Genomic DNA, 115,343 nt, shown 5'->3' on the forward strand with positions numbered 1-115,343 from the left:
AGTTACTACAATTGCTAATCCAGATAAAACAGGTATCAACACTACTGCTACAGTTGCCAAAATGGTAAAAGGAGCAGGAGCACAATGGGCTGGAAGTAAATTAAAAATGGCTTCTCCAGTTGATTTTTCTACTAAAAAAATAATCAAAGTGAAAGTTTGGTCACCAATTGCTGGTAAAAAACTATTATTAAAGTTTGAAGGAGCTGGAGCAGCATTCGAAAAAGAAGTAGCTACTACAGTTGCCAATACTTGGGAAGAATTAACTTTTGATTATACAGGGGTTGCAGGAGTAAACGACTTAAACGATAATATGGTTTTCATATTTGATTTAGGAACTGTAGGAGACGGAAGTGTCAATTCGACTTATTATTTTGACGAAATTACACAACCAGGAACTACGCCACCTGTGGTAACAGGACCAACGCTTCCATTAGATTTTGAATCAGGAACGTTTGCTTTTGTAGATTTTGACGGAGGTGCAGTTACTACAATTGCTAATCCAGATAAAACGGGTATCAATACTACTGCTACAGTTGCCAAAATGGTAAAAGGAACGGGTCAGCCATGGGGAGGAAGTAAACTTACGTTGGCTTCTCCAGTTGATTTTTCGACTAAAAAAATATTCAAAGTAAAAGTTTGGTCACCAGTTGCTGGTAAAAAACTATTATTAAAGTTTGAAAGCCCAGATGGTAATTTTGAAAAAGAGTCAGTTGGAGTATCAGTTGCCAATACTTGGGAAGAACTTACGTTTGATTTTACGAATGTGAGCACAACTAATACGGCTTCTGATATGGTTTTCATCTTTGATTTGGGAACTGTAGGAGATGGAAGCGCCAATTCAACGTATCTTTTTGACGAAATCACACAATCAGCTGGTTCGGGTTCGGTTACGGGGGCAACTCTTCCGTTGGATTTTGAAGCCGCTACTTATACTTTTGTAGATTTTGATGGTGGTGTAAGTGCTAAAATTGCTAATCCACAAATTAATGGTATCAATACGAGTGCCAATGTAGCCCAAATGGTAAAAGGGGCAGGAGCAATGTGGGCTGGCAGCAAAATTAAAATGGCTGCGCCAGTAGATTTTACAACAAACAAATTGTTTAAAGTAAAAGTTTGGTCGCCAGTTGCAGGCAAAAAGCTTCTATTAAAATTTGAAGGTACTGCTGGGAATTTTGAACAAGAATCTACAGGGGTTACTGCTGCAAATACTTGGGAAGAATTGACTTTTGATTTTACAAATGTTGCTACCAATAATGTTGCCGATTTTATGGTTTTTATATTTGATTTTGGAACAGTAGGAGACGGAAGTGCTAATTCTACCTATTTATTTGATGATGTCAAACAAGCGTCAATTCCTGTTGAGCCATCTACAAATTATTTGGTTTCTTTTGAAACAGGTAGTGTGATTGGTGCTTGGAATTCATTTGAAAATCCGGGTCAAACTGGATTTGAATTTGCAAATAATCCTTCAAAAACAGGAATTAATGCTTCAGACAAGGTGGGTAAATTTACGGCAGTGCCAACAGGACAACGTTGGGCTGGATGCGAAACTGCTGGAGGAAGTATAGGGACATGGGAACTAGATGCTACATCTACAACGGTAACCATGATGGTGTACAAGTCAGTTATTAGTCCAGTGGGGATTAAAATGGCAACAAAGTACAATGGTACAACTTTTGAAATCAAAAAGAATAATACGAAAATTAATGAATGGGAGTTAATGACTTTTGATATTTCTCCATTTATTAAAAGTGGTGATGCAACAATGATTAACAAATTTGTTGTTTTTCCAGATTTCAGATCAGATACAGATCCAGTTAGAAGCTCAGATGTAGTTTTGTATTTTGATGATATTAAATTTTCGGCCAAAAAACTATTTGAGCCTGACTATGTTGCTCCTCCAGTAGAAAATCCTACTGTTGCAGCTACAAAACCTCCTGTACGTAATGCTGCAGATGTTAAATCTATTTTTAGTGATGCTTATGCTGTTTACAAAGCAGGAAACTGGTGTCAATGTTGGGGACAATCTACTGTTGTTTCAGATGTTGTTATTGTTGCAGGTGATAATGCAAGATTATTAAAAGACTTTACTTATCAAGGAGTTACACTTCCTGATGGAGAGGTTTTTGATGTATTGGATATGAATAAGGTACATATTGATTTATGGTTTAATGATGCAAAATCAGTTAGTCTTGCTCTTGTACAACAAACCCCTGGCGGAAGTGTAGAGGCAGCACTCAAATTTACTCCTACAACAACAGGATGGAATAGTTTTGATGTTGATTTAAATTCTAGTACTTTACCGGGTGTTGATTTGTCTAAAGTGTTTCAAATGAAATTAACTTCTGAAAAGCAGGGATCAAATGTGTTTCTGGATAATTTTTACTTCTGGAAAGACGCCACTACGGTGTTAGCACAAATGGATTTGCCAGTTACTTTTGATGACGCTACTGTAGATTATTCATTATTAGGATTTGGTGGTGCCGAAGGTTCTACCATTGTAGCAGATCCGACATCGGCAACAAACAAAGTAGCTAAAGTGTTGAAACCTGCTGTATCTGAGACTTGGGCTGGAACAACTATTTCTGCAGCTGCAGGTTTAGGATTTAAAAATAAAATTCCTTTTTCAACAAGTGTGACGAAAATGAGTGTTCGTATTTGGTCTCCAGACGCAGGAACTATAGTTCGATTAAAAGTAGAAGATCATAATGATAAAAATCGTACAATAGAAACAGAAAGTACCGTTACTACTGCAAAAGGATGGGAAACAGTTGAGTTTGATTTTGCAAAACCAGTAACTGGGACAGCAGCTTTGAATTTAGGGTATACTTATGATAAAGCTACTATTTTCTGTGGTTTTGGTACTACAGGTACAGAAAAAATCTATTACTTTGATGATGTTAAAATGGTAGAAGTGGCTTTGGAGCCTGTATTAGGTTATGGTGTTGCTGCGCAGACCTACCCAGTAGGAAAACCAATTTATCCTTTGTCAATCAATAACAGTGGAGGTTTAGTGCCTGCAAATGGATATACAATAAGTCCAGCTTTACCAACAGGATTAAGTTTTGACACTACAACAGCTGTAATTAGTGGTACACCATCGGTATTGACTCTGGCAACAACGTATACCGTAACAGGTACAAATAGTTCAGGAAGCGGAAGTGCTACTATAAGTTTGAATGTTGTTCGTGATTTAAAATCAAATAACTTCACAATTGAAACAACGGGTGAAACATGTTTGGGTGAGAAAAATGGAGAAATAAATATTAAAGCTCTAGAATCTCATACTTATGTAGCAATTATTAATGATAAAAGCTATGAGTTTGCAACAAACAGTTTAAGAGTATTTAATTTAGCTCCAGGAGTTTATGCTATTTCTATTTCTGTTAAAGGAGAATCTTTTGTACAAAGCTTTACTGCTGTAGTGCCAAAAGGATCAACTATAACTGGGAAAATTAATAAATCATCTTTTAATAAACTGGCCGTCGTAATGACTGAAGGAACAGCTCCTTACAAAGTGTATTTAGATGGAGAAGAGCAATTTGAAACTCCTTTCTCTACTTTTATAGTAGATGTTAATAAGGAAAGTTTATTAGAAGTAAAAACGGCTAAACCATGCGAGGGTACTTATTCTAAAAATGTCGAGGGTTTACTAGATGCTTCTGCTGTATTTCCAAATCCAACTTCTGGAAGTTTTGAAATTGCAATTCCAACCAATAGAAAAGAGGTTGTTATAGATTTATACTCGTTGAGTTCTATGTTTATTTCAAGTAAATCTTATCCTTTAGAAAATGGAACTGTAAAATTAAGTCTTGAAGGTCAAACGGGTGGGATTTATATTGCAAAAGTATATTTAGACACTCCGTCCTATTTAAAAATCATAAAAAAATAAAGATGAAAAAGTTTATATATCTATCTATCATTAGTGCATTTCTAATCTCTTGCGGGAATGATGATGCGCCTGAAGAGACCCAAAATGTAGCGCCTACAACGCCAACATTAGTTGCTCCGGTAAACAATAAATTGTGTACCAATAATGCTGTTAGTTTTCAATGGGAAGTATCCGCAGATTCAAATGGTGATCCTATAATCTATCAAATACAAGTTGCGAAAGATAAAGATTTTACGCATATTGTAATGACAGCGGAAAGTTCTGCAACTTATCAAAATTTTACTTTAGAAAAAGCTACAGCATACTATTGGAGAGTAAAATCAACGGATAATGAAAAGCTATCAAGTACCTATTCAACTATTTACAGTTTTTATACATCGGGAGATGGTGTGGTAAATTATTTACCTTTCGCACCGGACCTTGTGTCTCCGGAATTAAATTCTGTTTTGAATGCAACTACTGCAAAACTCGAATGGACTGCAAAGGATGTTGACACAAAGGATGTACTAGTTTATGACGTGTATTTTGGAACAACAAATCCACCAACAGAGAAAATAGGGGTTGATCAAAGCACTTCAACTCTTGATGTCAACATTGTTTCCTCAAAGGAATATTTTTGGAAAGTTGTTGTTAAGGATGATAAAGGAGGAGAAACAATTGGTCAAACTTGGAGGTTTAGAACAAATTAAAGTTTTTTTTAAAAATTAATTCTTGTATTGTAAAAGCGTCTCGAAATTCGAGGCGCTTTTTTATTTTATAGTTGTTATATTAAATTTACCGCATTAAATGCAAAGATTATTATGTATTTCTTGGTTTTTTAGTCTATTTTTGTTTAGTGATTTGTATTTTTAATAATAGTTGAGTTAGTGCCAAATTGTTATTTAAACTTATTAAAATGAAATAATTTTCAATAAGTAGTCTTTAATCTAAATACCACATCTTCTTTGAAAACAAAATATACCCTACTGTTATTTTTTATATTCTCTGTAATTTTTTCGCAAGAGCTACCTCCAATTCTTAAATACGCTCCTAGCTTATATGGAGCGGGAAATCAAAACTGGATGATTTCCCAATCTCAAAATCAATTTATATATGCTGCAAATAATGTTGGATTATTAGAATTTAATGGTTCAAATTGGCAATTGTATCCTTCACCGAACGAAACTATTATTCGATCCGTAAAGGTTATTAATAATCGTATCTATACAGGTTGTTATATGGAGTTTGGTTTTTGGACACGACAAACGAATGGCAGATTACATTATACTTCTCTGAGTAAAGGATTGAAAAAACAAATGCTAAACGATGAGAATTTTTGGAATATTTTAAATTACGATCAATGGGTTATTTTTCAATCTTTGAATCGTATTTATATTTATGATTCTAAGACAGAAGCGTTCAAAATTATTGAAACAAAAAGTTTTATCACCAAATCATACGGTACAGATAATTCAATTTTTTTTCAAACTGTTGGCGAAGGATTGTTTGAATTAGAAAGAGGTAAAGCTCATTTAGTTTCAGATAATCCCATTTTAATAAAAAATAGAATTATAAATGTTTTTGAAATAAATGATGGATTGCTTGTTCAAACCCAATTGAATGGATTTTATAAAGTGGTGGGGAATTCAGTTTCAAAATTCACTACTGAAGCGGATTCTCAAATAGAAACCAGCAGTGTATATAGTAGTTTGATACTATCTGATGGCCGATATGCAATAGGAACTGTTTCTAATGGAGTTTTTATTTTGTCTAAAGAGGGAAAATTGCTATACCATATTTCTCAAAATAAAGGTTTAAGTAATAATACTGCTTTATCCTTATTTGAAGATGTGGATGAAAATCTTTGGGTAGGGCTGGACAATGGAATTAATTGCATTAATTTACATTCACCAATTAAAAGTTTAACGGACGATACAGGAGTATTAGGCACCGTTTATGCTTCAATATTATTTAACGGGAATCTTTATATAGGAACCAATCAAGGATTGTTTTATAAAAAATTCAATAGTAAAGAAGAATTTAAATTCATAAATGGAACCAAAGGTCAGGTTTGGTCTTTGTTTGAATATAAAGGTGCTCTTTTTTGCGGGCATGATTCTGGTACTTTTTTGATTGAAAATGTTACGGCCAAAAGTATTTTTTCTAGTTCCGGTACTTGGAAATTTGAGAAAGTACCTCATCATGATAACTTATTGTTACAAGGAAATTATTATGGGATATCAGTATTAGAAAAAGTTAATAATCAGTGGATTTTTAGAAATAAAATAAAAGGATTTGATTATTCTTCACGATTTTTTGAAATTACCAATACATTAGAAGTATATGTAAGTCATGAAAATCAAGGTATATTTAGATTTCAATTGAATAAAGAATTACAAGAAGCCAGTCCTTTTTTTTCATATAAATCTCCAAAAAAAGGCAAAAATTCAAGTTTGATTCAATTTAACAATGTTATTTATTATGCCTACAAAGAAGGTATTTATAAATTGAATCCCAAAACAAAACAATTCGAAAAGGACAATCTGCTGAGTTCTGTTTTTGAAAAAGATGAATACACGTCAGGCAAATTGATAGTCGATAACTCCAATAAGATTTGGCTTTTCTCTAAAAATTATATTCATTATTTTTCTTTAAGTAAATTAAGTAATCAGTTAAAAAAGAACGTTATACCAATTCCGGCTTCTTTGACTAACTCTATGTTGGGTTTTGAAAACATTTCACAAATTTCTAATTCAGTATATCTGATAGGAACAACAGATGGTTTTTATATGATTGATTTAAACGATTCGAGTTATAAAAGTTATACAGTTTCAATAAATTCTGTTTCAATTAATAAACAAAATGAGAGCCCTATTTATGGAAATTTAATAGACGAAGGGACATTTGAGCACAATTTTAATAATTTTACTTTTAACTATTCTATTCCGGAGTATAATAAGTATATCAATGCAGAATATCAATATTCTTTGGAGGGATTTCAAGAAGACTGGAGTGAGTGGAGTACTAAAACAGTAGTGAATTTTAAAAACTTATCGCCAGGTGATTATACTTTCAAAGTAAGAGCAAAATTTGCCAATTCTATTCTAAAAGAAGTTGGAGTTTATCATTTTACAATATTAAAACCTTGGTATAGTACTAATTTTGCTGTTTTTATTTACTTTATTTTGTTTTTGATTATGGCTCATTTTATAAATAAAGCGTATTTAAATTATTATAGAAAGCAAAGAGAAAAACTAATTGAAGAGAATAATCTATTATTAGAAATTCAAGAACTAGAAAACGAGCAAAAGTTAATGAAATTGAGAAACGAACAGCTTTCTCAAGATGTGGATTTAAAAAATAAAGAATTGGCTGTTTCAACTATGAGTCTGAATAGTAAGAATGAATTGTTGGCTTTCATTAAAGAAGATTTGAAAAAGTCGCCCGAAAATGGAAACATTAATCTAAAATCTGTAATAAGTACTATTAATAAAAATATTAGTGAAGAAGATTCATGGAGTGTCTTCAAAGAAGCTTTCGATAGTGCCGATAAGGACTTTTTGAAAAGAATAAAACTATTGCATCCTTCCTTAACTCCAAATGATTTGCGACTCTGTGCGTACTTGCGATTGAATCTTTCTTCAAAGGAAGTTGCTCCTTTATTTAACATATCCGTTCGTAGTGTAGAGATAAAAAGATATCGTTTGCGTAAAAAGATGGATTTATTACATGATCAAGGTCTCGTTGAGTATATCATGGAAGTATAGGTCGATGTTTCATTTATAAAATCACCTATACATTACCACAACATTAACGTGATAGTTGTGGTTTTTTTATGTACTGTTGTTGAAATAATATTTTTAATCTCTTATTATTTATGGGCTTTTTGTGATATATTGATAATTAAAACTGATTTTTTTTGTATTGTATGTTTTTTGTTGTGGTTGTTTTTAAGGAATCCTTAACGTTTCCTAATAAGTTTGTAACTCACTAACTAAAACATTTGAATTATGAAGTCAAATCATTTATTAATTATCTTTTTGCTTTTTTCAGCTTTTGGTTTTGCTCAAAAGAAGGATATCGCAGGAACAGTAAAAGAGCGAAGTACAGGTCTTCCTTTATATGGAGTAAATATTTCGGAAAAGAATTCTGGAAATACGGTTTCTACCGATTTCGACGGTAAATTTTTACTCAAAGGATTTACTCCTGGATCTACACTAGTTTTTTCTTATGTAGGTTACAAGACGCAAGAATATAAAACAACAGCAGACGTTTCTCGAGTGGATATCTTATTAGATGACGAAGCTAAGGCGTTGAATGAGGTCGTTGTTATTGGTTATGGTAATGTAAAGAAAAAACAAGTAACAGGAGCTGTAAGTGTGGTAAGTAGTAAAACTATAGAAACTCTTAGACCTGTTAAAATCGAACAAGCTCTTCAAGGAACCGTAGCAGGAGTAAATGTAACCACTGTTGGTGGAGCGCCAGGTGCAGACATTAGTGTTCGTATTCGTGGTATTTCTACAAACGGTGAGAACAGACCAATCGCAATCATTGATGGTTATCAAGGGGATATTAGTACTTTGAATCCTGGTGATATAGAATCATTGACGGTTTTGAAAGATGCTCAAGCCGCCATTTATGGAACTATTGGAGCAAATGGAATCATTCTGGTTACTACAAAAAGCGGTAAAAGAAATTCTAAAGCCAAAATTTCTTTTAATTCTTCAACTGGTATTCAAGAATCTAGTAGAATCCTGCCTACTTTAAGCGCTACTGAATATGCGTTACTATTAAACGAAAGCTATGCCAATGGCGGTAGATCATTGCCTTATCCTAATGTTTCAGGATTAGGAGAAGGAACCAACTGGCAAAAAGAAATTTTCAATCCTGCTCCAATCATCAATTATGATATGTCTATTTCAGGAGGTTCTGATAAAATTTCCTATGCTGTAAGTGCTTCTCACTTAAGTCAAGAAGGAATTATTGGTAGAGACAAATCTGGATTTGAAAGAAACACTGCCAGAATTTCATTGGGTGCAGATGTTACAGATAAATTGAAATTGAAAACCAATGCGATTTATACGATTCAATCTAGGAAAACAATAAATGATAATGGTTTGGGGTCTGTTTTATTCAATGCTCTGAATGTGCCTTCTACTCAAAGTCCTTATGATAATAATGGTGACTTTACTTTGGTACCAAGTACTGCAGGACTAGGAATCGAAATCATCAACCCATTAGCTCAAATTGAAAACACGTATAATGAATATGAACTAAAAAAACTGAACGGTAATATTGGTTTGGATTATAAGTTCTCAAACGCTTTTGTTTTGTCTGGTGCTTTGGGGTTTAATACTCAAAATGGACAAGGAAAGACTTTTGCAAAACAAATTTCTTACGGAGGAAAAGTTTTTGATGTAAACAGAAGTTCTGTTACTCAAAGTTCTCAATTCGATAATAATTATTCATTAGATATCTATGGTACATACTCAAAGAAATTTGGGGAACATAATGTAGTTGGTACTTTAGGGACAACAGTTTTTAAAGAATTTGGAAATGGTCTATATGCCACAGGATTTGATGTTCCTTACAACTCTTGGGATTTTGCAGATATTAGTTTGGCAAATGGTTTGCCTACAACTGCTCCAAATGCGTCTTATGTTTATGACGAAAGAAGATTATCGTATTTTGCAAGAGTACAATATGATTTCAAAGGAAAATACCTATTGTCTGCTATGTTAAGACGTGATTCTTCTACCAAATTTGGTCCGAATAATAGAGTTGGTTTCTTTCCATCAATGACTGCAGGTTGGATTGTTTCCGATGAGGCTTTCTTTGGGGGTAATGAAGGTATTGTTAACTTCTTAAAATTAAGAGGAAGTTATGGAGTACTTGGTAACGATCAAATTCCAAACAATGGATACGTTTCTCAATTAAATGGGGAAGCAACTTATGTTTTTAATAATACTATAACACCTGGTTTGGCCGCAGGTCAAATTCCAAATCCAAACTTAAAATGGGAAGAGGCTCAAAAATTTGATGTTGGTCTTGATTTAAAAATGTTTAATAACAAAATAAATATCGTAGCCGATTATTTTATAGATACTCGTGCGGATTTATTGATTCCAAATATACCAGTATCTGGAATTTTGGGTACCGCAGCTCCTGGCGCAAGTGCTCCTACGATAAATGCAGGAACTGTGAAAAATTCAGGTGTTGAATTTGCTATAGATTACAAAAACACTTTTTCTAATAAACTTACTTTGAGTTTAGGATACAATGTAACTTTCATTCAAAATGAAGTAACAGAAGTTAATAATGGAACTGGTTTTATTGAAGGGGGTTCATTTGGTGTAGGACAACCTGCTCCTTCACGAATGCAAGTTGGAAAACCAATAGGGTATTTCTTTGGATACAAAACCAATGGTATTTTTCAAAATCAAGCCGAAGTGGATGCTGCGCCTTCTCAAGTTGCATTGGGTGCCGAAGCACAAGCGGGAGATATTCGTTATGTAGATATTAACGGAGATGGAGTAATTAATACTTCGGATAGAACGGATATAGGTAGCCCAATAGCTGCTGCAACTATGGGTTTCAACCTACAATTGGATTATCATAATTTCGATTTTGTAGCGTACACATTTGCCTCTGTAGGAAATGATATGGTTCGTAATTATGAAAGAACCCTTACTGATGTAAATCGCTTAGATTATGTTTTAGATCGTTGGACTGGTGAAGGAACAAGTAATTCAGTACCACGAGTGACTACTAGTGCTACTTCTAATAATGTATTTTCTGACTATTTTGTAGAAGATGCTTCTTTTGTTCGTATTCAAAATATACAATTAGGTTATAGTATAGATCCAACTTATTTTTCCAAAGAGGGGATAAGTAAATTTAGAGTTTATATGGGAGTAAATAACCTATACACTTTTACAAAATACAAAGGATATGACCCAGGTGCATCAAATGGCGCTCCTATTGGTGGTGGAATCGATTACGGATTCTATCCAATTCCAAGAACGTATTTGTTAGGTTTAAACGTTAATTTTTAATTAGTAAAAAATGAAAAAGTATATATTTATTACAGTTACAAGTATAGCGCTTTTCTCTGCAATTTTCGTTTCATGTAGCGATAATTTCATAGAGCGTGATATTGAATATTCTATAGATTCTGAGAATTTCTTTAATTCTAAAAGCGATTATGATAAAGCATTAATTGCTGCTTATGACATGCTTCAATCCAGTTATATCAATGTTTTGATGGGGGAAATAGCTTCTGATAATACTTTAGCAGGTGGAGAAAGTCCAACAGATGTTATTGGTTTTCAACAAATTGATGACATGACGCATACTCCAGTAAATGACAATCTTAAAAATCTTTGGGATTGGATGTTTGCAGGAGTACAAAGAGCAAACTACATTTTGGAGTTTAAAGACAAAATTGATTTTGAAGGAAAAAATCAAATCATTGCCGAAACACGTTTTCTAAGAGCGTACTATCACTTTGAATTGATAAAATGGTTTGGTGGAATTCCAATGAATGGCGACAAAAGGTTCACTACTGGAGATGAAACTAAAGTGAAACGTTCTTCTGTTCAAGAAGTATATGCTTCAATCGAAGCCGATTTGATTTATGCTTCACAGAATTTATCACCTACGGCTTCCCAAACAGGGAGAGCTACCAAAGGAGCGGCACTAGCTTTACTTGGAAAAGCTTATTTGTACCAAAATAAATTTCCGGCAGCCGCTGCAGCTTTAGAACAAGTAATTGCTTCTTCAAAATATTCTTTGGTTTCAGACTATGCATCTATTTTTGAAATGGCTGGAGAAAATGGACCTGAATCTATTTTTGAAGTACAATATACCGATGTTGAAGGAGCCGGTTTTGGATGTTTGCAATGTAGCGAAGGAAATGTAGCCGTTGGATTTAGTGGAGTACGAAATTATACTGGTCCAAAATATACCTCTGGTTTTAGTTTTAATGTGCCAACCAAAGAGACTTACAATTCATTTGAAGTTGGTGATTCAAGATTGGATGCCTCTTTGTTAGATATTGCTACTTGGGCTGCCGATAATAATGCTACTTATGGAAAAGGAAATGAGGATACAGGTTATTTTAATCAAAAATACTTGCCAAGAGTAAGAAATGGTAATGCCGCTGGGGATTTGAATTTGACAAACCCTAATAACTACAGAGCGATTCGTTATGCTGATGTATTGTTAATGGCTGCTGAGGCTTTGAATAGAGGTGCTAAAGATGATACTAAAGCGCAAGGGTATTTGAACCAAGTGAGAGATCGTGCTTTTGGAGATACTAATCATAGAATATCTTCGGTTGGTGCTGCATTAACAGATGCAATTTGGAAAGAAAGAAGATCTGAATTTGTTGGAGAAGGGTTTCGTTTCTTCGATTTAGTTCGTACTGGTAAAGCGGCTGGGACAATCCCTGGATTTGTAGCTGGTAAACATGAATTATTCCCTATTCCTTTGCAGGAAATACAATTTTCTAACGGAAATTGGAGTCAAAACCCTGGATATTAAAAAACTATTATTATGAAAAAAATACATTTTATTATAAGTCTTTTTGTTCTGGCAATCGCAATGGGTTGTTCAGAAGATACAAGTACAGTTGATTTAGATGCTGTTAAAGCACCAACCAATATCTCTGCTTTGACAACTGTAACGCAGGATAATACAGGAAAAGTTACTTTCTTGCCAAAAGGCGAAGGAGTTTCTCAATATGAAATTTTCTTTGGAGATGGCACTACCGCAGCTGCTTATGTAAGCCCGGGAGAAACAGTTTCTCATGTTTACAAAGAAGGAGTGTACCAATCCAAAATTGTAGGGACTACATTAAACGGAAAACGTACAGAAGTGATCCAAGAAGTAGTAGTATCGTTCAAAGCCCCAGAAAATTTAGTGGTGGTTATTACAAACGACTTGTCCGTTTCTAAAAAAGTAACAGTTACTGCAAAAGCTGATTTTGCATTATTTTATGATGTTTATTTTGGAGAAGCTGGAAAACCAGATCCTATTTCTGCAAACAATGGTGCTTCTGTTTCTTATACGTATCAAGTTGCAGGTGTATATAAAATTCGTGTGGTTTCCAAAAGTGCGGCTATTAAAACAACCGAATATACAGAGGATTTTACAGTAACACTTGTAAATAAACCTTCTACTTCGGCTGCAACGCCACCAAACAGACAAGCTACAGACGTGATTTCTATTTATAGTTCAAAATATACAGATGTTGCTGGAACTAATTATTTCCCAGATTGGGGACAAGGTGGTCAAGGCAGTAGTTGGGCTGAATTTGAATTGAATGGGGATAAAATGCTTAATTATATCAAACTAAGTTACCAAGGAATTGCATTAGCTGATAATACCAGTATAGATGTTTCTGGAATGGAATTTCTTCACATGGATGTTTGGACTGCCGATTTGCAAAAAATTGAAACTTCTTTAATTAGCAAAACAAATGGGGAGAAACCAGTTGTAAAAGATTTGGTGGCTGGTCAATGGAATAGCATTGATATTCCAGTTTCAGCATTTACGAGTCAAGGATTAACAGTTGCAGATATCTTTCAATTAAAATTAGTTGGAACTCCTTGGGCTACAGGTTCTGTTTTTATTGACAATATTTATTTTTATAAAGCACCTTCTGCTGCTCAAACTATTCAATTACCTCTTGATTTTGAATCCAGTACATTGACATATGCTTGGATCGGTTTTGGAGCTGCTGATTTTGGTCCAATTCCAGTTTCGATGATCACAAATCCTGACAAATCAGGTGTTAATGTTTCGAATAAAGTAGTCAAAATCGATAAACCTTCAGGTGCGCAAGTATGGGCTGGTGCAAGTTTGAGTTTGGATTCTAAAGTAGATTTTGCAAAAGGAACGAAAATTAAAGTAACCGTTTGGTCTCCAAAAGTAGGTGCTAAGATTTTGTACAAAATGGAAGATTCAACTTCTCCAAAAGATGGAAATGGAAATCCAACCATTAATGTCGAAGTAGAGGCTACTACAACTGTTGCCAATGCTTGGGAAGTATTAACCTTCGATCTTACTAGTGCAGCATCTTTCAATTCTGCAAATTCGTATGACAAAGTGATTTTATTTCCAGATTTTGGAGTAGCTGGTGCTGGTTCTACTTATTATTTTGATGATATTAAACAATTCTAAAATTAAAGGAAAATGAAAAAAATAGTTTTAAATATAATAACCATTTTTAGTTTGCTACTAATGGTGAATTGTCAGGAAGATAATTATTCTTTCGGGGCATTAGATGCACCTTCTAATCTTAAGATAACTGCAGAAATAGTAGGTGTAACCGATCAAACTCCATTTGGAGACGGTTCAGGTAAGGTGAAGTTTACTACAACTGCAGATAATGCAGTTTCTTTCAAATATAGTTATGGAGATGGTGTTGTTGAGACTTCTCCAGGTGGAGTGGCAGAGCATGCTTTTACTTCAGTTGGGATAAATACCTATACAGTTACTATTATTGCTTCTGGAAAAGGTGGTGTTACTAGTAATACAACAGTTGATGTAAAAGTGATTAGTAATTTTAGTGACGAAAAATCAACTCAATTGCTTACAGGAGGAACTGCAACTGGAAAAAAATGGTTTTTGGCTGCAAATGAAGCTGGACATCTGGGTGTTGGGCAGAACGATGGTGATGCTACCAAAAATTATTATCCTAATTATTATCAAGCAGGTCCTTTTGAAAAATCAGCTACTTGTTTCTATGATGGCGATTATACTTTTGCTTTGGTAGGAGGTAAAATAGAGTATACACAGGATAACAAAGGAAATACCTTTTTTCACAATTCTTATAAAAGTGTTGCTGGCGGAACAAATGGTGGTGATGATGCCTGTTTACCTTATAGCACAGCGGGTAAAAAAACTGTGGCGTTAAGTCCTTCAACTTCTTTTGTTTCCAAAAACCCAGAAGCGGCTAAACAATCTGTTGGAACAGTAATGAATTTTTCTGATGGCGGTTTCATGGGCTATTATGCCGGCGCAACACAATATGAGATTATGTCGCTGACAGAGAACAGAATGGTAGTGCGTTTTGTACAAGCCAATAATGTTGGTTTGGCTTGGTACCAAACATTTACGACTACTCGTCCTGTGAATGTACCAACCGATACTACTGAATATACTACTTTGGATTGGGCAGATGAATTTAAAGTAAATGGTGCTCCAGATCCTACAAAATGGACTTATGATTTAGGGAATGGTAGTAATACACCAGCTGGTGCTGGATGGGGGAATGGTGAGAAACAAGACTATACTAATCTAGCCAAAAATGTATCTGTAGTGGATGGTGATTTCCTTAAAATAACAGCTATAAAAGAAGGTTCTGGTTATACTTCTGCTAGAATTAAAACTCAGGGACTTAAAGAGTTTACTTATGGAACTATCGAAATGAGAGTAAAAATGCCTGTTGGTTCCGGAACTTGGGCTGCTTTCTGGTCATTAGGAACTGCGCCTGTAACTTGGCCTGGAAATGGTGAAATTGATTTTATGGAATGGACCGGTAATCGTCCTTTTCAAACTCAAGGAGCTTTGCATTTTCCAGGAAATTCAGGAGGTAATGCAAAAGTAGGTGTTACTTCTCTTCAAGATCCTGCGGGTTTCCATACCTATAAAACGATTTGGTCTCCTAAGACAATTCGTTTCTTTATTGACGGAACGTTGTTCTATACGTTTAGTAATTCAGATACTTCATTGCCGTTTCATAAAGATTTCTATATGATCCTTAATCTGGCAATGGGTGGATCTCTAGGAGGTGAAATTGATCCTGCATTTACAAGCTCATCTATGCTTGTAGATTATATAAAAGTTTATAAATAACAAAATGGTTTAATACATCAATTACAAGTAGGTTGGCTTAGGCTAACTTACTTGTACATTGAATGTATAAAGTTAATCTCAATTTATAATCTAAAACAAGAAATTACCGTGCCTCAGTTCTGATTTTCAAGAAAGAATTAGGAGTGTATAAAACCATAAATTTCTAAACTAGTATTTTTTTCTAACAATCAATTAAACCAATTTTAATGTTTTTTAGATTCTGATTTTCATTTTTAAAAAACGTTCAAATTAATCTATAATTATGCGAAAAATTATTTTTTTACTTCTCTTTTGGAATTGTACATCCACTATTTATTCTCAAGCAGATAAGGTTACAATAGATCAAAGTAAATCTGGATTTAAACTCAAGATGAACGGACAAGATTTTATTGTCAATGGCATGAATTGGGATTATTTCCCCATTGGTAAAAATTACACTTATATCCTTTGGGAACAGCCAGAGGAAATGATCAAAAAAGCATTGGATAATGAAATGCCATTATTAAAAAATATGGGGGTAAATACCATTCGGGTTTATTCCGGTATTCCCAAAAAATGGATTGAATTTATTTATAATAAGTACGGAATTCACACCATGCTCAATCATCCATTTGGCCGATATGGTTTGTCAATAAATGGAGCTTGGGTTGCCAATACTGAATATTCAAACCCGAGTACTCACGAAGTACTTTTGAAAGAGGTTAAACAATTAGCCTCAGATTATAAAGATACCAAAGGCTTACTATTGTTCTTATTGGGTAATGAAAACAATTACGGTTTGTTTTGGGAAGGTGCCGAAACTGAGAATATTCCGGTGCAAGACCGAAAATCTACAGCTCGCGCTCAAGCGTTGTACCAATTGTTTAATGAAGCTGCCGTTGTTATGAAAACTATTGATAATTCGCATCCAATTGCAATTTGTAATGGTGATCTTCTTTTTCTGGATTTAATAGCAAAAGAATGTCCAGATGTAGATGTTTTTGGAATCAATGTGTATCGCGGAATTTCTTTTGGTGATGTATTTGAAAGGGTGAAAAAAGAATATGCAAAACCTATTTTGTTTACTGAATTTGGTTCGGATGCTTTTAATACTATAACCAATAAGGAGGATCAAAATGCACAAGCAACTATTCTAAAAGGGAACTGGCTAGAAATTTATGAAAATGCTGCGGGTATTGGGAAAACCGGAAATTGTATTGGTGGTTTTACCTTTCAATTTAGCGATGGTTGGTGGAAAAGCGGACAAACAATAAATCTTGACATCCATGATCCTAGTGCTTCATGGGGCAATGGAGGATACGTTTTTGATTTTGAAAAAGGTAAAAATAATATGAATGAAGAGTGGTTTGGGATTTGTGCCAAAGGACCAATAAGCCAAAATGGAGTGTATCAGTTGCAACCAAGAGTGGCTTATTATATGTTGAAAAAAGTGCATCAGCTTAATCCGTATACCAACAATAATTCATTAAAGAAGCTTCAAAATAGTTTTAAGAAAATTAAAATAATTGAAACTTCAAAAAAGGCAGAATAAAGTAATTATAAAACACGAAATAAAAATATATAAAAGCATAAAAACATGAAGATAGTCGAATTAGAAGGAGAGAAATATTATAAAATCGAAAACCACGATACAATAAGACCTTTTTTTATGAGCATCGTGAGTGATTCCAATCATTGGTTGTTTATTTCAAGTAATGGTGGACTTACAGCAGGTAGAAAAAACGCTGAATTTGCTCTTTTTCCCTATTATACAGATGATAAAATAACCGAATTTGCAGATATTACAGGAAGTAAAACTATTTTTCAGGTTCTTACCGAAGGTAAAGTTTGGATATGGGAACCCTTTACAGAACGCTTTAATGAAAACTACAATCTTACCAGAAATTTATACAAAAACTTCTATGGTAACAAAGTCATTTTCGAAGAGATTCATAACGATTTGCAACTGACTTTCAGATACCAATGGAATTCCAGTAACCTTTTTGGATTTGTTAAAAAATCGGAGATTATAAACAACTCTTCTATTGATTATACTATTCGAGTATTAGACGGTATTCAAAATATACTACCACATGGAGTTGGCAGCGATTTACAAAATAGTACCAGTAATCTAGTTGATGCCTATAAAAGAAGCGAATTGAATGCCGAAAGTGGTTTAGGGATTTTTGCTCTGAGCGCCATAATCGTTGATAGAGCAGAACCAAGTGAAGCACTAAAGGCTAATATTGTTTGGTCATTGGGAATGAATAATCCAACTCATTTATTGTCTTCAAAACAACTTCCTGCTTTTAGAAAATTGCAAAAAATCACAGGTGAAACGGATATAAAAGGGGAAAAAGGTGCTTATTTTATTTCAAATGAATTGCATTTGCCCCGAAACAGCTCTAAAGATTGGAAAATTATTGCCAATGTAAATCAAAACCAATCTCAAGTGATTCAGCTATGTGAGTCAATTCTACACGATAAAACACTGGAAAAACAACTTATTGATGATGTTGAATTAGGCAAACAAAACTTAATTGCATTGAATGCGGGGGCAGATGGTTTGCAATTTACGGCTGATAAATTAATCGATACGCGCCATTTTGCCAATACGCTTTTCAATATAATGCGTGGAGGTATTTTTGACGAAAATTATCAAATTGGTAAAAAAGATTTTACACAATATTTCGCCAAAGCAAATAGTGAAGTATTTGAAAAAAATCAAGCATTTTTCGGAAATTTAAAAGAGGAGTTCTCTTATATCGAGTTGCTTCAATTAATCCAAAAGGAAGCGGATAATGATTTAGTAAGATTGTGTACCGAATATTTACCTTTAAAGTTTAGCCGCAGACACGGAGATCCAAGCCGTCCTTGGAACAAATTTTCAATCAATACCCGTAGTGAAATTGACGATTCAAAAATTTTGGATTACGAAGGAAACTGGAGAGATATTTTTCAAAATTGGGAAGCCCTAGCCTATGCTTATCCCAATTTTATTGAAGGTATGATTTCTAAATTCTTGAATGCTTCAACATTTGATGGCTATAACCCATACCGAGTAACAAAAGGAGGTTTTGATTGGGAAGCAATAGAACATGATAATCCATGGTCGTATATTGGCTATTGGGGGGATCATCAAATTGTTTACTTATTGAAGTTTTTAGAATTTATAGAAAAGTACTATCCTGGGAAACTAAATTCTTATTTTGATAAAGATTGTTTTGTATATGCTGCTGTTCCTTACAGCATAAAAGCGTATCAAGATATCTCGAAAAACCCAAAAGATACCATAGAATACAATTATGCTTGGGAGAAGAAAATAAATGAACGGAGAGCAAAAATTGGTGCGGATGGTGCATTAATCGTTAATGCTAACAATGAAATTTATCATGTAAATTTTATCGAAAAAATTTTGGCAACTGTTTTGGCCAAAATGTCAAACTTTATTCCAGAAGGTGGAATTTGGATGAACACCCAAAGACCAGAATGGAATGATGCAAATAATGCTTTGGTAGGTAATGGAGTGTCTATGGTTACACTTTATTATTTGCGCAGGTTTTTAAAAACTTTTCAAAATATATTAGGAACTTCCGAGCTGCAAAATATTCAATTTTCTACTGAAATGGTTGTTTTTTACCACAGTATTAGAGAATGTTTGTTTGGCTATGAAAGCGTTCTTTTGGGGAAAATAAATGATCAGAAACGTAAAAACATACTCGATAAATTAGGTGAAGCTGCTTCAGAATACAGATTGAATATATATAAAAATGGATTTTCTGGTCAAAAAAGAAGTTTATCCATCGATGATTTAAAGCAATTTGCAAAAGTAAGTTTAGCGTACATAGATCATTCAATACAAGCCAATCAAAGACCAGATAGATTGTATCACGCTTATAATTTAATGTCTGTTGACAATGATGGAGTGGTTGTTTCAAATTTGAGTGAAATGCTTGAAGGTCAAGTAGCCGTTTTGAGTTCAGGATATTTGGATGCAAAAGCCTCATTAGAAATAATAGATGCGTTAAGAAATAGTGCTTTATATCGTCCAGATCAAAACAGCTATATCTTGTATCCAAACAAAGAGTTACCAAAATTCTTAGAAAAAAATAACATCCCTAAAGCAAGTGTTGAAAAATCAACTTTATTGACAAAATTAATTGCGACTTCTAATAATGCAATTATCGATAGAGATGTAAAAGGAGATTATCATTTTAATGGAAACTTCCATAACGCAAATGACTTAAAAGCGGCTTTGATTCAACTTGAAAATGAAGAAGAATATCAAGTTTTGGCCAAAAATGAAGCGAATGAAATTCTTCAAATTTTTGAAGATGTTTTCAATCACAAGGCTTTTACGGGTAGGTCTGGGACTTTCTTTGGTTACGAGGGTTTAGGTTCTATTTACTGGCACATGGTTTCTAAACTGCATTTGGCTGTACAAGAAGTTATAGAAAAAGCGCATGCTGATCAAGCTGATGATACTATAATTCAAGCATTGTCTAAACATTACACTGCAATTGGCGACGGTATTGGTGTACATAAATCTCCAGAAGTATATGGTGCTTTCCCAACGGATCCCTACTCACACACTCCTTCACATAGAGGCGCGCAACAACCCGGAATGACGGGACAAGTTAAAGAAGATGTTCTCACTCGAAAAGGCGAGTTGGGTGTTAAAATAAAAGGAGGTCAACTTTCATTTGAACCTACTTTACTCAATGAAAATCAATTTTTGCAACAAGAGGAAAGCGTGAGTTTTGTTGATTTTGGTAACAAACCTTTTTCAATAAATTTAGATAAAGGAAGTCTAGCATTTACGGTTTGTCAGGTGCCAATTGTTTATAAAAAAGGAAATACGAATCAAGTTGAAGTGAAATACAAAGATGGTAAAACCGAAACGGCTTCCACTTTGACTTTGAATCATGAAAACAGTCAAAAAATATTCAACCGCACAGGCGAAATCACTCAAGTAACAGTTTCTATTAATTGCTAGTAAGATGAAAAAAATCAAAGCCATATTGGTCCTTTTTTTATTGACTATTTTATTTAGCAATTGCAAGAGCATGAATGCTGTGCCTGCTGAAATGACAGCCGAGAAAATACTGGGAAATCCCAATTATCTGGCTATGTGCTACGGAGGCTATAGAGACAAAACCAGAGATATTGAGCCTACCGTTTCTCAAATAACAGATGATTTAAGAATCCTTTCGGCAATGAATATCAAAGTGCTTCGGACTTATAATGTGCATCATACTGAAATTTCGAACTTATTGAAAGCGATAAGGATCGTAAAGAAAGAGAATCCGAAATTTGAAATGTATGTAATGTTAGGAGCATGGATTGATTGCAAAAATTCTTGGACATCAAATCCGCTTATTCGAAATGAAGACAGTGAACGCAACCCAGTAGAAATTGCCGAAGCTGTAAAACTAGCAAATGAATATCCTGATATCGTTAAGATTATTTCTGTCGGAAATGAAGCAATGGTAAAATGGGCATGGGCTTATTATGTCGAACCTAGTATTATATTGAAATGGGTGAATTATTTGCAAGATTTGAAGAAACAGCAAAAATTAGGCAAAAATGTTTGGATAACAAGCTCCGATAATTTTGCTTCTTGGGGCGGCGGGAGCAATGAATACCATGTTGAAGATTTGAATCAACTCATAAAAGCAGTCGATTATATTTCAATGCATTCTTATCCTATGCATGACACGCATTACAACCCGCAATTTTGGGGGATTTTGGAAGATGAAACACAATTGTCTGAACGTGAAAAAATTAATGCAGCAATGATAAGAGCAAGAGATTATAGCATTGCTCAATATAAGGGAGTATTGAATTACATGAAATCATTAGGTGTAAATAAGCCTATTCACATTGGTGAAACAGGCTGGGCAACGGTATCTAATGAGTTTTATGGGGATTCAGGTTCAAAAGCAACAGACGAATACAAATCGGCGCTGTGTTATAAACTCATGCGAGAATGGACGAACAAAGAGAAAATGTCTCTTTTTTACTTCGAAGCTTTTGATGAGCAATGGAAAGATAAAAACACATTGGGTTCAGAAAATCATTTTGGATTAATCAATCTTGAGGGTCAGGCAAAATATGCGCTTTGGGAAATGGTTGACAAAGGCGTTTTTAATGGTTTAACCCGTGATGGAAAACCCATTACAAAAACATACAATGGAAAAGAAGAATCGTTGTGGTTGGATGTTAAAACTCCTTCTACAGTATTAAAAAAATAACTAATACTGATACATTTTACTTTAAAATAAATTTCATCGATTATTCTTAATGCTAAAAGCGAAACAAAATTCAGAATAGTGCTAAAATATATAGACCAGATTAAAAAGATAATTAATTGTAATCTTCAGTTTTTAAAAATTAAATAATAAATAAATAACCCAAAATTCTCTAAATATGGAAAGTATTAATTTAAATCCCAAAAAAATGGTTCCTATGGGGCAAAAAATTGCCTTTGGATTAGGCATGTTAGCGAATCAAATGTTTCCTGCAGCTCTAGGTATTTTTATGGTTGTATTAGTGCAGGATTTAGGTTTTCCGGCTTGGATGTGGGGCATTTTGTTTTTTCTGCCTCGAATATTTGATGCTTTTATTGATCCGATTATGGGATTTATATCAGACAATACTCGTTCTAAATGGGGGAGAAGACGTCATTATGTTTTTATTGGAGCCATTATTATGGGAGTTTCCTTTGTTGTAATGTGGCAACTGTATAGAGAAAATGGATTGGATTATAATTTTATATTCTTTCTTTTTTGGTCTTTTGTATTTTATTTAGGCTTGTCCATTTTTAGTGTTCCTTATGTAGCTATGGGGTATGAAATGAGTGATGATTTTCATGAGAGAACCAATATTATGGCAATTTCACAATGGATTGGGCAATGGGCGTGGGTAATTGCTCCTTGGTTTTGGGTGGTTATGTATGACCCTAGTTGGTTTCCAAATGCAGATACAGCTACTAGAACTTTGGCAGTTTGGGTAGGGGTTTCTTGTATGATATTGGCTATGATTCCTGCAATTTTTATTACCAGTAAATCAACAAAAGACGAAGATAGTTTTGCTCCATTAACGTTTAGTACAATAGGAGGTAGCTTAAAAGAAATTTTTAAAAGTTTCAAAGAGGCTTTTAGCAGTAAACCTTTTAGAAAGCTTTGTATTGCCACTTTCTTGATTTTTAACGCTTTTAATACCGTAGCAGCCTTTTCATTTTTCATCGTTGTTTATTATCTTTTTAATGGAAGTACTGAAGCTGCGGGTATTTGGCCAACACTTTTTGGCTGTGTAGGAGCTTTGTCAACTACATTTTTAGTAATACCGATAGTAGCTAGAATGTCTAAAAAAATGGGTAAGAAGAATGCTTTTTTAATCTGTCAGGGGATATCGGTTTTTGGTTATATATTGTTATGGTTTCTTTTCATTCCTGGAAAACCGTATATGTTTTTATTCGCTTTACCTTTCTTTTCTTTTGGTATCGGGAGCTTGTTTACACTGATGATGTCTATGACCGCAGATGTTTGCGATATGGACGAGTTGACTTCGGGAAAACGAAGAGAAGGAATCTTTGGAGCTATTTACTGGTGGATGGTAAAGTTTGGTTTTGCTATTGCGGGATTATTAACAGGAGTTATTATGTCTTTGGTTGGGTTCAATACAGATGCGGCAACTCAGTCTGAAGGTGCAATTACCGGTTTGAGGCTTTTTTATTCGGGTATCCCAATTTTAGGTACTTTGATTGCCATGTGGATAATGAGAAATTATGACTTAACCGAAGAAAAAGCTAAAGATATTAAAAGTGAATTAGCAACTAGAAAAAGAGAATTAATAGCCCCTTTAAATTTAAATATCGAAACAGAAATAAGCTTGCAAAATTAAATTAGAACCATTTCTTTTATTTAAAAAGCATCAATTCTAAAAAAAAGATATTGATGAAAACTGATATTAATTATGATACAAAATAAGACTTTATTACAACTATTATTTTCATTTTTTCTCATTACTCAATTTTGTTTTGCACAAGTTGATGTTGTATATAAAGATTTAGTGTGGTCAGATGAGTTTACTACTAATGGAGCTGTTAATTCCAATAATTGGTTTCATCAAACACAAATACCTGCGGGTGGAAGTTGGTATAATAATGAATTGCAACATTATACCAACAGCTCGACTAACTCTTTTTTGAATTCAGGTTTCTTGAATATTGTTTCTAAGAAAGAAAGTTTTACGGACCAAGGAGTAACAAAGCAATATACTTCGGCACGTTTGAATTCTAAGTTTGCATTTAAATATGGTCGTGTAGATGTAAGAGCAAAGTTACCAACCGAATCTGGTACTTGGCCTGCAATATGGATGTTGGGTAAAAATACTAATGAAGATGGAGGTTATTTTGATGCAACTTACGGAAATACGAATTGGCCCGCCTCTGGTGAAATTGATATTATGGAGCATGGGATTTTTCCATCTGAATCCATAAATTTTATTCAAAGTGCTTTGCATACTCCTTCTTCGAATGGAAATACTGTGAATAAAGGAGGTGTGATTGCGAGTGATTTAGCTAATAATTATCATATTTATTCAATGAATTGGTCTCCAAATCAAATTTCATTTCTGCTCGATAATGTGATTTATTATACTTATAATCCAACAGTTAAAGATGCAAACACTTGGCCATTTGATAAAGAGCAATATCTTTTATTGAATATTGCTATGGGTGGTTTTGCAGGAACAATTTCGTCTAATTTTGTTCAAAGTTCAATGGTCATTGATTACGTAAGAGTATATCAAAACACCACTGTGGATACTCAAGCTCCTGCAAATTTTACAGCTACTATTGGTAAAATCACAGGTTCAACTGTAGAATTATTACTTAATGCCACAGATGATTCAGGTAATGTGACCTATACTATTTCTTATGGAACTGGAACTACATCTACAAATAGTGCTACTGGTGTTCAAAAATCTTTGATTATATCCAATTTGTTTCCTATTACGGATTATACTTTTTCAGTTTCGGCAACTGATGCAACCGGAAATGCTTCCCCAAATAATCCTATTGTACTTACGGCAAAAACAACAGTAAATACAACTACAGAATGTTCTGGCACAGCAACTGAGGCTTCGCAAGGTTTGTTCACGGTTGGTTATAAATATGATTTTCAAACCTCAGGAACGGATGTTAAAATTACTTTCGAACTTTTGGATACCGATAAAAGCGGTGTTGTTGCCTATTTATGGAAACAAACTCCTTTTTCAGAATCACAAATGGCGAATGTTTCTGGAAACATATTTACTAAAACCATTACAGGACAAACCATAGGGTCAACAATAAATTATGCAGTTAAGTTTGCTTATGCTGGTGGATTGTCTGTGACGAAATACTTTTCTTATGTAGTTGGTAATAGTTGCACATTGGGAGTTGAAAATTCAAGTGAATTGAAACAGTTTTTTTACCCAAATCCTGTAGAAAACATATTGTATTTACAGTTATTAGACGACCAAAATAAAATTATTTTGACAGATATATTGGGAAAAAAAATAGTCGAAAAGCTAGTTCAGTCAACTCATAATTTGGACATGAGTGGTTTTAAACCAGGACTTTACTTTTTAAAAGTAAAAAACTCAAATGGGATCCAAAATATAAAAATTATAAAAAAATAAAATACAAGAATAAATTAATATTGAAAAAACGGTACTATTATGCAAACTAAAAAAAGTTCGGTTACTTTAATTGCTCTTGTTGTTGCAATGGGCGGTTTTTTAATGGGTTTTGATGCTTCTGTTATTTCGGGAGTAATTAAATTTATAGAACCCGAATTTCAGCTTTCAAAGATAGAATTGGGATGGGCTGTTGCTTCTTTGTCATTGTCAGCAACAGTGGCAATGATGTTTGCTGGGCCAATAAGTGACAAATATGGGCGAATTATTGTTCTAAAATATTCGGCACTATTATATGCGTTTTCGGCAGTATTGTCTGCTGTGGCACCTAGTTTTTTCATTCTTGTATTTGCTCGAATGTTGGCAGGTATTGGTGTCGGTATTTCTTTGATTATTGCCCCAATGTATATAGCCGAAATTGCTCCTGCAGATAAACGGGGTAAGATGGTTTCCTTCAATCAGCTGAATATTGTAATTGGACTTTCAGTTGCTTTTTTTACCAATTATCTTATTGTCCATTTAGCCAGTTCCAATTCTGGTTGGGTCGAAACTTTAAAAATAAGGGAATACAATTGGAGATGGATGTTGGGTATCGAATTTATACCAGCCATTTTGTATTACTTCTTATTGTTTTTTGTTCCTCAAAGTCCTAGATGGCTTATTATGAAAGGAAAGTTCAATGAAGCTTTGGATATAATGAAAACCGTGGATGACGATAAAGAAGCGGAGAAATTAGTGGGCGAAATTCAGGAAAGTATTTTATTGGATTCGGCGCCAAAAGAAAAAATATCCATCAAAGAGTTGTTTGCTCCTTCCATGAAATTGGTAATGACTATTGGGATTGGAATTGCCATTTTACAGCAAATAGTGGGGATAAATTGTGTGTTTTTCTATGCTCCCATGATCTTTGAACAATCTGGAATTGGCACGGATGCTTCCTTTATACAAGCAATTTTAGTTGGGCTTATAAATGTAGTGTTTACAATCATTGCAATGGCACTGATTGACAAATTAGGAAGAAAGCCATTATTGGCCATTGGTGTAAGTGGTATTGCGTTGAGTATGTTTGTTTTGTCTTATAGTTTCAATGTGGCAACTTATACACTAACAAATGATTCTATTGCCAAGTTACCTACCGAAATAAATAAAGATCAATTATTGTTTTTGAGCAACAAAACCTTTAATTCAGATACCGAATTTAAAAGCGCTGTAAGAACCACTATTGGAAATAATGTTGCCAATAAGTACGAATCAGAACTTATATCGGCTTCTATTAAAATGAATGCTACCTTAATATTGATTTGTATTTTAGGATTTGTGGCTTCATTTGCAATATCTCTTGGACCAGTAATGTGGGTACTGTTTTCGGAACTTTTCCCCAATAAAATTCGAGGAGTTGCTATTTCGTTTGTAGGGTTTATCAATTCAGCAGTCAGCTTTCTTGTTCAACTGGTTTTTCCATGGGAATTATCAAAATTGGGCACTACTTGGACTTTTTTGCTATTTGGACTTTTTGCTTTTTTAGGTTTATTCTTGATACTGAAATTATTACCTGAAACAAAAGGAAAATCTTTGGAAGAATTGGAAGCTATTTTAGTTAAATAATTGCTTAAAACGTTAAATTGATTTGTTATCGTTTTATATAATGGGAAGAATATTTGTTTTTATAAAAACAAAATAACTAACGGTAAAACCTAAGAGTTTTTTATGGCATATAAAAGTCTTTTTTTTTCTGTTTATTACTGTTAATGGTGCAAAAGATAGTGATATTTGAACGAAACTAAATGTAGAATCATTTTATAGATGTTTTTAATCAAATTTAAAAAAACAAAATAATATTATTGCTGTTTTTTCTTGCTCCTTTTAATAATTATTTGTTAAATTTGACAAATAATTAACTATAACAATCACACTAAGCCTATAGCAAAGAACTACTTTTTAGAAGATTTTCTCAAAACTAACTAATCTAAAAAGAAATTGCTATGGCAAATTTACAGATATCAGATGCTTTATTAGTAAAGGATTATATGGCCGGTAACGAAAGTGCATTGGCTGTACTAATCAAAAGACATGAGTCTAAGATTTATGGATTTATATATTCTAAAGTAGCCGATCGAGAGATTTCTAATGACATCTTTCAAGACACTTTCATTAAAGTTATTAAAACTTTAAAAACCAATTCCTACAATGAAGAAGGTAAATTCTTGCCTTGGATTATGAGAATTGCCCATAATTTGATTATTGATTACTTTAGAAGATCTAAAAAAATGCCTCTTTTTAGAGAAACGGAGGAATTTTCTATTTTTTCAGTCATGTCTGATAATACACTTACAATTGAAAACCAAATCATAGCAGATCAGGTTGAAGTAGATATTCGTAGACTGGTTGAAGAATTGCCCGTAGATCAAAAGGAAGTTTTAATCATGCGTATGTATCAAGATATGAGTTTTAAAGAAATTTCTGAAACCACAGGGGTAAGTATCAATACAGCATTGGGTAGAATGCGATATGCCATAATGAATTTGAGGAAAATTATTGATAAACATCAAATTGTTTTAACAAATTGATAATAAAAGGATAATTCTTCCGTTGTAATATAAAACAAACTTTATAGTACATATGGAAAAGAATTACTCTAAAAAATTGAAAATTACTAAAAAAATAAAACCAGATAAAGAAGTGGTATCTTTTTTATTAAACTACTCTAAAGCATTGAAAATAATGAAATTAGAGGACAATATTTTTGAAATTATAGTCAATTAATTTCCCTTCGATATTGTATAAAGGGAATTTCAAGTACTTTAAAATAGTATTTGGAAAACAAATTTCACTAAGTCTTTTTTAAGATTAGTGAAATTTGTTATTTATACCCAAATCATTTCTTTATAAATTCATTCAAAACCGATTTTCTTCCAATAGTTCTAGTGATGATATCTTTTTCTAAATCCCAGCCCCTTGCAGGGGAATATTCACGACCATACCAAATAATTTGTAAGTGTAAATCATTCCACAATTCTTCGGGGAAAATACGTTTGGCATCTTTTTCGGTTTGAACCACATTCTTGCCGTTTGTCAAGTTCCAGCGGTACATCAATCTATGAATATGAGTATCTACCGGAAACGCTGGAACTCCAAAAGCTTGTGACATCACTACACTGGCAGTTTTGTGTCCGACAGCTGGCAATTCTTCCAGGTATTCAAAGCTTTGAGGTACTTGTCCATTATGTTTTTCAATCAAAATTTGTGACAAGCCATGAATTCCTTTTGATTTCATGGGGGATAGTCCGCAAGGCCTTATAATCTCCTTAATTTCTTCCACCGATAATTTAACCATATCGTACGGATTATCCGCTTTAGCAAAAAGTAAAGGTGTAATTTGGTTCACCCGCACATCCGTACATTGAGCTGAAAGCAAAACTGCAATCAACAAAGTATAAGGATCTTTATGATCCAGAGGTATCGGAATAGTAGGGTATAACTCATTTAACGTATTTATAACAAATGTTACGCGTTCCTGTTTGGTCATTTTCATTAGATTTGAACTGTAAAGAAAAGGATTTTCATTTGCAATGACAAAATCAATATCAATTTCAAAAATTTAATTCAAAAATTATAAGAGCCTAATCCAGCTTTTCGTTGCAACGCCTCATTTATACGGCTTTTTTTCAAAGTTGCGGCAAGAGCTTCCTTTGGTCGCTTTGCCATAACAAGAAAAAATAACCCTATAAACTCCGGGGTTTTCACTGCAATCTGGGGCAGACGAAAAAATAATGACAATGATAATTGCAATTATAAATTTTTTAAATCCATATTTTATTCTCTATATTCGGACATCTAAATTCTAAAATCTAAAACATGACCACATTAAAAAAAGGAGATCAAGCACCACAATTTTCAGGAGTGGACCAAGATGGGAAATCACATCAACTAGCCGATTATACTGGTAAAAAATTAGTGGTTTTCTTTTATCCAAAAGCGTCTACACCAGGTTGCACAGCAGAGGCTTGTGATTTAAGAGATAATTTCGAGCGTTTTCAAGCCAATAATTATGCGCTTTTGGGTGTGAGCGCCGACAGTGCCAAGGCACAAGCCAAGTTCAAGGATAAATATCAGTTGCCTTTTCCATTATTAGCCGATGAGGATAAATCGGTAATAAACGCCTTTGGCGTTTGGGGTCCCAAAAAGTTTATGGGGAAAGAATACAACGGAATTCACAGAACCACATTTGTAATTGACGAAAATGGAATTATAGCTGATGTAATCTCTGAAGTAAAAACCAAAGAACACACTAATCAGATTTTGAAATAAATAGATTTTATACAGTCATTTGAAATAAAAATTCCAAGGAAAACAATTTGTCTTTCTTGGAATTTTTTATTAAATAATACTGTTTATGGATAAATATAATCTTAATTACTTGTTTCCAAAAGTGTATTAGACTGATATCCAAAAAGACGTTTTTCTTTAATGATTTCTGGTACTCCTGGGGGTAACATTTCTTCCCATCCCGGTTTTCCCGCACTAATCATTTTTAGTACTTCACGAGAGAAGACCTCTAATATCTCAGGGTTGTAGTCCTCAATGTCAACTACTTTTCCGTTAAATTTAAAGAATTTGTATAATTCTTTCATTCTCGGATGTACTTTTAAATTTTTAGAAGTGATGATTTCTCCATCTTCGCCTAGCATCGGATATAAGAAAACTTTCATGTCGCGATAGAATAATTTTCCGAAGGCTTCGAGTATTCCACCGCTCAAATGACGGTAATATTTCTCGTCAAATATGTCCACTAAGTTGTTTACACCCATGGCTAGCCCCATTCTGGCTTTGGTGTAATTAGAGAAATATTCTACCACTTTATAATATTCCTGGAAATTGGATATCATTACAGTCTGGCCTAATGAACATAGCAATTCGGCGCGATCCATGAAATCTCTTTCGTCAATTTCCCCATCAGATCGTAAATTTGACAATGTAATTTCAAAAATAACTAGAGTATTTTCTTTTTCTACTTTGTTTTCTTCCAAGAACATTTTTAAGGATTGTTTGTACATATCCATGTTTACCTTGGTAACTGGACGGAAACTTCCTCTAAAAGCAAGTATGTTTTTCTTGTATAAAATAGCGGCCGGCAGGATATTTTTGCCTTCTGGATTGAACATTACCGCATCGGTCATGCCATTTTTGACCAATTGTAAACTCATCAATCGGTTGTCTACGTCAGCAAAACGAGGGCCTGAGAAATTGATGGTATCAATTTCCAGTTGGTCTTTGTCTAAGTGGTCATATAAGTAGCGCAGTAATTTTTTGGGATCATTGTATTTATAGAAAGCACCATAAATCAAATTTACACCCAAAACTCCTAATGTTTCTTGTTGTAATCTGGAATCGGTTTCTTTGAAACGAATGTGGATAATAATTTCGTTGTAAGCTTCAGTCGGATCTAGTTGATAGCGAATTCCTACCCAGCCATGGCCCTTAAATTGTTTGGCAAAATCTATGGTAGCGACTGTATTAGCATAACTAAAAAACATTTTGTTCGGATGTTTTGTTCTGCTTAATCGTTCTTCAATCAATTCACCTTCAAAAGTAAGCATCTTTTTAAGGCGGCTTTCGGTTACATAACGGCCGTCTTCTTCAATTCCATAAACGGCATCACTAAAGTCTTTATCATAAGCTGACATTGCTTTTGCGATTGTCCCAGATGATCCACCAGATCTAAAAAAATGTCTCACTGTTTCTTGACCAGCGCCAATTTCAGCAAAAGTTCCGTATATGTTTTCATTCAAATTAATACGAAGTGCTTTGTCCTTTAAAGAAGGGATCTGCTCGATAACTTTGTCTCCTTTTAGTTTTATTTTGGCTTCCATTTTTTTTTGTTTAAATTCGGCGATTATGTTACAAAGTTAATTAATTAGGCTTCTAATGAAAGAGATTTAATCCTATTTTTGTAAAAAAAAGAAAGTCAATTGAAGGTATATTTTTTAGGCACAGGTACGTCTCAAGGGATTCCTATTATAGGGAGCGATCATGAAGTTTGTAAAAGCACTGATTTTAAGGATAAAAGGCTCCGAGTTTCGGCCTGGATCTCCTGGGAGGATCACTCGTACGTTATCGATTGCGGTCCCGATTTCAGGCAGCAAATGCTGGCTTCCAATTGCAGAAAAGTAGACGGCATCTTATTTACTCACGAACATGCCGATCATACAGCTGGTTTGGACGATATTCGTCCCTTTAATTTTAGACAAGGAGAAATCCCAATTTATGCTCATAAAAGAGTACTTGTCAATATTGAGAAGCGATTCGATTACATATTTAAAACAGTAGATAAATACCCAGGTGCACCTTCAGTAAAAACCATAGAAATTGAAAATAATGTGCCTTTTCCTATTGGTGATAAAATGGCTATTCCTATAAGTGTGCTGCATGGAGATCTTCAGGTTTTTGGGTTTAGAATCGATGATTTTGCTTATTTAACAGATGTAAAAACCATTGAAGAGGCTGAGATAGTTAAATTGAAAAAACTTAAGGTATTGGTAGTTAATGCTTTGCGGTTGCAGCCTCATAATACGCATTTTAATTTGCAGGAAGCACTCGATTTTATAGCTTTGCTAAAACCTGAAAAGGCATATCTTACCCATATCAGTCACATGCTGGGTTTTCACGAAGAAGTTCAAAAAAAACTGCCTTCAAATGTTTTCTTGGCTTATGATAATTTAGAAATTACAATTTAATTTTAATAATAAATGAAACAATCATTATTCCTTTACGCTTTAATTTTGTCATTAGTTTTTAATGTTTACACCTATATGTACTTGAGCAAAGAGGTGACTTTTGAACAAGATAAGTATAAAAAGACGACAACCAAATTAAAAGACAGTTTGCAATCGGTTACCAATAAATTGTCGGATACTAACTATTTTTCATTGGAAAAAAATGAAAATGCTCAAAATTATTTTGAGTCGGCTAAGTCGGATAAAATCAGAAATTATATTACTTTAATTCCGTACGTTACCGAACAATTATTGGATTTGAATGCCAATCCAAAAGGGAATCCATATACTGGACAAGAGCAATTGGGAGCTAATAAGTTTTCAATCAACAAAGTAAAAGTCCTGAATCACCGTTGGATTATTGCTGATTATAGTGATGGGGAATATTGGGGTGAAGTATTGCTGAAATATTTCATCAACGATGACGAAAGTGTTTCTTTTGAAGTAAATCAGTCTTTTTTATATCAGAAGTAGATTGTATTACCGCAGATTCTCAGATTTTTTAAAGGTGAATTTATTCCTAAATTAATTAAATCTGCGAATCTGCTGTGTTTTTTAGTTTGTTAGCAACCAATTCTTGAAATCATGAAAATTTTGTGGAGCTACTCCATGACCAACAGGATATTCTTTGTATGTGATTGCAACGCCTAATTTTTCTAAAATTGCCGGTGTTTTTCGGGCCCAGTCCACAGGAATCACTTGGTCTACCGTTCCGTGCGAAGCAAATATTTTGAGTTTACTTAGATTGTTTTTTAAGTAATCTTCAGCTGCTATTTCCAAATTGATATAGCCGCTCATCGCAACTACTTTATTTATTTTTTCGGGGTATGAAAGTGCCACTGCATAACTCAAAATAGAACCTTGACTGAAGCCAATCAGATTGACATCATTGGCATCAATAGGATAATTGGCAATCAATTCATCAATAAATTTGGCAATTACATCTCTTGAAATTCGTGCTTGATCGTTATCAGAAAATTTATTTTGATCGGCATCAAAATTGATGGCATACCAAGCATAACTTCCGTATTGAAGGTCATAAGGCGCACGAGCCGAAATGATATAATACTCATCTGGCAGTTCTGGTGCAAACGAAAATAAATCGGCTTCGTTGCTGCCGTAACCATGAAGTAAAAGCAATAGCGGATTTTTGTCGAGAATCACTTTTGGTTCTCGTATTTTATATTCTAAGGAGAGATTCATGGCGATATTTATGATTTTAGTTCCGAAAGTTTTCGGGATCAGATTCTATAATTTATTTTTAAGAGATGCTTTTAAGCCATTTTTGATAATATTCACCAAGTAATGGAACGGGTTTTGTTTCGCCTTTTATAGCGCTGAAAATTCCGTAAGACCATAAGACGGAAATGAAAATCCACATCGGCGCAGAAATCATTAAACTGTCGAAATTGCTAATAATTAATCCCAAAGAAATAAAAGTAAGTGTTAGTCCTAATCCTTGACGGATATGAAAGGAAGCAAATTCATTTTTGTCTTCACTATTCATGGACATTGCAATAAATACACCAATTCCTAAAATATAACTGGTAATAGCTGCTGTTTTTCCAGCTTCGATAGTATTGTTCATGTTGATTTGTTATCCTAAAATTAATTGGTCTTGGTTCAAAATTCCATATACTTTTCCTTTTTGAGTAGTGCCTAGAAAAGCTGAGTTTTTTGATTTTGAAAGTATATTTTGTTTAGTGAATACACTATTACCTTCGGGGTTGAATAAGGTGATATTGGCAATCTCACCTTCGTTAATGCTATTACTTGGAATACTGAAAATCGATTTTCCTAAAGTGAATTTCTCGATTATAGTTTCTAATGGAAGTATGGTCATCAAAGCTCCAAAAGCACTTTCGAGTCCGATAGTTCCATTTTTTGCCAAATCAAATTCCATTTTTTTATGCTCGATGTCAATCGGATTATGGTCGGATGTGATTAAATCGATGGTTCCGTCAAGAACTCCATTTATCAATGCTTGTCTGTCGCTTTCGGTTTTCAATGGTGGAGTCACTTTATATCGGGTATCAAAACCTTCCAGTTTTTCATCGGTTAAAACCAAATGATGAACGGTTACACTACAAGTAACGTTCAGCCCTTTTGCTTTAGCTTCTTTAATCAATTGAACTGATTTTGCAGAAGAAATGGTTGGAATGTGCATTTTACCACCAGTATATTCCAATAAAAACAAGTTTCTGGCAATTTGCAATTCTTCGGCCAAATCAGGAATTCCTTTTAGTCCTAATCTTGTGGAAACAATCCCCTCATTGACTACGCCATTTCCTTTTATCTTATCATCCTGTGCAAATGCAATAACCAATCCATCAAAATCTTGAACGTATTGTAATGCTATTTTTAGCAAATTAGCATTATCTAAACTTTTCGTATAATCGCCAAAGGCAATAGCGCCAGAATTTTTCATATCATACAATTCGGCCATGTCTTTGCCTTCACTTTCCTTTGTTAAAGCTCCAATTGGAAAGAGTTGCGTAGCAAAACCATTGCCTTTATTTTTTACAAAATTTACTTGAGCTTGATTGTCTATAACTGGATAAGAATTGGGTTGTAATGCAATGGCAGTAAAACCGCTTCTGGCTGCAACATCAAGTCCGTTTGCGATAGTTTCTCTGTCTTCAAATCCAGGCTCACCAAGGGATACGCTGCTGTCAAACCATCCTTGTGAAAGGTGAAGATTATCAAGCTTTAGTTCTTCGGCATTATCGGAATTTGGAAGTGTCGTTCCTATTTTTTTTATAAAACCATCTACAATTAAAAGATCTACAGTCTGATTGTGAAAGGGACTTTTCGAATCGATAATTTTGGCGCCTCGGATGATTATTTTCATGTGTATTTAGTAATTTTTAGAAACTGGATTGTTATTTCACAAATTTGATAATTGCCATTTCCAATGCTAGGAAGAGCAGTGCAAAGATAATAAACCATTTCCAAATTTGATTGTCGCTTCGGCTGGTTTGTAGCGTATCAAAAATGGTTGAAATGGAATCACTTGTTTTATAATCTGATAATGTGCTTTCGTTGACTTGATCCAGATTACTCTCGGTTCGGGCGTAATTAAAACTGATGTTTTCTATAGGTTTGTTGGAGTTGTATATCATGTAATTACCTGCTTTTTCCGGATAATCATTAAAAAATAATTGGACTTTATTATTCAGCAGTTGTTGTACTGGGATAAATTGCTCTTCGGTATTTTTTACTGTGAGAATTTCATCTTTAGACAATAAAGCGGAAACAAGATATGAAGTGTTATTGCCAATAGTGTTGGCATTAATACCGTTGTTTTGCTCGCTTAAAGCCATTTTATAAAAGACAGGAACAATTAATGGTGACTGTTGAAAATTGGAATTCAAAGTGTTTATTGGAGCCGAAAAGATATAAACCGATGAAACAGCATTTCTTAAAGCTATTAAAAAAGGTGATTGATCTTCAAAGGTTAAAACCGCAGGACTTGTGTTGGAAATGGTAAATTCTTTTTTGGTCTTAGGATATTGAAAATTATTGGTTTTGTTTTCAAAAACGCCAGCAAACAACGGGTGACTAAAGTTGATTTTGGTAATCAGTTTTTCATTTGATTCTAATGATTGAAATTGGGTAGATCCAAATTGATTCACTAATGTATTTAAGTTAGATATTGAAGCTGTTTCCGAGGGAATTACAATCAGATTTCCTCCTTTGTTGACAAAAGCTTTTAAAGTGGTTTGTAAGGCTTGCGGAATTTCGTCCAGTTCATTCAAAACAATGGCATCTTGTTTGTCAATGCTGTTATAATCTAAAGAATTTAGTGTAAAAGAACTGTAATTGAATTCATCGGAAGTATAAATTCGTGCCAGAAAATTATTTTTTTCGGGAGCACCAATACTGATTATGTTTGTTTTTTTGATATTTGAAATACTAAAAAACAATTTATTATCATAAGCTAAATCATTATCCTCAATAGAAACATAGCCATGAAAAGCTTGCTTGGGAATGGTAAAATTAATGGTTTGTTTTTTGTTCTTAAAATTAATGATGGTTTTGGCAATCAATTTGTTTTGATTATACAAAGCCACAGGAACCGGTTTGAAATCGGTACCATAATTCGTGGTGTTGATACTTAATTCGTAAAAATCATCGAGCGTTTGACGAATAAACACACTGTCAATAGCTACATTATTTTTTTGTTCTGCCTTTGGAATAATAAAATACGGAGTATCATCTTTGCCAATGTTTTTTAGTTGGTTTTGAGTTAATCCTACAGCATCAGTAATGATTACAATATCTTTTTTGAAAGCCGATTTATGGGCTTTAACTTTGGCTATAATATTGTCTAATTGAAAAGGAGTTGCACTGTATTTTAGGTTTTGCAATTCACTTCGAATGGTTTTGATATCCGTATTCCAATAATTATCTGTATTTGTTAATAAAGAAAAACGGGTATTTTCTGGAGTCTCTTCGAGCAGTTCTTGAACGGCACGCTTTAATAATTCTCCTTTTTTTCCTTTGGCTTGCATACTAAAGGAATTGTCCAAAATAATATACATTTCATTGTTGGCATTTTTAATGTCTTTAGATTCAAAAAAAGGCTGAGCAAAGGCAAGAATTATGCAGGTTAGCAAAAGCATTCTACAAGCTAAAAGTAGCCATTTTTTGATTTTGGAACTTTTTCTGGTTTGTATTGAAAGGGCTTTTAGGAAACGAACATTAGTGAAATATTCTTTTTTGAAACGCCTTAATTGAAATAAATGAACCAAAATTGGAACAATCAAAAGGAAGAGAAAGAATAGAATTTCGGGTTGTTTAAAGTGCATTCTGAGATTTTGTTTGCTTCACAGGATTTTATGACAATGGAGTTCGTTGAATTTTGTGAGTCAAAAATACAAATTTGTTGGCAGTTTCTTACGATGTTATGATTATTTTTCAAAACAGGAAACAAATAGGGTAATTCTGAAAGAAAATAAGTATTTTAGCTATTCTGAAAATTATAAAACATGAAAAAAGTTTATTTATTTCTTTTATTAATTGGGACAATAGCTTCAATACAAGCACAAAAAAATAAAGTCAATCTTATTGTAGGTACTTATACCAATTCTTGTAGTAGCAGAGGTATTTATGTTTATGAGTTTGATACTAATAACGCTCAAATAAGATTAAAAAAATCGTCTGATAGTATTGTTAATCCTAGTTATGTATCGCTTTCAAAGGATGAGAAATTTATTTATGCAGTAAATGAAAATGGAGGAGAAAGTACTGTAAGTTCATTTGCTTTCGACCGAGTAAACGGAAAACCTAGCCTTATTAATGCTGTTAGTTCCAAAGGAGCGGATCCTTGTTACCTTATTAATGACGATAACAATGTGATAGTTGCCAATTATTCTGGCGGAAATATTGCAGTTTTTGGTAAAAAAGCGGATGGCAGTATCACCGAGGCCAAGCAAGTAATTCAACATTATGGAAAAGGGATAAATGCGCAAAGACAAGAAAAACCGCATGTTCATATGGTTCATTTTTCACCAGATAAAAAATATGTTTTAAGCAATGATTTAGGAACCGATAAAATATATGTTTATGATTACAATCCGACAGCAGCTACTGAAGTTTTAAAGTTAAAAGATAGTGTGTCTGTAAAAGCGGGAAGTGGTCCAAGACATTTGACATTTAGCAAGAAAGGAAAATATGTTTATCTATTGCAAGAATTAGACGGTTCACTGACCACTTTTAGTTATGCAAACGGAAAGCTAACCCAAATGAATGAAACGACTATTTTGGCTAAAGATTATAAAGGAACTTTTAGCTCGGCTGATATTCATGTTTCCCCAAGTGGTAAATTTTTATATGCTTCGAATAGAGGGGAAGCCAATACGATTTCTGTTTTTAAAATTTTAGGAAAAGGAAAATTACAATTAAAAGGTCAAACAAGTACTTTGGGTAAAGGACCAAGAAATTTTGCTATAGATCCAACTGGAAAGTTTCTTTTGGTTGCACATCAGTATACGAATGATGTTGTCATTTTTAAGATTAATAAAAGAAAAGGAACCTTAAAAAACACTGGAAAAAAATTTGATTTATGTTCTCCAGTATGTTTGGTGTTTGCAAAGTAAAAAAGTGTTCAGTGCTAAGTTTAGTATTCAGTAAATACTTTTTCTCATAAGAATAGCCCATGGTTTTTGAACCATGGGCTATTTGTATAATTTACCAAAAACTAAAAACTATTTTTTGTCCTTGCGTTTTTTTGCTTGATTTTTAAGCATATTTCTATTTACTGAACCATGTGTTTTTTTCTTGGTTACACCAGGCCCACCCAAATTGATTTTTTTGTTCTTTTTACTTTTTTCGTGAAAAGCACCATCACCTTCCAGTTTTTGTTTTTTCATCAAAAACTTAATAGGTTGTCTGTCTTTTTCAGGTTCAATCAGTTTAGCCGAAACTTCCACTTCTTCTGGAAATGCTTCAATAGATAATTCCATATCCATTAAAATTTCAATCGCTATTTTTGATTCTTCTTCACGAGGAGTGATAAGACTTATAGCGGTACCTGTAGCATCCGCACGACCTGTTCTACCGATTCTGTGCATGTACAACTCCGGTAATTCGGGCATCTCGAAGTTGATTACGTGTGTAATATTCGAAATATCCAAACCTCTAGCCATAATATCAGTGGTAATCAATCCTCGCAGATTCCCTTCTTGAAAGGAAGCCATGGTACTCAAACGGTAATTCTGTGATTTATTAGAGTGGATAACACCAAACTGACCTTCAAAATCTTCCTCTATGCGTTCATGAACCATATCAGATATCTTTTTGTTATTCACAAAGACCAAAACACGACTCATGTCTTCATTGGTATTCAATAAATGTTTGAGAAGATTGATTTTGGTATTGAAATTAGCAACTTGATACGAGATTTGTGTAATGTTTTCTAGAGGAGTTCCGGATGCTGAAAGCGTAACTTCTTCCGGATAATCGAAATAGTCATTCAAAATGGCATCAACTTCATCGGTCATAGTTGCCGAGAATAATATGTTTTGACGTTTTTTTGGCATCATTGCCAAAATGGCTGTCAATTGGGTGCGGAAACCTAAATTTAACATTTCGTCAAATTCATCGATAACCAATTTTTGCATTTCCTCAAAACGGATTACATTGTCCAATGTTAAATCCATGATCCTTCCGGGTGTTCCCACAAGAATGTCACAACCTTGATAAACAGTGGTCTTTTGGGTGTTGATGTTCACACCACCAAAAATCCCAACAGTACGAACCGACATGTATTTAGTTAATTTCTCCACTTCCTCAACAACCTGAACTACAAGTTCTCTGGTTGGTACCAGGATTACTATTTTTGGAGTATGACCTGGGGTGAACTTATATAATTTTAATAAAGGCAATAAATAGGCAAATGTTTTACCGGTACCAGTTTGTGCAATTCCCATCATATCACGACCAGACATTATCACAGAAAAAGTTTTTTCCTGAATAGGAGTTGGGGACGTAAAACCTAAATCATCTATTGCTTTTTGGACAGATTTAGGGAGATTGAATTGTTCGAAAGTGCTCATTGTATGTAAATTTTGTGCAAAGATAGGTTTTTTGAAACTAAGGATAGAAACGTCATACTAACTTTGATTGTATTTGATAAGGAATTGATTTGTAATCTTCTTGGGTTTTAGAGCAATCGAATCTTTTGAAAAAGCACTAAAGAAAGTTAAATGTAAAAATTAACAAACCTCTATTAGCCATTTTTGGAATAGCATATAGAGGTTTTTTTTATGGTATTAAATGAATACTTGAATTTGCTTTTTTATTTTTGGAGATTTCTTTTAAGCGCTTATACTTACTGAAACCTCTTTCGGTTTTATGCTGTGATTCTTTTTAGCAAATAGACGTTTTATTCTAAGGAGCAATTCATTTGGATTAAAAGGTTTAGAAACAAAATCATCCGCACCAAGATTAAACGCTTCGATTACAGTTCCTTCTTCTTCTCCTAATGAGGAAACCACAATTACAGGGATGTTTTCAAAAGCTTCTTTTGAATATCCTATAATTTCCAATCCAGAGCGAAAAGGAAGCATAATGTCAGTAATAATTAAGTCGGGGATAAGTACAGGTATCTTTTCTATAGCACTCAACCCATCTTTACATGAAGTTACTTGATATCCCTCTTTTTTAAGAATGAATTCAAGAATTTTAATCATTAATACATCATCCTCGGCAATTAATATTTTTAAATCTGAATTGTTCATTTTTTTTATTTTAATGGTTAATCAATCTTTAGAAGATCAATTGTTTTTTAAAATTTGATGTAATACTTAAAAATCTGTTGTATTGCATTTGCATTCTAATATCAACAACTGTGCCAAATGTTTTAAAAATCTTTTTTTAGAAACCTTAAGTGCTTGTGTATGAATAAATTATATTATTAAAATAATGTTAAGTTGGTTGGTTTAAGGCTTTTTGAATAATTTTCTTAATCGGGAGCCGTGATTTGATAATAGCGATTATCTAATGATTTTTTTGCCGTTATTTAGTTTTAAAGTGTTTATACTTTGATAGTGTGAAATTGCTACTTAAATAAAATTAGAATTTTGTAATTTGTTTTTTATAAGTGTTGATTTTATCGATTAAATGACTAATAATATCGATAAAAGTAAGTTTTTTTATTTTTTTGTACAAATTTATGGATAATAATATTTTGAAATTTTAAAATATTATTTAGCTTGTAACTGAACTCAGGTTAAAATTTTTTGCAGCGAAAGAATATTTAACTATTGTAGACTATTGTTTTAATTTGTTGGAGAATAAAACAAGTAAAAAAATCAGAAGGTACGGGTAGAAGTTGCTACACATCTTATTTTTAATATGAAAGATATTATTTACAAAACTGATTGGTTGTTTTAATTCAGGCTTATTCTTTAGTTGTTATACAACTCAATTTCATCAATCATTACCATTGGTTTTTTGTTTTTTCGTTTTCTCCAATATGGTAATTCTTTTAGATTTTCGACTTCAATTTTTAGGGTATCGTATCGGTTGAAGTTGTTCGATTTGAATTCCCAAATTTGTATACTAACTTCTAAATTTTTGGATAGCTTCTCGCTTTCTAGTTGAGTGATAAGTTGCCATTTGTCTTTTTCAAAACCATAAACACTAATTTTTTTTGGCGTAAAAATCCAGTGTCTTTGATCGCTAAGAGTATTGATGTTTATCGTGTTAAAATCCAATTTTTGGACATTAAGTTCAATTTCTGGATTAGTTCCGTACCAGTCAATCCAATTGATAGCGGGGTTCTTATATCCTCGAACACAGTCAACTAATCCATAACTTCCTTTGCCTTTGAATTCATCTGCTGGAGGAGTCAAAAAGTGAATTTCGTATTTTTCTCCCAGATGGTTGCAAGTGTTTTTTTCTATAGCTAACCATTCTTCATAATATTGATCAGGAGAAAGCCCGCCTTCGCTAAGCTCGTAAATTCCAAACTCATTACAATTTTTTGAAAAATTCAATACACGTTCTCTTAATAGTTTTCCTTGGTCTTCTTTGTTTTTGCCTGCAAACATTCCATGTTTGTCTTTGCCGTAAAATTTAGCTTGTTCAAAGTACACATATTCCAAAGCCAGTCTCAGTTTTAAAACTCTTTTTGCTAGAGTAGGATTATCTTTAACGGCTATTTCTGACTGGCTTATGATTTGGTCGTATTGATTCATGGCCTCGGGAGTGAGAAAAGTATTTCTGCTTTGAATGGGGTCTGAATAAATGTCTAGATAGCGATCGGTTTTCTCTTGGTATTGCGTCAGCAAATCTCTGTATTTCTTAACAAAAGGAGCTGCGTTTCCATAAAATCCATTTAGGAAATCATTGGTTGCAGCTTCTACATCCGTTTGGGTATCCCAAATTATTTTGAACAAAAGATATTGTCTTAATTCGTATAAATCTCCTGGCACATCGGCGTATCCTTGCACAAACAATCCTTTTACTTGATTTTGCTCATAGAGTTTAAAGTTTTTGGAAAAAGTTTGAAAATTTGGAAAAGGGGAGAGGTAATTAGTGAATTCTACTGTGTAATCCCACAAATACAAATGGGGTGTGGTTGTACTCCAATTGTTGAGTATGTTTAGAAAGTCTTTGTTGCTTGAAGATTCTGCAATGGCTTTACCGCGATTCATTTGTATAGGACAAAATAAAGTGTAAATATTGGGTTCTATTTTTAGGTTTACTGGAGCGCGATACGTATGAAGGTAGGCTAATGTGGTGATTTTGGTTTTCGGAAATTGAAAGGCAATTTTATTAAAGAAATAATAAAATGAACCTTGTGGGCCACCGCATTTTTCATTTAAGGTTTTGCATTTGTCACATTCGCAATAAACTGCGTCATCATTTTGGCTAATGGAGAAAAAGCTGGTATTGGGATTTTGGGCAATGATTTCGCTCATTTTTTTGGTTATAATTTCGACCACAGTATCATTCGACATGCACAACAATGATTCACTGTTTCGTTGGCCTTCATAAAGCGCAAAAAACTTAGGATTGGTTTTAAAATAGGTTGAAGCGCTCAATAATTTATAAAAGGAATGCCCCCCAGACAGCTAAATCGTTGATGTGCCAATCGAGTTTGTGCCAATCTCTAAGCGCTTCATCATAACAATCTAGGTAAAACAAAACTCGGTATTCAAAAGATGGTCTATATGTTTTATTGAAGTTTTTAGGGAACGAGACTTGTTTCAGTTTGGGTATAGAATTGTCTTTGGACGTATATTTTCTAAAACCCCAAGTTTCCAATAATGTGTAGACAGCATATCGTAACGTTTTTTCGTTTGTACCTATTAATTCTATATTTTTTTCATCGCTTTTGATGATTAAGGTATTTTCTTGGATTGTATTTTTATCGGTGGCTATTTCGAGAATTATTTTTCTTTTTTCTTTTTTTTTGCATTGTCAGTTTGGACAAAAAAAGGATTCTCAAATGCTTGATCTAAATAGGTTTTTAAAAGTGTTGCGGGTTTTTTGGTTTCTTCACTTGTGGAAACTATATTCACTTGCTTGTCTTTTGTATTTGCTAAATTAAGAGAGTTTTGAGCCATAATTTTGCAGTTAAAAAGGAATAAAAAAAGTGTAATAGCCTGAGAAATGTGTTTGATTTACAATTTATGTATTATTTTGTTCATTGGGATTATTCTATTTTTTGCTTAATTCCAGAATTTGTAATATTTGTTTTTAACTAGTTTTGTTTGTTGGTAATCGCTTGCGTGAGGGGTTGCAGTGGAGCTCTTTTTTTGAGCCCGTTTTTTCTACGGGATCAAAAAAAAGCGGGAACGTAAAACCCGACCCGTAATTTTTATGGAGGGTCACGCCCAAAATTGTATTTTTAAAATTGATATTGAAACATCATTGCAATTTCGGTTTCAATTTGTTTCAAGCCGGGAGCATATTCTTGATTGTTCACCGATAATTGTAATCCTGTAATGTAATGTTCTCCAAAGAGCCTGTAGTAACCACCACCAATTCTAAAGGAATCGAGTGATAGACGTTCTTGTATTTGCCCCAGAGTTGTTCGTTCGTCCGGTGATGTTCCGTATCCTGCAATTAATGTTAGGTAGTCAAATCGGGTGTTGAAATAATAGCGACTGGTCAATGTAAAAGCGGGATAAATGGTGCTGTTGTCAAATTGCAAATAGGATCTTAGGTTGATCCAATAAGAGCCTAAATATTTTCCAACTCCAACGACCGCTGTCGTGAAATTAGTTTGATCGGAATCAATATAGCGAAGACCTAAGTCACCTTCCCATCCTTTATTGAAATTGTGAAAAAAGGAATATCCGAGTCTTAATTTTGGGAATACGGGATCGCTGCTATAGCCACCGCCTATGTAGGAGTAACTTTTTTTGTTTGTAAAAAGGTAGGTTTCGGCTTCGTATTGTATACCATTAACTATGCTTTGACCATCGGCATATCGATTGGAATAATTGACTCTGGCAATAGCTGAGCCCCAATCGCGTTGCCTAATGTATTGTAAACTTCCAAAATGCCAAGGACCATATCCCGATCTGTTAAAAGAAGTGTAGTTGTAATTTATACCAATCCGATCCGATTTTAGTCGGCTGTCAGCAATGAAATAATGCAGTTTAAAATCAGAATCCTTTGGGTACATTGCTTGCATTTCTTTTAGGTATGCTTCGCTCTTTTCTTTTTCTCCCTGCAGTTCGTAAATAGAGAGTTTTTTGTATCGAAAATCTTTATTTCCGGGATGGGCTTCAATGGCTTTGTTAACCATAATTAGGGCCTCGGAATATTTTTTTTCTTCAATATCCATATTGATAAGGTAACCAAAAGCGTCCTCACAAATGGGATTTTTGTTGATGACATAGTTGTAATAGTAACGTGCGCTGTCTTTTACATTGGTCAATTGATAAATTCGGCCTGTCAATAAATGAAAATCTAAATAATCGGGAGCTAATTTCATTCCCAATGTGGTTTTCTTCAAAGCTGCCTCGTAATTTTTGTCTTTATTCACTTCTCGAATAGCTACCGTCAAAAGACTATCAACGTCTATTTTTTGGGCAAAAACGACATTGTTCTGTGTTATTCCGAATAGCAGGAAAAGGATAAGGAATGTTTTTATGTAGCGTCTATTTTTCATAATTAATTGTAGCGTTTTGAGTTTGCGATAAGCATTCTTTAAATTAATGTTTTGCTTTTTTTGCAGTTGAAAATCCTTGCCGTTGCATATTTCCCCAAGATTGTTCTTTTTGTCTGAAGAAATAATAGTACCCTTTTAATGAGGCGTATACATTTACTGGGTGATAGAAAAAAGGTTCTATGATTGCCATTAATACCAATGTAATAATTTCCTTGGTATTGGCATAATTTTTATAAATAACATCGTCTAATAGAATTGAGATAAACGTAATGATGAGATAGAATAAATAGACTACCAAGGATAGATAGAGGAAATTAATGTAATTTATATTCAGAATAAAAATGCCGAGAATCAAAATAATTACACCAGTTAATTCTAGAATAGGAATCAGAAATTCAAAGAAAAAGAAATAAGGAAATATTAGAAATCCGGTTTTGCCATATTTTGGATTGAAAAAAATGTTTTTATGTAAGTACAAGGTTTGAACCAATCCTCTTGCCCAACGCACGCGTTGACGAATCAAAACTTCCCTTGTAGCAGGTACTTCTGTCCAACATAAAGATTCTGGAATGTATTGAATTGAAAAAGGCAATTTGTTACCATACATGTATTTTCTCATTCGAGTAACCAATTCCATATCTTCCCCAAGTGATTTATGCCAATAACCTCCAGCTGCAATAGCAATTTCTTTGTCAAACATGCCTAATCCTCCCGAAACCAATAACAAACCATTAATTTGACTCCAAGCCATTCTGCCAAAAAGGAATGCACGAACATATTCTAATTCTTGAAACCTGGGATACCAATCTTTAGGGAAGTGTATTTTGACCAAAAAACCATCTTTTACTTCGCAAGAATTGGATATTCGGATTCCTGCGCCAGTTGCAATGACTCTTTTTTTAGCTTCTATAAAGGGTTTGGCTAATTTTATAATGGTATCGTTTTTTAGAATACAATCCACATCAGTGCATAAAAACAAAGGGTATTTGGTAGAATTTATTCCCGCATTGGCCGCATCCGCTTTACTTTTTGCATTTTCTTTGTCAACTACCAGTAGTCTGGAATAGAGTGGATTGGTAGATTTGTAATGTCCTTTTACTCGACTTGTTTTTATCTTTTCTTGGTAATAAAAATCAACTTTCACTAAATCGAACTCATTAATTAGTTTCTGTAAAGTATCATCAGTACTTCCATCATTTACCAATACGACCTCATATTTTGGATAAGTCAATGAGAGTAGCGATTTTACATTATTTACAACAGTGGCACCTTCGTTGAATGCTGGTGCAACAACTGAAACACCCGGGATATAATTGGATTTGATGATGACATTATTTGGGATATAATGTTTGGTGTTCAGGTACTTTTTTATGGCGTAATAGGATAACAACGCCAATATAATATAACAAACGATATAGGTAAAGGAAAATAAACCTATAAAAGTTGCATAAATATTTAGGAGGCTATTCAACATTATAAATATGGAGTTGTAACATGTTTTACCATTTTCTGTATATCTTCATTATCTAAAAAATGATTTTCAAAATAATAAGGATTTATGTTATTAAGGCAATAAACAGCATCCAGTTTGATGTTTTCAGCTGTTTTATTTTCTAATAATTGTGCAATAAAGTTCTGTGAATCGGTCATTCCAATTCCAGAGAGTGTATTAAAAATTTCCAGTTTATTTTTTGTGTCTTCAGATATAAATTGTTCAATTAAAGTGGATTCGGCTTCATAAATAAACAAAAATTTTACTGCTGTAATCGCTTCGTAACGAACGGATTTGTCATTATGTTTTAATAGTTCGACAATGGTTTTGTTTTCATTGGTATAATTGTAAAACATCATTAATTTAATACCTAATTTGATGATAGAAATATTGTCAGAAACAATCCATTGATGTAAATTACTTGGCATTTTTGTTTTTTTCTGGTGCAGAATATCCATAATATTGATTTCTTCGGCAATCGTAATTTGGTGTGAAAAATCAATTAGGGATTCTAATTTGTTTGGTTTTAATGAAATTAATGATAAAAAAGCACTGGACTTTACGCTTCTGTTTTTATGATTTAATAATGGAGTAATGAAATGGACACCTTTTTTATATTCTAAAGATTCCAATTGGTACATTCCTATGCATTTTAAATAAAATCTACGACTTTTTAAAAGCTTTTTAGTGTATTCGAATAGATTAAATTGTTCATATATGAAATGAAACGTTTTAGTGACGTCACCTTTTAGATTCAATTTTAAGAAAATGATTTCATTAAGAATTAATTTTTTGCACCATTTCTTTTCAAATGGAATTAATTTTTTGAATTGTTCAATTTCTGTTTTAAAAAGAGTTTCATCAAAAGGGGAAAAAATCATGTTGGTAAGAAAACTGTCGATTTCATTTTTTGCAGCCTCAAATTTGGGATAAAATAGATCGTATCTAAATCTGTTGATTATTAAAATGGCAATTAATAAGATAAAGCCACAAATTAATACAGGCAATACGATTAGGACAAAATAATAAATTAATACATCCATTAATAAAGATAATAAAGGGAGTGTTTTGGATACTATGACAAAAGATAAGCCAATGGTGAGTTTTAATTTTTTTTAATAAAAAAACATAGATAAAGATAATGATTATTCTAGATTTATTTTAAAAAAAGAATGTGTTATGAATTGAAAGAGAGGTGATTCGGAATGTAAGGAATAAAAAGAAGAATTTTTTTATTTTTTAACACTAAAAAGATTTACTCAAAAAAGGGATAGGCGGCAGAATAGAAGAGTATTTTCTGCTGGTCGTTTTAGAATCCCTCAAAAACGCCCAAACCAAATAATGCAAAATCATATTTTACGGGATCAGTAGGGTCAAGCTTCCTTAAATTTAAATCCAATTCGGTTAACGCTTTTCCATCATTTTGTTTTCGTTGTAAAAGCCCTAATTTGCGTGCTACATTACCGGAATGCACATCTAGCGGGCAGGAGAGAAGAGCGGGAGAAATTGATTTCCAAATTCCTAAATCTACTCCTTTGTTATCTTGACGACACATCCACCTTAAATACATGTTAATTCTCTTGGCAGCAGATCCTTTCAAAGGATCGGAAATGTGTTTTTGAGTTCGATTCAGATGTTGAATTTCAAAGAAATGTTTTTTGAGCTGGTGGATGCTATTTTGTAAATCATCACCTTTTATGTTTTGACTAAAAACAGTTTCTAATCCGCCATGATTTTGGTAAATGTGTTGTAACCCCTTTATAAAACCTATAAAATCTTGACCATTGAAAGTGCGATGAACAAAATTTTCTAATCGATCCAAATCAGTTTCTTGATGGGACATTACAAAATCATAGGGTGCATTGCCCATCAAATCCATCATTTTGTGTGCATTCTTGATAATCATTTTACGATTGCCCCACGAAATAGTTGCACTCAGGAATCCAGCAATTTCAATATCCTCCTTTTGAGTGAATAAATGCGGAATTTGTACAGGATCACTCTCGATAAAATCAGTATTGTTGTATAGTGCTACTTTCTCGTCTAGAAATGATTTGAGTTCATAGTCTGTCATGATTTGAAAATTGATGAGATTGATTTAATCTAATTTTTAACTTCGTTTCGAGAACTGATTACTGAGTGCTAATCTGCCCATCTATCATTACTAATTTTCTGTCGGCCATATTGGCCAATTCTTCATTATGGGTTACAATCACAAAAGTTTGTCCAAATTCATCACGAAGCTGAAAAAATAGTTGATGTAAATTTTCGGCAGAGTGAGTGTCCAGATTACCGGAAGGTTCATCGGCAAAAATTACATCAGGCTTGTTGATTAGTGCCCGTGCGACTGCAACACGTTGTTGTTCTCCTCCTGATAGTTCGTTTGGTTTATGGTGCATTCTGTGAGATAATCCTAAATAATCCAAAAGTTTTATGGCTTCTTTTTCGGTTTCAGCTTTCGATTTATTGGCAATAAAAGCTGGAATACTCACATTTTCCAAAGCAGTAAACTCTGGTAATAATTGATGAAATTGGAATATAAATCCCAAATTCGAGTTTCTAAATTTAGATAATGATTTGTCATTCATTTTCAAAATATCTTCGTTGTTTATGAACAATGAAGTCTCATTTTTAGAATTTTGATTTTCATCATTTTTTTTCGTTGGGCTAGGTTTATCCAATGTTCCAAGAATTTGCAAAAGTGTCGTTTTTCCTGCGCCAGAAGCTCCAACAATTGAAACAATTTCGCCTTTTTTGATGTGTAGATCAACCCCTTTTAATACTTCAAGTTGATCGTAATATTTATGTATGTTTTTTGCGTGTATCATTTCAAACTGTTTGTACAAAGAAACAAAGTATTTGCTAATTAATCTTACCATAGAAAATTTTTATGGTTTGATAAATTATAAATTATTGTTAAGATGTTATTTTTGTTTAATAAAAATGTAAATTTGTTAAACAAAAAAACAACATCATGTCCATACTGTTAGAAAATGAAATTTACGATTTGATAGGTGATAATCACCAAATGACATCAGCTGAAACTCCGATGAGAGAAGATGCATTTGTTAAAACTGATTTGCAAAAAATGGAGTCTATTCAGAAACACTTTCATAGTATTATGGAAGAAATGGGCATGGATATGACAGACGATAGTTTAAAAGGGACTCCTCATAGAGTAGCAAAAATGTTCATCCAAGAAATTTTTTCTGGATTGGACCCTAAGAATAAACCTAAAATTTCCGTTTTTGATAACAGTTATAATTATGATAAAATGCTGGTTGAAGCCAATATCAGTTTTAATTCAACTTGTGAACATCATTTTTTGCCAATTATAGGTAAAGCACATATTGGATATGTTTCCAGTGGTAAAGTTATTGGATTGTCAAAATTGAACCGAATTGTGGATTATTATTCAAGACGGCCTCAAGTTCAGGAAAGATTGATTATGCAAATTTTTAATGAGCTCAAAGCAGTATTGGAAACAGATAATGTTATTGTAGTTATGGAAGCCAAACATTTGTGTGTTTCTAGTCGTGGAATCAAAGATGAATCTAGTTTTACTTCAACAATACAATATGGAGGTATTTTTGACGAAAAAGAAAATAGAAATGATTTTTTCAATATGATAAATTCTGAGAAATAAACGGTTAGATTTGTATGTTTATACGAATCTAATTTGCTGATATGGAAAATGAAATAGAATTTATTGAGAATAAAAACATTAAAAGCAAGAAATTAATTTTAGGGATTTTGTTTGATGCCATCGGTTTGTTATCTTTCACTGTGCCTTTGTTAGGAGATTTTTCAGATGTTGTCTGGGCGCCACTAGGTGGTTTTTTGATGACCAAAATGTACAAGGGAAGAGTAGGGAAGGTAGCTGGAATTTTGACTTTTGTTGAAGAAATATTGCCTTTTACGGATGTAGTGCCTTCATTTACGCTAACTTGGATTTATGTGTATTGGATAAAAAGAATTGACAATGACAATGTTAATATCGATGGCAAGAAAAAAATAGAAAATTGAGGCTAGAATATGGCCAAACTCATAATTCAAAAGCAAAATATTACTTCTGCTCTTTAAACAAAAATCCCAAACCCATAGCTTTTAGCATTTTTTTTTCGAATGCCCAAAAGAATTTAAATTGTCCGAATAGAAAACCAATAGTAACCAATAAAATTTGGTAAATAGGGAAAATTAATAATAATCTAACAGGCGTGTACCAATGCCCTAATTCGTCTTTGGCTATTCCCAACCAAACACAGATTGGTTTGGATAAATAGGCTGACCCAGAACCCGTAATAGCAAAAACAACAAAAACGATGACTAATTGCCAATTGGATGTTAATCCCCAACGTTGTTTTAATCCCATCGTTTTTTATTTATTCCTTTTTGCAAATATAGCTGGTTTTAATGTTTGAATTTAGTCTGATTCTTATTTATTTTATATAATTTCGATTGGCACTACTGCTACTCTTTTAATGCTTTTTGTTTTTTAAAATATCATCAATGAGCTCGTATAATCGTTCTCGATTTATTGGTTTTGTAATGTAATCAGTGAAACCAGCCTTAAAAATTCTTTCTTTGTCTTCATTAGATGAGAATGCTGTTTGAGCAATTATTGGAAGATTAGGTCTTATGGGAGCTATTTTTTCCAAAGCTTCAAATCCATCCATAATTGGCATTTTTATATCCATTAAAACCAGATCTATATTGGGATTTTCAAGGCAAATGTTTACTGCTTCTTGGCCATTAACGGCACGAATTATTTTGTAATTTTTAGATTTCATTATTTTTTGAAACAGCAAGAAGTTGATGTTGTCGTCCTCTGCAATCAGTAGTGTTCCTTCTTCATCCCCTTTGTCAATTGTTTTTTGATTAACAGGCTGAACAGTAATTTTTAGAGTTTTGATGTATTCTAGAGGAATTGTAAAGTAGAACTCGGATCCTTTTCCAAGTTGTGATTCTAATGAAATAGTTCCTCCCAACATTTCGACATAGGCTTTTGAAATTGCAAGGCCAAGGCCTAGTCCTCCTATTTTAATTGTATGATCACCACCCACTCTTCTAAAACGGTCAAAGATGTATTGCTGATTGTTTTTTTCAATCCCTAAACCAGTATCTTTTACTTTGAATCTGATGTGTTGATTTTGTTCATCTATTTCATATCCAAATGATACAGCCCCCTGTTCAGTGAATTTTAGTGCGTTGGTTACCAGATTGGTAATTATTTGTTTTAGTTTTACTTCGTCGGTTTTTATAGGATGTTGCGCAGGTTTCTGACTTTCAATAATTTTGAAATCAATCTTTTTAACTTTTTTAGTTGTGATTTGAATACTTTCGTATAAATCATGAATACAAGTTTCTATGTTTACAGCGCTGTAATTGGGTTTTGTTTGATGGGATTCAATTTTAGACATTTCGATAAGATCGTCGATGATTGCAATTAAGTTTTTACCACTTTTGTCAACCACTGATAAATATTCTATTTGTTCTTCTTTCCCAACTTCGGTATTCATCAATAATTCAGTAAAACCAACGATTGCATTCATTGGTGTTCTTATTTCATGTGATAAATTAGATAGAAAAGAGGATTTTAATTTGTCATTCTCTTCGGCTTTTAATTTTTCTTTTATGAGTTCGTTTTTCTGCTTTTCGTTTATTTCAAATAGTTCGGCGATATGACCAAACTCATTTGATGTTTTTTTTAAGTCTTTTATTGATTTTTTATTACCAGTTTGAAGAACAGTTGCTATTAAATTTAAAGGATAAAAAACCCATTTTTTGGTATAAAACAGTGTTAGTATTAGATTAACAGCAAATACAAATATTATCAGATAAAAAACAGTTATTATTTTTTCAAAGTAAATTGCAAAAGGTCTTTTGAATCCTAAGGTAGAAACTACATCATTATTATAGTTTTTTAAAATTATGATGGTCTGTAGCTCATTTTTACTTTTTGGTTGAAAAGTATTGGTTTTATTTATATCAATTTCGGAGTCGGTTAATTTTTCTAATTGCGATATAAATTTTTTATTTAATAATCGCGTAATAAAATAATAACCAGAAGTTTTTGATTTATTTTTTGATGGATCATTAGTGGGATGGACAGTTGAACCAAAAACTTCTAAAATCCCTTCTTTTACAGGCATGTAAAATCGAATTACTTTTGATTTTTCTAGCGCTGTAAGTGCTTCTTTGGGTATGAAATTATTGGATTTAAAACCATCTGTACTTGTACTGTATAGGATTTTTTTATCGGTTCCATAAACGGCAGAGTAATCGCCATTATGGATAAGTAGTTCACTTGCAATATTTTCATCATACCATTTCTTGTTTTTTGTAGAAAAAAAAGAGACAAAATCATCCCAAAAGGAATCAATATTTAAGGCGGTTATAATGGATTGCGAATTGTAATTGAATAGTTTCTTTACTTCTTTACTATATTGTTCATCCGATTGTCTATAAACATTGTTTTCAACTTGTTTGGTATAAAAGAAAAGCGAAATATAAAGTAAAATAAAAAATACACTTGAGGATAAGATCAAAAACAATATTTTGGGGTAGGTATTTGTTATGGGGCTTTTTTTCATCACTGATTTTTTTTCACTTGTTTTAATCTTACTTTTATATGTTTTGCAATGAATAAGGAGTATTTTTTATATGTCTTTTGCAATTATTATGCCACAATTTTTTATTGAGATAATTATAAAGAGTTTTAGAAAATGGATTTGGTGATGATTAATGATTTTTTTTTTATTTTTTACAAAGTCGTACAATTGACTTTTGTAAAATGTGTTTTATGGGGGTATAAAACACGAATGAAAACTTTTTTATTAGTTAAAAATGAAATTACTATGAAATGTAAAAATAGCAATAAACAGTTAATAATAATTGTTTTAACAGTTGTTTGTGTAAAAATGATATTTTATGAATTTTAAAATGAGTTTTATTTTTTAATCGTTTTAAATTTTCCTTATAGATTTTTTATAATTGGAATGGTTTTATTATTGAAAGGACCAAGATTTTATTTTAGAATGTTTATCAAAGTGGGCCTTTGGAGGTTCTATCTTGGTGGGACATTTCCATATAGTTTTTGATGGTATTTGTTTTGGAAGTAGATCATATAATTGTAAATAAGGTAGTTAACTTCATAACCATAATTAATAGTTGGATTGTAATCGATAGACATTTCGTATAAACTTGGCGGATAGATTTGCGGTTGATGGACGCGATTATTCCATTCCAAAACATAAAAATTATTTTTGGTTTCTAAATATGTTTGTGAATAATATCCTCTTGGAAACGCGGTTGATTGTAACCAAATGTCAAAACCAGGTTCAATTATAATGACTTCATATTCCAGTTCTTTATTGGCTATTTTTATGGTGTCATTGCCTTCTGTTTTTTGTTTTTCGGAACTTGAAACATTAGATTTAGAAGTATTACATCCTATTACTGTCGAAAGAATGATCAATATGCAAATTAAATTTCTCATAATAACAGATGTTTGGATTTATCATAAAGCAGAAAAATTATAAGTGTAAGGATATTTAATTTGGTTACAAAAAATCAACTATATTATATAGTAAAGTTAATATTTTTGTATTGATTAATAGTGTTTTTATGCTTAAAATTAGTGGGGATTTATGACTTACCGAATAGGATTTGGTGCCAGTTTTGCTTCTTGTGGCTATATGTTTTTAATGTATAATAAAAAAGACATTTTCGAGATCGTAAATGTCTTTTTAAAATGTTAATTGATAGTTTATTCTATTTTCCGAAAAGCTTTCCCAATAAGCTTCCAATTCCGCCACTACTTTTACTAACTGCTATAGCATCATTCATATCTAGTTTACCATCTGCATTTTGGTCTAAACCAAATTGTGTTCCATATTTTGAAATAGCATCCATGATTCCAGATGTTTGCGCTCCTCCACCAGAAATAGTGCCAATTAAATCAGTAATTTGAAAACTATCATTAGGGTCATTGACTTTGTTTACTAGTCCACCTAGAATATTAGGAATCAGACTTTCGGATACTCCAGCTGCTGCGCTACTATTTAAACCAAATTTTTCTCCCAAACTTCCTGTAAGTTGTCGTGTGATTTGTTGAACAGCAGGATTCGTTGGGTTTTGAGCATTATTACCTTGCAGTAATCCAGCAAGTTTTTCGATACCTCCTTCGGAAGCCATTTTTTGTAGGCTCGAAAAGATAGTACTTTCAGCTTCTTTCATTACTGTTTCATTATGTTCATTTGGTACTGCATTGTTGTTTACAATTGCTTCTTGTCCAAACTGTTGTACTAATTGGGTTAATTGCTCAAACATAGGTTTTTAATTAAAAGTGATTTCAAATTTAATTAAAAAAAAGTGGTAATTTACTAATTGAAGTTAATAAATTACCACTATGTTGCTTAAAGTCAGCTTGTTGTTTTAGTTGACTAATGATTTGTTTAATAAACTAATAATTTGATGTGCGAGTTCAGTACCAATTCTATCTTGTGCTTCTATGGTCGCAGCACCAATATGTGGTGTTAATGATATCTTAGGATTCATCAAAATAGTAATTTCTGGGTTTGGTTCGTTTTCATAAACATCCAATCCGGCAAATAATACTTTTCCATTATCCAGTGCTTTTACTAATGCTACTTCATCAATAGCACCACCTCTGGCACAGTTTACGATTCCTACGCCATCTTTCATCATTTCCAATTCTTTTTCACCAATAACGTATTCATCTTGTGCAGGTACGTGTAGTGTAATAAAATCGGATTCCTTAAATAATGATTCTAAGGATTGAGAATGAAGAGCTATAGTGATAATTTGCCCATCAAAAAATGGAATTTTTATGTCTTTTTTCGGAATATGGGTATCGCTATAAATGACTTTCATTCCTAGCCCGACAGCCATTTTTGCGGTAGCTTGACCAATGCGTCCCATACCGATGATTCCAAGTGTTTTTCCTCTTAGTTCAATGCCATTTGCATAAGCTTTTTTCAAACTATCAAAGTTGATATCCCCTTCAAGAGGCATATTTCTATTGGAATCATGCAAAAATCGCACTCCTGTAAATAAATGGGCAAAAACCAATTCAGCCACAGATTCAGATGAAGAAGCAGGAGTATTTATGATGTGAATTCCTTTGCTTTTGGCATATTCAACATCAATATTATCCATCCCAACACCACCACGACCAATAATTTTAAGACCCGGACAAGCGTCAATTATATCCTTGCGAACCTTTGTGGCACTGCGAACCAATATGACACTTATATTATTTTTGTTCACAAAATTAGCCACTTGTTCCTGAGCTACTTTTGTAGTGATAACTTCAAATCCAGCCTTTTCTAAAGCTAAAATGCCGCTTTTTGAAATTCCGTCGTTTGCTAATATTTTCATTTGTCTGTTTTCTATTTTCTGCTATTTCTTTTTCTTTTTTATCTGAAAACTGCAATCTGTTTACTAAATACTTTTTTCAAGCTCTTTCATCACATCAACAAGAACTTGTACACTTTCCAAAGGAAGCGCATTGTACATTGACGCTCTGTAACCTCCAACCGAACGATGTCCTGGCAATCCTGAAATTCCAGCTTCTTTCCACATTTCATCAAATTTAGCTGCATGTGATTCATCGTTTAATAAAAAAGTTGCATTCATATTAGAACGATCTTCAACAGCAGCTGTTCCTCTGAACAATGGGTTTCTGTCTATTTCTGTGTAAAGTAAAGCCGCTTTAGCATCATTTATTTTTTCGATAGCCTCAATTCCTCCAAGGTTTTTCAGCCATTGTAAAGTTAATAATGAGGCATAAACAGGGAAAACAGGTGGTGTATTGTACATACTGTCGGCCTTGATGTGTTTGGCATAATCCAACATACTAGGAATAGTGCGACCTGTTTTACCAAGAACTTCCTCTTTGATTACCACCAAAGTAGTTCCGGCAGGACCCATGTTTTTTTGTGCGCCAGCGTAAATAATATCGAATTTTGAAAAATCCAATTTTCTGGAAAAAATATCAGAACTCATATCACATACAACAGGTATGTTTGTTGATGGGAATTCTTTCATTTGAGTTCCGAAAATTGTGTTATTACTCGTACAGTGAAAATAATCTGCATCAGCAGGTATCGTGTATCCTTTTGGGATATGGTTGTAATTTTGTTCTTTTGAAGATGCTACGACTGTAGTGTCTCCAAAGATTTTTGCCTCTTTTATAGCAGCTGAAGCCCAAGTTCCAGTATCTAAATAAGCTGCTTTTCCGTTTTCTTTCATTAAGTTGTAAGGAACCATCAAGAATTCTAAACTGGCACCTCCACCAAGGAACAGGGCTTGATATCCTTTTCCTGTTAGGTCTAAAAGTTCTAAAACTAAGGCTCTTGCTTCCTCCATTACGGTAACAAAATCTTTGCTACGATGCGAAATTTCTAAAAGGGATAAACCAGAATCATTAAAATTTAAAATGGCTTGTGCTGATTTTTCGAAAACTTCTTGTGGTAAAATGCAAGGTCCTGCGCTGTAGTTGTGTTTTTTCATGGTGTAGTTACTATTTGTTTTTTATTTGTTCCAATCTATTCTTTGGATGAAATCGCTAATTTTCATACTATTCAGAGATTAGGAATTATGGTCATTTCAAGATGTAATTGGTGTTGAAAAATTTAAAGTGCAAATTTCGGGAATAGGGGATTAAAAATCGTTAAATTATTCGCAATAATATAAAAGCATTGGGTTATATTGTTGACAAAAACGATATAGTATCAATATTGTCTGCGTAATCCCATAAATTTGGTTTTTGTGTGGTTCCAAAGTCAATGCTGTTTTTTACAAGATTATTACTCACAATGCATTGAATTTGATGACTTTCGTTTTCTAAACGTTCTTGTAAGTCTTTCAAATCTTCATAATATTCGTAAAAAACACTCGTAATTGGAGAACCATAACTGGAATCTTCTTTTATAGTCAAAAATCCATTGTCCAATAGTTTGAAATTACTCATCAGGAACACGGCTTTGTTGTAGTCGTAATTATTAGCATATTTCTCATAATGAATCACATCTTGGTATTCGAAAATAGCTTCAAAAAACGGTTCAAAGGAATAATCTTTCGGGACAAAAAGTTTGGAAACATTGCGACATCCTAAACCAAAATATCTAAAGATATCTTCGCCTAATGCCGTCATTTGCGCTTTGGTTTCTTTACCATTCAATATTGCAATTGAGTTTCTGTTTTTTCTAATTATTGATGGCTTATCTTTGAAATAGTATTCAAAATAGCGAGCTGTATTGTTGCTTCCTGTTGCAATAACGGCATCAAAACCTTCTAGTTTTCCTTCTACGAATGTGATTTTATTTTTCAATTCAGGTTCCGAAGCAATTAGATAATTAGCCAAAAAAGGCAAAAGATGTTGGTCGTTCGAAGACGTTTTTACTAAAACATCATGTCCCGTTATTAAAACCGATAAAAAATCATGAAATCCAACCAATGGAATATTTCCCGCCAATATCAAGGCTACTTTTTTAGGTTTTACTGCGCTAAAGTCGTAGTTGGAAAGCCATTGTGATAATTTTTTTTCGGTCAAGGCATCTGCCCAAGATTGTATGGAGAAATAAACTTGTTCTGGGGTGTACCAGCCATTATGTGATTGGGAAAGCTGAATTAAATCTATAAATTTTTCAAAAAATAAATCATTGCCAAATACAGTTTCATCCTTTGAACAATTCCCTTCTTTGAATTGCGCAAGAAATTTACCTAATTTAACAAATGTGTTTTTTTTTGTATCTAATGTCATAATGTTTGTTTATGAAAAGTTTTGATTGTAATTTTGCACAAAAATAAGCTTTTTATAAGCTTTAGGCAAAAGTTGTGTTCAGTATTCGTATTTCGTTTTATAGAACTTATAACTTTTGAACTTTCAACCCTAAAATAAAACAGAAAATGGCAATTATAATAACCGATGAATGCATAAATTGTGGAGCCTGTGAACCAGAGTGCCCAAATACAGCAATATATGAAGGAGCAGATGATTGGAGATATAAAGATGGTACAAAACTGAAAGGAAAAGTAATTTTGCCAGATGGTACAGAAGTGGATTCTGATGAGGCACAAACACCAATTTCTGATGAAATTTATTATATAGTTCCTGGTAAATGTACTGAATGTAAAGGATTTCATGATGAACCACAATGTGCTGCAGTTTGCCCTGTAGATTGTTGTATTCCTGATGACAATCATGTAGAGTCTGAAGAGACTTTGTTAAACAGACAAGCTTTCTTGCACAACGAATAGTGTATTTATAGTTTAAAGACATGCAAAACCTGTATTTTTATACAGGTTTTTTTGTTTGTAATGTTTTTTTAAAGTTGGGTTTTGTTAATTTTTTTTTCTATTTTTAGAAGAATATTTCTGAGTTTTTTTTCTTTAGTATTTAATGAATATGAAAAAAATCCTTTTTTTGATTCTGTTTTTTTTAAGTTTTAATGTTTTTTCACAAAATAATGAAAGAACATTGATATTATTGGATAGTGATTCTAATGTGCCAATTGAAGATGCTGTTGTTTTAGTTTTAAAAACGAAGCAAGTCTTGATGACTAATAAAGAAGGAACGGTAGTCTTTGAGCTGAAAGGAGGGTCTAATGTAAAAGTGACACATTCATCATATTTGCCACTCAACATAAAATGGGCTTCTTTAAATCAGCCTGAAAATATTATCTATTTAAAAAGTAAACTAAATAGACTTGATGATATAGTCATAACAAAACAGCACCCTCAAGAAATCGTTAAAGAGTTAGTTGATAATTCAATTAAAAGACTGAGTGTACCTGCTAGATTGAAAGCTTATTCAAGAGAGTTTTTTAAATTAAATGGAGCTTATGCCTATTTTAATGATGGGCTTATAAACTTTCAATTATATAGAGATCAAAAAAAGGTGAAATCGATTTTGTTAGTAGAACAGAATCGATCTTTTGGTTTAATAGACGATGAAATTAGTTCTGATCTTTTGGGGTATAACTTGAATGTGATGATGGAGAAGTATTATGTTTTCTCGGCTTTGAGACCATTATTGGATGTGAAGTCAAAAAAGAAATATTCTTTTATTGTAAAGGTATCTCCTGTAAATGAAGAGTATAATGAAATATTAGCAATCCCCGTAGAAGGTTCAGATGAGTTATTAGATGATTTTAAAATTGTTTACGATGTTAAAAGGAAATTGATAATTGAGGTAAATGCTGAAGTATCTGGTATTTCATTAGCAAAAGTCGAAGAAGAAACCAAGAAAGGTTCAAAAAATTTAATTAGGTCTGTGTTTAAAACCAATTATAGAATTGACTTAAATAATTATTATCTAGTTAGTTCAAAGGAAGAGATTAATTATGAAATTAATGCAGGTAATGAAATTAAAAACATAGAAGTATTGAATAATCTAGTAACGACTAATTTTAATATTCAAAATTTTACTTATAAGGAAAGTGATGTTTTTAAAGATAAAACACTTTTCAATATAAAAAACTCTATATTGACTGATTATTGGAATGTTTCTGGTTTGACTCCTACCGCTAAAGAATTAGAGATAATAAATAAAATTATAAATTCTTTTTAGCCACAATCACGTAAGTGTCATAAGCATATGTTTTTCTGTCTATTGTTTTGATGATTTCAAAATTGTTTAAGTATAGAAAAAGCTCTATTTCGTTTAATGTAAAAACCCGTACGGTAGAAAAATCATCCAGTAGAATTTCTTTGTCATTATCTACAATCTTGTAATATTGTGCACTCCAATTCAATAGGAAATTTTCCAGGGGAGTGGTTTTCCAATGGCTTTCTCGAATGTAATTTATTCCTTCATATGTTGCTTCATGGAGTATGGATTGATTTTCTTTGATGAAGGGAATGAATCGATTAGCATCAATAAAATCAAAAATAAAAACGCCGTTTTGATTTAAATTTTTATACACGGACTCAAAGGTGTCAAGTATGTCTTCATTGTTGATTAGATAGCTCGTGGATCTGCCTGTTATAATAATAGCGTCTACAGGGTTTTCTAGTTCAAAATTACGCATGTCACCATGTATAAAAAGACTATTCTTGTTTCTTTCCTGGGCAATTGCAATCATACTTTGGCTATAATCAAGACCTTTATAATCTTGATTGTTTTCTTGAAAACGTTTGGCTAAATTACCAGTACCACTTCCTATTTCAAGTATGGATGTACAATTTTTTTCTTTAATTAATTCATTGTAGAACTCATATTCCTCATCATAATTGATAAAGGTTTGGTACATGGCATCAAAAATAGCTGCCATTTTACCAGTATATAAATTATTTGCCATGATAGTTATATATTGTTGAGTATAAATTTAAGGAATTAAACGAAATAAAAAAAAGAGCTACCCGAAGATAGCTCTTTTGTAATTTAGGAATTCAAATTAGAATTTATAGTTTAATGATAGATTCATCATTGTTCCCAATTGACTAAAATGAGATCCGTCATAAGTCATTTGAGAATAGCGGCCATTGAAGGTTAAATCATTGATTTGGTTTTTCAATGTTGCTGGGTCATTCATGATGGCTTCAGCTCCTGCAGACCCGTCTGATTTTAATTCCCATTCTGGTAATACATTAAATAAGTTGTTTACATTTAGAGCTAAGCTAATTTTATCAGTAGCTCTATAAGAAATTCCTAAATCAGTTACCATTTTCGTTAAGAACTCAACAGTAAGGTTTTTATCGTATAAATCGGCATTTTTGAATTTTGCAGGTCCAAAAACAGTATTGTTTAGTGAAAATGTGAATTTGTCTATTTCATAGTCAGCTCCAAGAATTACTTTGAACTCTGGGCGCGAAGTAAGTAGTAAAGCCTCCGAAGTTTTGCCAAATACTGATTGATCTACTGCTTCAACACTTGCAATATTTCTAACATCGCCATCTAAAGCATTTTCAATAGTATAGTTTCCTGAAAGATTTATAGCTAATTTCCCTGTTCCTAATCCTATATTTCTGTAGTTGGCCACAAGGTCTAAACCAGATGTTTTAGTGTCTATAGCATTTGTGAAAAAGGATTGAATGTTGCCAGGGCTAAAAGTAATTTTATCACCCAAGACGATACGATCCTTTACACTAATATAATAGTAATCTAAAGTAGCACTAAAGTTTTTAATTGGATTAATCCCTATACCAACTGTGTAATTGGTTGAACTTTCCGCTTTCAAACTTGGAACACCTCTTAATCTAGCTGCAGATGACACGTTGTTTATGATTCCTTCTAGCTGAATTCCGCCAGCAGCAAATGATGATTGTACTTTTTGAGTGTAAATTTGGTGTAATGTAGGAGCTCTAAACCCTGTAGAAACAGATCCTCTCAAAGTAATTTTGTCATCGATAAATTTATATCTTGAACTTAATTTCCATACTGTTTTATTTCCAAAATCACTATAATCTTCGTAACGAATTGTTCCTTCAAATAGTAAATCTTTTGTGGCATCCAAAGAAGCACTAAGATAATAACCAACATTGTAGCGATTAAATTTACCTGAGTTTTCTGGTCTGTTACCTTGATAAGAATCGGCTCCAAGTCCAATATAAGAGGCTTCGTCTCCTTCTCTAACTTCAAATGTTTCTGTTCTAAACTCAGAACCAAAAGCAAAACTGAAATTATCAGATAATCTTTTGTTGATGTCAATGTTACCTACATAATGTGTAAAACCTACGCCACCTGGATTAAAATCAATTGGGCCACTATAAACGTTCGGATCTGGTGCATAAATAAAATCCGGAGTTGTAGGGTCTCCATCTAAATCTTCTTGTGAGCGGTTATGGGAATTTGAAACGGTGTAATTTTGTTGGTTTCCGCCTGTTGTAAAACTGGCATCTGCATTCCAGCCGTCTTGTTCAAATTTATATCCAATAGTTGCGTTGTAATCATTTAACTCTCCTTCAAAACTTGGCACATATCCTTGATATGAAGCTGGTGTGCCATCACCAAATAAAGATGCCAAATATGGGAAGTCAGTAGTAGTTCTCCAATATGGAGTTCTATAATTGGCAAATGAATTAACTTTTTTGTAAACATAGGCTGCATTATAATAGAATTGTGTGTGATCATTGATGTCTTTACCACCATTGATAACGAATTTAGCGGCTGCTGTTTCTGGTGATCCGTTTATGTTTCCAGCATCAGGATGTTTTGATAAAAAGTTTTTAATATCTGGCAAAGTATTTATACCTGCAGTTGTACCTCCCCAGTAATTGAATTCTCCGTCAGCATCTACTGTACCTGGACGATTTGCCATTTCCGTTTTTGAGAAATCTAAAGTGTAATTTACAAATCCACTATCGCCAACAGTTGTTCCGTTGTTTATGGTTAATCCAAATGTTTCTCCATCACCTTCACTTGTAATACCAGTCCTAAGAGTTGCTGAGCCTGTGTTGCTATTCTTTTTCAAGATAATGTTCATTACACCTGCAATAGCATCAGATCCGTATTGAGCAGAAGCTCCATCTCTTAGAATCTCAACTCTTTCAATTGCGTCAGTAGGAATTGCAGAAATATCAGCTCCTGTTTCACCACGTCCTGGTGAAGTTTGTACATAAACAAGAGCGCTTAGGTTTTTACGTTTACCATTAATTAAGATTAATGTTCTACTTGGTCCCATGTTTCTAATCTCATAAGGATCCAGTAATGATGTAGCGTCATTTACGGGTGTGTTTACAGTGTTAAATGACGGAATTCTGTACTGTAATGCTTTGTCGAAAGTGGCTTGCCCAGTAGAGGTCAAGTCTTTGGCGCTTAAAACATCAATAGGTAATGCCGATGTAGTGTTGGTTCTGGTCGATGTTCTCGAACCAGTAACTACAACTTCGTCTAGTTTTTGTCCGCCAGTTTCTTCTTCTAAATCAACATTGATGATAGCAGTTGTAGCTGATCTTGTAGCCGTATTATATCCTATGTAGCTAAAAATTAATGTGGCTCCTTCATTTACGCTTAATTTGTAGCTACCTTCCGAATCAGTAGAAACTCCATTCTTTGTTCCTTTTTCCTGGACGTTAACTCCTGGCAGTGGTGTGCCTGTTTTGTCTTTCACGACTCCGGAAACTTCTCTTTGGGCCAGCATAAAGGTGGCATTTAGCAAAAAGAATAGTAATGTGATTTTTTTCATAATCAATTAAGTTTGGTTGGTTATTGGTTAATTATTTATGCTAATATAACAAAATATTAACATAAAAAATATATAATGTTATATTTTGTCTTAAAAGAGGTTTAAAATTATCAATACGGTAATTTCAGGTGTTTATACTTGTTGTAAAAAAAGCAATTGGTAATTATAGAGGTTTAATTTAGAGTTTTCTTTTTTTTGGATATATCTATTTCACGGAGGAGATTTTGAACAATCATCAATAATGTTTATTTAGCGATGATATCGCAAGCATAGATGTATTTTTAAGATTTATAAAAATACTTTCTATACTTAGTGTAAAGATCCGTAGTTATTTTAAAATGCTTCTTTTTATAATATGTAGGTGATAATTTTAGTGCCTCAAGGCTTTATATAAGCTAAAGAATGAAAAGGAAGGGCGAATATTTGTGGAGTAATGTCTTTATGCCTTATATTTGCAAACTTTAAAAAAGGAATTACTAAAAACAAGTAGTAGACAACTGTTATTTGTAAACAAACATAATATGAAAGCAGGAATTGTAGGGTTACCAAATGTTGGAAAATCAACATTATTCAATTGTTTATCGAATGCAAAAGCGCAAAGTGCCAACTTTCCATTTTGTACAATCGAGCCTAATATTGGAGTAGTGAATGTACCAGATCCAAGAATCGAAAAATTAGAATTGCTGGTAAAACCGGAGCGTGTTCAAATGGCCACTGTAGATATCGTGGATATTGCTGGATTGGTAAAAGGAGCCAGTAAAGGGGAAGGTTTAGGGAATCAATTTTTAGGAAACATTAGAGAGTGTAATGCTATTATTCACGTTTTGCGTTGTTTTGATAATGATAACATTGTTCACGTTGACGGAAATGTAAATCCTATTCGTGACAAAGAAACTATTGACATTGAGTTACAATTAAAAGACCTTGAAACCGTTGAAAAACGTTTAGAGAAGGTAAATCGCGCTGCCAAAACCGGAAATAAAGAAGCACAGACTGAAAAAGCACTTTTGGACAGAATCAGAGAAGCACTTTTGCAGGCAAAATCTGCAAGAACAGTAACTCCACAAAGTAACGATGAGGAAGTATTGATGGAAAGTTTTCAATTGATTACTGCAAAACCTGTATTGTACGTTTGTAATGTAGATGAGAATTCAGCTGTTACGGGAAATAAGTATGTGGATCAAGTTCGTGAATTGGTTAAAGATGAAGATGCTGAAGTTATTGTTCTTTCGGTAGGTGCCGAAGCGGATATCACGGAATTGGAGAGTTATGAAGAGCGTCAAGTTTTTCTTGAAGATATGGGATTGAGCGAGCCTGGAGCATCTGTTTTAATTCGTGCTGCTTACAAACTATTGAAACAACAAACTTATTTTACAGCCGGTGTTAAAGAAGTTCGTGCTTGGACCATCAACATTGGAGCAACGGCTCCACAAGCAGCAGGAGTGATTCATACCGATTTTGAGAAAGGTTTCATTCGTGCTGAGGTAATTGCTTATGAAGATTTCGTTCAATACGGGTCGGAAGCTAAATGTAAAGAAGCCGGAAAATTCAAAGTAGAAGGAAAAGAATATATCGTAAAAGACGGTGACGTAATGCACTTTAGATTTAATGTATAGTTTCGAGAAAATAGAGAAAAGAATAAAGAAAATAGATAGAAACCTGCAAGAGTCATTTTGCAGGTTTTTTTATAGATGATTTTTTATAGATTTATTTTGGGCTAATAATTAAATTAAAATTGAATTTTAATTTAAAAAAGTATTTTTAAAGTTATAAAAACTAAAAATAATTATATAAAACTTTGGAAAAAAGCATTGCATAACTTTGAATAAATTTTCAATAAACAGATTATGCTGAATAAGGACTTATTGTCTAAATCTTGGTTTTTGCTTAAAATCACAACTTTAGAATTTATCGATGATAATGCTATAAAACTAAGTGCGGCTTTGGCCTATTACACCATTTTTGCACTACCGCCACTTTTAATTATTATCATTACAATTTGCAGTTTTTTCTTTGGGGAGGAAGCAGTTACTGGGCAGCTATATGGTCAAATTAAAAGTTTGGTTGGGAATGATGCCGCTATTCAGATTCAAGGTGCTATAAAGAATGTTGAACTTTCTGGCAGTAATGTTTTTGTGACTATATTTGGTGTAACGATGTTGTTAATCGGAGCTTCTGGAGTTTTTGCAGAGATTCAAAGTTCAATCAATTATATTTGGGGTTTACGTGCCAAACCAAATAAAGGATTTAAAAAGTTTATTCAAAACCGATTGATGTCTTTTTCGATGATTGTTTCATTAGGATTTTTGATGATTGTTAGTTTATTGGTAAATGTCATATTGGATATAGTAAATTCTAGGTTGAAATTATATTTTCCAGAAAGTACGATTTACTTATTTTATTTTATAAATTCAGTAATTGTCTTTTCCATAATCACATTGCTTTTTGCCATTATTTTTCGAACATTGCCAGACGGAATTATAAAGTGGAGAGATGCTTGTTTTGGAGCTGGATGTACTGCAATATTATTTATGATAGGGAAATTTGCTATTGGATATTATCTGGGTAATTCTACCATTGGTTCCATATATGGCGCCACGGGATCAGTAATAATTATATTGGTTTGGGTATATTATTCGGCTATAATTCTTTACTTTGGAGCCGAATTTACCAAAGTGTATGCAAAGACATATGGCGGTAAAATTTTTCCAAATGAATATTCAGTTGAAGTTATAAAAGAAATTTTAGAAATAGATAAAACCTAAGAAATAATAATATGAAAATTATAGCCTTTGCCGGAAGTCCAAGTAAAAAATCAATTAATAAAAAATTAGTCACTTATGCTGCAGGTTTGTTTGAAAATGGCCAAGTAGAGGTTTTGGATCTAAATGATTATGAAATGCCGTTATTCAGTGTTGATAAGGAAGAGGTAATTGGCCAGCATCCTTTGGCGAAAGCCTTTTTAGAAAAAATCGCTACTGCCGATTTTTTGGTGGTTTCACTTGCAGAAAATAACGGAAATTACAGTGCGGCTTTTAAAAATACTTTGGATTGGTGTTCTAGAATAAACGGAAAAATATTTCAGGATAAACCAATGTTGTTGATGGCTACTTCACCCGGAGCCAGAGGTGGAGCCAGTGTTTTAGAAATCGCCAAAAGCAATTTTCCCCGTTTTACTGCCGATATTAAAGCCGTTTTCTCATTACCAAGTTTTAATGATAATTTTGATATTAAAGTGAATGTCATTTCAAATTCAGAATTAGACAAACAATTGCAAGAGATTATAAAGACCTTTTAATTGTTCATTAAATTTTACTAAATTGTACCATTATTTTATTAAAAGTAATTTTTTTTCGTAAACTTTTAATGAAATTTTACTGATTTTAATTTTCTTTTTTAAGTGTTATAAATTCGGTATGTAAGACAATAAAGTTATGATATGATAAATAAGATAAAAGCATCCTTAGAATTCTCCTTATTGGTATTTGTTATGTCCTTGTTTCTTGTAACATTAGGTGTTTATGGTGTTTTAGAAATTAAAAAACTAAACAATACTTCACATGAACTTTACGCCGATAGAATACTTCCAATGAATCAGTTGGGAGATATTCGTTTTTATTCAACAAGCATACTTTTAATAGCGCAACAAGCAAATACAAAACAAATTACCTTTAAAGAAGCAAGAAAAGAAATTAGAAAAGCTCAGGATAGTATTACTGTCAACTGGAAGTCGTATTCGCTTAGCTATCTTGTCCCAAAAGAGAAACAAATTGCCCAAAAAATGGCATTCTTGTTGGAAAAATCAACAACTAAGGTTGAAAAGCTAATAAATATTCTAGATAAAGAAGATGCTATTGCTTTAAATCGTATTGTTAATGACGAATTGTTTTTAACAATAAGTCCAGTCTTAACAGAGGTAAGTGCTTTACTTCGTTTACAAGTCCAAATTGGGAAAAAGATATATAAAGATGATTTGGTTGCTTATGATGCTTATATCAATAAATTTTTGATCATACTCATAATCGCTTTTGCTTTTCTAATTCCTTTTGCTTTTTATTTAATTAAAAAGTATCGCGCTATTATTAATGGTTTTAATTTAAATGAAGATAAATTAGTTGTAAGCGATTTGAATTATAGAAATCTAATTGAATATGCTGGTGAAGCAATTCTTGTATTGAATGAGGACACGAGAGTCAGCGATTTAAACGATCATGCCTGCAAATTATTTGGATATTCCAGGCAGGAACTTTTAAAAATGAAAATTTCGGATTTAATATTTCCCGATCAATTAGAAAAACAGAAGCTTGATATTGAAAAAATCAAGAAAGATAAATATGCAATACTTTATAGAAAAATTAAGAGAAAAGACGGAACAGCAATCGATACAGAAATTAGTAATCGATTGATAGAGGGAAAAGGTTTTTTTGCAATTATTCGAGATGTTACAGAACAAAATAAAATACAAAATCTAGTTAAAGAATCAGAAGATAAATACCGTTATTTATTTGATAAAAACCCAGCGACAATAATTATATGGGATTTGGAAACTTTCAAAGTATTGGAAGTCAATGAACTTGTGCTTACAAAATATGGATATACTATAGAAGAGTGGGGGGAAATGACAGTTTTTGATTATCGTCCAGAAGAGGAACATCAGATAATTAAGAATTTTAGAGATCGGATTTTAGATAAAGGTAGTCCTAGAACTGTTACTAACGGGTATAGGAATCATTTGAAAAAAAATGGAGAGAAAATTTTGGTTGAAATTACATCCCATGAAATAGTTTATAATAATCGTTCCGCTATTTTATCGCTTGCAAATGATGTAACAGATAAGATAAAAGCGAAAGAAGAATTAAAGAAACGAGAAGAAAAATACAGATACCTGTTTGATAATAATCCAGCTTACATAATAATATGGAATTTGGAAACCCTGAAAGTAGAGGAAGTAAATGAAGCTGTACTAGAAAAATACGGATACAGTAGAGAGGAATGGAAATCAATGACTGTTTTGGATTATCGTCCTCAAGAGGATTGTGAAAGAATAAGAAACTTTGCCGATACTATTTTGAATAATGATGAAGCTATAATAACAAGTAAAAATCATTGGATTCATTTTGCAAAAAACGGTGAGACGATGTTGATGGAAATTGCTTCTCACAAAATCGTTTATAATAATCAGCCAGCAGTTTTGTCACTGGGGCGTGATGTGACTGAACAGGTGAGATATAAAAACGAATTAGGGGAGCGTAATGCTCAGATGACTTTATTTATAGAACACAGTCCTGCGGCATTGGCTATGTTTGATCTTGAAATGAAATACATAGCCGCTAGCAATAGATGGATGGCCGATTATAATATTGAAAGTCTTCAGATAATTGGTAAATCACATTATGAAGTTTTTCCGGGTTTGTCTCAGGAATGGAAAGAAATTCATCAACGGTGTTTGAATGGAGCTATTGAAAGTAAAAATGAAGACTTTTTTGTAAGAGAAGATGGGAATATTGAATGGTTGAGATGGGATATTCATCCGTGGTACAAAGCAACAGGTGACATAGGCGGTATTATCATGTTTACCGAAGTAATAACAGAAAAAAAGAGAGCCGCAGAAATGTTTAAAAAACAGTTTGAGAATTCTCCTGATATTATTTTGTATGTCAATAAAAACTATAAAATAGAACTAATTAATAGAGGAACCCCAGGGGGTATGACTCCTGAACAACTCATTGGGGTAAATTGTATTTCGGTTTTACCGGAAGAGAGCCAACAATCTGCAAGAGAAGCTATAAAGAAATGCTTTGAAACAGGTGAGAATCTGGAACTTGAGTATGCATTAAGTCATGGTCGTTGGTTTCGATCAAGATTTGTGCCCATGCTCACGAATGATGAGGTTACGCATGTAATGATTTTTGGGACAGATTTAACCGAAAAAAAACAGGCTGAAGTTAAATTAAAACAAAGTGAAGAAAAGCATCGGGCTTTGACTGAGAATATAAGTGATGCCATTATTTTAGTTAATGAAAAATTTGAGATCGAATATCAAAGTCCTTCATCCGAAAATATTTCAGGCTATAGTTTTGAAGAAGTAAAACTAAAATCGGTATTCAGTTTTATGCATCCCGATGAATATGAAAAGCAACAAAAATTTTATAAAAAATCATTTCTTTCTCCAGGAGTTCCCATGCAAAATCAGTTTCGTATTATTCACAAAGAGGGACATATTATTTGGATTGAAGGTACTGTTTTGAACTTGCTGCAGAATGAAAATGTTGGAGCCTTTATTATCAATTATAGAAATATAACTAATCGTAAAAAGCTTGACGAACAATTGGCATTAACAGCTTCTATTGTCAATTCATCAGATGATGCGATTATTAGTAAAACTATTGATGGTATTATAACTTCATGGAATCTAGGAGCAGAAAAAGTTTTAGGGTATACACCAGAGGAAACTATTGGAAAGCATATTTCTTTGCTATTGCCCTTAGATCTGCGAGGGGAGGAACGAAAGATTTTGGGAGAAATTCGAAAAGGGAATTCAGTTGATCACTATGAAACCAAGAGATTAAAAAAAGACCAGCAAATTATTGATGTATCTCTTACGGTTTCGCCTATAAGAGATGTGTTGGGAAATATAATTGGAGCCTCAAAAATTATGCGAGATATTACAGAACGTAAAAACTTTGAGGATGATCTTATTCGTTATAATGATGAACTAAAAAAAGCTAATTCAGAATTAGATCGTTTTGTTTATAGTGCTTCCCATGATTTGCGTGCTCCACTCAAATCGATGTTAGGCCTTATTCATATTACAAAAGAAGGTATTGAACCGAATGATACCATAATGCATGATAGATTAGAAATGCTTAATGGTAGTGTGGAAAAATTAGATGGTTTTATCGAAGAGATACTTCATTATTCCAGAAATGCGAGAATGGAGGTAGCAAGAGAAGTAATTGATTTTGAAAAATTAACTCAAGCGATACAATTAAACCATAAATTTATGGAGGGTATAGAAAATGTAAATTTTGAAGTTGAAATACTATCAGAGGGAAAATTTGTATCAGATTTCAGAAGATTGAGTGTAATTATAGCTAATCTGTGTTCTAATGCCATTAAATATAAGGATTTGTCTAAACAAAATCAGTTTGTGAATTTTTCAATAAGTTATAATGAAAGCAGAGCGATTTTTATAATAAAAGATAACGGAATTGGTATAGTTGCCAAAGACAGAGAAAAAATATTTGAAATGTTCTATAGAGCGACCACGCATTCTTCAGGTTCAGGCCTCGGTTTGTATATTGTTAAGGAAACTCTCGAAAAACTTGGAGGAAAAATAACAGTCGAATCCGAATTAAGAGTAGGGACTAAGTTTATTGTAGAGGTTCCAAATCAAATTGACAAATTGAATTAGTTTTATGTAATCCATATTCATGATTGATAATTATGATACTTAGAGAAAAGAGATACATAGTTCAATAATGTCAAAAAAAATATAAATGGACATAAATTTTATTTCGAATAAATAATAAATAACACCCATGACTAAGAAACACGTATTATTGATTGATGATAACGATATAGACAATTACATAACGAATCATACTATAAATAAAAGTCAAATTGCAGAAAAAATCACCATTAAAAAAACTGCAGTTGAGGCATTAGAATACTTAGAAACTATTAAAGAGGATAAAGAAGAATTTCCGGAGTTAATTTTTCTGGATATCAGAATGCCTATGATGGATGGTTTTGAGTTTCTGGATGAATTAATTAAATTTCCTATAGTCGTAGATAAACATTGTGAAGTTTTAATGCTTTCTTCTTCCAGTGATCAAAATGATATTGACCGTGCATTTGAATATTCTATTGTTAAAAAATTCATGACTAAGCCTTTAAAAAAGGAAATGCTAGAAGATTTATAGTGTTATGAAATACAAAAGAGATGTCTTTTCGAATCGCTATCGTAAGAATCTATAATATAGAATTAGTTGAATGTTTTCATAGAAAAAAATGAAAGTTTGAATAGGTTTTCATTCGATGGAAAACTGTTTTGTGAAATGCAATTATTAATAACTTCTCTAATTTACATTTTTATTTTCTCTCGATTTCAACTACATTAGCACAAAATCCACAAAAGTAAAAATGTCAGATCAAAATCAATACACCGAAGATAATATCCGTTCTCTCGACTGGAAAGAACACATCCGTATGCGTCCCGGAATGTACATTGGGAAACTCGGTGATGGGTCTTCGCCAGATGATGGTATTTATATTTTATTAAAAGAGGTTCTCGATAATTGTATCGATGAATTTGTGATGGGGGCTGGTAAAACCATCGAAGTTACCATTAAAGATAAAACAGTTACTGTTCGTGATTATGGACGTGGAATTCCATTAGGAAAAGTAATTGATGTGGTGTCCAAAATGAATACTGGAGGTAAATACGATTCATTGGCTTTCAAGAAATCGGTTGGTTTGAATGGAGTCGGGACAAAAGCGGTAAATGCATTGTCTCATTTTTTTCGTGTAGAATCCGTTCGTGAGGACAAACAAAAAGCAGCTGAGTTTTCTGGAGGAAATTTAGTTTTGGAAGAAGATATTATTGAAACTACAAAACGAAAGGGGACTAAAGTCTCTTTTATTCCAGACGAAACAATCTTTAAAAATTATAAATTCAGATTTGAGTATGTAATTAAAATGCTTAAAAACTATTGTTATTTGAACAATGGATTGACGATAATTTTTAATGGAGAAAAATATTATTCCGAAAATGGATTAAAAGATTTACTGGAAGAAACCATACATGCTGATGATTTAGAGTATCCTATTATTCATCTCAAAGGAGATGACATTGAGATGGCTTTGACGCATAGCAAAACACAATACAGTGAAGAATACCACTCTTTTGTAAACGGGCAAAACACCACACAGGGAGGAACACATCTTGCTGCTTATCGTGAGGCGATTGTCAAAACGATAAGAGAGTTTTACAACAAAAGTTTTGAAGCTTCAGATGTACGAAAATCAGTTGTGAGTGCGATAAGCATCAAAGTAATGGAGCCTGTTTTCGAGTCGCAAACCAAAACTAAATTAGGTTCTACTGACATGGGTTCTGAACCCGGAATGCCTTCGGTTCGTACCTTTGTAAATGATTTTGTAAAAACAAAGCTAGACAATTATTTGCATAAAAATCCAGTAACTGCCGATGCTTTGTTGCGAAAAATTCTCCAAGCCGAACGCGAGCGTAAAGAATTATCAGGTATTCGAAAATTGGCTACAGATCGTGCCAAGAAAGCCAATCTGCACAATAAGAAATTAAGAGATTGCCGTGCGCATCTTCCTGATACCAAAAATCCTAAGAGCTTAGAAAGTACGTTGTTTATTACCGAGGGAGATTCGGCTTCTGGGTCGATTACTAAATCCCGTGATGTGAATACTCAGGCGGTTTTTAGTTTGCGTGGTAAGCCTTTGAATTCGTACGGAATGAGTAAAAAAATTGTGTATGAAAACGAAGAATTCAATTTATTGCAAGCGGCGCTGGACATTGAAGACGGATTAGAAAAATTGCGTTACAACAACATCGTAATTGCAACCGATGCCGATGTCGACGGAATGCACATTCGATTATTACTGATTACTTTTTTTCTGCAATTTTTCCCAGAATTAATCAAGGAAGGCCATTTGTATATTTTGCAAACACCGCTTTTTAGAGTTCGAAACAAGAAAGAAACCATTTACTGCTATTCTGAAGAAGAACGAAAAGACGCTATAGAAAAATTAAAACCAAAACCGGAAATCACCCGATTTAAGGGATTGGGAGAAATATCGCCAGACGAGTTCAAGAATTTCATCGGAGAAACGATTCGTCTAGATCCTATTATGATGGATAAAAACACTTCTATAGAACAATTATTGTCGTTTTATATGGGTAAAAATACCCCTGACCGACAAGATTTCATTATCAAGAATCTGAAGGTGGAGATTGATGTTTTGGAAGAAGTGAAATAAGTTTAAAAGGAAAAGTAGTTATTCCTATATTTTTATAATAAATAAATGAAAGACGAAGAAGACGATAACATAATTCCAGATAGCGAAGAAAATAATTCGGAAAATCATTCTAATGATGAAAATCAAGAAGATAATGATTCCGATGAAATTATCAATGTTGAAGCCAAGCATTTTGAAGGGCAGCATTTTTACGAGAATGATAATGAGGAAGGCGATACCATTACCAAAGTTACGGGAATGTACAAAGATTGGTTTTTGGATTATGCTTCTTATGTAATTCTGGAGAGAGCTGTTCCTGCTATTGAGGATGGTTTCAAACCCGTACAACGTAGAATCATGCACTCTTTGAAAGAGTTGGACGATGGTCGTTACAATAAGGTTGCCAATGTTGTTGGTCACACCATGCAGTATCACCCGCACGGTGATCAGAGTATTGGTGACGCAATGGTGCAAATTGGCCAGAAAGAATTATTAATTGATTGTCAAGGGAACTGGGGGAATATCTTAACAGGTGATGGAGCTGCGGCTTCTCGTTATATCGAAGCACGTTTGTCAAAATTCGCTTTGGAAGTTTTGTATTCTCCAAAAATTACCGATTGGGGCGTTTCCTATGATGGACGTCGTGCCGAGCCAAATAACCTGCCTGTAAAATTTCCGCTATTATTGGCATCAGGAGCCGAGGGGATTGCTGTGGGGCTTTCGACTAAAGTTTTGCCTCATAATTTTAATGAATTGATAGATTCGTCCATTAAAATTCTGAAAGGAAAGCCATTTACATTGTATCCCGATTTCTTGACGCAAGGAATCGCCGATGTGTCCAATTATAATGATGGAATGCGTGGTGGTCGTGTTCGTGTTCGTGCCAAAATTGGTCAGCTGGACAAAAATACCTTGGTGATTACCCAAATTCCGTTTTCGACCAATACGACAACATTGATTGACAGTATTTTGAAAGCCAATGATAAAGGTAAAATCAAAATCAAAAAAATAGAAGACAATACTGCTGCTGAAGTAGAGATATTAATACATCTTTTTCCTGGAGTTTCTCCAGATAAAACAATTGATGCCTTGTTTGCATTCACTGCTTGCGAAACTTCGGTGGCGCCTTTGGGTTGTGTGATTGAGGATAATAAACCCTTGTTTATCGGGGTTTCGGATATGTTGAAAATTTCGACTAACCGAACCGTTCAGCTTTTGAAAAGTGAACTCGAAATTCAATTGGGTGAACTCGAAGAGCAATGGCATTTCTTGTCTTTGGAGCGTATTTTCATCGAAAATAAAATCTACCGCGATATTGAGGATAAAACGACCCGGGAAGATGTAATTCAAGCAGTTGACGATGGGTTAAAACCGTTTACCAAGAATTTGAAGCGAGCGGTAACCGAAGAAGATATCTTGAGGTTATTGGATATCCGAATTATGCGTATTTCGAAATTCGATAGCAATAAAGCACAAGACAAAATCGAAGCTTTGGAAGGAAGCATCGAACAGGTAAAATACGATTTGGAACATATTATCGATTTTGCGATAGCTTATTTTACAAGATTAAAAGAGAAATACGGTAAAGGCAGAGAACGCCAAACCGAGTTGCGTATTTTTGATGATATCGAAGCTACAAAAGTAGTTTTAAGAAATACAAAATTGTACGTAAATAGGGAAGAAGGCTTCGTGGGAACTAGCTTGAAAAAAGACGAATATGTTACTGATTGTTCCGATATTGATGATGTGATTGTTTTTCTAAGAGACGGAAAAATGATGATTACCAAAGTCGATGCCAAAACATTCGTTGGTAAAGATATCATCCACGTTGCCATTTTTGACAAAAGTGATAAACGTACCATTTATAATATGATTTACCGTGACGGAAAATCAGGGCCATCTTATATAAAACGATTCAATGTTTCTGGAGTTACACGTGACAAACCGTATGATTTGACGAATGAAACTGCGGGTTCGCAAACTTTGTATTTTTCTTGTAATCCAAATGGAGAAGCGGAGGTAATTACGATTTTATTACGCCAAGTGGGAAGTATCAAAAAACTGAAATTCGATATTGATTTTGCTGCTTTAGCTATTAAGGGACGTGCTTCCAAAGGGAATTTAGTTTCTAAATATCCAATCAAAAAAATTGAATTGAAAGAGAAAGGTATTTCAACATTATTACCTAGAAAGGTTTGGTTTGATGATACGGTGCAACGATTGAATGTAGATGCTAGAGGAGAATTGTTGGGCGAATTTAGGCCAAGTGATAAAATTTTAGTGATTTCACAAGCTGGAAAAATAAAAGTCATTACACCCGAATTGACTACTCATTTTGATGAAGATATGATTGTTTTGGAGAAGTGGATTCCTAAAAAACCTATTTCGGCTATTTATTATGATGGTGAAAAAGAACGTTATTACATCAAACGATTTTTGGTAGAAACCGAAAATAAAGAGGAAAGTTTTATTACGGAACATCCAAACTCAAGATTAGAAATCGTAGCAACAGATTATCGTCCTGTAGCCGAATTAGTTTTTACTAAAGTAAAAGGAGTTCAAAAAGAGAATATGACTGTAGATATTGAGTCTTTTATTGCCGTTAAAGGATTTAAAGCGCTCGGTAATCAATTGACTACCGATAAACTGAAGCAGGTGAATCTATTGGAACCCTTACCGTACGAAATTCCGGAAGAAATTATTCCGGAAGAAATAGAAGTACAGGGTGAAACCAATGGCGATGATGCCGATATCCAATTAGATGATGACGGACAGGTTGTACTGTTTTAATTAAGCCAAAAAAAGCTCCTGTTTTAGGAGCTTTTTTGGCTTAATTAAGATTTAAAAAATAATTTTATTTTGCAAAAATCTCCTGTGTACAATTTAATATTTGAACAAATCTATTAAAGTAAATTCTTTTTTGCCTTTTAAATCTTTAAGTTTTTTTACAATTTTCAGGAAAGCAATTGCAGTGATATAAGCATCGCCCATTGCAGTGTGTCGGTCTTTTTTGGAGATATCGAATTTATCGGCAAGATCATCCAAGGCATAATGGTCTTTGCGTTCCAGTAAATTAGACATGATGAGTGTTTTTTTATAAAGATACGCAGTGTCCAATGTTTTATTTGTTAAAATGGGGAGACCATTTCGTTCAAGAGCACGGTTTATCATTGTTATATCAAATATAGTATGATGTGCAATGATGATAGCATCTCCCAAAAATGTCAAAAATTGTTGTAATGCTTCTAATTCTGAGGGCTTGTCCATAACCCAATCTTTCAAAATACCGTGAATTTGTGCACTGCTTTTATCGTAATGCTCTTGGTGAATATAAATCTCAAAACTATCAGGAATTGAAATTACACCGTTTTGTAATGTAACGACCCCAATGCAAAGTATTCGGTCATTTTCATGATCAAAGCCCGTAGTTTCTGTATCTAGAACTACAAAGCGAGTACTATCTACTCGATTAGAAAGTGTTTTGTCAATTGTTTTTTCTTTAATTTTTAAAAAATCAAAGAGACTTGCTTTGCTTTTTTTTAAAAAGTCTTTCATTACAATATATTTGAAGGATTAAAACGGATTGAAATGATTTCCTGTATCTCTTTAATGGTTTTAAAGGTACTCTTGAGCTTTATTTTTTCTAGCTTTGTTAGGTCTCCCAAGGCAATGTATTGACCGGAATCATTATGCAATAATCCTTGTTTAGTTCTAAATTTCAGTAAGGCTCTGTAGGAGTAGGAACACGCTAGGTACAATTCTTTATTCTGTGGTTCCAATTCTGCTAATTTTTCAAAACGTTCAGGAGTATTGCTAATAGATTTTACCGCATGGGATAGAATCAATACTCTTGCGGCATCACTCAAAGGCATTAGTGCTCTTCTTTTTATGTCAAAAAAATCTTTGTTGGCACCATCCTGTTCTAATAAAAACTCTCTAAAGAATCCAGTAGGAGAAGGGCTTTGCAAAGCACCACTCACTAAATGAAGATAAAATACTGGGTTTGCTTTTATATCTTCCAGAATGTAATCAGATAGTTTGTTTGCAAGTTCACTGTCACCATACGAAAGACTGTAATCAAAGAAAATGAAAGACAGCAGTACTTCGTCTTTTCCGGTATTGGTAATCCAATGATGTACTAGTTTTTTCCATTCATCAAGACTTAAACACCATTTAGGATTAGAAGCCATCATTTCGGCAGGGCAATAATCGTATCCAATTTCAAATAATCCTTTGTTGACATGCATGGCTAATTCTAAGAAATATTTTTTGGTTTTCTCTCTTAAATCCTCGGATACATCTTCATAAACTAAAGCATTATCTTGGTCGGTTTGCAATAACTGTTCACTACGTCCTTGACTTCCCATTGCCAGCCACGCAAATTTAGCTGGTGGTGGGGTGCTCATTTTTTTTAATGCTATTTCAATAACTTGTTGGATGCACACATCATTCAGTTCGGTGATAATTTTTGATGTCAGTGAAATTGGTATATTTTGATCCAAATACCCTTGCAATAATTGCATGATACTGGCGCGTATGGGTTTGATTTCCTTGTATTTTTTAGCTCTTTTTACTGCCTTTATTAATACAGCAGGATTATTTCCCAAAGAGACCATCACGTCGTGTTTGGAAAGGATACCTACCGCTTTTGTATTGGGAGTACCATCTTTAGTTAGACATATATGGCTGATGTTGCTTTTCATCATAGCCATCTGTGCTTGAGTGGTAGTCAGTTTTTTGGGATAGGTAATAACAGGGCTCGTCATGATTAGGGAAGCCGACGTAGTGATAGGATATTCACCCGTTACAATTTTGTTTCTTAAATCTTTATCGGTGATAATACCGATAGGCAGTTTATCTTCTACAACAAGTACAGCTCCGACATTTTTTTTGGTCATAATTTCGGCTATGGCTTTTGCAGTGGTTATAGACGAACAAGTGACTATTTTTTTGGAATATTTTACGGGCTGAATGTCTAATAATTTGTTGTCAGTATCCAGAATTTCTCCTGCCAAAGTTTCCCCATACAGCTTACCTCTATGACTTTTAGAATAAGGATTTCGGGTATTGGAAGCAAAACTTTGAATTAGGAAATTGCCAACATCTTTGTTCTCTAGTGCATAAGGCCTAAAAAGGGCAATCGGAATAGCATAAAGAATACTTTCTTCATACGTTCTGGCTTCCATCTTGTAGTTTTCATTGGCTATAAGTGGTCTCAAACCAAAAATATCTCCTTCATCACACATGTCTAAAACATCATTTTTGGGACCTTTTCTCAGTGCGACTGCTCCTTTATGAACAATATAAAAGCAATCGTGTGTATCTTCGTTCTCGGCAAAAATAACACTGTCTTTTTCCTTGTAAATAATGGATATCTGTTCCGATAAGATTTCGATATCTTTTTGGTTTAAAAAAGTAAAAGGAGGAAAGCCTTTTAAAAAATCGGCAACTCTATGTGAAATAGTATTTTTCATTTTATTTATATGATAATAAATCTATTGTAAAAAAAAATCCAGCTACTTTAGGTAACTGGATACTTTTTGAATCCTATTATGATTTTTTATTTTTGGTTGTTTTCATATTTAATATTTCGACAAATAAAGAGAAGGAAATAGCAAAGTACAAGTAGCCTTTTGGTACTGGAGTCACATGACTTCCAAAAATAAGGGCATTTGACAAATGAGCACTTTCAGTCAATAGCATAAATCCAATTAAAATCAAAAAGGATAATCCTAAAATTTGAATAGAAGGATGTTTGTTAACAAAATTTCCAACTGGAACTGCAAATTGCATCATTATTAAAACCGAAATTACTACGGCAGTAATCATAATAACTAAAGCTCCTTCAACGCCGTTAGTCATCCCTACAGCGGTCAATATACTGTCGAAAGAGAAAACCAAGTCAATCATTATAATTTGTAGAATAACGCTTTGAAAAGATTTTGCGGCAGCTTTACCCAATTCTTTTTCTTCATGACCTCTCTCGTCAACTTTTTCGCGAATTTCATTGGTGCTTTTGTAGATCAGGAATAAGCCTCCTAATAACAAAATGATACTTTGGCCCGTGATTCCTGCATGTAACCAACTCCAATCGATCGTAAACCATGGTTTTTTCATTTGGGTTAAGAAATTGATTCCAAACAAGAGCGCAATTCGCATAAACATAGCCAAAAACATCCCTACTTTAGTTGCTTTTTTGCGGTCTTCAATAGCTAATTTTCCAGTTGCAATAGAGATAAAAATGATGTTGTCAATACCTAAAACAATTTCAAGAAATGTTAATGTTAATAAGGCAATCCACGCATCCGGGTTTAAGAATACTTCCATTTTATAATATTAGGGTTTAAAAAAAACATAAGTTTTTGAAATCTGCTCCCGAAAGCCTTCGGGACTGAATTCTTTAATCTGCAATCTTGATAACCGTTCCTTTTTGTTTCGAATCGACACCAACCATTCCAAATTCAAAGGTATAGGAATTTTTTGTAGTTGTCAAAATTTTCATGCCTATTGCTTTCTCTTCGGCCTTGTTTTTCGGGTGTTTTTTCTGCAAAACATATTCGCAATCATTTACCCAACGAACGGTAGATGTGTCTGTTTTGCCTTCAAAAGTCTCTATTTCAATACTATCATTACGTTCAAAAACGGTTGTTTTTTTTACACCATTAATTTCATATTCAAATTTAAATTTTCCGGTTTTAAAGTCCCTGCAGTTGCGCTCAACATCAAAGCAGGAGATTAACAGCAATAAAGGGGAGAGTAATATTATCTTTTTCATTTGTAGTTTATTAGTAATGATTTTTTATTTGTGCCTAATCCAGCAGTCTGTTGCAACTCCTCGTCTCGTTGACAAAATTTTTAAGTGTTTGCGAGAGCTTCTTTTAGTCGCTTTGCAAACACAAAATATTTAAGTCAACGAGATTGCGGGGTTTTCACTTCCATCTGGGGCAATACGCATCATGTATTTTATTTTAATCGTCTAAATTCTTCTTCCGTAAAATTTTTGATTGTTTTCTCCTGTGCAAATTTATCTGCATTATAATTATTTGATTTATTTTTTGGAATAGATAAACTATTCCATTCACTATTTTTCAGTTGTTTGGCATAAAAAACAATTTGCCCAACATGATACGGATAATGTGCTAGTTGTCTATTTATGGCTTCAATAACCGTATGGCCTTCGTTCCGGATATAAATAATTTTCGAAAGTTGTTCAGGCTGTAAACTTTCTAAAGCACCCAGAAAACAATCCCAACCCGAATCCCATAAAGCCAAAACCTGTTCTTTGGTTTGCAAATCATTTTCAAATTCTGCATCTCGATTTCTCGATTCCTTTTCACCATCCGTGGTTAGGAAATCCGTCCAGCGCGACAGCATATTCCCTGAAAGATGTTTTACAATCACGGCAATATTATTGGTGTCTTCATTTACAGATACAAAAAGTTGTTCTGGCTCCAGTTGTTCCATGGCTTTTTCTCCCAACATTTTATAGTAGAGAAATTGCTTTTTTACACTTTCAAGATAGGATGAGGCTGCATTCATAATCACTCAATTTTTATATCATATTTATCCAAAAGCCCCACAATTCCCTGACTGGAAAATTTTGCTTTTTTCATTGGGTTAAATTCCGGGTCAATTTTAAAGTTGTAGGCCGTTGTAAAATCAACACCGGCCAAAATAGTATCGTTAAAAATAGCATTATCCAAATTACAGTTTCCAAAAACCGATTGGGTCAAATTGGTTCCGATAAAAGTAACTTCTTTCATCGAACAGGAATTGAATTTGGTCTTAGGCATTTTTTTATTCGCAAAAGAACTATAGTCCAAAATGCAATCTTGAAATTGAACATTGAATAAAAAATCCTGACATGATTGAAATTGAATCCCCATTAGTTTGCAGTTCTTGAAGCTAACGGTCTTTAGGCTAGAACCTCCCAATTGGGTCATCGATAAATTACATTCTATGAATTCACAATCCATAAAACTATTGTTCGAAAAATCACTATTCGAAAAATCACAGTTTTTAAAAACGCAATCCTCAAATTCACGATTGTTAATCTTCTTACCGATATAGGTTACTTTTTCAAATGTTTTTTGAATGTGTATTAGGTCTTCCATTAGTCGTTAAATATGCCTTTCATTATTATTTTTAAACCTACAAACATCAAATACATTGACGCGAGACAAGCAATGATTCCTACAGCTAAAACCAAATAGTGCCAATTGGTATGTTGATTCATAAATGCATTATAAATAACGGTCGGGCCAATAAACATAAGCGGTAAAGCTCCTGTTAAATATTTTATTCCTTTTGCTAATAATTCTTTGTTTGTCATTTTTTTAAAATTGAAATTGTAAGCCATAACCGCTTTGATTGACAATTATATTTAGTTCAAAATTTGAATCTTTTGTAGCCGACTTTTTTAAGCCTTCATTATAAAGAGCGAGAGCATCATTTCTTTTTTTTGTTCTCCCTGATAAGACGGGGATTGAAGCAGCTAGTGAAGCTAAGCCAACATAAGTTAGCGCTGTAGGATATTTTATATCAGCAATCGCTCCCGAAACTAGGTCAGCCAAGACTAAACCACCACCAAATCCTAGTAAAAAACCACCTACGGAAGCTTTGGTTTTTGAAGCTTTGAAAAGTGCTAAAGCTTTGGTATTAGATGCTAATAATGTTTTTACTTCTTTATTTGAAAGTTGTTTTCCTTCGGCAAAAAAGAGACCTTTTTTAGTTGTTATTTCTTGGGAAAAGACCATTGTAGAAAGGAGAACAGTAAATAGAGTAATTATTTTTTTCATTAAGTTTTTTATTTATTAATTATTGTTTCCAATTGTCAACGGCTTTTCTGACACTTCCATATTTTGCAAGTAATTTACCTCCTTCTTCATAGGTTACCGGAATTTCTCCCATAATCATTTTTATACCACGATCTACCAATTTGCTGTTGCTTAATTGCATATCGACCATTTTGTTTCCTTTTACTTTTCCAAGCTGAATCATAGTGGCCGTGGTAATCATATTCAGAACCAATTTTTGGGCAGTTCCGGCTTTCATTCTTGAGCTTCCGGTTACAAATTCAGGTCCCACAATAACTTCGATTGGAAATTTTGCCGTTTGCGAAAGCGGACTTCCTGCGTTGCAAGAAATGCTTCCTGTACTTATGTTTTTGGAATTGCATGCCTGTAGACCTCCAATAACATATGGAGTTGTCCCAGAAGCGGCGATTCCTATTACAACATCATTTTCATTTACGTTGAAAGCTTCTAAGTCAATCCAAGCTTGAGTCGCGTTGTCTTCGGCATTTTCTACTGCTTTGCGAATGGCGGTATCACCACCGGCAATAATACCAACAACCAAATCAAAAGGAACTCCAAAAGTTGGAGGACATTCTGAGGCATCCAAGATTCCCAAACGTCCGGAAGTTCCGGCTCCAATGTAGAACAATCGTCCACCCAATTTCATTTTGGCAACAATCTCGGTTACCAATGTTTCTATTTGGGGTAAAGCTTTTTCTACTGCGTGAGGTACAGTTTTGTCTTCGTTATTGATATTGGTAAGTAATTCTTGAACCGACATTTTCTCTAAATGTTCATATTTTGAAGATTGTTCGGTGGTCTTAGTGAAGTTCATTGTTTTGCTTTAAAATTGACAACTTTTATACTTGGTAAAGTTAGGGAATTTTAAAACTTACTATTCTCTGAAAAATGAAAAAATAGTAATAAAAATGTTTGTTTTGCTTAAGATAACATTTTAGTAAACCAGTAATACTGTATCTGGAATATTGTATTATGGTTAGTTATAATTGAAAAAAAAGGTTCAACTTTAATTAAAAAGTTAAACCCTCATTTTTATTTTTAAACGCTTTTTAGAAAAGTGTCTTCTTCTCCTTCTTTTGTTTCTTCCTCCTCATTTGATTCGATAAGGGTGTGATGTAATCGTTCTGCCATTTTTTCTATACTATTCGTAATCGAATCGCAAACCAATTCCATTCTGCGATGTTTTTCTTCTTTGACCGCCCTTAAAACATTTTCAACAAAAACTTTGTCATATTTCTCGGCAACAGAATCACGTGTATTGGTCATTCTGATCACTGAATCATTACTGAATATTGTAACTCTAAAATGTTGTTCTTCGTTACTTAAATAATACTTTCCACCTAGTTCATCACAATTGATATCGGTAGCGCTTATTTTTAATAACTCAGTAATTATACCAAAAATATGATTTTCAATTTTGGTATATTCTTTAGGCCTTCTTCTAAAAAAATTAAACATGTAAACAGATGTTTATTAAAGTCCTTAAGTAATTTTTTCTCATTGTTTCTTCTGTGAATTTATTAATAATTTGGCGTCAATCTCATAAAGACAGAAACTTCTCAAGAATGTATTTTTGGCAAATTAATGGTAATATTTTTAATAATGCAAATTATTTGAATTATATAGAAGTTAATTTAAGTGATAGAGTCTAAATGCTTGATTATTCATAAAATATATCCGTCAGAATAACATTGCTCTAAATGAAAGTTTAACCAATAAAAAAGAGATAGTTTAATCGCTTTTTTATAAACGTTGAGAAATGAAAAACAATTTAAATTTTTTTTTATAAGGAGATTGTGTTTTTTTCTATATTAAGTACGCCAGTAGAATACCAATTACAATCATGGATACTTTGGCAATGTTGAATTTGTGCCCTTCGCTACTCTCAAAAATGATAGTTGATGAAATATGAAACAAAATACCAATAACAACGGCAGTAATCTCTGAGTAATAGTCGTTTAATTGCGGAATGAAGTCGGATACAATAGTGCCTAGAGGTGTCATTATTGCAAAAGTGACCATGAATAAGAAAATTGCTTTTCGGTTAAGGCTAGAGCTAACAAAAAAGGAAGTCAATATGATGGCAATGGGCAAATGATGAATCGCTATTCCTAAGGCTAAATCTTGGTGATGGCTTACCGGAAATCCTTCCAGAAAGGCATGAATGCAAAGGCTGATAAAAAGTAACCATGGAATTTGATACATTTTGGCATGACCGTGTACGTGACCGTGCTCGGCTCCTTTGGAGAAAAATTCTAATATAATTTGGAACAGAATACCCAACATTATAAAAAGCCCGATGTTATGGTTTTTATTTTCATACACTTCTGGCAGTAGATGCATTACGGTAAGCGAAAGTAAGAACGAACCACTAAACGCCAGCAATAGTTTAAGGTTGGTTTTGCTTTTTGGCTTTAGAAATAAAGCAATGAAATAACCAAGAAGTACGGACAGTAATGGTAGTAGGTAATTCATTTTTTTTGTTTAATCGTTTGTTTAGAGGTTTAACTGTTTAATTGTTTTTTGTTTAATCGATTAAACGGTTAAACAATTTCACGATTAACCAATTACTTAAAAATCATAATTAATCTTTCGCTTTCTGTTTTGTGGAATTTTTTCAGTTTATAATCGCCAAAAATATCTAATAAAAAGATACCAGCTTCTTCCATCATTTCTTCAAAATCCTTGAGGGTAAGAGCTTTTACTTTTTCGGTAAAATGATAATTGTGCCCTTGGTCTTCGAAATCAATTTCTTTGAAAATGTGCCCATCTTTTAGGTAGCGTTTGATATGGAAATCGATTCCATCTACGTGTTTTACTTCTTCGGGAACCAAAGTATTGAGAACATTGGTCACATTCATAAAATCGATAACCGCAAAGCCATATTCGGTTAGACTTTCTTTGATGGCCTTCAGTGTGGTTAGATTGTCTTCGTCGTTTTCGAAATAACCAAAACTGGTGAACAGATTGAAGATTGCGTCAAATTTATCTTCGAAGGTTTCTCGCATATCGTGCACTTGAAAATGCAAGGTTTCATTACTGTTTTTTTGTGCTTCTAGAATACTGTTTTCGGATAAATCGGCGCCTATAACATTAAACCCTAATTGGTTTAAATAAATGGCATGGCGGCCTTTACCACAAGCTAAGTCAAGCACTTTTGCTTTCTCGGGAAGATTGAGGTAATGCGTCAGATTGTCCATAAACAGTTGGGCTTCTCTGTAGTTTCTTTCTTTGTAAAGTATGTGATAATAAGGACTGTCGAACCAAGAGGCAAACCAATTTTCTGGATTGGAATTGCTAATTTGTGATTTGTTATTTGTAGAATCGGACATTTATTCTTTTTCAATTAATTTAAGTCCCGCAAATTTAGTGTATTTTTGCAGAAAATATACTATTTCAAACCGTTTAGGATGTTTGGAATACGCAATTTTAATATTGGAATTTATAAAGACAGATGGAGAATTTTAAGATGATTGCCAAAACCTTTTTTGGTTTTGAAGAAATACTGGCGAAAGAGCTAACAATGCTGGGTGCACAGGATGTGGAACAAGGGGTGAGAATGGTGAGTTTTAAGGGTGATAAAGGTTTTATGTATAAAGCGAATTTGTCTTTGCGTACGGCTTTGAAGATTTTGAAGCCAATTTATTTTTTTAAAGCGAGAGACGAACAATCGTTATATAAAGGTATAAGAGGGACAAATTGGTCTAAATACATCAATGCAAATCAAACTTTTGTAATTGATGCAACGGTACATTCGGAGTATTTTAACCACTCGGAGTTTGTTTCTCAAAAATGTAAGGATGCGATTGTGGATCAGTTTCGTGAAAGAACGGGACAGCGTCCGAGTATTGATAAAGCTTTTCCTGATTTAAGAATAAATATTCATATTGATAAAGATCAGGTTTCGGTAGCATTAGACACTTCGGGTAATTCATTACACCAACGTGGGTATAGGACGGCTACGAATATAGCTCCAATTAATGAAGTTTTGGCGGCAGGTATTTTGTTGCTTTCGGGTTGGGACGGTCAGACTGATTTCTTGGATCCGATGTGTGGATCTGGAACATTTTTGGCAGAAGCCGCAATGATTGCATGTAATATTCCGGCGAATATCAACCGTAAAGAATTTGCTTTCGAAAAATGGAATGATTGGGACAATGATTTGTTTGATAGTATTCAAGAAAGTTTATTGAAGCGTGTTCGTGAATTTCATTATACTATAAAAGGCTATGATAAAGCACCATCTGCGGTTCAAAAAGCAAGAGATAATATTAAGAACGCCAATCTTGATGAATATATTAAGATAGAAGAACAGAACTTCTTTGATACAGAAAAAACGTCTGAAGGAAAATTGCATATTGTTTTCAATCCACCGTATGATGAGCGTTTGGACATTCACATGGAAGAATTCTACAAAAGTATTGGTGATACCTTGAAGAAGAATTATCCAGGTACGAATGCATGGTTTATTACAGCAAACCTGGAAGCATTGAAATATGTAGGATTAAAGCCTTCCAGAAAAATTAAACTTTTTAATGCAAGTCTTGAAGCCCGTTTGGTCAAATACGAGATGTATGAAGGAAGCAAGAGAACGAAGTTTCAAACTGTTCCGGATGGTGCGGAATAAATAAGTCTTACGAATATAATCCCGATAGCTTCTATTTTTTAGAGGTTATCGGGATTTTTGATTTCAAATTTGTTTTGCATAATATTTATATGTTTTTTTAATATAAACTGCTGCTACTCAACTATGCCTTTATCGTTCCATTTGGTTTTGCTAAAATCAAAATCTTTCGGGTATTTAGTAATGTTATTTATTTGGAAAACGTCCTTACTAACAACTCTTTGAAGAACAATATCGATTAAAGTGGTACTGTTGGGTTGAATTGTTTTTTCTAATAAATCTTCGGTGGCCTTAATTTCGCATGGTACAAATCGAACAAAACCTTCTTGTGGTCTAGGAATAATTTTTAATCCAATTTGAGTAATCCCCTCAGTTCTTTTTCTATATTCATTTTCAGGTGCACCAACTATTAAATCATAGTTAAAGTAATAGGTGATTATTTCCTTATTTATTGAGTTTTGTTGGCGATCGACTACAAATCCAGGAGGAAAATTGTTGGGGTTATTGTCTTCACCTGCGGTAAGTAGAATGTCAAAATCAGTAATGGGGTAACCCTCAGAATCGGTAATTCTAAAAATTACTTGCGAGAATCGGTCATGAATAAAATGAGTGTGGAAAAATAAAAATTCCGGTGCTGATTCTATCAATTCATTTTGTTGAACAATACTGGTTTCTGCTCTGAATTGTTTTTTTAGGTCATTATATTTATCTACAGAGTCAATGTTTATGCATTTGAAAATTGAAGTTACGGTTTCTTTACTTTTTTCATCTCTTGACTTTCGTACACTATTCATAATTCCCATTTCTGAACCGGAGTGTGATTTTCCAGTGATAATTCTTAAAGGCACTTCCGGAGATTCCTTATATTGAGCTACATCAAGTGTTGTTGAAATCTTAATTTCATTATTAGTGGTTTTTATTGTGTTTTGTTTTAAATGAATGTATCTCGAATTCAAATTAGCTGCCGCAGTTCTCACCACTCCATCAGATCCTAATTCGCCTGTATAAGAATTTAAGTGGTCGTATAGTTTTCTGTCAATAGATTGTCCTGTTAAAACAAATGGGTAAATGCCCTGTTTTCCAATTTGATATCCATCAGATAGGATCCATTTTTTGTTTAATTCCCAGCTAGATTTGCTTCCTAATTCAAGCCAGTTTAATACCCTTTGTCCTGGTTCAACTCCATCAAAAAATGATTTAATTCGGCTTAGTTTTGCTTTGCCAAGTTTTGCTAAAGCAGATCCGAAATTGGCGGGAGCAAGCATAATTAGATGACTAATTTTTGTTGGACTATTATCGTAAAAATAATTCCACCAATGACGTACAACGGGCCCGCCAGTAGAATGAGTTATGCATACAAAACTTTGGATTCCTAAAAGTTGCTCTTTAATTGCCGAATCGAGTGCTCTGGCAATGTCATCCAAGCCTACTTCATCGTGAAAGCTTATGTAGCGGCTTAAAAAAATATGCTGTATATCGATTTCTAAATTGTTTTTTGCAGCTTCTAATTGTAATCTTTGGGGTAATTCACCATATGTGTTAAGATTTGTAACACTCCAGCCATGAATAAATACTATAGTTTTTCCCATTTTTTTTAAGTTAAAAGATTTGCTTTTTTTTAGATATGTTGACCAACGACTTTTTATTTGATTCTTGGAAAATTAGTTGGTGTAATTATTAAACAGGTTAGTGTTTAGATAAAAGGATTTCGCCTATCGTGACAGACTCTTGGCACTTGTTTTAAATTTTTTTATAGATTTCCACTTATGAGTTTATGTCTTTCTAAACATATTTTATGAAAATACATTATTCTGGAGACAATTTTACACGGTATGACTTATAGCTGCATAATATTTTAAGGCATAGTCTTTTATTAAATCCCATTTATCAAGCCCATTAATTATTTTTCGTGCATTTTTCCAGTCTTCGATCGTTGGGTTAAAGAAACTGGATAGTTTTGCACCTGTAAACCATCCTTCGGTCATTCCGTAGAACATAATTTTGGTGGCATTGGATATTTCCATAACAGCAGCTGCATTGTGTAAAAAATCCTGATGGAGTTTTTGGCTTGCTTTTTCATAATTTTCGTACCATGTAAGTTGTACAAAGCCGCGACCATAAAAAATTTCGGTAGTGTCAGTATAAGGGATGTATTTTTTGTTTTTGTCTAAAGCCATTTTTAGGCGGCTTGCATAAGGTCTTCCTTTTCCTTTCCCCCATTCTTCTATGGGTTGCATGGTACGACCTGTTTCATGATGCCCTGTGCCTAGCATATAAGCTAGCCATCGGTCATCGTTGTGTGAATAGTTTTTATCCCATTCATCTAAAATAGCTGTCAATCCATTTACTTGTTTGGCACTAAAACTACCACCAAATAAGGTGATTCTTGACTGATCGAAGAAAAATTTCCGGTTTATCATGATTAAAGTTTTTAGGTATTTGTTGATTTTATTTTGATTTTAACTCAGATTTTCCAAGTCCATAGTTTATGCCAAATAGTGTGAATAGAGTGCTGTCAGAACCAAAATTGGTTCCGTAAGATCCTGTGAGATATAAATTTTCACTGATTTTATATTGCAAAGTTCCCACTCTTCTTTCGCTATTTAAATTGCTGTCATTAGAATAATCTCTTTTTAGATATTCAAATGAAAGGGATAATTCTTTTATGGAATATTCAATCTTGAAGCCAAAATCAAAGGCTTTTTGTCTGTAAAATTCATTAACCGTATTTTCGTTGGATATATTATCACTGATAAATCGGGAGCACATCATTAGGGTAAGGTTGTCGTTTAGTTCCTCATGATCAAAACTGAACGCATTCAGTGTTGCGTTTATCCAGACTCCGCTTCGGTTGAAATGTTTGTTTTCTGTTTTATTCTCGGGAAAGGCTTCCGAATATGCAAAGGCTGCGTCAACTTGGAATAAAGGAAGGTCATCTAGTTCTTTAAGATAGTTTTGGCTGAGTGTGTCTTTTTTTATGTTGTTTTCTAATAAATCAGGAGCTTGATTTTCTAAATCATCCAATTTTTTTTTGATCAATGTTTTTCGAGTAATCGCATTTATATATTTTTCATTGATGGCCCGTTTTAAGGAGTCATTGCTTTCGGCCATTAGCTCGCCATAAAGTTTTCTAATTCTATTGGAAGTAGCATTAAGTTCCTGTTCAAGGGAATCTGTATCTTTTTGGTTGGGACGTAACTTGATTACTCTTTCAGAAAAATTAACCAAGGCTGTTCTTAATTTTTGATTTTGTTTCTCATTTCGATATGTAAATACATTCGTTCTCATTCCGAAAGCAATATAGTTAGTGTTTTTTACTAAACTTCCTGAAGTGGAATCGCTATAAACCGATGCAATTGACATACTCATTTTATTGAATAACCCCGTATATGAGTTTGATCTGTTTTCTTCTTTAATGTTTAAATATTGGGATACGGTTGCATTTTTGTTTTTAAAGTACCAATAAGGAGAAACTTCCAAAGCAAAGTTTTTAGGAAGTGCTGTTCCGCTGCTGGTTAAACTCATGAGACTTGCAGCAAATGCTTTTGGGTTAGAAGGTTTGTCAATAGTATTGGGTGCAATATCTAGAATTTGAAAACCAGGAGCATTCAATGTTTTGAGATCCTTAATTTCAATGTCTTGTGCAATTAAAGGAAATGTATAAAAGAGTAATAGTATTGAAAGAATATTATTTTTCATCCGAAAACATGATTTGGTTATGTTTTTATTTGGTTTGAGTGATATCATTCGGTTATTCCAAAAGCAAGTCTATCCTTTTAATAACAACAATAGTTTCTCCGCTACTGCTTTTCTTTTTTTCGGAAGAAAGTAATTCTATAGGTTGTTTTTGATTGGCTTTTCCACCTTCTAAGTAATAATGAATCTCTAAGTTTTTGAAACAACTTTCCCAAGCTGATTTAGGGACCTTTGTTAATACAATATCCGTTTCAATTTTTATTGTGGTACCATCTAATTTAATGTCAGTTCCTAAACTGGTTTTACTGATTAAGCCTGCTCCATTAGTTGAAAATCCTTTGTTTATGATGCTACCGTCTTGAAATAATTTTACTTCCGTAGTGGCAATACCGTGTGTAGAAACAGTAACAGTAATAAAAATTTCATTTTCTTTTTTTTCAATAAAGTAAATTTCATTGTCCATAATTGTGTGTGTTAAAAATAATGAATACCATTTTTTTTCGATTTTGAATTAGATGGATTGAGTATTCTATTGTTTTCTTTCAAATTTGTAAACAATTTCTAGCTTAGAAAGTTAGTTTTTGTAATTGAAAAAAAGTATTAAGATTGTATTACTTTAAAAAATAAAAGAGCATCTGTTTTTATTGCTTTAATCTATAATTTAAATTGTATAATACTGTTAATTAGTATGTTGTGTTTTTTGTGTGTTAATTGTATATAAAATTAGTACATAAATCAATAGAAAAGCAAATAAAGTTAATTATTGTTAAATTGTAATAGTTTGACTAATATTTTAAAGACTTATTCAAGTGGTGAAATAAATATTTAGTTTTTTTGAGGATTATCTATATTTTCAATTAATTTTGGGGAAGATTATTAAATTGATTAAAAATGACAAAATTACAAGTTAGGGCATTTCTATACAATCTAGGTTGCTTTGCGATATTGTTTATCTCATTTCGTTATTTGGTAGAACAATATACCAATTTATCTGGATTTTGGATTCCGATGACAGCTTTCATAGCAGGAACTCTGTTATCTCCAAAATTTCAGGCTGCCAAGACCAAAGACGGTGAAAAACTATTCATGTCTTGGCTATTTATAAAAGGAATTAAGGAAATTGGATAGTGGACTAAAAGGAAAAAGGAGTAAAATTGAATCAAAAAGTTCAATTTTACTCCTTTTTTTATGATATTTAATTTTTGGTTTATTTCTTCTTAGGAGCTGTTTTTGTTGGCGCAACTTTCTTTTTGTAGATAGGAATGAAATAGGAAACGGTGTAGTTAAAGCCCGCTCCGAAATTCCCATCATATGTTCTGTTAAATCCTGGAATATATAAGTTTTCAAAGTTGCCAGGCTCCGAATTGGTTACTAGCATTTTCAGCTGTAAACTAAATCCAACATAGATATTATTAAACACTTTTACATTTATTCCAGCCGCAACTTCAGCCCAACTTGCAGTTAAACCATTGTATGTTTCTTCAGAAGGAATGCTTGGGGACTGCCCAAAGTAAGGATGCGGATTATAAATTTCGTAGCTGTTTAATTGTTCACTAAAGGTGCTAAAACCATACCGCATACCTACAGTAATCATGTTTTCCATGTCCAGCCAATTGGTGTAGCCATTATAGTCAAACCCCACTTTCAGATAGGAACCTTTACTGGTGGTGTTCAATTGTGGGTCGTCAATAGTTACATTTTCATTGCCTATCTCGCCATATAAATAGTATTTTTTGGTCAATCGATAGTCGCCTGTAAATGCTATTCCTTTATAATCAGAATCATAAAGTGATCTAGCAATTTTGTTTATGTCAACACCAACAATCAATCCGTATCGGTCAGTTTTGGGTTTCAGGGTGTCTGTTTGAACGGTTTTACTTTTTTTCTCTGTATTTTTCTTTGCCGTGGCTGTACTTTTAGTTTCCGTTATTTTAACGTCTTGCTGAGTACTTGTTGTAGTCTTCTCTTGCGCCTGTACAAATAACAGTGACAACAAAAAGCAAAAACTAAAAGAATATTTTAATGATTGTTTCATTTTCGTATGTTATGTTATTTTGTGCTACTATCGCATATTGAATCCACTTTCCGTCTGAAGTACTAGAGTCAGTAAGTGTAAAAGGATTGTTTAGGTCTAAATTGAATATGGTTTTAAATCCGCAAGCTCTGGAAACATAGGCATTTTCTCGGGTATATTTAAATTCTAAGTTGTCTTCATTTACAAGAAGTGGGTTTTTATTTCCATAATTGAGAATAAACTTATATTTCACTACATCCGCATCTGTTTTTAATGGAAGCAAAACGTTATTTTCATTTGTCACATATTTAGCCTCATCAATTCCGGTTGGGGTTAAAACAACACCGTCGGTCATTCCTTCACCAATAACTTTTAAATTGGTAACGTTTTTCTTTAATGAAGGATTCGAAATATCGAAAAATTGAATAAGCATTCTTGGTGTAGTGGGCGTATTTGGGTCGCAAATATCATCTGGTTCACAACTGGAAGAAGCGAAACCGAGAATCAATAAAAATGCAATTATTTTTTTCATTTAAATGGGGCTTATCGTCTTTCCAAAAGTACAACATTTTCAACGTGATGCGTTTGCGGAAACATATCCACAGGGCGCACTCTCGTAACTTTGTATTTTTCGTCCATTAATGCTAAATCACGAGCTTGTGTAGCCGAGTTACAACTTACATAAACCACTTTTGAAGGCTCTATTTTTAGAATTTGTTCGATAACGTCTTTGTGCATACCATCTCTTGGAGGATCGGTAATAATAACATCCGGTTTGCCGTGTTGTGCAATAAATTCTTCGTTAAAAACTACTTTCATATCCCCAACAAAAAACTCGCAATTTGTAATTTCATTGCGTTTTGCATTGGCTTTGGCATCAATAATTGCTTCGGGTACACTTTCTACACCAATAACTTTTTTGGCATTTTTAGATACAAATTGGGCAATTGTCCCCGTTCCAGTGTATAAATCATAAACGATTTCATTTCCTGTAAGTCCAGCAAAATCTCTGGTTATTTTGTATAATTCGTAGGCTTGATCGGAGTTGGTTTGGTAAAAAGATTTAGCGTTAATACTAAATTTTAAACCTTCCATTTCTTCCAATATATAATCTCTTCCTTTGTATAATTTGATATTGGTGTCATACAAAGTATCGTTTGCTTTATTGTTTACCACATATTGCAACGAAGTAATTTGAGGAAATTTCTCGTAAAGATGATCTAAAATCAATTCTCTGTTGGCTTTGTCGTTTTCAAAAAACTGAATCAAAACCATAATTTCTCCAGTTGAAGCTGTTCTCAACATCAAAGTTCTTAGTAGACCTTCGTGTGCTCTCGGGTTAAAGAAAGTCAAACCATGCTCATTCGCAAAGGCACGAACTTCATTTCGAATGGCATTTGATGGGTCTTCCTGCAAATGACATTTGTTGATGTCCAGGATTTTGTCCCACATTTTCGGGATATGAAAACCAAGCGCATTTCTATTGCCCAAATCTTCTTCGCTTCCAATTTCGGCTTCGGTCAACCAACGGCTGTTCGAAAACGAAAATTCCATTTTATTTCTGTAAAAAAACTGTTTTTCAGAGCCTAAAATCGGTTCGAATTCAGGAAGCTCTATTTTGCCAATGCGTTGCAAATGGTTTTTTACCTCATTTTGTTTGAAAACCAATTGTTGGCTGTAGTTCATGTTTTGCCATTTGCAGCCACCACAAACTCCAAAGTGTTCACAAATTGGATCCACACGATATTCTGATAATTCATGAAAATGGACCGCTTTACCTTCATAATACGCCTTGCGCTTCTTGAAAGTTTGTACGTCAACGACATCCCCAGGAACTACATTTGGGATAAAAACTACTTTTCCATCGGGAGCTTTTGCCACCGAAACGCCTTTTGCACCAGCATCAAGGACTTTTATTTGATGAAAGACAACTTTGTCTGTATTTTTCTTTGCCATAGCGCAAAAATAAGGCTTTGGATTTATTTTTGGATTTTAATTCTATTTTTTTTTAAAATAAAAAATCTCGAGAAGTTAATAGGTTGGAGTTTCCAGTTTTCGAGTGCAGTTTTTATTTATCTTATTTGAAAACGCAACTGAAAACTGATTACTCAAATTCATCTTTCCAGTCTTTGGTCGTGATGGTCGAAGCCTTATTTTCGGTATTCATAGTAACCCGAAGTTCCTTATTGGCTTTAGCATATTCGAAAAGAGCCTTGAATCGATACACATTTGTGTTGTCAGTTTTGTTCGGAATCATTTCTACGAATTCTAGATCCTTAAAAAGTCCATATTTTAGATTGTATTTCACACAGATTTTTTTGATGTTCTCAGGCGTAGATTTTGCAATGACTTTGTCCGTAGCTTCACTTTGCGTAAAAGGCTTGAATTTAGTGTCGTTACAGGTCATCAAAATCCTTTTTCCTAGCTCATAGGCTTTGTTTTTTTGGGCTTCATCGACTGTGCTCATTTCAGTCGCATCTACACTTTTACCCATTTTTTTTCCATTTACGTTTTTAGTTTTACAGCCAATAGACAATAACAGACAGCATATTATAATTACTTTTTTCATAATAATATAAGTTTCTAATAGAACGTAAGTTACCGAATTAAAGTATAGTTTTCTCATTATAAGAGCCTAATCCCGCTTTTCGCTTCAAATCCTCGTTCTGGAAGCAATAACACTAAGCCCGGAAAGGAGCTTCCGTTGGTCGCTCTTTCAAGGCAAGTGTTATAGTACTTCCAGAACTCCGGGTTTTTCACTATAATCGGGGGCAGGGGATGTATAGAGAGATTTGGGATTGAAAATTATCAAAAGGCTTAATCCCCAGAATAAATTAGGTTCTAACCAATCCTTAATTATCCAAATCAGAGTATACCAATGTTGGCTTTCCATTAACGCAATCTACTCTTGTTGGAGGTAATATTATATCGCAGGTAGAAATAACACCCCATTTTTTATTATAAGCATCTTCCGCTTTGGTGTAATTCTCTACTTTTTTAAGGAATTCAGTAACATTAATTTTTAAGGAGTAAGCGATATATCCAGATGAACCTCCACATGCTTTTGAACCAATGGTTGTAAAAGACCATTCTGCTGGGTTGGTACATGGGTTGGTATTGACCATTGAGGTTGAAATAATTTCATCATACATTTTGGTCATATTTTGTGTTTCCGTTTCTTTCGTAGAAGAATCATCAGTATTGCAACTGAATAGAAATAGATTAAAAGCAAGAAATAAAAATTTTATATTTTTCATAAGGGTTCTTTGATAACTAGATGTTTATTTAAACTAAAGGTTGCGTCAATTAAAAGAAAAACAGACTTTAAATTTGCTGTTTTTTTGATTTCCCATCACTCAATAACACTGATAATGACTTTAGACTTTTAGTTCGGTCAGCTATTAATTTTATAATACTAATAAATGGAATGAACAGAATCATTCCTGCTGCTCCCCAAAGAATTCCCCCAGCAATAATCATAACTAGTACAGCGAGTGTGTTTATCTTCAAGCGACTTCCTACGGCGTAAGGAAATATAATGTAAGCTTCCAGCACTTGTACTAAGGAGAAAACGGCAATTACTCCCAATGGATACCAAATAGAATTAAACGTAATCCAAGCAACTGTAATTGGCAATAGCGACGAAACCATAATACCGACATAAGGAATAAAAGTAAGTATGGAAGCGGTAAAACCAAAAAGGAATGGATAGGGAATACCAATAATGGCAAGCCCGACACTATTCAAAAGCCCAACTATTACATAAACGACAAGCATTCCTTTTATGAATTTGTAGTATTCGTGAATCGTTTCGACAATAATTTCGTGAATCACTTCTTTTTTGTCCAAAGGAAAAATATGGTACAATGCTTGAACCAATAATTGGCGATAAAATAATATCAATGCCGAAAAGATGGGGATTATTAAAAGATAGAATATTGATTCTGATAAGGAATAAACGGTATTTTTAACAAGTGAAAAAACTTGAGAACTCGAGTTGTTTATTGTGTTTTTAATATAGTTGAGTTGTTTTTCCTCGTTGATTCCAAATTGGTTCGTTAGAAAAACGCTCAACTGGTTTGTGGTTTCCTCTAGCTTTGTTTCCAAAGTTTGCCATTCATTTGAAAACTCCAGGATTTGAGAGAAAAGAAGGAATAGAATTGTTGCAAATAAAAGTCCAATAACGCTTAAGGAAAGTCCAATAGCTACATTAGAATTTATACCTTTTTGTTCCAACCATTTGCAGACAGGGTATAGTATAAAACTAATAAGCATAGAAAAACTTAGCGGAATAAATAAAGATTTTCCAAAGTATAAGAATACCATTGTAATAAACAAGTACTGAAAAATTTCAAGAGTGGTAAATTTTTTAGATAAATGGGATGAGATGGGTGTTTTGGAAGTTGGTACCATATCATTTTTGTTTTAACTGTTGAGTTAATTATTTGGTTCGATTCAATTTCTAATAAGATGGATAAGTGATTGACTTACAAGGTACAAAATATTACGGAAACAGTATTCTTTCTTCCTTGTATTATTAAATTTTAGTTAAATAAATCAGTTACTAAATTCTTTTTTTTGCTAAAAAGCTAAATTTGAGTAAACTAAAAACACGTTTATTATGAAAAGAAATGCAACCGCAGTTTGGAATGGCTCATTGAAAGAAGGAGCCGGTAAATTAACAACACAAAGTAAAACTTTAGACAATACCCAATATTCATTTAAATCCCGATTTGAGGAGGGAGTAGGAACTAATCCTGAAGAACTAGTAGCTGCTGCACACGCAGGCTGTTTTACCATGCAACTTAGTGCTTTTATAGGCGAAACGAGTGCCGTAATTGAAAGTATCGAAACGAAATGTGATATCAATTTAGTGGAAGGAACAATTGTTAGCTCCCACTTGACAGTTAATGCTAAAATAAGCGGGATTTCAAACGAAACGTTCCAAGAGTTAGTGACAAAAGCAGAGAAAAATTGTCCAATTTCAAAACTATTCACTGCCGAAATCACAACAGCAGCTACTTTGGTTTAAAATAATAATAAAAAAAGAAAAGGTTCCGTTTGTCAATAAACTGAACCTTTTGTTGTTTTTATATAATTCTTTATTTAGATTGAATGGCTATCCTTTCTTCTTAATCAATTCGTAGTTTACAATGGATAAAAAGTAAAAAAAGCTATCTGCAGTAATTTTTCCTAAAATAATTCCAACGAAATAATTTCCAGTTAGAATTGGCATCCAATACATGCAAAACGGGCGAATAAAAAAGAAATCCAAAGCAGCAGGATAACCAAATTCAAGAAATAAATTCCGAATTAAGTACAAGATTCCCTTTAGAGTCGTTTTTCCATGCTGAAGTTGATGTCTTTTGTAAGATCGGTATATCATAACACCATAAAAAGCAAAATATTCGGCAAACGTGATTAGATACGCTGTAACCAACCCACTAAAAATTCTGCTGAATTGAGATGCTATTAAAGCCGCGCTGGTGGCTGCCAACTCAGAATATTTGTAACGATCAAACCATTCTTTGAAATTTGCTTTATTGAACATTTAGTTGTGTTTTTAGGTATTATAAATCAATTCTAAAATGGGTTTGTATTTCTTTTTTGCCTTTGGCTGTTACAACCAGTGCTCTGGAACCTCTAATTTTTCGTACCCAATCCTCGTGAACCATTTTGTCTAATAGGGCTGTGGCAAGCGAACCTGCTATATGAGGTCTTCTTTCACTCCAGTCCAAACAAGGGCGAACGAATGAGCGTTTTTGTTGTTTTAAAACGCTGAGAGGGATTCCAAATGAAGCAAACCATTTTTCGCCTTCTGGACTGACTTCAAATCCTGTTGTGTTCTCAATAATTAATTGTTGTTGCAATAAGCTATCGGTAAGAGCCACGCCAACTTTACCTGCTATATGGTCGTAGCAAGTTCTGCAATATTTTATCGGAGATACTTTTTGGGATTCTATTTTTTTTGTATTGACAGTTGGAGGTACTAAACTAATCATTGCTTCAATGGCATATGCAATCTCTTTTCTGGCGAAACGGTAATATTTGTGCCTTCCCTGACTTTCTACAACCAATAAGTTTGCTTGCACTAATTTAGTCAAATGCATACTGATATTCTGGGGGGAAGTAGTAACCGTAATTGCCAACTCAGTTGCGGTAAAAGCTTTTCCTTCTAGCAAAGTCCACATTATGGTTGCTCTAGTTGGATCGCCAATGAGAGTAGCGATTTGTTTAAATTGATTTTCCATTAATTGGTGTCGACAGTTAAGTACAAAGTGAAGTGTTAGAGAAGCAAAGGTAGTTATCTTTGAAAAATAATTTAGAACACATGACAACAACTTTATTTTTGCAGTCAGAAATTCAAGATCCTTACAGTTTGTATCAAAAGATGCTTTATCAAAATCCCATTTATTGGGACGAAGAAAACGAACTATGGGCACTGTATTCCTATGATGGCTGTGTCACCATTCTCAATAGTTCGGTGGCATATATTCCAGAGATTAATCCAGATAATGAGCAGGGATTAAATAGCAGCGCATTACAAATAGCGCTTCAATTGGCTCGATTGAGTAATGGAATTCATCATGATATCGCTCGGGAAGTGGCTATGTTTTTATTTTCTAATATGAATGTTATGACCACAAACAAAATTCTAAAGGAGTTACTGAAAAAAGGAGAAAACGGCCCCGCACTGGATTGGGTAAATTCGGTTTGCAAACAATTGCCAGTAGTAGTGGTTTTGAAAAGTTTTGATTTTAATGATAAAGATTCACTTTTTATTACTGAGAATATTGAACAACTTACCAAGATAATGATTCCTAATAAAACGCAGGAGCAGATAGAATTTATCAATAGGATTGCAAAAAAGATTTATTCGTTAGTAGAGAAACAATTAATTAATTCAGGTTTAGGCAATTCCTTAGTAGATATCCTTTCAAAAAAACACCAAATTGGGGCGGAAAAAGTAATGTCCTTGCTTGTGAGTAATTTAATTGGATTATTAATTCAAAGTTATGATGCGGGTCGAGGGCTTTTGAGTAATGCTTTACTTCAAATACTAAATAAAGATCTTGCCCATTTGGAGTTATCTAACGAAAGCGATTGGATACAAAGGATAGTAATAGAAACATTGAGGTTTGATCCACCAATTCATACTACTAGAAGAGTTGCAGTAGAAGATATTGTTTTGAATAAGGTGGTGGTAAAAAAAGGAGACAAAATACTCTTGGTACTTGCTTCTGCGAATCGGGATGCAAATCAGTTTTTGAATCCCCAAGTTTTTGATACAAATCGAAATAATAATGGATCACATTTGACCTTCGGAATTGGAGGACATGAATGCTTAGCCAAACATTTTTCGGTGAGATTAGCCACAGATGTCTTGCAGTATTTATTTGAAAAGCATAAAAGCATTGCTCTTCTTGATGACAAGATCGAATATGAGTCCTTATCCAATGCCAGGCTTCCAAAGAATATTTTAATTTCCATTGAATAAAATAAAAAGAAACATCATGATTGCAGTAATTTTTGAAGTACTCCCAGGCGAAGGGAAAAAAGCGGAATATCTAGAAATCGCTGCCCAATTACGACTAGAACTAGATAAAATTGAAGGTTTTATTTCTATCGAAAGATTTCAAAGTTTGAATGATCCGGAAAAAGTATTGTCTTTGTCTTTTTGGAAAGATGAAGAAAGTATTCAACAATGGAGAAGTCTTGAAATGCACCGTTGGGCACAATCCAAAGGGAGGGATGGTATGTTTAAAGACTATCATCTTCGAATAGCGGATGTAAAACGAGATTATGGTATGTTTGATAGAGCAGCCGTTCCATCAGACAGTAAAAGATTTCACGCCAAAGAGGAGAAATGATATTGTTTTTAATCTTTTTTTGAAAAATACTTATTCTTGGCAACAGCCAATAAAGTGATGATAAGAATACTAAAATAAAGAGAAGTTAAGACACTTTTTAAAACCGTAAAGAAGCTTGTGATTTGAACTTGTATTACACTTATATTGGGATAATTTTTTAGCATTGTTATTATTCCAAAATTTTCAGCATAATCAAAAAGTCCAGAAAACAAAGGAAGCAAACACAAATAGAATAATTTCCCATCTAGTTTTCCTAATTTATTTAGGAAATATGCTAGAACCAAACAGGAACTAACTCCAAAAAGGAAAGGATATATCAAATCTGATGGAAGCTGATGATACAAGTAGGAATCTCTGCCGGCAGTTCCTAAAGAATTAAAAAGTGTGTTGACATATTGAGTATCATACCCCGTGGGCATCATATCCAGAATTTTCATTCCTCCAGAATAGTGCATTACTTCGGGAATGGTAACAATTAGCATAATGGCATATACTACGTTGCAAAGTATAAACAACGATAATACGGTTTTACCTTTTATACTCCTTTTGATAAATGCTCTCATAGTTCATTTTGATAAATTACCAAAGTTGATGTACTTGCGGTTTGATGTATTGCTCGTAAATGGCATTCATAGCGGTAATTTTCTCGGGAGTCAGTTTTGGTAAATCATACAATGAAAGATTGGATAAAACATGACTTTGATTTGATGCTCCAGGAATAATACAACTAATTTCGTTAAAACTTAGAATCCATTGCAACGCAATTGGAGCCAAGTTGGTAGCTTCAGGAAATAAAGCTTTTAATTCTGCTACGGCTTTTAAACCCAACTCATAATTAATTCCGGAGAAGGTTTCTCCTTTGTCAAAAGCAGCTCCATCTCGATTGAAATTTCGATGATCTTGTTCTCCAAAAGTAGTTTTGGAATCAAATAAACCAGTCAATAATCCGCTGGCCAGTGGTACTCGGGCAATAATTCCGATATCTTTTTTTTGAGCTTCTTTAAAAAATAATTCAGAAGGGCGCTGACGAAAAAGATTGAATATAATTTGAACCGTAGTTACATTTGAGTATTCAATTGCCTTCAAACCTTCTTCTACTTTTTCTACACTAACACCCAAATTCAAAATTTTTCCTTGATCTTTTAAACGGTCAAACATTTCAAAAATCTCGGGACGGTAAAATACTTGATTGGGAGGACAATGCAACTGAATAAGATCGATTGTTTCCAATCCTATTCTTTTCAAACTGTCTTCTACAAATTTCTGGAGAACTTTAGTTTGGTATCCTTCATTTACATGCGGATTGATGTGTCTGCCGCATTTTGTCGCTACATAAATGCGTTCGGAACGAGAACGAACCACTCTACCTACTGCAGTTTCGCTTAATCCATTTTCGTAAACATCGGCAGTGTCAATAAAACTCACACCGTTATCAATAGCAGTATTGATCAATTCGTCTGCGGTTTTGTCATTAAAGGGAGAGCCCCATTTACCGCCAACTTGCCATGTTCCAAGCGCTATTTCTGAAATATTGAAATTGGTTTTTCCTAGTTTACGATAGTTCATTTTTTCTTTTTTAAGTTTCTTTGTTTCTAAAACTCTAAGATGCTAAGTTTTTTAAAGTTTTCAGAATTTTAGCATCTTTATCAATCAAATAAATCTGAAGATAAATAACGGTCTCCGCGGTCACAGATAATGGCTACTACCACACCAGATTCCAATTGATTGGCGATTTTTACGGCTACTGCAACAGATCCTCCGCTGCTCATTCCTGCAAATACACCTTCTTCCTGCGCTAATCTTTTGGTCATTTCACGAGCTTCTTTTTCGCTGACATCAACAGTAAGATCTACTTTTGAGGCATCAAAAATTTTGGGCAAATATTCCTGTGGCCATTTTCGAATACCCGGAATTTGTGAGCCCTCACTCGGTTGTGCGCCAATGATTTGAATATTAGGATTCTTTTCTTTTAAGTACGTTGAGGTACCTATGATGGTTCCCGTTGTTCCCATTGCCGATACAAAATGGGTTACCGTTCCATCAGTATCATTCCATATTTCGGGGCCTGTGGTTTTGTAATGCGCTTTCCAGTTGTCATCATTGGCAAACTGATTGAGCATTACGTACCCGCCTTCGGCAACTTTTTTGTCGGCATAATCTCTGGAACCTATTATTCCCAAACTAGCAGGAGTTTGAATAACCGTTGCGCCATAGGCTTGCATGGTTTGTGTACGCTCAATAGTTGAATCTTCGGGTAATACCAATTCGATTTCTATATTGAATAATTGGGCTATCATGGCGAGAGCAATTCCAGTATTACCACTGGTTGCTTCTATTAATTTGTCTCCTTTTTTGATATCGCCTCTTTCAATAGCGGATGCAATCATATTGTAAGCGGCACGGTCTTTTACACTTCCTCCAGGATTGTCACCTTCGAGTTTTAATAAAAGTTTTACATTTTTATTTTTAATTAATCTGGTGGTTTCCACCAATGGCGTATTCCCGATTAATTCTACTAATTTATAGGTTTTCATTTTTCTTTTTCTCTTTTATTTTAACTTCTGTTGTGGTCGTATTCAATACTATTGAATCCGCTGGAATTGATTTTGTTACCCATGAATTCCCACCTACAACACTGTTTTTGCCAATAACTGTGGTTCCTCCCAAGATGGTTGCATTGGCATAAATACATACATTTTTTTCTACAGTAGGATGCCTTTTAGAGTTTTTCATTTCTTTGCTCACGCTCAATGCGCCCAAAGTTACTCCTTGGTAAACTTTTACATTTTTTTCAATAACAGCGGTTTCCCCAATTACAATTCCTGTAGCATGGTCAATAAAAAAGGGAGAAGCAATAGTAGCTCCTGCATGGATATCTGTTCCTGTAATGCGATGTGCATATTCGCTCATTAATCTTGAAAAAAGCATTAAATCCAACAAATATAATTCGTGACTCAATCTGTAAATGGCAATGGCGTAAAATCCTGGATAAGCAAGGTAAATTTCCTCCAAGCTATTGGATGCCGGGTCGTTTTCCAAGATATAGGAAGCATCTTTATTTAAGTTTTCGAGTACAGAGGGTAATTTGTGCAAAAAATTATCCCAGGCACTTTCACAGGAATCTTGTGCTTTTTTGCAGGCCAATGAAGCTATTTCTTTGAATTGTTTTTCTAATTGATCGATGCTTTCGTCTAGTGGTGCATTAGAATCAAATAAAGTGTAAAACAGTTTTTCGGTAAAGGCTTCCGTTTTGGTCTTTATGCTGTAATTTATAGAAAAATGGCTTTTTGAAGCACTAATATTTTGAACAATCAGATCTTTGGTCATGATTATGAAATTGAATGTTAATTTTGAAAGGATAAAAGTAAGGCGTTTTTCAGAAAAAATAACAATGATTAACTAAAGAATTAGGTTAATAACCCATTAAGTAAATAGGTTTAAAAGGATATAACAGAATCACTATTTTTTTTGAAATTATATCACATTAATTACAAATTACTAATGATTCTTTCAACGATTGGTTCCATAACTCGATAGCCTTCTTTGTTAGGATGTACTCCATCTTGGGAATAAATGGCTTTTAGACCTTTTCGTTCATCGACCATAACCGAAAAATAATCTACATAAGCAATGTCATTTGCTCTGGCATATTTTAGAATCAATTCATTCAATGCTTCGATTTTATCGGCGGGTTCCATTCCTCGTTTCCAAGGAAAATCATTAGCGGGGAGTATTGAACATAATATTACTACAATGTCATTTGCTTTGGCCAATTCACACATGGAAATAAGATTTCCTATGATTGTTTCGAGTGTTGTTGGGCCTGTATTTCCTGCAATATCATTGCCTCCAGCTAAAATTACGACAATTTTGGGTTTCAGTTCAATTACGTCCGGTCTGAAACGCAAGAGCATTTGTGAAGTCGTTTGGCCGTTAATGCCTCTATTGATATATGATTTGGCAATGAAAAATTCGGGGCTAATCTTTTTCCAGCCCTCGGTTATGGAATCTCCAAAAAAAATAATCCCTTGTTCCCCTAGAGGCGGAGCTGAAATCAATGTATTTTCATTTTTGTATTTGTTTAAATAAGCCCAATCGGGGAATTTTAATTTTTCTTCCATGAATAGTGGATTGTAATTGAAATGTCTAGCGTTTGTTAAAAAAATGCCAATACTGATTAGTCTTTTAAACGCTTATATTTTTCAGTTATTATTCGATCAATGCCCAGTTTCTCTACTTTTTCAACACCTTGTTGTGTAAGAGTGTCATTCTTTATGGAAACTTTAAATTCAAATTTGTTGTTTTCCCATTCCCTGATGGAGAAATATTCTAAATACTCGGTGTAAGTGTCGTTTACTAAAGTGTATTTTCCTGCTCCTGCCGAGAACTTCGGATTAGGTTCTTTTCCCATTGTTAAATCATGTTGAAAAAAAGCAAAATGATCCGGGTTAATAATTTTTATCATTTTTACTTTTGGGTCAAAAGTAGAAAAAGTGGAATCTTTTTGAGTGGTTGTTGCCGAAATGAGTTCCCAAGTTCCAATAATTGGTAAATCACTATGTTTGGTTTTATTTTGATTACTACTGCAGGAGTAACTGATTATTGAAAAAAATAATAAAGATAGTTTGATTTTCATTTTAGTGTTTTAGTTATTGAAAATAAAAACAACTAAAATACAATTAATTTTTGCATTTGGATTTATTTAGACTTGAAACAATGGTATAAAATATGTAAATTAGTAAGGTATTATTGATGATGAATTCCTTAAAGCGGGTTCCAGCCTTTTTTTAAATAATTGTAAAAAAGTAGAATGAATAATAAAAGTATATTGAGAAAGAAAATTGCTCATTTTTGGAAACTGCTAGGGCCAGGACTCGTAACAGGAGCGAGTGATGACGATCCTTCCGGAATTGCGACGTACTCACAAGCGGGAGCGGCTTATGGACTTACAACTTTATGGAGTTCGATTGTTGCTTTCCCGTTGATGGCAGCTATACAACAAATGTGTGCGAGAATTGGTTTGGTAACCAGTCAGGGTTTAACGGGGACTTTGAAAAAAAGTTATCCAAGACCCATTTTGTATTTGATGCTTTTGTTTAGTTTTCCGGCTATCATTATGAATATTGGTGCTGATATTGCTGGTATGGGGGCTGTAGGTAATTTGCTTTTTCCTTCTGTTGATGCGTCTTTTTTTAGTGTATTTTTTACGATTTTGCTTTTGGGCCTCATTATCTATCTGCCGTATCAAAAAATAGCATCAGTACTTAAATATTTATGTATTGTAATGTTGGTTTATTTTATAGTTCCCTTTTTATACAAACAAGATTTTGTAGCCATTATGAAAGCTACATTTATTCCAACGATTCAGTGGAATAAAGATTTTATTGCAATCCTTGTTGGTATTTTGGGGACTACTATTTCACCATATCTGTTTTTCTGGCAAGCTTCAGTTGAGGTTGAGGAAATGAAACATAAGAGAAAGCATTTAATGGTGAATAAAAAAATCATTCATGAAATGAAGCAAGATGTTGATTTTGGAATGACTTTCTCCGGATTGGTGATGTATTTTATCATTCTGACGACAGGTACGGTTTTGTTCAAAGGTGGAGTACATCAAATAGATACTGTAGAGCAAGCAGCTCAAGCTTTGAAACCTTTGGCAGGAAATATGGCTTATCTACTTTTTGCAGTAGGTGTAATAGGGACGGGACTTATTGCTATCCCAGTATTAAGTGGTTCATTATCTTATATTTTTAGTGAAACCTTTGGATGGGAAGAAGGATTAGATAAAAAATTTCATGAAGCTAAAGGATTCTATGTTATTATTGCTATATCCTTATTGCTTGGTTTATCGCTAAATTATGTTGGAATTTCACCTGTCAAAGCACTGATTTATACCGCAATATTATATGGGCTGACAGCTCCTGTTTTGATTGCGATCATTTTGCATGTTTCTAATAATAAAAAAATTATGGGAGAATTTGTAAACGGATGGTTAACCAATATTCTCGGATTTATAGCTTTGATTATAATGACTTTGGCTGCGGGTGTGTTGATTTATTTTCAATTTGTTGATTAAGCCAGAATTAAAAAAGTCATAAGATTGATTTTTATTAAGTCAATCTTGTGACTAGATTTCAGAATTAAAATTAATAATAGTAAGATGTTTTTTTTAATTAAATAAAAAATTAGAAACTAAATTCCGCTATTTCTTCTGGGTTTTCTATACAATTTTCTATATCGTTGATGAAAAGATCAATTTGTTTTTTGGTCACATTAGGCATGCAAATAATATGGGAGATTTCGCCCTCGGTTGCCAATTGCCATTTTGATTTTACTTCTTCAGCCGCTTTTGGAAAAACTACTGTAATGGAATTTGGATTTCTCCAAGCTGCAATTCCTATGTTTTTTAGTCTTTGTTCGCAATAATCAGCAACTTCTAAGCTATGCAGATACCGTTTATTTAGACCTTCAACTCCTAGTTTTTTTATGGCATACCATAAAAATAATGGACAATGACCGTTTCTTGAACCTGTAATTGTGGTGTCTAAAGAACCGATGTATGAGATTCCTTTTGAGATGCGATCTCTATTGGAACGCTTCGTGATAATGACTCCAGTAGGAATAGGAGAACCTATAAATTTGTGTCCACTGATCGAAATACTGTCCGCGCCATCTTTAAAATCAAAAGGGAGTCTTGGCTCCATAAAGGCTCCATAGCTTCCAGATAGCGCCGCATCACAATGGATGTAACTGTCTTGAATGGCCAGTCCTTTTAGAATATCCCTGATTTTTGATACATCATCTTTGGCTTCTTTCATAGTTGTTCCAAAAGTAGTAAGCACAATAGCAGGCTTATGACGATTCATTTTTAGGGTATTCTCAAAATCAACATAGTCGATTTCTCCATTTTCCTGAGAGCGAATAACAATGCTTGGAATGTTAAGTAAGTGAATGTTTTTTCGAACACTGTAATGCGTCGATTCCGAGTAATAGACCATTGCTTTTGGATATAATTCGCGGGCCAGATACAATCCATACAAATTACTTTCGGAGCCTCCATTGGTGACATAACCCCAATAATCTTTTGGATTGGCACGGAATAATTTAGCAAAAAATCCAACCACTTCTCTTTCCAATTCATGGGTTTGTACTTTGTAGGTGCAGTCCTCAAAAGGATCACCCAGATTATTGATAGGATATTTTAAAAAATGATTGATTTCTGAATAGTCAAAATCCTTGGATACAGGATAACCCAAGAAATTATCTCTGGCATTTTCTATGTATTGATTCAGTTCGAATAAACGTTGATTGTCTTGCTCGGATAATGATTCTGAAATAGGTAGCATAGTATTTAATTTTACTGTAAATGTAGTTTTAAAGATTTAAAAAACTTTATAGGGGTTAATATTCAAAATATAATTCTATATTTGATTGTAAATACAGTTTTTAAATATTGAATTTTATCTTAGTAGTTTTTGAAACCATATAATTATTCTGAAATGGATGCCATAGACAAAAAAATATTGATGCTTTTGCAACAAGATTCAAAACAAAACACAAAAGAAATCGCCGAAAAAGTGGGGTTGTCAGTTTCTCCAACTTTTGAGAGAATTAAAAAATTGGAACAAAAAGGTTATATAAAAAATTATGTGGCTTTATTGGATGCTTCCAAAATTGGGAAATCAATCAGTGTGTATTGTCAAGTGACTTTGGCCGTTCACTCACGGGAATTGATAGATTATTTTAAACAGCACATTCTTGTATTGCCCGAAATTACGGGCTGTTTCCATGTATCTGGGAATTATGATTTTTTGTTGAAAGTGGCTGTCAATGATATGAATGAATATCAAAAGTTTGTCATCGATAAATTATCGGTTATCAAAGGGATTTCAAATGTGCAAAGCTCTTTTGTGATGGAAGAAATTAAAAATGACTTTGCTTATAATTTATAAAATAAAAAAACCGACTTGCTTTCACAAATCGGTTGGATATTGAGGGGATTTATTTTTTATTCAAATAATCCCTCTATACTCAAATAGCGTTCTCCAGTATCGTAGCAAAAGGTTAGTACTTTGGAACCTGAAGGAATTTCTTTTAGTTTTTTGGCAACAGCGGCTAATGAAGCTCCAGATGAAATTCCAAGAAGAATACCTTCTTCTTTAGCAGCTCTTTGGGTATATTCATACGCTTCGTCTTTGCTCACTTGTATAGTTTCGTCAAGGATCTCCGTATGCAAATTGGTAGGAATAAATCCAGCACCAATACCTTGAATCGGGTGGGGTGAAGGTGCTCCGCCACTAATGACTGGTGAAGCTTCAGGTTCTACAGCAAAGACTTTTAGATTTGGAAAATGTTGTTTTAGTATTTCGGCACAACCTGTTATGTGTCCGCCAGTTCCAACACCTGTAATTAGATAATCTAATCCATTTGTAAAAGCTTTAATGATTTCCTGCGCAGTGGTGGTTTTGTGAATATCTATATTTGCGGGGTTGTCAAATTGTAGCGGAGACCAGGAATTCGCAATTTCAACAGTTAATTCTTGTGCTTTTTCTAAAGCGCCTTTCATTCCTTTTTCACGAGGAGTAAGAACAAATTCGGCTCCATAGATACTCATTAATCGGCGTCTTTCTACCGACATGGATTCGGGCATTACCAAAATTAATCGGTAACCTTTTACGGCAGCAACCATCGCTAATCCAATTCCGGTGTTTCCAGAGGTGGCTTCAATTATGGTACTGTCTTTTTGTAATAATCCTTTTTGCTCTGCATCTTCAATCATCGATAGAGCAATTCTGTCTTTGATGCTAGCTCCAGGATTTGTTTTTTCAAGTTTTATCCAAACATTAGCTTCTGAGCCAAATAATTTATTGATTTTTACGTGCGGCGTATTACCAATAGTCCCTAGTATGTTGTTGTGTAGCATTTTTCTTTTTTTATATATAAAAGTAAATATACTCCACATTTAGGTATTGGCAAAATAGAAGAGGGATTATTCTTTGTTTAAATTTCGCTCTCTTGGATAAAAAGAAAAACCCGATTTGAAATATTCAAATCGGGTTTTAAATTTATAAAATCTTATTTATTACAAATGAATTACTTCACCATATGCATCAGCAACTGCTTCCATAACTGCTTCACTCATAGTTGGGTGAGGATGGATTGATTTTAGGATTTCATGTCCTGTTGTTTCCAGTTTACGAGCTACAACTGCTTCAGCAATCATATCAGTAACTCCAGCTCCAATCATGTGACATCCTAACCATTCGCCATATTTGGCATCAAAAATTACTTTTACAAAACCGTCTGGAGTTCCGGCAGCTTTTGCTTTTCCTGAAGCTGAGAATGGGAATTTACCAATTTTTAATTCGTATCCTTTTTCTTTTGCTTGTTTTTCAGTCAATCCAACAGAAGCAATTTCTGGAGTGGCATACGTACAGCCAGGAACGTTTCCATAATCGATAGGATCGACGTGAAGCCCAGCAATTTTTTCTACACAGTTAATTCCTTCAGCAGAAGCTACGTGAGCTAATGCTTGCCCTGGAGTTACGTCACCAATTGCGTAATATCCTGGGATATTAGTTTGGTTATATTCGTTCACCAAGATTTTATCTCTATCAGTAGCAATACCCACTTCTTCTAATCCGATGTTTTCGATGTTGGTTTTGATTCCAACAGCTGATAATAAAATGTCAGCTTCAAGAACTTCTTCTCCTTTTGCTGTTTTAACAAACGCTTTTACTCCAGCACCAGTAGTGTCAATACGTTCAACAGAAGAGTTGGTCATGATTTTAATACCTGCTTTTTTCAAAGAACGCTCAAATTGTTTTGAGATATCTTCATCTTCTACAGGAACTACGTTTGGCATAAATTCTACGATTGTTACATCAGTCCCCATTGAGTTATAGAAATGAGCAAATTCTACTCCAATAGCCCCAGAACCTACAATAATCATTGATTTTGGTTGCGTTGGCAATGTCATTGCTTGACGGTATCCGATTACTTTTACTCCATCTTGCGGTAAGTTTGGTAACTCACGAGAACGGGCACCGGTAGCAATAATGATATGATCTGCGCTATATTCAGTAACTTTTCCGTCTTTATCGGTAACGTCTAGTTTTTTACCAGCTTTTAGCTTTCCAAAACCATCTATAACGTCAATTTTATTTTTTTTCATCAAGAATTGAACACCTTTGCTCATTCCTTCTGCAACCCCACGGCTACGTTGAACCACTGCCGGGAAGTCTTTATCAAATGATGAAACAGTCAATCCATAATCAGAAGCGTGCTTTAAATAATCAAAAACCTGAGCCGATTTTAATAATGCTTTAGTTGGGATGCAACCCCAGTTCAAACATACACCACCTAGGTTTTCTTTTTCCACTACGGCAACTTTAAATCCTAATTGAGAGGCTCTAATTGCTGTAACATATCCTCCAGGGCCACTTCCTAAAACTATAATATCGTATTTCATTTTGTATTTGTTTATTTGTTATTTGTACAAAATGCAGTCGGCAAGGCCTCGTGTCATTTCAAAGTTTTTTTATTTGTTTTTTAATGGTAAAATGCAGTTGCTTACGCTCGTGTCATTTTCTTCTTTTTATTTAAATTATTGTAAAATGAATTTGTAAAAACTCATTTTATTTTTTTAAGAATTTATTTTTATAGGTAAAAATAGAATTCGCAAAAGCTCATTTCATTTTAATGATTGTTGTAATAATTTGAGATTGCGAATTTAAGGATTTATTTGATTATTGAAAAATTTAGTAGGTACAAAGTTTTATTCTATTTTGTGATAGATCTGACTTTGATTTTTTATTTTAGGAGCAGTAGTAGGATTCGTTTTCAGGAAGTGTGGAAGATGCTATTGCTTACAATTTAAATTAATTGGATACTTGTGAAATTATACACATGCAACGTGATTTTTTATATAGAAAAAAACATAGGTTGCTTTTGGAGATAAAATCGATTGTTAATTGTTTAAAAAAAAACAATAATTAAATCCTTACATGTCCCCAATTTTCACCAGATGCAATACGTCTGATTTGCATTTCGCTTACACCAAATTGTTTGGCAATCATTTTCAGGCGTGTTTTTTGTTCTGGCCTTGCTAAAATTTTTTTAATTAACATGACCCTAATGGTTGTTAATTTTCTTCCGTCAGCTTTTAGATTGTGTTCGATTAGACTTTTTCTGGCCTGAATTACTTTTGGATTCTTATTCCTATGTTCAATCATTTCAGCTCTGGTAGCCCAACGTAAATTATTGACATCATCGTTATTTCGACTATAATCTAAGTGTATTACATAAATTTGTTCCTCAGACTGTTTCGGAATAAAATATTGCGCTACTAGTTTATAAAGAAATAAACATTTGCTAACACTTTTACCGTCTTTTTTGATTCGGAATGAAAAAGTTGGATAACCATCACTTAAAGATCCTTTTAAAAGTCGACAATCTTTTATGTTTTCTGAAAAACTAATTAATCGCCCTTTGTTTGAAATGGCATATCGAAGTTTTAAAGAGTAATCGAGTTCTAATTCTTTAAATTGTTCGTTTGGATAAATTCTAATTTGTGGCATTTGAATTTGAATTTAGATATTCAAAGATATTCAAATTAATACATTTAGTATATTAAACGACTGTTTTTTAGGTGTTATTTTGGGTTTTTACTAATGTAATAGCAGTTATTGTGATAATTTTCTTTAATTTAAAATCAGTTTGCAACTGAAAATTGGGAGTCATACAGGTTTTTATAATACCCTTTTTCTTGGTTTATCAATTCTTGGTGCGTTCCTTGTTCTACAATTAAGCCTTTGTCCATAACCACAATTTTATCAGCATTGACGATGGTGGCCAATCGATGTGCAATAACAATCGATGTTCTTCCTTTGGTAATGGTTTCTGTAGCTCGCTGAATGAGTTCTTCGGAATACGTGTCGATTGAAGATGTTGCTTCGTCCAGGATAAGAATACTGGGATTACTCACATACGCACGTAAAAAGGCAATAAGTTGGCGCTGTCCGGACGATAACATTACACCACGTTCTTTTACATCAAAATCATAATTGTCTGGCAAGCTCATAATAAATTCATGAACGCCTATTTTTTTGGCAGCATTCAATACATGATCTCTAGTGATTTCAGGATTGTTGAGTGTTATATTATTATAGATGGTATCGGCAAAAAGAAATACATCCTGCAAAACCACCGCAATTTGCTTGCGCAATGAACTCAAAGTGTAATTCTCAATATTGTGATTGTCTATAAATATTGAACCGCTATTGATTTCATAAAACCGATTCAGTAAATTGATAATGGTCGATTTTCCTGCTCCGGTAGAACCTACAATGGCAATAGTCTGACTCGCTTTTACTTCAAGATTGATTCCTTTGATGACCTCTTCGTTTGGTATATATCCAAAATGGACTTTTTCAAAACGAATATCTCCGTCAAAAAGTGGAGCTTCAATAGTTCCTGTATCTTGTATTTGGTCTTGAGTATCCAAAATGTCAAAAACACGGTTGGCGGCAATCATTCCCAATTGCATTTCGTTGAATTTATCCGCAATTTGACGCAACGGATTAAACAACATTCCGATGAACATCGTATATGAAAATAAATCCCCAAACGTAGTCGAACTATCTCCTCTCAAGATATTAAATCCTCCGTATAAAACAATAAAACCAAGTGTCAACGATGAAATAATATCGGCAATAGGAAAGAAAATCGAGTTGTATAAAATGGTTTTTATCCAGGCTCTGTTGTGTTTATCGTTGATTACTCTAAATTTTTCGGCTTCAATATCTTCGCGATGAAACAACTGAACTATTTTCATCCCAGTAACTCTTTCTTGGACAAAAGAGTTCATATTGGCAATTTGAGTACGAACTTCTTCAAAGGCAACTTGCATCTTTTTTTGAAAAATACGGGTGATAAAAACCAAAATTGGCATTGCGACAATCACAATCCATGTCAGTTTCCAGTTCATATAAAACATAAAAATAAGTACCACCAGCATTTTCATCAAGTCACTTATAATCATAAATAATCCTTGGCTGAAAATACGGGCAATAGCCTCAATATCCGATACAGATCGGGTTACAAGTTGACCTACAGGAACCAAATCAAAATATTTCATTCTAAAACTCAAAATGTGTTTGAATAGTTTTACCCGAATGTCTTTTACAATATCCTGCCCAAGCCAGTTTGCCCAATACACAAAGAAAAATTGGGAAAAAACCTCCAGTAAAAGAATAATTCCCATCAAAGTGATATACATCAATAGACCATTTTGATCTTTGGGCTGGATATAACTATCGACCGTTTGTTTTAATAAATAGGGGCGAAGTGCTGCAAAAACCGATAGTGAAATGGCGAAAATAATCACACCGTTAAAACGCCATTGGTAGGGTTTGGTGTATTTTAATATTCTCTTGAATAATCGGGTGTCAAATGCTTTTGCTTTCATTTATTTTCTGGAGCTTTTTCCTGCTATCCGCTGCAATCTTTTCTATTTTTAAAGAAAAAATAGAAAAGGATTTCCGCTTCTATCAGGGCTATTTCGTAATGTAATCGTATTCAATTTTGGTTAAATATAACCCATGTGCCGGAACCGAAAATCCAGCGTTATCTCTGTTTTTACTTTCTATAATCGATTCAAAATCATCCAAAGTGATTTTATGCAACCCAATATTAATTAAAGTTCCCACAATTGAGCGAACCATATTTCTCAAAAAACGATTGGCCGAAATGGTAAAAATTAATTTTCCGTTTTCTTGTTTAGCTCCGCTCTGTTCGGCTCCGCCTCGAGTCCAATACGCTTCAAATATACTGCAATCAAATGTGTTTACATCAGTGTTTACCTTTGAAAAACATTGAAAATCGGTATGATTCAGTAATGATTTTGCGGCCTCATTCATTAAATCCACATCGAGTTTTTGATGGAAATACCAGCTTTGCTCTTGAAGAAAAGGATCTTTGAAGGTGTTGATGTGGTATTCGTAGGTTCTTTTTGTAGCATCAAAACGAGTGTGTGCTTCGTCAGCAACGGGAAAAATATCATAAATAACAATGTCTTTTGGTAAAAAAGAATTAAGCTTGTGTATTAGATTCGGTATGTCAAAGGGGGTTTCCAAATCAAAATGGGCATACATTTCTTTGGCATGAACCCCAGTATCGGTTCTTCCTGCCCCCATAAGATTAATGGGTGTATTGAGAATAACCGAAAAGGCTTTGTTCATCGTTTCTTGTACAGAAGCTGCATTGGGTTGGTATTGCCAACCGTGATAGTGTGTTCCGTTGTATGCTAATTTTATAAAATATCTCAATTTTAGTGCGCAGTATTCAGTGTTTAGCATTCAGCCAATGATGCTGAAAGGATGTACACTGAAAGAGTTAATAGTGGCAAATTTACAAAGAATGTATCTTGTTTGGTTGTTTTTTATTTAAAAGAGAATGTCTATTTTTGCCCAAATGCCATAGCCCTGATAGAAGCGTTATCCTTTTTGTTTTTCCTTTAAAAATAAAAAGATACCAGCGAATAGCAGGATTAGCTCCTTAAAACATGAAAAAAATCCTTTTGCTTTCCGATACACACAGTCATATTGATGACACTATCTTAAAATATGTTAATCAAGCTGATGAAGTGTGGCATGCGGGCGATATTGGGGATTTAATCGTTACTGATACGATTAAAAAGCTGAAACCTTTGCGCGCTGTTTATGGAAATATTGATGATACCCAAGCGCGTTTGGAATTCCCTTTACACAATCGATTTTTCTGTGAAGGCGTTGATGTTTGGATCACGCATATTGGTGGTTATCCTGGGAAATACAATCCGGCTTTGAAGACTGAAATGGCTTCAAATCCGCCAAAGTTGTTT

General features: G+C 33.5%; 98 protein-coding genes (1 of these 98 only partly in view). 38 read left to right on the plus strand and 60 right to left on the minus strand.

The window, feature by feature from the left end:
- The 15 genes from KZH69_RS06105 to KZH69_RS06175 all read left to right on the plus strand — a co-directional run.
- The coding region (locus tag KZH69_RS06105; RefSeq protein WP_219316561.1) for a putative Ig domain-containing protein at window positions 1–3,892 on the plus strand (3,892 nt) is incomplete at its 5' end.
- A gap of 2 nt (window positions 3,893–3,894) precedes the next feature.
- On the plus strand, window positions 3,895–4,581 hold the full coding sequence (locus KZH69_RS06110) for a glycoside hydrolase family 78 protein (RefSeq protein ID WP_219316562.1): 687 nt from the start codon (window positions 3,895–3,897) through the stop codon (window positions 4,579–4,581).
- A gap of 255 nt (window positions 4,582–4,836) precedes the next feature.
- The gene (locus KZH69_RS06115; protein ID WP_255557653.1) at window positions 4,837–7,638 is read left to right on the plus strand and encodes a triple tyrosine motif-containing protein; all 2,802 of its coding nucleotides are present in this window, start codon (window positions 4,837–4,839) and stop codon (window positions 7,636–7,638) included.
- Window positions 7,639–7,881: 243 nt separating this feature from the next.
- Window positions 7,882–10,926: a SusC/RagA family TonB-linked outer membrane protein gene (locus KZH69_RS06120; protein ID WP_219316563.1), complete on the plus strand. Its 3,045-nt coding sequence runs from the start codon at window positions 7,882–7,884 to the stop codon at window positions 10,924–10,926.
- 10 nt (window positions 10,927–10,936) lie between these two features.
- Window positions 10,937–12,415, plus strand: a complete 1,479-nt coding sequence (locus KZH69_RS06125) for a RagB/SusD family nutrient uptake outer membrane protein (RefSeq protein ID WP_219316564.1) — start codon at window positions 10,937–10,939, stop codon at window positions 12,413–12,415.
- Window positions 12,416–12,427: 12 nt separating this feature from the next.
- Window positions 12,428–14,056: a hypothetical protein gene (locus KZH69_RS06130; RefSeq protein WP_219316565.1), complete on the plus strand. Its 1,629-nt coding sequence runs from the start codon at window positions 12,428–12,430 to the stop codon at window positions 14,054–14,056.
- Window positions 14,057–14,068: 12 nt separating this feature from the next.
- A complete protein-coding gene (locus tag KZH69_RS06135; RefSeq protein WP_219316566.1) occupies window positions 14,069–15,733 on the plus strand; it encodes a family 16 glycosylhydrolase in 1,665 nt (554 codons plus the stop codon).
- A gap of 262 nt (window positions 15,734–15,995) precedes the next feature.
- Window positions 15,996–17,264, plus strand: coding sequence for a glycoside hydrolase family 2 TIM barrel-domain containing protein (locus KZH69_RS06140; protein WP_219316567.1), 1,269 nt, complete (start codon window positions 15,996–15,998; stop codon window positions 17,262–17,264).
- A gap of 45 nt (window positions 17,265–17,309) precedes the next feature.
- Window positions 17,310–20,708, plus strand: a complete 3,399-nt coding sequence (locus tag KZH69_RS06145) for a 1,3-beta-D-glucan phosphorylase, GH149 family (protein ID WP_219316568.1) — start codon at window positions 17,310–17,312, stop codon at window positions 20,706–20,708.
- 4 nt (window positions 20,709–20,712) lie between these two features.
- Window positions 20,713–21,966 (plus strand): glycoside hydrolase family 17 protein, encoded by a 1,254-nt coding sequence (locus KZH69_RS06150; RefSeq protein ID WP_219316569.1) that lies wholly within the window; start codon window positions 20,713–20,715, stop codon window positions 21,964–21,966.
- A gap of 175 nt (window positions 21,967–22,141) precedes the next feature.
- A complete protein-coding gene (locus tag KZH69_RS06155; RefSeq protein ID WP_255557654.1) occupies window positions 22,142–23,617 on the plus strand; it encodes an MFS transporter in 1,476 nt (491 codons plus the stop codon).
- A gap of 72 nt (window positions 23,618–23,689) precedes the next feature.
- A complete protein-coding gene (locus KZH69_RS06160) occupies window positions 23,690–25,399 on the plus strand; it encodes a family 16 glycosylhydrolase (RefSeq protein ID WP_219316570.1) in 1,710 nt (569 codons plus the stop codon).
- Window positions 25,400–25,438: 39 nt separating this feature from the next.
- Window positions 25,439–27,001 (plus strand): sugar porter family MFS transporter, encoded by a 1,563-nt coding sequence (locus tag KZH69_RS06165; RefSeq protein ID WP_219316571.1) that lies wholly within the window; start codon window positions 25,439–25,441, stop codon window positions 26,999–27,001.
- 377 nt (window positions 27,002–27,378) lie between these two features.
- Window positions 27,379–27,963, plus strand: coding sequence for an RNA polymerase sigma factor (locus KZH69_RS06170; RefSeq protein WP_219316572.1), 585 nt, complete (start codon window positions 27,379–27,381; stop codon window positions 27,961–27,963).
- 52 nt (window positions 27,964–28,015) lie between these two features.
- Window positions 28,016–28,159, plus strand: a complete 144-nt coding sequence (locus KZH69_RS06175; RefSeq protein ID WP_219316573.1) for a hypothetical protein — start codon at window positions 28,016–28,018, stop codon at window positions 28,157–28,159.
- A gap of 112 nt (window positions 28,160–28,271) precedes the next feature.
- Here the strand turns inward: KZH69_RS06175 and KZH69_RS06180 are convergent, their stop codons facing one another.
- Window positions 28,272–28,922: an endonuclease III domain-containing protein gene (locus KZH69_RS06180; protein WP_219316574.1), complete on the minus strand. Its 651-nt coding sequence runs from the start codon at window positions 28,920–28,922 to the stop codon at window positions 28,272–28,274.
- Between the two features lie 329 nt (window positions 28,923–29,251).
- Between KZH69_RS06180 and bcp the strand changes: the two genes are divergently transcribed.
- A complete protein-coding gene (gene bcp / locus KZH69_RS06185; RefSeq protein ID WP_219316575.1) occupies window positions 29,252–29,704 on the plus strand; it encodes a thioredoxin-dependent thiol peroxidase in 453 nt (150 codons plus the stop codon).
- A 101-nt stretch (window positions 29,705–29,805) separates the two neighbouring features.
- Here bcp and KZH69_RS06190 read toward each other — a convergent pair whose 3' ends face one another.
- Complete coding sequence (locus KZH69_RS06190; protein ID WP_219316576.1) at window positions 29,806–31,266, minus strand: TonB-dependent receptor; 1,461 nt, start codon at window positions 31,264–31,266, stop codon at window positions 29,806–29,808.
- A 99-nt stretch (window positions 31,267–31,365) separates the two neighbouring features.
- Between KZH69_RS06190 and KZH69_RS06195 the strand changes: the two genes are divergently transcribed.
- Complete coding sequence (locus tag KZH69_RS06195) at window positions 31,366–32,130, plus strand: MBL fold metallo-hydrolase (RefSeq protein ID WP_219316577.1); 765 nt, start codon at window positions 31,366–31,368, stop codon at window positions 32,128–32,130.
- A 12-nt stretch (window positions 32,131–32,142) separates the two neighbouring features.
- The gene (locus KZH69_RS06200; protein WP_219316578.1) at window positions 32,143–32,643 is read left to right on the plus strand and encodes a hypothetical protein; all 501 of its coding nucleotides are present in this window, start codon (window positions 32,143–32,145) and stop codon (window positions 32,641–32,643) included.
- Between the two features lie 81 nt (window positions 32,644–32,724).
- On the opposite strand, the gene KZH69_RS06205 is transcribed toward KZH69_RS06200, so the two are convergent.
- The 4 genes from KZH69_RS06205 to KZH69_RS06220 are packed head-to-tail and all read right to left on the minus strand — an operon-like array spanning window position 32,725 to window position 36,980.
- Window positions 32,725–33,372, minus strand: coding sequence for an alpha/beta hydrolase (locus tag KZH69_RS06205; RefSeq protein ID WP_219316579.1), 648 nt, complete (start codon window positions 33,370–33,372; stop codon window positions 32,725–32,727).
- A 58-nt stretch (window positions 33,373–33,430) separates the two neighbouring features.
- A complete protein-coding gene (locus tag KZH69_RS06210) occupies window positions 33,431–33,757 on the minus strand; it encodes a hypothetical protein (RefSeq protein ID WP_219316580.1) in 327 nt (108 codons plus the stop codon).
- Window positions 33,758–33,766: 9 nt separating this feature from the next.
- A complete protein-coding gene (locus KZH69_RS06215; protein WP_219316581.1) occupies window positions 33,767–35,020 on the minus strand; it encodes a dihydroorotase in 1,254 nt (417 codons plus the stop codon).
- Window positions 35,021–35,051: 31 nt separating this feature from the next.
- The gene (locus tag KZH69_RS06220) at window positions 35,052–36,980 is read right to left on the minus strand and encodes a vWA domain-containing protein (protein ID WP_219316582.1); all 1,929 of its coding nucleotides are present in this window, start codon (window positions 36,978–36,980) and stop codon (window positions 35,052–35,054) included.
- 180 nt (window positions 36,981–37,160) lie between these two features.
- On the opposite strand from KZH69_RS06220, the gene KZH69_RS06225 reads away from it, so the two are divergent.
- Window positions 37,161–38,270, plus strand: a complete 1,110-nt coding sequence (locus tag KZH69_RS06225) for a lactonase family protein (RefSeq protein ID WP_219316583.1) — start codon at window positions 37,161–37,163, stop codon at window positions 38,268–38,270.
- Between the two features lie 108 nt (window positions 38,271–38,378).
- Here the strand turns inward: KZH69_RS06225 and KZH69_RS06230 are convergent, their stop codons facing one another.
- From KZH69_RS06230 to KZH69_RS06270, 9 genes are all read right to left on the minus strand, one after another.
- Window positions 38,379–39,728 (minus strand): DEAD/DEAH box helicase, encoded by a 1,350-nt coding sequence (locus KZH69_RS06230; protein WP_219316584.1) that lies wholly within the window; start codon window positions 39,726–39,728, stop codon window positions 38,379–38,381.
- Between the two features lie 261 nt (window positions 39,729–39,989).
- Complete coding sequence (locus KZH69_RS06235) at window positions 39,990–40,412, minus strand: response regulator transcription factor (protein WP_219316585.1); 423 nt, start codon at window positions 40,410–40,412, stop codon at window positions 39,990–39,992.
- Window positions 40,413–41,081: 669 nt separating this feature from the next.
- Entirely contained in the window at window positions 41,082–42,752 is a 1,671-nt protein-coding gene (locus tag KZH69_RS06240) for a glycoside hydrolase family 20 protein (RefSeq protein WP_255557660.1), read from the minus strand.
- 318 nt (window positions 42,753–43,070) lie between these two features.
- The gene (locus KZH69_RS06245) at window positions 43,071–43,247 is read right to left on the minus strand and encodes a hypothetical protein (protein ID WP_219316587.1); all 177 of its coding nucleotides are present in this window, start codon (window positions 43,245–43,247) and stop codon (window positions 43,071–43,073) included.
- 284 nt (window positions 43,248–43,531) lie between these two features.
- Window positions 43,532–44,803 carry a YaiO family outer membrane beta-barrel protein gene (locus KZH69_RS06250; RefSeq protein ID WP_219316588.1) on the minus strand — a complete coding sequence of 424 codons (1,272 nt, stop codon included), beginning with the start codon at window positions 44,801–44,803 and terminating at the stop codon, window positions 43,532–43,534.
- A 43-nt stretch (window positions 44,804–44,846) separates the two neighbouring features.
- Window positions 44,847–46,277, minus strand: a complete 1,431-nt coding sequence (locus KZH69_RS06255; protein ID WP_219316589.1) for a glycosyltransferase family 2 protein — start codon at window positions 46,275–46,277, stop codon at window positions 44,847–44,849.
- Entirely contained in the window at window positions 46,277–47,338 is a 1,062-nt protein-coding gene (locus tag KZH69_RS06260) for a HEAT repeat domain-containing protein (RefSeq protein ID WP_219316590.1), read from the minus strand. The genes KZH69_RS06255 and KZH69_RS06260 overlap by 1 nt, the downstream gene beginning before the upstream one ends.
- 266 nt (window positions 47,339–47,604) lie before the next feature.
- Entirely contained in the window at window positions 47,605–48,369 is a 765-nt protein-coding gene (locus tag KZH69_RS06265; protein ID WP_219316591.1) for a TIGR02757 family protein, read from the minus strand.
- A 58-nt stretch (window positions 48,370–48,427) separates the two neighbouring features.
- The gene (locus KZH69_RS06270) at window positions 48,428–49,123 is read right to left on the minus strand and encodes an ABC transporter ATP-binding protein (RefSeq protein WP_219316676.1); all 696 of its coding nucleotides are present in this window, start codon (window positions 49,121–49,123) and stop codon (window positions 48,428–48,430) included.
- Window positions 49,124–49,269: 146 nt separating this feature from the next.
- Between KZH69_RS06270 and folE the strand changes: the two genes are divergently transcribed.
- Window positions 49,270–49,941, plus strand: coding sequence for a GTP cyclohydrolase I FolE (gene folE, locus KZH69_RS06275; protein ID WP_219316592.1), 672 nt, complete (start codon window positions 49,270–49,272; stop codon window positions 49,939–49,941).
- A 41-nt stretch (window positions 49,942–49,982) separates the two neighbouring features.
- Window positions 49,983–50,321 (plus strand): hypothetical protein, encoded by a 339-nt coding sequence (locus KZH69_RS06280; protein WP_219316593.1) that lies wholly within the window; start codon window positions 49,983–49,985, stop codon window positions 50,319–50,321.
- Window positions 50,322–50,361: 40 nt separating this feature from the next.
- Here KZH69_RS06280 and KZH69_RS06285 read toward each other — a convergent pair whose 3' ends face one another.
- From KZH69_RS06285 to KZH69_RS06315, 7 genes are all read right to left on the minus strand, one after another.
- On the minus strand, window positions 50,362–50,667 hold the full coding sequence (locus tag KZH69_RS06285; RefSeq protein ID WP_219316594.1) for a DUF6787 family protein: 306 nt from the start codon (window positions 50,665–50,667) through the stop codon (window positions 50,362–50,364).
- A gap of 106 nt (window positions 50,668–50,773) precedes the next feature.
- On the minus strand, window positions 50,774–52,888 hold the full coding sequence (locus KZH69_RS06290; protein WP_219316595.1) for an ATP-binding protein: 2,115 nt from the start codon (window positions 52,886–52,888) through the stop codon (window positions 50,774–50,776).
- A gap of 473 nt (window positions 52,889–53,361) precedes the next feature.
- Window positions 53,362–53,793 (minus strand): DUF6146 family protein, encoded by a 432-nt coding sequence (locus KZH69_RS06295; RefSeq protein WP_219316596.1) that lies wholly within the window; start codon window positions 53,791–53,793, stop codon window positions 53,362–53,364.
- Window positions 53,794–54,068: 275 nt separating this feature from the next.
- Entirely contained in the window at window positions 54,069–54,626 is a 558-nt protein-coding gene (locus KZH69_RS06300; protein ID WP_219316597.1) for a DUF937 domain-containing protein, read from the minus strand.
- A 105-nt stretch (window positions 54,627–54,731) separates the two neighbouring features.
- Window positions 54,732–55,697, minus strand: coding sequence for a D-2-hydroxyacid dehydrogenase (locus tag KZH69_RS06305; RefSeq protein WP_219316598.1), 966 nt, complete (start codon window positions 55,695–55,697; stop codon window positions 54,732–54,734).
- Between the two features lie 63 nt (window positions 55,698–55,760).
- Window positions 55,761–56,831 carry a 3-phosphoserine/phosphohydroxythreonine transaminase gene (serC, locus tag KZH69_RS06310; protein WP_219316599.1) on the minus strand — a complete coding sequence of 357 codons (1,071 nt, stop codon included), beginning with the start codon at window positions 56,829–56,831 and terminating at the stop codon, window positions 55,761–55,763.
- A gap of 193 nt (window positions 56,832–57,024) precedes the next feature.
- Window positions 57,025–58,083, minus strand: a complete 1,059-nt coding sequence (locus KZH69_RS06315) for an acyl-CoA reductase (protein WP_219316600.1) — start codon at window positions 58,081–58,083, stop codon at window positions 57,025–57,027.
- Between the two features lie 146 nt (window positions 58,084–58,229).
- Between KZH69_RS06315 and KZH69_RS06320 the strand changes: the two genes are divergently transcribed.
- Together KZH69_RS06320 and KZH69_RS06325 are read left to right on the plus strand one after the other, a co-directional pair.
- Window positions 58,230–58,580 carry a 4Fe-4S dicluster domain-containing protein gene (locus tag KZH69_RS06320; protein ID WP_173503964.1) on the plus strand — a complete coding sequence of 117 codons (351 nt, stop codon included), beginning with the start codon at window positions 58,230–58,232 and terminating at the stop codon, window positions 58,578–58,580.
- Window positions 58,581–58,728: 148 nt separating this feature from the next.
- Window positions 58,729–59,892 carry a hypothetical protein gene (locus KZH69_RS06325; RefSeq protein ID WP_219316601.1) on the plus strand — a complete coding sequence of 388 codons (1,164 nt, stop codon included), beginning with the start codon at window positions 58,729–58,731 and terminating at the stop codon, window positions 59,890–59,892.
- Here the strand turns inward: KZH69_RS06325 and KZH69_RS06330 are convergent.
- A complete protein-coding gene (locus tag KZH69_RS06330) occupies window positions 59,876–60,622 on the minus strand; it encodes a class I SAM-dependent DNA methyltransferase (RefSeq protein ID WP_219316602.1) in 747 nt (248 codons plus the stop codon). The two genes, KZH69_RS06325 and KZH69_RS06330, sit on opposite strands and share 17 nt — an antisense overlap.
- A 96-nt stretch (window positions 60,623–60,718) precedes the next feature.
- Complete coding sequence (locus KZH69_RS06335; RefSeq protein WP_219316603.1) at window positions 60,719–63,448, minus strand: TonB-dependent receptor; 2,730 nt, start codon at window positions 63,446–63,448, stop codon at window positions 60,719–60,721.
- 521 nt (window positions 63,449–63,969) lie between these two features.
- On the opposite strand from KZH69_RS06335, the gene ychF reads away from it, so the two are divergent.
- The 7 genes from ychF to KZH69_RS06370 all read left to right on the plus strand — a co-directional run bounded on the left by ychF (window position 63,970) and on the right by KZH69_RS06370 (window position 76,228).
- Entirely contained in the window at window positions 63,970–65,064 is a 1,095-nt protein-coding gene (gene ychF / locus KZH69_RS06340) for a redox-regulated ATPase YchF (RefSeq protein WP_219316604.1), read from the plus strand.
- A 231-nt stretch (window positions 65,065–65,295) separates the two neighbouring features.
- A complete protein-coding gene (locus tag KZH69_RS06345) occupies window positions 65,296–66,213 on the plus strand; it encodes a YihY/virulence factor BrkB family protein (protein ID WP_219316605.1) in 918 nt (305 codons plus the stop codon).
- An 11-nt stretch (window positions 66,214–66,224) separates the two neighbouring features.
- A complete protein-coding gene (locus KZH69_RS06350) occupies window positions 66,225–66,746 on the plus strand; it encodes an NADPH-dependent FMN reductase (protein WP_219316606.1) in 522 nt (173 codons plus the stop codon).
- Between the two features lie 141 nt (window positions 66,747–66,887).
- Window positions 66,888–70,862 (plus strand): PAS domain S-box protein, encoded by a 3,975-nt coding sequence (locus KZH69_RS06355; RefSeq protein ID WP_219316607.1) that lies wholly within the window; start codon window positions 66,888–66,890, stop codon window positions 70,860–70,862.
- 127 nt (window positions 70,863–70,989) lie between these two features.
- On the plus strand, window positions 70,990–71,373 hold the full coding sequence (locus KZH69_RS06360; RefSeq protein ID WP_219316608.1) for a response regulator: 384 nt from the start codon (window positions 70,990–70,992) through the stop codon (window positions 71,371–71,373).
- A 220-nt stretch (window positions 71,374–71,593) separates the two neighbouring features.
- Window positions 71,594–73,459 (plus strand): DNA topoisomerase IV subunit B, encoded by a 1,866-nt coding sequence (locus KZH69_RS06365; protein ID WP_219316609.1) that lies wholly within the window; start codon window positions 71,594–71,596, stop codon window positions 73,457–73,459.
- 45 nt (window positions 73,460–73,504) lie between these two features.
- A complete protein-coding gene (locus KZH69_RS06370; RefSeq protein WP_219316610.1) occupies window positions 73,505–76,228 on the plus strand; it encodes a DNA gyrase/topoisomerase IV subunit A in 2,724 nt (907 codons plus the stop codon).
- Window positions 76,229–76,321: 93 nt separating this feature from the next.
- On the opposite strand, the gene KZH69_RS06375 is transcribed toward KZH69_RS06370, so the two are convergent.
- From KZH69_RS06375 to KZH69_RS06430, 12 genes are all read right to left on the minus strand, one after another.
- Window positions 76,322–76,993 (minus strand): 3'-5' exonuclease, encoded by a 672-nt coding sequence (locus KZH69_RS06375; protein ID WP_219316611.1) that lies wholly within the window; start codon window positions 76,991–76,993, stop codon window positions 76,322–76,324.
- Complete coding sequence (locus tag KZH69_RS06380; RefSeq protein ID WP_219316612.1) at window positions 76,993–78,912, minus strand: DUF294 nucleotidyltransferase-like domain-containing protein; 1,920 nt, start codon at window positions 78,910–78,912, stop codon at window positions 76,993–76,995. Before KZH69_RS06380 ends, KZH69_RS06375 begins: the two co-directional genes overlap by 1 nt.
- A gap of 76 nt (window positions 78,913–78,988) precedes the next feature.
- A complete protein-coding gene (locus tag KZH69_RS06385) occupies window positions 78,989–79,765 on the minus strand; it encodes a TerC family protein (protein ID WP_219316613.1) in 777 nt (258 codons plus the stop codon).
- A gap of 73 nt (window positions 79,766–79,838) precedes the next feature.
- Complete coding sequence (locus KZH69_RS06390; protein WP_219316614.1) at window positions 79,839–80,213, minus strand: DNA topoisomerase IV; 375 nt, start codon at window positions 80,211–80,213, stop codon at window positions 79,839–79,841.
- A 188-nt stretch (window positions 80,214–80,401) separates the two neighbouring features.
- A complete protein-coding gene (locus tag KZH69_RS06395; RefSeq protein WP_219316615.1) occupies window positions 80,402–80,977 on the minus strand; it encodes a DUF1572 family protein in 576 nt (191 codons plus the stop codon).
- A 2-nt stretch (window positions 80,978–80,979) separates the two neighbouring features.
- Entirely contained in the window at window positions 80,980–81,552 is a 573-nt protein-coding gene (locus KZH69_RS06400) for a pentapeptide repeat-containing protein (RefSeq protein WP_219316616.1), read from the minus strand.
- Window positions 81,552–81,770 (minus strand): DUF6095 family protein, encoded by a 219-nt coding sequence (locus KZH69_RS06405; RefSeq protein ID WP_219316617.1) that lies wholly within the window; start codon window positions 81,768–81,770, stop codon window positions 81,552–81,554. Before KZH69_RS06405 ends, KZH69_RS06400 begins: the two co-directional genes overlap by 1 nt.
- A 4-nt stretch (window positions 81,771–81,774) precedes the next feature.
- Window positions 81,775–82,236: a hypothetical protein gene (locus KZH69_RS06410; RefSeq protein ID WP_219316618.1), complete on the minus strand. Its 462-nt coding sequence runs from the start codon at window positions 82,234–82,236 to the stop codon at window positions 81,775–81,777.
- Window positions 82,237–82,255: 19 nt separating this feature from the next.
- A complete protein-coding gene (gene murQ / locus KZH69_RS06415; protein ID WP_219316619.1) occupies window positions 82,256–83,068 on the minus strand; it encodes an N-acetylmuramic acid 6-phosphate etherase in 813 nt (270 codons plus the stop codon).
- A 224-nt stretch (window positions 83,069–83,292) separates the two neighbouring features.
- Window positions 83,293–83,712, minus strand: coding sequence for a hypothetical protein (locus KZH69_RS06420; protein ID WP_219316620.1), 420 nt, complete (start codon window positions 83,710–83,712; stop codon window positions 83,293–83,295).
- 348 nt (window positions 83,713–84,060) lie between these two features.
- Entirely contained in the window at window positions 84,061–84,729 is a 669-nt protein-coding gene (locus tag KZH69_RS06425; RefSeq protein ID WP_219316621.1) for a ZIP family metal transporter, read from the minus strand.
- Between the two features lie 92 nt (window positions 84,730–84,821).
- Window positions 84,822–85,586, minus strand: a complete 765-nt coding sequence (locus KZH69_RS06430) for a class I SAM-dependent methyltransferase (RefSeq protein ID WP_219316622.1) — start codon at window positions 85,584–85,586, stop codon at window positions 84,822–84,824.
- A gap of 122 nt (window positions 85,587–85,708) precedes the next feature.
- Here KZH69_RS06430 and KZH69_RS06435 point away from each other — a divergent pair, with 122 nt between their 5' ends.
- Window positions 85,709–86,881, plus strand: a complete 1,173-nt coding sequence (locus tag KZH69_RS06435; protein WP_219316623.1) for a THUMP domain-containing class I SAM-dependent RNA methyltransferase — start codon at window positions 85,709–85,711, stop codon at window positions 86,879–86,881.
- 113 nt (window positions 86,882–86,994) lie between these two features.
- Here KZH69_RS06435 and KZH69_RS06440 read toward each other — a convergent pair whose 3' ends face one another.
- The 4 genes from KZH69_RS06440 to KZH69_RS06455 form a co-directional block, all read right to left on the minus strand.
- Window positions 86,995–88,467, minus strand: coding sequence for an esterase/lipase family protein (locus tag KZH69_RS06440; protein ID WP_219316624.1), 1,473 nt, complete (start codon window positions 88,465–88,467; stop codon window positions 86,995–86,997).
- 234 nt (window positions 88,468–88,701) lie between these two features.
- On the minus strand, window positions 88,702–89,298 hold the full coding sequence (locus KZH69_RS06445; RefSeq protein WP_219316625.1) for a lysozyme family protein: 597 nt from the start codon (window positions 89,296–89,298) through the stop codon (window positions 88,702–88,704).
- Window positions 89,299–89,326: 28 nt separating this feature from the next.
- Window positions 89,327–90,577 (minus strand): hypothetical protein, encoded by a 1,251-nt coding sequence (locus KZH69_RS06450; RefSeq protein ID WP_219316626.1) that lies wholly within the window; start codon window positions 90,575–90,577, stop codon window positions 89,327–89,329.
- A gap of 52 nt (window positions 90,578–90,629) precedes the next feature.
- Window positions 90,630–91,037 carry a hypothetical protein gene (locus KZH69_RS06455; protein ID WP_219316627.1) on the minus strand — a complete coding sequence of 136 codons (408 nt, stop codon included), beginning with the start codon at window positions 91,035–91,037 and terminating at the stop codon, window positions 90,630–90,632.
- 428 nt (window positions 91,038–91,465) lie between these two features.
- Between KZH69_RS06455 and KZH69_RS06460 the strand changes: the two genes are divergently transcribed.
- Window positions 91,466–91,702: a hypothetical protein gene (locus KZH69_RS06460; protein WP_219316628.1), complete on the plus strand. Its 237-nt coding sequence runs from the start codon at window positions 91,466–91,468 to the stop codon at window positions 91,700–91,702.
- A 79-nt stretch (window positions 91,703–91,781) separates the two neighbouring features.
- On the opposite strand, the gene KZH69_RS06465 is transcribed toward KZH69_RS06460, so the two are convergent.
- The 6 genes from KZH69_RS06465 to KZH69_RS06490 all read right to left on the minus strand — a co-directional run bounded on the left by KZH69_RS06465 (window position 91,782) and on the right by KZH69_RS06490 (window position 97,001).
- Window positions 91,782–92,609, minus strand: coding sequence for a DUF6048 family protein (locus KZH69_RS06465; protein ID WP_219316629.1), 828 nt, complete (start codon window positions 92,607–92,609; stop codon window positions 91,782–91,784).
- On the minus strand, window positions 92,581–93,120 hold the full coding sequence (locus KZH69_RS06470; protein WP_219316630.1) for a DUF6452 family protein: 540 nt from the start codon (window positions 93,118–93,120) through the stop codon (window positions 92,581–92,583). Before KZH69_RS06470 ends, KZH69_RS06465 begins: the two co-directional genes overlap by 29 nt.
- Before the next feature lie 11 nt (window positions 93,121–93,131).
- Window positions 93,132–94,544: a 23S rRNA (uracil(1939)-C(5))-methyltransferase RlmD gene (rlmD, locus tag KZH69_RS06475; RefSeq protein ID WP_219316631.1), complete on the minus strand. Its 1,413-nt coding sequence runs from the start codon at window positions 94,542–94,544 to the stop codon at window positions 93,132–93,134.
- Window positions 94,545–94,692: 148 nt separating this feature from the next.
- On the minus strand, window positions 94,693–95,157 hold the full coding sequence (locus tag KZH69_RS06480) for a hypothetical protein (RefSeq protein WP_219316632.1): 465 nt from the start codon (window positions 95,155–95,157) through the stop codon (window positions 94,693–94,695).
- A gap of 283 nt (window positions 95,158–95,440) precedes the next feature.
- Window positions 95,441–95,845: a hypothetical protein gene (locus KZH69_RS06485; protein WP_219316633.1), complete on the minus strand. Its 405-nt coding sequence runs from the start codon at window positions 95,843–95,845 to the stop codon at window positions 95,441–95,443.
- 67 nt (window positions 95,846–95,912) lie between these two features.
- Window positions 95,913–97,001, minus strand: a complete 1,089-nt coding sequence (locus tag KZH69_RS06490; protein ID WP_219316634.1) for an AI-2E family transporter — start codon at window positions 96,999–97,001, stop codon at window positions 95,913–95,915.
- A gap of 208 nt (window positions 97,002–97,209) precedes the next feature.
- On the opposite strand from KZH69_RS06490, the gene KZH69_RS06495 reads away from it, so the two are divergent.
- Window positions 97,210–97,620, plus strand: coding sequence for an OsmC family peroxiredoxin (locus tag KZH69_RS06495; protein WP_219316635.1), 411 nt, complete (start codon window positions 97,210–97,212; stop codon window positions 97,618–97,620).
- Window positions 97,621–97,707: 87 nt separating this feature from the next.
- Here the strand turns inward: KZH69_RS06495 and KZH69_RS06500 are convergent, their stop codons facing one another.
- Both KZH69_RS06500 and KZH69_RS06505 read right to left on the minus strand, forming a co-directional pair.
- The gene (locus KZH69_RS06500; protein ID WP_219316636.1) at window positions 97,708–98,139 is read right to left on the minus strand and encodes a hypothetical protein; all 432 of its coding nucleotides are present in this window, start codon (window positions 98,137–98,139) and stop codon (window positions 97,708–97,710) included.
- 19 nt (window positions 98,140–98,158) lie between these two features.
- Window positions 98,159–98,839, minus strand: a complete 681-nt coding sequence (locus KZH69_RS06505; protein ID WP_219316637.1) for an ArsR/SmtB family transcription factor — start codon at window positions 98,837–98,839, stop codon at window positions 98,159–98,161.
- A gap of 80 nt (window positions 98,840–98,919) precedes the next feature.
- Between KZH69_RS06505 and KZH69_RS06510 the strand changes: the two genes are divergently transcribed.
- Entirely contained in the window at window positions 98,920–100,086 is a 1,167-nt protein-coding gene (locus tag KZH69_RS06510; protein ID WP_219316638.1) for a cytochrome P450, read from the plus strand.
- A 16-nt stretch (window positions 100,087–100,102) separates the two neighbouring features.
- Complete coding sequence (locus tag KZH69_RS06515; RefSeq protein WP_219316640.1) at window positions 100,103–100,459, plus strand: antibiotic biosynthesis monooxygenase family protein; 357 nt, start codon at window positions 100,103–100,105, stop codon at window positions 100,457–100,459.
- A gap of 8 nt (window positions 100,460–100,467) precedes the next feature.
- On the opposite strand, the gene KZH69_RS06520 is transcribed toward KZH69_RS06515, so the two are convergent.
- The 6 genes from KZH69_RS06520 to KZH69_RS06545 form a co-directional block, all read right to left on the minus strand.
- Window positions 100,468–101,022 carry a hypothetical protein gene (locus KZH69_RS06520; RefSeq protein WP_219316641.1) on the minus strand — a complete coding sequence of 185 codons (555 nt, stop codon included), beginning with the start codon at window positions 101,020–101,022 and terminating at the stop codon, window positions 100,468–100,470.
- Between the two features lie 16 nt (window positions 101,023–101,038).
- On the minus strand, window positions 101,039–102,025 hold the full coding sequence (locus KZH69_RS06525; protein WP_219316642.1) for an aldo/keto reductase: 987 nt from the start codon (window positions 102,023–102,025) through the stop codon (window positions 101,039–101,041).
- 80 nt (window positions 102,026–102,105) lie between these two features.
- A complete protein-coding gene (gene cysM, locus KZH69_RS06530) occupies window positions 102,106–102,993 on the minus strand; it encodes a cysteine synthase CysM (RefSeq protein WP_219316643.1) in 888 nt (295 codons plus the stop codon).
- A complete protein-coding gene (gene epsC, locus KZH69_RS06535; RefSeq protein ID WP_219316644.1) occupies window positions 102,980–103,786 on the minus strand; it encodes a serine O-acetyltransferase EpsC in 807 nt (268 codons plus the stop codon). The genes cysM and epsC overlap by 14 nt, the downstream gene beginning before the upstream one ends.
- A 161-nt stretch (window positions 103,787–103,947) precedes the next feature.
- Window positions 103,948–104,580, minus strand: a complete 633-nt coding sequence (locus KZH69_RS06540) for an SGNH/GDSL hydrolase family protein (protein ID WP_219316645.1) — start codon at window positions 104,578–104,580, stop codon at window positions 103,948–103,950.
- 56 nt (window positions 104,581–104,636) lie between these two features.
- Window positions 104,637–105,095, minus strand: a complete 459-nt coding sequence (locus KZH69_RS06545) for a hypothetical protein (RefSeq protein WP_219316646.1) — start codon at window positions 105,093–105,095, stop codon at window positions 104,637–104,639.
- Between the two features lie 174 nt (window positions 105,096–105,269).
- Here KZH69_RS06545 and KZH69_RS06550 point away from each other — a divergent pair, with 174 nt between their 5' ends.
- Entirely contained in the window at window positions 105,270–106,538 is a 1,269-nt protein-coding gene (locus tag KZH69_RS06550) for an NRAMP family divalent metal transporter (protein ID WP_219316647.1), read from the plus strand.
- A gap of 109 nt (window positions 106,539–106,647) precedes the next feature.
- On the opposite strand, the gene KZH69_RS06555 is transcribed toward KZH69_RS06550, so the two are convergent.
- Window positions 106,648–107,808: a histidine decarboxylase gene (locus KZH69_RS06555; protein WP_219316649.1), complete on the minus strand. Its 1,161-nt coding sequence runs from the start codon at window positions 107,806–107,808 to the stop codon at window positions 106,648–106,650.
- Window positions 107,809–107,961: 153 nt separating this feature from the next.
- On the opposite strand from KZH69_RS06555, the gene KZH69_RS06560 reads away from it, so the two are divergent.
- Window positions 107,962–108,414, plus strand: coding sequence for an Lrp/AsnC family transcriptional regulator (locus tag KZH69_RS06560; protein ID WP_219316677.1), 453 nt, complete (start codon window positions 107,962–107,964; stop codon window positions 108,412–108,414).
- A gap of 56 nt (window positions 108,415–108,470) precedes the next feature.
- On the opposite strand, the gene cysK is transcribed toward KZH69_RS06560, so the two are convergent.
- From cysK to truA, 5 genes are all read right to left on the minus strand, one after another.
- Window positions 108,471–109,385, minus strand: coding sequence for a cysteine synthase A (gene cysK / locus KZH69_RS06565; protein ID WP_219316650.1), 915 nt, complete (start codon window positions 109,383–109,385; stop codon window positions 108,471–108,473).
- A gap of 159 nt (window positions 109,386–109,544) precedes the next feature.
- Window positions 109,545–110,933: a dihydrolipoyl dehydrogenase gene (gene lpdA / locus KZH69_RS06570; protein WP_219316651.1), complete on the minus strand. Its 1,389-nt coding sequence runs from the start codon at window positions 110,931–110,933 to the stop codon at window positions 109,545–109,547.
- A gap of 523 nt (window positions 110,934–111,456) precedes the next feature.
- A complete protein-coding gene (locus KZH69_RS06575; RefSeq protein ID WP_219316653.1) occupies window positions 111,457–112,041 on the minus strand; it encodes an NUMOD4 domain-containing protein in 585 nt (194 codons plus the stop codon).
- Between the two features lie 134 nt (window positions 112,042–112,175).
- Window positions 112,176–113,930 carry an ABC transporter ATP-binding protein gene (locus tag KZH69_RS06580; RefSeq protein WP_219316654.1) on the minus strand — a complete coding sequence of 585 codons (1,755 nt, stop codon included), beginning with the start codon at window positions 113,928–113,930 and terminating at the stop codon, window positions 112,176–112,178.
- Between the two features lie 88 nt (window positions 113,931–114,018).
- A complete protein-coding gene (gene truA / locus KZH69_RS06585) occupies window positions 114,019–114,789 on the minus strand; it encodes a tRNA pseudouridine(38-40) synthase TruA (protein WP_219316656.1) in 771 nt (256 codons plus the stop codon).
- A gap of 236 nt (window positions 114,790–115,025) precedes the next feature.
- On the opposite strand from truA, the gene KZH69_RS06590 reads away from it, so the two are divergent.
- Window positions 115,026–115,343, plus strand: the 5' portion of a protein-coding gene (locus KZH69_RS06590; RefSeq protein WP_219316657.1) for a metallophosphoesterase family protein. The gene runs 180 nt beyond the window's last position; only the first 318 of its 498 coding nucleotides appear in the window; it begins with the start codon at window positions 115,026–115,028; its stop codon lies beyond the right edge, outside the window.

Origin of the sequence: Flavobacterium taihuense, from assembly GCF_019351435.1 — a bacterium.
In the GTDB taxonomy this organism is placed as follows: domain Bacteria; phylum Bacteroidota; class Bacteroidia; order Flavobacteriales; family Flavobacteriaceae; genus Flavobacterium; species Flavobacterium taihuense.

Bases quoted from the DNA above. Each gene is read 5' to 3' on its own strand.
- KZH69_RS06110 (WP_219316562.1), top strand. From the start codon at position 3,895: ATGAAAAAGTTTATATATCTATCTATCATTAGTGCATTTCTAATCTCT.
- KZH69_RS06120 (WP_219316563.1), top strand. From the start codon at position 7,882: ATGAAGTCAAATCATTTATTAATTATCTTTTTGCTTTTTTCAGCTTTT.
- KZH69_RS06125 (WP_219316564.1), top strand. From the start codon at position 10,937: ATGAAAAAGTATATATTTATTACAGTTACAAGTATAGCGCTTTTCTCT.
- KZH69_RS06130 (WP_219316565.1), top strand. From the start codon at position 12,428: ATGAAAAAAATACATTTTATTATAAGTCTTTTTGTTCTGGCAATCGCA.
- KZH69_RS06135 (WP_219316566.1), top strand. From the start codon at position 14,069: ATGAAAAAAATAGTTTTAAATATAATAACCATTTTTAGTTTGCTACTA.
- KZH69_RS06140 (WP_219316567.1), top strand. From the start codon at position 15,996: ATGCGAAAAATTATTTTTTTACTTCTCTTTTGGAATTGTACATCCACT.
- KZH69_RS06145 (WP_219316568.1), top strand. From the start codon at position 17,310: ATGAAGATAGTCGAATTAGAAGGAGAGAAATATTATAAAATCGAAAAC.
- KZH69_RS06150 (WP_219316569.1), top strand. From the start codon at position 20,713: ATGAAAAAAATCAAAGCCATATTGGTCCTTTTTTTATTGACTATTTTA.
- KZH69_RS06155 (WP_255557654.1), top strand. From the start codon at position 22,142: ATGGAAAGTATTAATTTAAATCCCAAAAAAATGGTTCCTATGGGGCAA.
- KZH69_RS06160 (WP_219316570.1), top strand. From the start codon at position 23,690: ATGATACAAAATAAGACTTTATTACAACTATTATTTTCATTTTTTCTC.
- KZH69_RS06165 (WP_219316571.1), top strand. From the start codon at position 25,439: ATGCAAACTAAAAAAAGTTCGGTTACTTTAATTGCTCTTGTTGTTGCA.
- KZH69_RS06170 (WP_219316572.1), top strand. From the start codon at position 27,379: ATGGCAAATTTACAGATATCAGATGCTTTATTAGTAAAGGATTATATG.
- KZH69_RS06175 (WP_219316573.1), top strand. From the start codon at position 28,016: ATGGAAAAGAATTACTCTAAAAAATTGAAAATTACTAAAAAAATAAAA.
- KZH69_RS06180 (WP_219316574.1), bottom strand. From the start codon at position 28,922: ATGACCAAACAGGAACGCGTAACATTTGTTATAAATACGTTAAATGAG.
- bcp (WP_219316575.1), top strand. From the start codon at position 29,252: ATGACCACATTAAAAAAAGGAGATCAAGCACCACAATTTTCAGGAGTG.
- KZH69_RS06190 (WP_219316576.1), bottom strand. From the start codon at position 31,266: ATGGAAGCCAAAATAAAACTAAAAGGAGACAAAGTTATCGAGCAGATC.
- KZH69_RS06200 (WP_219316578.1), top strand. From the start codon at position 32,143: ATGAAACAATCATTATTCCTTTACGCTTTAATTTTGTCATTAGTTTTT.
- KZH69_RS06205 (WP_219316579.1), bottom strand. From the start codon at position 33,372: ATGAATCTCTCCTTAGAATATAAAATACGAGAACCAAAAGTGATTCTC.
- KZH69_RS06210 (WP_219316580.1), bottom strand. From the start codon at position 33,757: ATGAACAATACTATCGAAGCTGGAAAAACAGCAGCTATTACCAGTTAT.
- KZH69_RS06215 (WP_219316581.1), bottom strand. From the start codon at position 35,020: ATGAAAATAATCATCCGAGGCGCCAAAATTATCGATTCGAAAAGTCCC.
- KZH69_RS06220 (WP_219316582.1), bottom strand. From the start codon at position 36,980: ATGCACTTTAAACAACCCGAAATTCTATTCTTTCTCTTCCTTTTGATT.
- KZH69_RS06225 (WP_219316583.1), top strand. From the start codon at position 37,161: ATGAAAAAAGTTTATTTATTTCTTTTATTAATTGGGACAATAGCTTCA.
- KZH69_RS06230 (WP_219316584.1), bottom strand. From the start codon at position 39,728: ATGAGCACTTTCGAACAATTCAATCTCCCTAAATCTGTCCAAAAAGCA.
- KZH69_RS06235 (WP_219316585.1), bottom strand. From the start codon at position 40,412: ATGAACAATTCAGATTTAAAAATATTAATTGCCGAGGATGATGTATTA.
- KZH69_RS06245 (WP_219316587.1), bottom strand. From the start codon at position 43,247: ATGGCTCAAAACTCTCTTAATTTAGCAAATACAAAAGACAAGCAAGTG.
- KZH69_RS06250 (WP_219316588.1), bottom strand. From the start codon at position 44,803: ATGAAAAATAGACGCTACATAAAAACATTCCTTATCCTTTTCCTGCTA.
- KZH69_RS06255 (WP_219316589.1), bottom strand. From the start codon at position 46,277: ATGTTGAATAGCCTCCTAAATATTTATGCAACTTTTATAGGTTTATTT.
- KZH69_RS06260 (WP_219316590.1), bottom strand. From the start codon at position 47,338: ATGGATGTATTAATTTATTATTTTGTCCTAATCGTATTGCCTGTATTA.
- KZH69_RS06265 (WP_219316591.1), bottom strand. From the start codon at position 48,369: ATGACAGACTATGAACTCAAATCATTTCTAGACGAGAAAGTAGCACTA.
- KZH69_RS06270 (WP_219316676.1), bottom strand. From the start codon at position 49,123: ATGATACACGCAAAAAACATACATAAATATTACGATCAACTTGAAGTA.
- folE (WP_219316592.1), top strand. From the start codon at position 49,270: ATGTCCATACTGTTAGAAAATGAAATTTACGATTTGATAGGTGATAAT.
- KZH69_RS06280 (WP_219316593.1), top strand. From the start codon at position 49,983: ATGGAAAATGAAATAGAATTTATTGAGAATAAAAACATTAAAAGCAAG.
- KZH69_RS06285 (WP_219316594.1), bottom strand. From the start codon at position 50,667: ATGGGATTAAAACAACGTTGGGGATTAACATCCAATTGGCAATTAGTC.
- KZH69_RS06290 (WP_219316595.1), bottom strand. From the start codon at position 52,888: ATGAAAAAAAGCCCCATAACAAATACCTACCCCAAAATATTGTTTTTG.
- KZH69_RS06295 (WP_219316596.1), bottom strand. From the start codon at position 53,793: ATGAGAAATTTAATTTGCATATTGATCATTCTTTCGACAGTAATAGGA.
- KZH69_RS06300 (WP_219316597.1), bottom strand. From the start codon at position 54,626: ATGTTTGAGCAATTAACCCAATTAGTACAACAGTTTGGACAAGAAGCA.
- KZH69_RS06305 (WP_219316598.1), bottom strand. From the start codon at position 55,697: ATGAAAATATTAGCAAACGACGGAATTTCAAAAAGCGGCATTTTAGCT.
- serC (WP_219316599.1), bottom strand. From the start codon at position 56,831: ATGAAAAAACACAACTACAGCGCAGGACCTTGCATTTTACCACAAGAA.
- KZH69_RS06315 (WP_219316600.1), bottom strand. From the start codon at position 58,083: ATGACATTAGATACAAAAAAAAACACATTTGTTAAATTAGGTAAATTT.
- KZH69_RS06320 (WP_173503964.1), top strand. From the start codon at position 58,230: ATGGCAATTATAATAACCGATGAATGCATAAATTGTGGAGCCTGTGAA.
- KZH69_RS06325 (WP_219316601.1), top strand. From the start codon at position 58,729: ATGAAAAAAATCCTTTTTTTGATTCTGTTTTTTTTAAGTTTTAATGTT.
- KZH69_RS06330 (WP_219316602.1), bottom strand. From the start codon at position 60,622: ATGGCAAATAATTTATATACTGGTAAAATGGCAGCTATTTTTGATGCC.
- KZH69_RS06335 (WP_219316603.1), bottom strand. From the start codon at position 63,448: ATGAAAAAAATCACATTACTATTCTTTTTGCTAAATGCCACCTTTATG.
- ychF (WP_219316604.1), top strand. From the start codon at position 63,970: ATGAAAGCAGGAATTGTAGGGTTACCAAATGTTGGAAAATCAACATTA.
- KZH69_RS06345 (WP_219316605.1), top strand. From the start codon at position 65,296: ATGCTGAATAAGGACTTATTGTCTAAATCTTGGTTTTTGCTTAAAATC.
- KZH69_RS06350 (WP_219316606.1), top strand. From the start codon at position 66,225: ATGAAAATTATAGCCTTTGCCGGAAGTCCAAGTAAAAAATCAATTAAT.
- KZH69_RS06355 (WP_219316607.1), top strand. From the start codon at position 66,888: ATGATAAATAAGATAAAAGCATCCTTAGAATTCTCCTTATTGGTATTT.
- KZH69_RS06360 (WP_219316608.1), top strand. From the start codon at position 70,990: ATGACTAAGAAACACGTATTATTGATTGATGATAACGATATAGACAAT.
- KZH69_RS06365 (WP_219316609.1), top strand. From the start codon at position 71,594: ATGTCAGATCAAAATCAATACACCGAAGATAATATCCGTTCTCTCGAC.
- KZH69_RS06370 (WP_219316610.1), top strand. From the start codon at position 73,505: ATGAAAGACGAAGAAGACGATAACATAATTCCAGATAGCGAAGAAAAT.
- KZH69_RS06375 (WP_219316611.1), bottom strand. From the start codon at position 76,993: ATGAAAGACTTTTTAAAAAAAAGCAAAGCAAGTCTCTTTGATTTTTTA.
- KZH69_RS06380 (WP_219316612.1), bottom strand. From the start codon at position 78,912: ATGAAAAATACTATTTCACATAGAGTTGCCGATTTTTTAAAAGGCTTT.
- KZH69_RS06385 (WP_219316613.1), bottom strand. From the start codon at position 79,765: ATGGAAGTATTCTTAAACCCGGATGCGTGGATTGCCTTATTAACATTA.
- KZH69_RS06390 (WP_219316614.1), bottom strand. From the start codon at position 80,213: ATGAAAAAGATAATATTACTCTCCCCTTTATTGCTGTTAATCTCCTGC.
- KZH69_RS06395 (WP_219316615.1), bottom strand. From the start codon at position 80,977: ATGAATGCAGCCTCATCCTATCTTGAAAGTGTAAAAAAGCAATTTCTC.
- KZH69_RS06400 (WP_219316616.1), bottom strand. From the start codon at position 81,552: ATGGAAGACCTAATACACATTCAAAAAACATTTGAAAAAGTAACCTAT.
- KZH69_RS06405 (WP_219316617.1), bottom strand. From the start codon at position 81,770: ATGACAAACAAAGAATTATTAGCAAAAGGAATAAAATATTTAACAGGA.
- KZH69_RS06410 (WP_219316618.1), bottom strand. From the start codon at position 82,236: ATGAAAAAAATAATTACTCTATTTACTGTTCTCCTTTCTACAATGGTC.
- murQ (WP_219316619.1), bottom strand. From the start codon at position 83,068: ATGAACTTCACTAAGACCACCGAACAATCTTCAAAATATGAACATTTA.
- KZH69_RS06420 (WP_219316620.1), bottom strand. From the start codon at position 83,712: ATGTTTAATTTTTTTAGAAGAAGGCCTAAAGAATATACCAAAATTGAA.
- KZH69_RS06425 (WP_219316621.1), bottom strand. From the start codon at position 84,729: ATGAATTACCTACTACCATTACTGTCCGTACTTCTTGGTTATTTCATT.
- KZH69_RS06430 (WP_219316622.1), bottom strand. From the start codon at position 85,586: ATGTCCGATTCTACAAATAACAAATCACAAATTAGCAATTCCAATCCA.
- KZH69_RS06435 (WP_219316623.1), top strand. From the start codon at position 85,709: ATGGAGAATTTTAAGATGATTGCCAAAACCTTTTTTGGTTTTGAAGAA.
- KZH69_RS06440 (WP_219316624.1), bottom strand. From the start codon at position 88,467: ATGGGAAAAACTATAGTATTTATTCATGGCTGGAGTGTTACAAATCTT.
- KZH69_RS06445 (WP_219316625.1), bottom strand. From the start codon at position 89,298: ATGATAAACCGGAAATTTTTCTTCGATCAGTCAAGAATCACCTTATTT.
- KZH69_RS06450 (WP_219316626.1), bottom strand. From the start codon at position 90,577: ATGAAAAATAATATTCTTTCAATACTATTACTCTTTTATACATTTCCT.
- KZH69_RS06455 (WP_219316627.1), bottom strand. From the start codon at position 91,037: ATGGACAATGAAATTTACTTTATTGAAAAAAAAGAAAATGAAATTTTT.
- KZH69_RS06460 (WP_219316628.1), top strand. From the start codon at position 91,466: ATGACAAAATTACAAGTTAGGGCATTTCTATACAATCTAGGTTGCTTT.
- KZH69_RS06465 (WP_219316629.1), bottom strand. From the start codon at position 92,609: ATGAAACAATCATTAAAATATTCTTTTAGTTTTTGCTTTTTGTTGTCA.
- KZH69_RS06470 (WP_219316630.1), bottom strand. From the start codon at position 93,120: ATGAAAAAAATAATTGCATTTTTATTGATTCTCGGTTTCGCTTCTTCC.
- rlmD (WP_219316631.1), bottom strand. From the start codon at position 94,544: ATGGCAAAGAAAAATACAGACAAAGTTGTCTTTCATCAAATAAAAGTC.
- KZH69_RS06480 (WP_219316632.1), bottom strand. From the start codon at position 95,157: ATGAAAAAAGTAATTATAATATGCTGTCTGTTATTGTCTATTGGCTGT.
- KZH69_RS06485 (WP_219316633.1), bottom strand. From the start codon at position 95,845: ATGAAAAATATAAAATTTTTATTTCTTGCTTTTAATCTATTTCTATTC.
- KZH69_RS06490 (WP_219316634.1), bottom strand. From the start codon at position 97,001: ATGGTACCAACTTCCAAAACACCCATCTCATCCCATTTATCTAAAAAA.
- KZH69_RS06495 (WP_219316635.1), top strand. From the start codon at position 97,210: ATGAAAAGAAATGCAACCGCAGTTTGGAATGGCTCATTGAAAGAAGGA.
- KZH69_RS06500 (WP_219316636.1), bottom strand. From the start codon at position 98,139: ATGTTCAATAAAGCAAATTTCAAAGAATGGTTTGATCGTTACAAATAT.
- KZH69_RS06505 (WP_219316637.1), bottom strand. From the start codon at position 98,839: ATGGAAAATCAATTTAAACAAATCGCTACTCTCATTGGCGATCCAACT.
- KZH69_RS06510 (WP_219316638.1), top strand. From the start codon at position 98,920: ATGACAACAACTTTATTTTTGCAGTCAGAAATTCAAGATCCTTACAGT.
- KZH69_RS06515 (WP_219316640.1), top strand. From the start codon at position 100,103: ATGATTGCAGTAATTTTTGAAGTACTCCCAGGCGAAGGGAAAAAAGCG.
- KZH69_RS06520 (WP_219316641.1), bottom strand. From the start codon at position 101,022: ATGAGAGCATTTATCAAAAGGAGTATAAAAGGTAAAACCGTATTATCG.
- KZH69_RS06525 (WP_219316642.1), bottom strand. From the start codon at position 102,025: ATGAACTATCGTAAACTAGGAAAAACCAATTTCAATATTTCAGAAATA.
- cysM (WP_219316643.1), bottom strand. From the start codon at position 102,993: ATGAAAACCTATAAATTAGTAGAATTAATCGGGAATACGCCATTGGTG.
- epsC (WP_219316644.1), bottom strand. From the start codon at position 103,786: ATGACCAAAGATCTGATTGTTCAAAATATTAGTGCTTCAAAAAGCCAT.
- KZH69_RS06540 (WP_219316645.1), bottom strand. From the start codon at position 104,580: ATGGAAGAAAAATTAAAATTCCCCGATTGGGCTTATTTAAACAAATAC.
- KZH69_RS06545 (WP_219316646.1), bottom strand. From the start codon at position 105,095: ATGAAAATCAAACTATCTTTATTATTTTTTTCAATAATCAGTTACTCC.
- KZH69_RS06550 (WP_219316647.1), top strand. From the start codon at position 105,270: ATGAATAATAAAAGTATATTGAGAAAGAAAATTGCTCATTTTTGGAAA.
- KZH69_RS06555 (WP_219316649.1), bottom strand. From the start codon at position 107,808: ATGCTACCTATTTCAGAATCATTATCCGAGCAAGACAATCAACGTTTA.
- KZH69_RS06560 (WP_219316677.1), top strand. From the start codon at position 107,962: ATGGATGCCATAGACAAAAAAATATTGATGCTTTTGCAACAAGATTCA.
- cysK (WP_219316650.1), bottom strand. From the start codon at position 109,385: ATGCTACACAACAACATACTAGGGACTATTGGTAATACGCCGCACGTA.
- lpdA (WP_219316651.1), bottom strand. From the start codon at position 110,933: ATGAAATACGATATTATAGTTTTAGGAAGTGGCCCTGGAGGATATGTT.
- KZH69_RS06575 (WP_219316653.1), bottom strand. From the start codon at position 112,041: ATGCCACAAATTAGAATTTATCCAAACGAACAATTTAAAGAATTAGAA.
- KZH69_RS06580 (WP_219316654.1), bottom strand. From the start codon at position 113,930: ATGAAAGCAAAAGCATTTGACACCCGATTATTCAAGAGAATATTAAAA.